General features: G+C 69.3%; 104 protein-coding genes, 2 tRNA genes and 8 pseudogenes (2 of these 114 cut by a window edge). 69 read left to right on the plus strand and 45 right to left on the minus strand.

Annotated elements, in window-relative coordinates; all coding sequences use genetic code 11:
* Positions 1-768, plus strand: partial view of a bifunctional FO biosynthesis protein CofGH gene (locus OG878_RS22990; RefSeq protein WP_328888524.1) — the 3' end only. Its footprint begins 1,815 nt before the window's first position; 768 of the gene's 2,583 nt are visible here — the last part of the coding sequence; its start codon lies beyond the left edge, outside the window; the stop codon is at positions 766-768.
* A 165-nt stretch (positions 769-933) separates the two neighbouring features.
* Positions 934-2,049, plus strand: coding sequence for an ADP-ribosylglycohydrolase family protein (locus tag OG878_RS22995; protein WP_328888525.1), 1,116 nt, complete (start codon positions 934-936; stop codon positions 2,047-2,049).
* 125 nt (positions 2,050-2,174) lie between these two features.
* Here OG878_RS22995 and OG878_RS23000 read toward each other — a convergent pair whose 3' ends face one another.
* Together OG878_RS23000 and OG878_RS23005 are read right to left on the minus strand one after the other, a co-directional pair.
* Positions 2,175-3,746, minus strand: a complete 1,572-nt coding sequence (locus tag OG878_RS23000) for a sodium:solute symporter family protein (RefSeq protein WP_328888526.1) — start codon at positions 3,744-3,746, stop codon at positions 2,175-2,177.
* 384 nt (positions 3,747-4,130) lie between these two features.
* Positions 4,131-4,913 carry an SDR family oxidoreductase gene (locus tag OG878_RS23005; RefSeq protein ID WP_328888527.1) on the minus strand — a complete coding sequence of 261 codons (783 nt, stop codon included), beginning with the start codon at positions 4,911-4,913 and terminating at the stop codon, positions 4,131-4,133.
* An 80-nt stretch (positions 4,914-4,993) separates the two neighbouring features.
* Here OG878_RS23005 and OG878_RS23010 point away from each other — a divergent pair, with 80 nt between their 5' ends.
* Positions 4,994-5,833, plus strand: coding sequence for a hypothetical protein (locus tag OG878_RS23010; protein ID WP_328888528.1), 840 nt, complete (start codon positions 4,994-4,996; stop codon positions 5,831-5,833).
* A gap of 105 nt (positions 5,834-5,938) precedes the next feature.
* Here OG878_RS23010 and OG878_RS23015 read toward each other — a convergent pair whose 3' ends face one another.
* The 3 genes from OG878_RS23015 to OG878_RS23025 form a co-directional block, all read right to left on the minus strand.
* Positions 5,939-6,145: a DUF397 domain-containing protein gene (locus OG878_RS23015; RefSeq protein WP_328888529.1), complete on the minus strand. Its 207-nt coding sequence runs from the start codon at positions 6,143-6,145 to the stop codon at positions 5,939-5,941.
* Between the two features lie 269 nt (positions 6,146-6,414).
* Complete coding sequence (locus OG878_RS23020; RefSeq protein ID WP_328888530.1) at positions 6,415-7,284, minus strand: helix-turn-helix domain-containing protein; 870 nt, start codon at positions 7,282-7,284, stop codon at positions 6,415-6,417.
* Positions 7,285-7,537: 253 nt separating this feature from the next.
* Entirely contained in the window at positions 7,538-8,260 is a 723-nt protein-coding gene (locus OG878_RS23025) for a GOLPH3/VPS74 family protein (RefSeq protein ID WP_277326716.1), read from the minus strand.
* A 178-nt stretch (positions 8,261-8,438) separates the two neighbouring features.
* On the opposite strand from OG878_RS23025, the gene OG878_RS23030 reads away from it, so the two are divergent.
* The 5 genes from OG878_RS23030 (at position 8,439) to OG878_RS23050 (ending at position 15,272) form a co-directional block, all read left to right on the plus strand.
* Positions 8,439-10,913, plus strand: coding sequence for a D-alanyl-D-alanine carboxypeptidase family protein (locus OG878_RS23030; protein ID WP_328888531.1), 2,475 nt, complete (start codon positions 8,439-8,441; stop codon positions 10,911-10,913).
* A gap of 150 nt (positions 10,914-11,063) precedes the next feature.
* Positions 11,064-12,947 (plus strand): MFS transporter, encoded by a 1,884-nt coding sequence (locus OG878_RS23035; RefSeq protein WP_328888532.1) that lies wholly within the window; start codon positions 11,064-11,066, stop codon positions 12,945-12,947.
* A 147-nt stretch (positions 12,948-13,094) separates the two neighbouring features.
* Entirely contained in the window at positions 13,095-14,039 is a 945-nt protein-coding gene (locus OG878_RS23040; protein ID WP_328888533.1) for an adhesin, read from the plus strand.
* Positions 14,040-14,104: 65 nt separating this feature from the next.
* Complete coding sequence (locus tag OG878_RS23045; protein WP_328888534.1) at positions 14,105-14,386, plus strand: hypothetical protein; 282 nt, start codon at positions 14,105-14,107, stop codon at positions 14,384-14,386.
* 73 nt (positions 14,387-14,459) lie between these two features.
* Positions 14,460-15,272, plus strand: a complete 813-nt coding sequence (locus OG878_RS23050; RefSeq protein WP_328888535.1) for an isocitrate lyase/PEP mutase family protein — start codon at positions 14,460-14,462, stop codon at positions 15,270-15,272.
* A gap of 111 nt (positions 15,273-15,383) precedes the next feature.
* Here OG878_RS23050 and OG878_RS23055 read toward each other — a convergent pair whose 3' ends face one another.
* Positions 15,384-16,784, minus strand: a complete 1,401-nt coding sequence (locus tag OG878_RS23055) for an MFS transporter (protein WP_328888536.1) — start codon at positions 16,782-16,784, stop codon at positions 15,384-15,386.
* A 178-nt stretch (positions 16,785-16,962) separates the two neighbouring features.
* Here OG878_RS23055 and OG878_RS23060 point away from each other — a divergent pair, with 178 nt between their 5' ends.
* Positions 16,963-17,856, plus strand: a complete 894-nt coding sequence (locus OG878_RS23060) for a GlxA family transcriptional regulator (RefSeq protein ID WP_328888537.1) — start codon at positions 16,963-16,965, stop codon at positions 17,854-17,856.
* A gap of 84 nt (positions 17,857-17,940) precedes the next feature.
* Here the strand turns inward: OG878_RS23060 and OG878_RS23065 are convergent, their stop codons facing one another.
* On the minus strand, positions 17,941-20,892 hold the full coding sequence (locus OG878_RS23065) for an AfsR/SARP family transcriptional regulator (RefSeq protein ID WP_328888538.1): 2,952 nt from the start codon (positions 20,890-20,892) through the stop codon (positions 17,941-17,943).
* Between the two features lie 127 nt (positions 20,893-21,019).
* On the opposite strand from OG878_RS23065, the gene OG878_RS23070 reads away from it, so the two are divergent.
* From OG878_RS23070 to OG878_RS23075, 3 genes are all read left to right on the plus strand, one after another.
* Positions 21,020-21,595: a hypothetical protein gene (locus OG878_RS23070; protein WP_328888539.1), complete on the plus strand. Its 576-nt coding sequence runs from the start codon at positions 21,020-21,022 to the stop codon at positions 21,593-21,595.
* 246 nt (positions 21,596-21,841) lie between these two features.
* Complete coding sequence (locus OG878_RS42330) at positions 21,842-22,399, plus strand: DUF6959 family protein (protein WP_443049150.1); 558 nt, start codon at positions 21,842-21,844, stop codon at positions 22,397-22,399.
* Between the two features lie 145 nt (positions 22,400-22,544).
* Complete coding sequence (locus OG878_RS23075; RefSeq protein WP_328888540.1) at positions 22,545-23,330, plus strand: AfsR/SARP family transcriptional regulator; 786 nt, start codon at positions 22,545-22,547, stop codon at positions 23,328-23,330.
* Between the two features lie 200 nt (positions 23,331-23,530).
* Here the strand turns inward: OG878_RS23075 and OG878_RS23080 are convergent, their stop codons facing one another.
* From OG878_RS23080 to OG878_RS23120, 8 genes are all read right to left on the minus strand, one after another.
* Positions 23,531-24,604 (minus strand): hypothetical protein, encoded by a 1,074-nt coding sequence (locus tag OG878_RS23080; RefSeq protein WP_328888541.1) that lies wholly within the window; start codon positions 24,602-24,604, stop codon positions 23,531-23,533.
* Positions 24,605-25,035: 431 nt separating this feature from the next.
* A complete protein-coding gene (locus OG878_RS23085) occupies positions 25,036-25,473 on the minus strand; it encodes a hypothetical protein (RefSeq protein WP_328888542.1) in 438 nt (145 codons plus the stop codon).
* Positions 25,474-26,199: 726 nt separating this feature from the next.
* The gene (locus OG878_RS23095; RefSeq protein ID WP_328888543.1) at positions 26,200-26,571 is read right to left on the minus strand and encodes a nitrile hydratase accessory protein; all 372 of its coding nucleotides are present in this window, start codon (positions 26,569-26,571) and stop codon (positions 26,200-26,202) included.
* A complete protein-coding gene (nthA, locus tag OG878_RS23100) occupies positions 26,568-27,164 on the minus strand; it encodes a nitrile hydratase subunit alpha (RefSeq protein ID WP_328888544.1) in 597 nt (198 codons plus the stop codon). The genes OG878_RS23095 and nthA overlap by 4 nt, the downstream gene beginning before the upstream one ends.
* Positions 27,065-27,832: a nitrile hydratase subunit beta gene (gene nthB, locus OG878_RS23105; protein WP_328888545.1), complete on the minus strand. Its 768-nt coding sequence runs from the start codon at positions 27,830-27,832 to the stop codon at positions 27,065-27,067. The genes nthA and nthB overlap by 100 nt, the downstream gene beginning before the upstream one ends.
* 377 nt (positions 27,833-28,209) lie before the next feature.
* Complete coding sequence (locus OG878_RS23110; protein ID WP_328888546.1) at positions 28,210-28,704, minus strand: hypothetical protein; 495 nt, start codon at positions 28,702-28,704, stop codon at positions 28,210-28,212.
* Between the two features lie 587 nt (positions 28,705-29,291).
* Positions 29,292-29,957, minus strand: a complete 666-nt coding sequence (lepB, locus tag OG878_RS23115) for a signal peptidase I (RefSeq protein WP_328888547.1) — start codon at positions 29,955-29,957, stop codon at positions 29,292-29,294.
* 254 nt (positions 29,958-30,211) lie between these two features.
* Positions 30,212-30,388: a hypothetical protein gene (locus tag OG878_RS23120; protein ID WP_328891540.1), complete on the minus strand. Its 177-nt coding sequence runs from the start codon at positions 30,386-30,388 to the stop codon at positions 30,212-30,214.
* Between the two features lie 19 nt (positions 30,389-30,407).
* On the opposite strand from OG878_RS23120, the pseudogene OG878_RS23125 reads away from it, so the two are divergent.
* The 5 genes and pseudogenes from OG878_RS23125 to OG878_RS23145 form a co-directional block, all read left to right on the plus strand.
* Positions 30,408-30,578: pseudogene (locus tag OG878_RS23125) on the plus strand (site-specific integrase); the annotation flags it as partial.
* Positions 30,579-30,703: 125 nt separating this feature from the next.
* On the plus strand, positions 30,704-31,174 hold the full coding sequence (locus OG878_RS23130; RefSeq protein ID WP_328888548.1) for a VOC family protein: 471 nt from the start codon (positions 30,704-30,706) through the stop codon (positions 31,172-31,174).
* Between the two features lie 304 nt (positions 31,175-31,478).
* The gene (locus tag OG878_RS23135; protein ID WP_328888549.1) at positions 31,479-32,057 is read left to right on the plus strand and encodes a suppressor of fused domain protein; all 579 of its coding nucleotides are present in this window, start codon (positions 31,479-31,481) and stop codon (positions 32,055-32,057) included.
* 231 nt (positions 32,058-32,288) lie between these two features.
* A complete protein-coding gene (locus OG878_RS23140) occupies positions 32,289-32,486 on the plus strand; it encodes a hypothetical protein (RefSeq protein ID WP_328888550.1) in 198 nt (65 codons plus the stop codon).
* A 70-nt stretch (positions 32,487-32,556) separates the two neighbouring features.
* Entirely contained in the window at positions 32,557-33,672 is a 1,116-nt protein-coding gene (locus tag OG878_RS23145; RefSeq protein WP_328888551.1) for a baeRF3 domain-containing protein, read from the plus strand.
* Positions 33,673-33,971: 299 nt separating this feature from the next.
* Here OG878_RS23145 and OG878_RS23150 read toward each other — a convergent pair whose 3' ends face one another.
* Complete coding sequence (locus tag OG878_RS23150) at positions 33,972-35,123, minus strand: PP2C family protein-serine/threonine phosphatase (RefSeq protein WP_328888552.1); 1,152 nt, start codon at positions 35,121-35,123, stop codon at positions 33,972-33,974.
* Positions 35,124-35,499: 376 nt separating this feature from the next.
* On the opposite strand from OG878_RS23150, the gene OG878_RS23155 reads away from it, so the two are divergent.
* From OG878_RS23155 to OG878_RS23180, 6 genes and pseudogenes are all read left to right on the plus strand, one after another.
* Positions 35,500-35,727 (plus strand): ferredoxin, encoded by a 228-nt coding sequence (locus OG878_RS23155; RefSeq protein WP_328888553.1) that lies wholly within the window; start codon positions 35,500-35,502, stop codon positions 35,725-35,727.
* Positions 35,717-37,113, plus strand: a pseudogene (locus tag OG878_RS23160) (NAD(P)/FAD-dependent oxidoreductase). Before OG878_RS23155 ends, OG878_RS23160 begins: the two are co-directional and overlap by 11 nt.
* Before the next feature lie 39 nt (positions 37,114-37,152).
* A pseudogene (locus tag OG878_RS23165) lies at positions 37,153-38,358 on the plus strand (cytochrome P450).
* A 322-nt stretch (positions 38,359-38,680) separates the two neighbouring features.
* A pseudogene (locus OG878_RS23170) lies at positions 38,681-40,147 on the plus strand (ATP-binding SpoIIE family protein phosphatase).
* 564 nt (positions 40,148-40,711) lie between these two features.
* Positions 40,712-40,939: pseudogene (locus OG878_RS23175) on the plus strand (peptidase inhibitor family I36 protein); the annotation flags it as partial.
* 45 nt (positions 40,940-40,984) lie between these two features.
* Positions 40,985-41,152 (plus strand): annotated as a pseudogene (locus OG878_RS23180) (IS701 family transposase); the annotation flags it as partial.
* A gap of 368 nt (positions 41,153-41,520) precedes the next feature.
* On the opposite strand, the gene OG878_RS23185 reads toward OG878_RS23180, so the two are convergent.
* Positions 41,521-42,786, minus strand: coding sequence for a serine/threonine-protein kinase (locus tag OG878_RS23185; protein ID WP_328888554.1), 1,266 nt, complete (start codon positions 42,784-42,786; stop codon positions 41,521-41,523).
* Between the two features lie 585 nt (positions 42,787-43,371).
* Here OG878_RS23185 and OG878_RS23190 point away from each other — a divergent pair.
* Together OG878_RS23190 and OG878_RS23195 are read left to right on the plus strand one after the other, a co-directional pair.
* Positions 43,372-43,605 (plus strand): annotated as a pseudogene (locus OG878_RS23190) (tyrosine-type recombinase/integrase); the annotation flags it as partial.
* Between the two features lie 218 nt (positions 43,606-43,823).
* Positions 43,824-44,225, plus strand: a complete 402-nt coding sequence (locus OG878_RS23195) for a protein-tyrosine phosphatase family protein (RefSeq protein ID WP_328888555.1) — start codon at positions 43,824-43,826, stop codon at positions 44,223-44,225.
* Between the two features lie 590 nt (positions 44,226-44,815).
* Here the strand turns inward: OG878_RS23195 and OG878_RS23200 are convergent.
* Together OG878_RS23200 and OG878_RS23210 are read right to left on the minus strand one after the other, a co-directional pair.
* A complete protein-coding gene (locus tag OG878_RS23200; protein WP_328888556.1) occupies positions 44,816-45,127 on the minus strand; it encodes a hypothetical protein in 312 nt (103 codons plus the stop codon).
* A 424-nt stretch (positions 45,128-45,551) separates the two neighbouring features.
* On the minus strand, positions 45,552-46,148 hold the full coding sequence (locus tag OG878_RS23210) for a TetR family transcriptional regulator (RefSeq protein ID WP_328888557.1): 597 nt from the start codon (positions 46,146-46,148) through the stop codon (positions 45,552-45,554).
* Between the two features lie 189 nt (positions 46,149-46,337).
* Between OG878_RS23210 and OG878_RS23215 the strand changes: the two genes are divergently transcribed.
* Genes OG878_RS23215 through OG878_RS23225 form a run of 3 tightly spaced genes read left to right on the plus strand, consistent with a single transcriptional unit; the run spans position 46,338 to position 49,135 of the window.
* Complete coding sequence (locus tag OG878_RS23215) at positions 46,338-47,972, plus strand: MFS transporter (RefSeq protein ID WP_443049151.1); 1,635 nt, start codon at positions 46,338-46,340, stop codon at positions 47,970-47,972.
* 11 nt (positions 47,973-47,983) lie between these two features.
* Entirely contained in the window at positions 47,984-48,181 is a 198-nt protein-coding gene (locus OG878_RS23220) for a hypothetical protein (protein ID WP_328888558.1), read from the plus strand.
* Positions 48,182-48,232: 51 nt separating this feature from the next.
* Positions 48,233-49,135, plus strand: a complete 903-nt coding sequence (locus tag OG878_RS23225) for an NmrA family NAD(P)-binding protein (RefSeq protein ID WP_328888559.1) — start codon at positions 48,233-48,235, stop codon at positions 49,133-49,135.
* Positions 49,136-49,881: 746 nt separating this feature from the next.
* On the opposite strand, the gene OG878_RS23230 is transcribed toward OG878_RS23225, so the two are convergent.
* Entirely contained in the window at positions 49,882-50,115 is a 234-nt protein-coding gene (locus OG878_RS23230) for a hypothetical protein (protein WP_328888560.1), read from the minus strand.
* 762 nt (positions 50,116-50,877) lie between these two features.
* On the opposite strand from OG878_RS23230, the gene OG878_RS23235 reads away from it, so the two are divergent.
* Together OG878_RS23235 and OG878_RS23240 are read left to right on the plus strand one after the other, a co-directional pair.
* Positions 50,878-51,438: a hypothetical protein gene (locus OG878_RS23235; protein ID WP_328888561.1), complete on the plus strand. Its 561-nt coding sequence runs from the start codon at positions 50,878-50,880 to the stop codon at positions 51,436-51,438.
* A 404-nt stretch (positions 51,439-51,842) separates the two neighbouring features.
* Entirely contained in the window at positions 51,843-52,193 is a 351-nt protein-coding gene (locus OG878_RS23240) for a hypothetical protein (protein ID WP_328888562.1), read from the plus strand.
* 976 nt (positions 52,194-53,169) lie between these two features.
* Here OG878_RS23240 and OG878_RS23245 read toward each other — a convergent pair.
* From OG878_RS23245 to OG878_RS23255, 3 genes are all read right to left on the minus strand, one after another.
* Positions 53,170-53,556, minus strand: coding sequence for a hypothetical protein (locus OG878_RS23245; protein ID WP_328888563.1), 387 nt, complete (start codon positions 53,554-53,556; stop codon positions 53,170-53,172).
* A gap of 271 nt (positions 53,557-53,827) precedes the next feature.
* Entirely contained in the window at positions 53,828-54,133 is a 306-nt protein-coding gene (locus OG878_RS23250) for a hypothetical protein (RefSeq protein ID WP_328888564.1), read from the minus strand.
* 163 nt (positions 54,134-54,296) lie between these two features.
* Complete coding sequence (locus OG878_RS23255) at positions 54,297-54,482, minus strand: hypothetical protein (RefSeq protein WP_328888565.1); 186 nt, start codon at positions 54,480-54,482, stop codon at positions 54,297-54,299.
* A gap of 420 nt (positions 54,483-54,902) precedes the next feature.
* Here OG878_RS23255 and OG878_RS23260 point away from each other — a divergent pair, with 420 nt between their 5' ends.
* Positions 54,903-55,400: a lactococcin 972 family bacteriocin gene (locus tag OG878_RS23260; RefSeq protein ID WP_328888566.1), complete on the plus strand. Its 498-nt coding sequence runs from the start codon at positions 54,903-54,905 to the stop codon at positions 55,398-55,400.
* Positions 55,401-56,774: 1,374 nt separating this feature from the next.
* Complete coding sequence (locus tag OG878_RS23265) at positions 56,775-57,335, plus strand: HD domain-containing protein (RefSeq protein WP_328888567.1); 561 nt, start codon at positions 56,775-56,777, stop codon at positions 57,333-57,335.
* Here OG878_RS23265 and OG878_RS23270 read toward each other — a convergent pair.
* Positions 57,323-57,793, minus strand: coding sequence for an NUDIX hydrolase (locus tag OG878_RS23270; RefSeq protein WP_328888568.1), 471 nt, complete (start codon positions 57,791-57,793; stop codon positions 57,323-57,325). The two genes, OG878_RS23265 and OG878_RS23270, sit on opposite strands and share 13 nt — an antisense overlap.
* Before the next feature lie 34 nt (positions 57,794-57,827).
* Positions 57,828-58,559 carry an XRE family transcriptional regulator gene (locus OG878_RS23275; protein WP_328888569.1) on the minus strand — a complete coding sequence of 244 codons (732 nt, stop codon included), beginning with the start codon at positions 58,557-58,559 and terminating at the stop codon, positions 57,828-57,830.
* Between the two features lie 154 nt (positions 58,560-58,713).
* Between OG878_RS23275 and OG878_RS23280 the strand changes: the two genes are divergently transcribed.
* The 10 genes from OG878_RS23280 to OG878_RS23325 all read left to right on the plus strand — a co-directional run bounded on the left by OG878_RS23280 (position 58,714) and on the right by OG878_RS23325 (position 64,952).
* A complete protein-coding gene (locus tag OG878_RS23280) occupies positions 58,714-59,070 on the plus strand; it encodes an SCO3933 family regulatory protein (protein ID WP_328888570.1) in 357 nt (118 codons plus the stop codon).
* An 84-nt stretch (positions 59,071-59,154) separates the two neighbouring features.
* The gene (locus OG878_RS23285; protein WP_328891341.1) at positions 59,155-60,429 is read left to right on the plus strand and encodes an FtsK/SpoIIIE domain-containing protein; all 1,275 of its coding nucleotides are present in this window, start codon (positions 59,155-59,157) and stop codon (positions 60,427-60,429) included.
* 159 nt (positions 60,430-60,588) lie between these two features.
* On the plus strand, positions 60,589-61,224 hold the full coding sequence (locus OG878_RS23290) for a DUF2637 domain-containing protein (RefSeq protein ID WP_328888571.1): 636 nt from the start codon (positions 60,589-60,591) through the stop codon (positions 61,222-61,224).
* 18 nt (positions 61,225-61,242) lie between these two features.
* The gene (locus tag OG878_RS23295) at positions 61,243-61,434 is read left to right on the plus strand and encodes a mobile element transfer protein (RefSeq protein ID WP_326629551.1); all 192 of its coding nucleotides are present in this window, start codon (positions 61,243-61,245) and stop codon (positions 61,432-61,434) included.
* A 12-nt stretch (positions 61,435-61,446) separates the two neighbouring features.
* Positions 61,447-61,602 carry a hypothetical protein gene (locus OG878_RS23300; RefSeq protein WP_262006109.1) on the plus strand — a complete coding sequence of 52 codons (156 nt, stop codon included), beginning with the start codon at positions 61,447-61,449 and terminating at the stop codon, positions 61,600-61,602.
* A 24-nt stretch (positions 61,603-61,626) separates the two neighbouring features.
* Positions 61,627-61,959 carry a SpdD-like protein gene (locus OG878_RS23305; RefSeq protein WP_328888572.1) on the plus strand — a complete coding sequence of 111 codons (333 nt, stop codon included), beginning with the start codon at positions 61,627-61,629 and terminating at the stop codon, positions 61,957-61,959.
* Positions 61,960-62,051: 92 nt separating this feature from the next.
* On the plus strand, positions 62,052-62,240 hold the full coding sequence (locus tag OG878_RS23310; RefSeq protein WP_328888573.1) for a hypothetical protein: 189 nt from the start codon (positions 62,052-62,054) through the stop codon (positions 62,238-62,240).
* Complete coding sequence (gene repSA, locus OG878_RS23315) at positions 62,237-63,616, plus strand: replication initiator protein RepSA (RefSeq protein ID WP_328888574.1); 1,380 nt, start codon at positions 62,237-62,239, stop codon at positions 63,614-63,616. The genes OG878_RS23310 and repSA overlap by 4 nt, the downstream gene beginning before the upstream one ends.
* The gene (locus tag OG878_RS23320; protein ID WP_328888575.1) at positions 63,613-63,801 is read left to right on the plus strand and encodes a helix-turn-helix domain-containing protein; all 189 of its coding nucleotides are present in this window, start codon (positions 63,613-63,615) and stop codon (positions 63,799-63,801) included. Before repSA ends, OG878_RS23320 begins: the two co-directional genes overlap by 4 nt.
* A complete protein-coding gene (locus OG878_RS23325) occupies positions 63,801-64,952 on the plus strand; it encodes a tyrosine-type recombinase/integrase (RefSeq protein ID WP_328888576.1) in 1,152 nt (383 codons plus the stop codon). The genes OG878_RS23320 and OG878_RS23325 overlap by 1 nt, the downstream gene beginning before the upstream one ends.
* 68 nt (positions 64,953-65,020) lie before the next feature.
* On the opposite strand, the gene OG878_RS23330 is transcribed toward OG878_RS23325, so the two are convergent.
* A tRNA-Arg gene (locus OG878_RS23330) sits at positions 65,021-65,096 on the minus strand.
* A gap of 247 nt (positions 65,097-65,343) precedes the next feature.
* On the opposite strand from OG878_RS23330, the gene OG878_RS23335 reads away from it, so the two are divergent.
* Together OG878_RS23335 and OG878_RS23340 are read left to right on the plus strand one after the other, a co-directional pair.
* Positions 65,344-65,970 carry an RNA polymerase sigma factor gene (locus OG878_RS23335; RefSeq protein ID WP_328891342.1) on the plus strand — a complete coding sequence of 209 codons (627 nt, stop codon included), beginning with the start codon at positions 65,344-65,346 and terminating at the stop codon, positions 65,968-65,970.
* A gap of 378 nt (positions 65,971-66,348) precedes the next feature.
* A complete protein-coding gene (locus OG878_RS23340) occupies positions 66,349-68,160 on the plus strand; it encodes a class I adenylate-forming enzyme family protein (protein ID WP_443049152.1) in 1,812 nt (603 codons plus the stop codon).
* Positions 68,161-68,201: 41 nt separating this feature from the next.
* Here the strand turns inward: OG878_RS23340 and OG878_RS23345 are convergent, their stop codons facing one another.
* Positions 68,202-69,479, minus strand: a complete 1,278-nt coding sequence (locus OG878_RS23345; RefSeq protein ID WP_328888577.1) for a M6 family metalloprotease domain-containing protein — start codon at positions 69,477-69,479, stop codon at positions 68,202-68,204.
* 312 nt (positions 69,480-69,791) lie between these two features.
* Here OG878_RS23345 and OG878_RS23350 point away from each other — a divergent pair, with 312 nt between their 5' ends.
* Complete coding sequence (locus OG878_RS23350) at positions 69,792-70,460, plus strand: TetR/AcrR family transcriptional regulator (RefSeq protein ID WP_328891344.1); 669 nt, start codon at positions 69,792-69,794, stop codon at positions 70,458-70,460.
* Between the two features lie 197 nt (positions 70,461-70,657).
* Positions 70,658-72,190 (plus strand): MFS transporter, encoded by a 1,533-nt coding sequence (locus OG878_RS23355; protein ID WP_328888578.1) that lies wholly within the window; start codon positions 70,658-70,660, stop codon positions 72,188-72,190.
* A 128-nt stretch (positions 72,191-72,318) separates the two neighbouring features.
* On the opposite strand, the gene OG878_RS23360 is transcribed toward OG878_RS23355, so the two are convergent.
* A complete protein-coding gene (locus tag OG878_RS23360; RefSeq protein WP_328888579.1) occupies positions 72,319-72,831 on the minus strand; it encodes a MarR family winged helix-turn-helix transcriptional regulator in 513 nt (170 codons plus the stop codon).
* A gap of 139 nt (positions 72,832-72,970) precedes the next feature.
* Between OG878_RS23360 and OG878_RS23365 the strand changes: the two genes are divergently transcribed.
* A complete protein-coding gene (locus OG878_RS23365) occupies positions 72,971-73,753 on the plus strand; it encodes a dioxygenase family protein (protein WP_328888580.1) in 783 nt (260 codons plus the stop codon).
* Positions 73,754-73,794: 41 nt separating this feature from the next.
* On the opposite strand, the gene OG878_RS23370 is transcribed toward OG878_RS23365, so the two are convergent.
* Positions 73,795-74,910, minus strand: coding sequence for a questin oxidase family protein (locus OG878_RS23370; protein WP_328888581.1), 1,116 nt, complete (start codon positions 74,908-74,910; stop codon positions 73,795-73,797).
* Between the two features lie 71 nt (positions 74,911-74,981).
* Positions 74,982-75,521: a GNAT family N-acetyltransferase gene (locus tag OG878_RS23375; RefSeq protein WP_328888582.1), complete on the minus strand. Its 540-nt coding sequence runs from the start codon at positions 75,519-75,521 to the stop codon at positions 74,982-74,984.
* 147 nt (positions 75,522-75,668) lie between these two features.
* Between OG878_RS23375 and OG878_RS23380 the strand changes: the two genes are divergently transcribed.
* Complete coding sequence (locus tag OG878_RS23380) at positions 75,669-76,667, plus strand: sigma-70 family RNA polymerase sigma factor (RefSeq protein ID WP_328888583.1); 999 nt, start codon at positions 75,669-75,671, stop codon at positions 76,665-76,667.
* A gap of 88 nt (positions 76,668-76,755) precedes the next feature.
* Here the strand turns inward: OG878_RS23380 and OG878_RS23385 are convergent, their stop codons facing one another.
* Positions 76,756-77,742: a helix-turn-helix transcriptional regulator gene (locus tag OG878_RS23385; RefSeq protein WP_328888584.1), complete on the minus strand. Its 987-nt coding sequence runs from the start codon at positions 77,740-77,742 to the stop codon at positions 76,756-76,758.
* A gap of 61 nt (positions 77,743-77,803) precedes the next feature.
* Between OG878_RS23385 and OG878_RS23390 the strand changes: the two genes are divergently transcribed.
* The gene (locus OG878_RS23390) at positions 77,804-79,360 is read left to right on the plus strand and encodes an MFS transporter (RefSeq protein WP_328888585.1); all 1,557 of its coding nucleotides are present in this window, start codon (positions 77,804-77,806) and stop codon (positions 79,358-79,360) included.
* 77 nt (positions 79,361-79,437) lie between these two features.
* On the opposite strand, the gene OG878_RS23395 is transcribed toward OG878_RS23390, so the two are convergent.
* From OG878_RS23395 to OG878_RS23405, 3 genes are all read right to left on the minus strand, one after another.
* A complete protein-coding gene (locus tag OG878_RS23395) occupies positions 79,438-80,199 on the minus strand; it encodes a DUF6227 family protein (protein ID WP_328888586.1) in 762 nt (253 codons plus the stop codon).
* Positions 80,200-80,416: 217 nt separating this feature from the next.
* The gene (locus OG878_RS23400; RefSeq protein ID WP_328888587.1) at positions 80,417-81,523 is read right to left on the minus strand and encodes a P1 family peptidase; all 1,107 of its coding nucleotides are present in this window, start codon (positions 81,521-81,523) and stop codon (positions 80,417-80,419) included.
* Between the two features lie 10 nt (positions 81,524-81,533).
* Entirely contained in the window at positions 81,534-82,715 is a 1,182-nt protein-coding gene (locus tag OG878_RS23405) for a low temperature requirement protein A (protein ID WP_328888588.1), read from the minus strand.
* A 188-nt stretch (positions 82,716-82,903) separates the two neighbouring features.
* Here OG878_RS23405 and OG878_RS23410 point away from each other — a divergent pair, with 188 nt between their 5' ends.
* Genes OG878_RS23410 through OG878_RS23435 form a run of 6 tightly spaced genes read left to right on the plus strand, consistent with a single transcriptional unit; the run spans position 82,904 to position 88,289 of the window.
* Entirely contained in the window at positions 82,904-84,016 is a 1,113-nt protein-coding gene (locus tag OG878_RS23410; RefSeq protein ID WP_443049153.1) for an MFS transporter, read from the plus strand.
* Positions 84,013-86,337 carry a molybdopterin oxidoreductase family protein gene (locus OG878_RS23415; protein WP_328888589.1) on the plus strand — a complete coding sequence of 775 codons (2,325 nt, stop codon included), beginning with the start codon at positions 84,013-84,015 and terminating at the stop codon, positions 86,335-86,337. The genes OG878_RS23410 and OG878_RS23415 overlap by 4 nt, the downstream gene beginning before the upstream one ends.
* Before the next feature lie 7 nt (positions 86,338-86,344).
* Positions 86,345-86,947, plus strand: coding sequence for a 4Fe-4S dicluster domain-containing protein (locus tag OG878_RS23420; protein ID WP_328888590.1), 603 nt, complete (start codon positions 86,345-86,347; stop codon positions 86,945-86,947).
* Positions 86,944-87,666 carry a Rieske (2Fe-2S) protein gene (locus OG878_RS23425; RefSeq protein ID WP_328888591.1) on the plus strand — a complete coding sequence of 241 codons (723 nt, stop codon included), beginning with the start codon at positions 86,944-86,946 and terminating at the stop codon, positions 87,664-87,666. The genes OG878_RS23420 and OG878_RS23425 overlap by 4 nt, the downstream gene beginning before the upstream one ends.
* Complete coding sequence (locus OG878_RS23430; RefSeq protein WP_328888592.1) at positions 87,663-88,049, plus strand: hypothetical protein; 387 nt, start codon at positions 87,663-87,665, stop codon at positions 88,047-88,049. The genes OG878_RS23425 and OG878_RS23430 overlap by 4 nt, the downstream gene beginning before the upstream one ends.
* Positions 88,050-88,070: 21 nt before the next feature.
* Positions 88,071-88,289: a hypothetical protein gene (locus tag OG878_RS23435; RefSeq protein WP_328888593.1), complete on the plus strand. Its 219-nt coding sequence runs from the start codon at positions 88,071-88,073 to the stop codon at positions 88,287-88,289.
* A 1-nt stretch (position 88,290) separates the two neighbouring features.
* Here OG878_RS23435 and OG878_RS23440 read toward each other — a convergent pair.
* The 6 genes and pseudogenes from OG878_RS23440 to OG878_RS23465 all read right to left on the minus strand — a co-directional run bounded on the left by OG878_RS23440 (position 88,291) and on the right by OG878_RS23465 (position 94,312).
* Positions 88,291-88,776, minus strand: a pseudogene (locus tag OG878_RS23440) (large conductance mechanosensitive channel protein MscL).
* A 168-nt stretch (positions 88,777-88,944) separates the two neighbouring features.
* Positions 88,945-89,346: a hypothetical protein gene (locus OG878_RS23445; protein WP_328888594.1), complete on the minus strand. Its 402-nt coding sequence runs from the start codon at positions 89,344-89,346 to the stop codon at positions 88,945-88,947.
* 492 nt (positions 89,347-89,838) lie between these two features.
* The gene (locus tag OG878_RS23450; protein WP_328888595.1) at positions 89,839-90,672 is read right to left on the minus strand and encodes an S-methyl-5'-thioadenosine phosphorylase; all 834 of its coding nucleotides are present in this window, start codon (positions 90,670-90,672) and stop codon (positions 89,839-89,841) included.
* 92 nt (positions 90,673-90,764) lie between these two features.
* Positions 90,765-91,109: an FmdB family zinc ribbon protein gene (locus OG878_RS23455; protein ID WP_328888596.1), complete on the minus strand. Its 345-nt coding sequence runs from the start codon at positions 91,107-91,109 to the stop codon at positions 90,765-90,767.
* Positions 91,110-91,175: 66 nt separating this feature from the next.
* Positions 91,176-92,471, minus strand: coding sequence for an MFS transporter (locus OG878_RS23460; RefSeq protein ID WP_328888597.1), 1,296 nt, complete (start codon positions 92,469-92,471; stop codon positions 91,176-91,178).
* Between the two features lie 290 nt (positions 92,472-92,761).
* Positions 92,762-94,312, minus strand: coding sequence for a potassium/proton antiporter (locus OG878_RS23465; protein ID WP_328891346.1), 1,551 nt, complete (start codon positions 94,310-94,312; stop codon positions 92,762-92,764).
* Positions 94,313-94,528: 216 nt separating this feature from the next.
* On the opposite strand from OG878_RS23465, the gene OG878_RS23470 reads away from it, so the two are divergent.
* Positions 94,529-97,282: a penicillin acylase family protein gene (locus tag OG878_RS23470; protein WP_328888598.1), complete on the plus strand. Its 2,754-nt coding sequence runs from the start codon at positions 94,529-94,531 to the stop codon at positions 97,280-97,282.
* Positions 97,283-97,351: 69 nt separating this feature from the next.
* Here the strand turns inward: OG878_RS23470 and OG878_RS23475 are convergent, their stop codons facing one another.
* A complete protein-coding gene (locus OG878_RS23475) occupies positions 97,352-97,933 on the minus strand; it encodes a 5-formyltetrahydrofolate cyclo-ligase (protein ID WP_328888599.1) in 582 nt (193 codons plus the stop codon).
* Between the two features lie 106 nt (positions 97,934-98,039).
* On the opposite strand from OG878_RS23475, the gene galU reads away from it, so the two are divergent.
* The 8 genes from galU to OG878_RS23515 all read left to right on the plus strand — a co-directional run bounded on the left by galU (position 98,040) and on the right by OG878_RS23515 (position 104,645).
* Positions 98,040-98,942, plus strand: coding sequence for a UTP--glucose-1-phosphate uridylyltransferase GalU (gene galU / locus OG878_RS23480; RefSeq protein WP_328888600.1), 903 nt, complete (start codon positions 98,040-98,042; stop codon positions 98,940-98,942).
* A 4-nt stretch (positions 98,943-98,946) separates the two neighbouring features.
* Positions 98,947-100,257 carry a molybdotransferase-like divisome protein Glp gene (gene glp / locus OG878_RS23485; RefSeq protein ID WP_328888601.1) on the plus strand — a complete coding sequence of 437 codons (1,311 nt, stop codon included), beginning with the start codon at positions 98,947-98,949 and terminating at the stop codon, positions 100,255-100,257.
* A 124-nt stretch (positions 100,258-100,381) separates the two neighbouring features.
* Positions 100,382-100,882 carry a cyclic pyranopterin monophosphate synthase MoaC gene (gene moaC / locus OG878_RS23490; RefSeq protein ID WP_328888602.1) on the plus strand — a complete coding sequence of 167 codons (501 nt, stop codon included), beginning with the start codon at positions 100,382-100,384 and terminating at the stop codon, positions 100,880-100,882.
* Complete coding sequence (locus tag OG878_RS23495) at positions 100,879-101,469, plus strand: MogA/MoaB family molybdenum cofactor biosynthesis protein (protein ID WP_328888603.1); 591 nt, start codon at positions 100,879-100,881, stop codon at positions 101,467-101,469. Before moaC ends, OG878_RS23495 begins: the two co-directional genes overlap by 4 nt.
* Positions 101,470-101,486: 17 nt before the next feature.
* Positions 101,487-102,092: a GNAT family N-acetyltransferase gene (locus OG878_RS23500; RefSeq protein ID WP_328888604.1), complete on the plus strand. Its 606-nt coding sequence runs from the start codon at positions 101,487-101,489 to the stop codon at positions 102,090-102,092.
* A gap of 163 nt (positions 102,093-102,255) precedes the next feature.
* Complete coding sequence (gene sepX / locus OG878_RS23505) at positions 102,256-103,416, plus strand: divisome protein SepX/GlpR (RefSeq protein ID WP_328888605.1); 1,161 nt, start codon at positions 102,256-102,258, stop codon at positions 103,414-103,416.
* A gap of 88 nt (positions 103,417-103,504) precedes the next feature.
* A tRNA-Ala gene (locus tag OG878_RS23510) sits at positions 103,505-103,578 on the plus strand.
* A gap of 281 nt (positions 103,579-103,859) precedes the next feature.
* Positions 103,860-104,645, plus strand: coding sequence for an SAM-dependent methyltransferase (locus OG878_RS23515; RefSeq protein WP_328891347.1), 786 nt, complete (start codon positions 103,860-103,862; stop codon positions 104,643-104,645).
* 226 nt (positions 104,646-104,871) lie between these two features.
* Here OG878_RS23515 and OG878_RS23520 read toward each other — a convergent pair whose 3' ends face one another.
* Positions 104,872-105,357 (minus strand): GNAT family N-acetyltransferase, encoded by a 486-nt coding sequence (locus tag OG878_RS23520; protein ID WP_328888606.1) that lies wholly within the window; start codon positions 105,355-105,357, stop codon positions 104,872-104,874.
* Between the two features lie 49 nt (positions 105,358-105,406).
* Between OG878_RS23520 and OG878_RS23525 the strand changes: the two genes are divergently transcribed.
* A complete protein-coding gene (locus OG878_RS23525) occupies positions 105,407-106,222 on the plus strand; it encodes an exodeoxyribonuclease III (RefSeq protein WP_328888607.1) in 816 nt (271 codons plus the stop codon).
* 207 nt (positions 106,223-106,429) lie between these two features.
* Here the strand turns inward: OG878_RS23525 and OG878_RS23530 are convergent, their stop codons facing one another.
* Entirely contained in the window at positions 106,430-106,705 is a 276-nt protein-coding gene (locus OG878_RS23530; protein WP_328888608.1) for a DUF2087 domain-containing protein, read from the minus strand.
* A gap of 77 nt (positions 106,706-106,782) precedes the next feature.
* Positions 106,783-107,430: a MerR family transcriptional regulator gene (locus tag OG878_RS23535; RefSeq protein WP_328891348.1), complete on the minus strand. Its 648-nt coding sequence runs from the start codon at positions 107,428-107,430 to the stop codon at positions 106,783-106,785.
* Positions 107,431-107,598: 168 nt separating this feature from the next.
* Here OG878_RS23535 and OG878_RS23540 point away from each other — a divergent pair, with 168 nt between their 5' ends.
* The 4 genes from OG878_RS23540 to OG878_RS23555 all read left to right on the plus strand — a co-directional run bounded on the left by OG878_RS23540 (position 107,599) and on the right by OG878_RS23555 (position 111,332).
* A complete protein-coding gene (locus OG878_RS23540) occupies positions 107,599-109,164 on the plus strand; it encodes a flavin-containing monooxygenase (protein ID WP_328888609.1) in 1,566 nt (521 codons plus the stop codon).
* Positions 109,161-110,105 carry an alpha/beta fold hydrolase gene (locus tag OG878_RS23545; RefSeq protein ID WP_328888610.1) on the plus strand — a complete coding sequence of 315 codons (945 nt, stop codon included), beginning with the start codon at positions 109,161-109,163 and terminating at the stop codon, positions 110,103-110,105. Before OG878_RS23540 ends, OG878_RS23545 begins: the two co-directional genes overlap by 4 nt.
* Positions 110,102-110,995, plus strand: coding sequence for an SDR family oxidoreductase (locus OG878_RS23550; RefSeq protein ID WP_328888611.1), 894 nt, complete (start codon positions 110,102-110,104; stop codon positions 110,993-110,995). Before OG878_RS23545 ends, OG878_RS23550 begins: the two co-directional genes overlap by 4 nt.
* A 97-nt stretch (positions 110,996-111,092) precedes the next feature.
* Positions 111,093-111,332, plus strand: a complete 240-nt coding sequence (locus OG878_RS23555) for a hypothetical protein (RefSeq protein WP_328888612.1) — start codon at positions 111,093-111,095, stop codon at positions 111,330-111,332.
* 614 nt (positions 111,333-111,946) lie between these two features.
* Here the strand turns inward: OG878_RS23555 and OG878_RS23560 are convergent.
* A protein-coding gene (locus tag OG878_RS23560; RefSeq protein ID WP_328888613.1) for a S41 family peptidase crosses the window boundary here: on the minus strand, positions 111,947-112,688 show its 3' portion. 2,537 nt of this gene lie beyond the right edge of the window; only the last 742 of its 3,279 coding nucleotides appear in the window; its start codon lies beyond the right edge, outside the window; it ends in the stop codon at positions 111,947-111,949.

The raw sequence follows: 112,688 nt of genomic DNA on the forward strand, positions 1-112,688 counted from the left end.
CGCGTTCCCGGCATGCATGTGCACGCCTTCTCCCCGATGGAGGTCGTCAACGGTGCGACCCGCACCGGGATGTCCGTCCGTGACTGGCTGACCGCCGCCAAGGAGGCCGGGCTCGACTCGATTCCGGGCACCGCCGCCGAGATCCTCGACGACGAGGTCCGCTGGGTGCTCACCAAGGGGAAACTGCCGACGGCGACCTGGCTCGACGTCATCAGGACCGCCCACGAGGTGGGGCTGCGCTCGTCCTCGACCATGATGTACGGGCATGTCGACCAGCCCCGCCACTGGCTCGGTCATCTGCGCACCCTGGCCCGGCTCCAGCAGGAGACCGGCGGCTTCACGGAGTTCGTCACGCTGCCGTTCATCCACACCAACGCGCCGGTCTACCTCGCGGGCATCGCCCGGCCGGGCCCGACCGACCGTGACAACCGGGCCGTCACCGCCATGGCCCGGCTCCTGCTGCACCCGCACATCACCAACATCCAGACCAGCTGGGTCAAGCTCGGCACGGACGGCGCCGCCGAGATGCTGCGTTCCGGCGCGAACGACCTCGGCGGCACGCTGATGGAGGAGACCATCTCCCGGATGGCGGGCTCCGGTTACGGCTCGTACCGATCGATCCGGGATCTGGAGGCCATCGCCGAGCTGGCGGGCCGTCCGGCGAGGCCACGCACCACGCTGTACGGGGAGGTCCCGCAGGAACGGCAGCGGGCGGCGGCCGCCTCCGACGGGCACCTCCCGGAACTGCTGCCGGTGCTGCCGAGCTGAACCGGGCGGCCGCGGCCCGGGCGCCGATGCGACCGGCCGCGGCCCGATCGACCGCGAGAGCTGCTCCGTACATACCGATCCGGTCCCCGATCGGCCCCTCCCCGTTCGATTACAGTGCTGCGAAGTCGGGGCTCGCAGGCCGTACACGGTCGGGGAAGGAGCGTGGTGAGCGCAGGAGCCACAGGTGTCTGGGGCCGTGCCGAGCAGCAGGACTTCCGCAGCCGGGTCCGTGGCTGTCTGCTGGGCGGTGCCATCGGTGACGCGCTCGGCGCGGCGGTCGGCGGACTGTCGCTCGAGGAGATCCGCGCGGCCCACGGTCCCGACGCCGTCACCGACTTCGTCCCCGCGTACGGCAGACGCGGTGCGGTGACCGCTGTCACCCAGCTCAGCCTGTTCACCGTGGACGGGCTGATCCGCGCCCAGGTCCGCCGCGACACCGGCGCCTGGCATCCGCCGACCGACGTGTACCGCGCCCATCTGCGCTGGGCCGCCACCCAGCACGACTGGGGGCCCGACGAGCGCCGCAAGGAGAACGGCTGGCTCGCCCAGGAGGAGTGGCTGTACGCCCGCCGCGCCCCCACCCGCGAATGCCTCACCGGTTTCGGCGACACCACGATGGGCACCCTCGACCTGCCCAGGAACCCTGCCGCCCGCGATTCGGCGGCCCTCACCCGGTCCGCCCCGTTCGGACTGCTGGTGGGGTGGGAGCCGCAGCTCGTGCTCCAGCTGGCCGTCGAATGCGCCGCCCAGACCCATGGCCACCCCACCGCCCTGCTGGCCGCGGGCGCCCTCGCCGTCATGGTGCACGGCCTGGCCCGTGGCGAGACGCTGGACGGTTCCGTGCAGCACGCCCTCGCACTGCTTGCCGAACGGCCCGGCCATGTACAGGTCACCGACGCCCTCCAGCAGGCCCTCGGCTCCGTACGGCAGGGCATCCCCGGTCCCGCGCTCATCGAGGCGCTCGGCGACACGGACTCGGCCGAGGAGGTCCTGGCCGTCGCCGTGTACTGCGCCCTGGTGGGCGAGGACGTGCGGCACGGGCTGCGGCTCGCGGTGAATCACAGCGGCCCGTCGGCGGCCACCGGGGCGCTGTGCGGGGCCCTGCTCGGCGCGCTGCACGGCGAGACCGCGCTGCCGCCGGCCTGGCTCGCCGAACTGGAGGGCCGGCCCACCCTCCTCGAACTCGCCGACGACTTCGCCATGGAGATGACCCAGGGCCCGGCCCTGCACGGCCCGTCGGCCTCCGCGCCGAGCTGGCTGACCCGCTATCCGCGCGGCTGAGCGGTCCGTCGGCTCCTGCACCGCTGATCCGCGGAGCACATGACGGATCAGCGGGCGCACGTACGAGGGGCGGGGGACGGACACCGCCGTGTCCGTCCCCCGCCCCTCGGCTCTGTGCGGGTGGATCAGTCCTTCACGCCCTTCGCGACAGCCGCGTCGCTCGTACCGGCCTGCGCCGGAATCGTCGCGCCCGTCGACGAACCGTCGCCGTCCGAGTTGATTATCTCGATCAGCGCGTCGCGCTCAGGGGTGTCCTCCGGCTTGATGAAGCCGATCGCGATGTAGAGCACCAGCGAGATCGCCAGCGGCAGCGCCACCTGGTACTGGAGCGCGACACTCGTCTTCACCGAACCGTCGAAGTTGTAGTTGGTGAAGTAGAACGCCAGCAGACCCGCGGCCCAGCTGACGAGTGCCGCCGTCGGGCCCGACTTACGGAACCTGCGCAGCAGGCCCAGCATGAACGGGATGGCGATCGGGCCCATCAGACCGGCCACCCACTTGATGACGACGGAGATGATGTCCTTGAACGTCGGCGAGTTGATCTGGGTGGCGAGCGCCATCGACAGACCGAGGAAGCCGAGCGTGGACACGCGGGCCGCCAGCAGACCGGTGCGGTTGCTCCATGTGCGGGCCGCCTTCGAGAGGACCGGGGCGATGTCCCGGGTGAAGACCGCCGCGATGGCGTTGGCGTCCGAGGAGCACATGGCCATCGTGTGCGAGAAGAAGCCGACGACGACCAGACCCAGCAGACCGTGCGGCAGCAGCTGCTCGGTCATCAGGGCGTAGCTGTCGGAGGCGTCCGGCTTCTGCGCGTGGACCAGCAGCGGGGCGCACCACATCGGGAAGAACAGGACCGTCGGCCAGACCAGCCACAGAATGGCGGAGAGCCGTGCCGAACGCTTCGCCGACGCGGGGGAGTCCGTGGCCATGTAGCGCTGGGCCTGGTTCCACATGCCGCCGTTGTACTCGAAGGTCTTGATGAAGAGGTACGCCAGCAGGAAGGTCACCGTGTACGGGTCCGCCGTGGGGTCGGTGTGGCCCTCGGGCAGCTTGTCCCAGACCGTCCACAGGGTGCTGATGCCGTCGAGCTTGGCCATGGCGGTGACGAGCATCGCGATCCCGGCGAACAGCTGGATGACGAACTGCCCGAGCTCGGTCAGCGCATCCGCCCACAGGCCGCCGACCGTGCAGTAGACGGCGGTGATGCAGCCGGTGATGAAGATGCCCTGGGTGATCGAGATGCCGGTGAAGACGGAGAGCAGGGTGGCGATGGCCGCCCACTTGGCGCCGACGTCCACGATCTTCAGTAGCAGACCCGACCAGGCGAGCGCCTGCTGCGTCTGGATGTTGTAGCGGTTCTTGAGGTACTCGAGCGGCGAGGCGACGTGCAGTCGCGAGCGCAGCCGGTTGAGCCGCGGCGCGAAGAGCTGGGAGCCGATACCGATGCCGATGGCGATCGGCAGCGACCAGGTCACGAACGACGTGACACCGAACTGGTACGCGATGCCGGCGTACCCGGTGAACATCACCGCGCTGTAGCCGGACATGTGATGCGAGATGCCGGACAGCCACCACGGCATCTTGCCGCCGGCCGTGAAGAAGTCGCTGACGTTGTCCACACGCTTGTGGGACCAGAGTCCGATCGCGATCATCACGCCGAAGTAGCCGATGAGCACGACCCAGTCGAGACTGTTCATGTGCCCCCTCCTGGGGTCCGCCTTATGAACGGGGTACGCACTTCGTCAGTACGGCCGCCCAGCGGGGCCCCCGTGCGGGAGCGGGGACATCGGGGATTGAACCGCCTGTTCGGTACCCCGGTCAAGGTTTTTCGCGATCATAAATGTGAACGCGGATCAGCAAGTCGAACGATTTTACTTGTTCTTGACCAGCGGGGGCGTTGTAGTGAACGTGACGGCGGCCACACCATGAGCGGGCACTTCGTCAGGCTGTGCAGAACGTCAAGAGCACCGCAGAGCACAGAAAGACCGCACGGGATGCGGGTCCCGTGCGGCCGAGAAGGAGGAGAGCCGCCCCCGGCGGCAGTGGATCAGTGCGCCAGTCCGTCGGTCGCGCCGCACCGGTCAGCGCATCAGCTCGCCGGCGTTGACCAGTAGCGACTGACCGGTGATCGCCCGGGCCCGGTCGGAGGCCAGGAACGCCGCAGCCTCCGCCACGTCGCCGTCCGTGGCCAGCTCGGGCAGCGCCATCCGCTCGGTGAGCCTGCCGAGCACCTCGGCCTCCGGTATGCCTTCGGAGTGCGCGGTGAACCGCACGTACGCCTGGACCGGCGGCCCCCACATCCAGCCCGGCAGTACCGTGTTCACCCGGATCCGGTGCGGGCCGAACTCCCTTGCCATGGAGTACATCGCCGAGGTGAGCGCGCCCTTCGACGCCGCGTACGCCGCCTGCCGCACCTGGGACGGTGCGGCCACCGACGACTGCGTGCCGATGGCAACCACGGAGCCTCCCCGCTCCTTGAGGCCGGGCAGGCAGGCGCGTGTCATCCGCAGCGTGCCGAGCAGATTGACGTCCAGCACCGACTGCCAGGTGGCGAGGTCGGCGTCCTCGACGCCGCCGAAGTAGCTGTCCCAGGCCGCGACGTGGACCACCGCGTCGATGCGCCCGAACCGCTCCAGTGCCAGTGCGGCAAGCGCCTCGCACTGCGCCTCGTCGGTGATGTCGGTGGCCAGGTGGGCGGTGCGCCGGCCCTCGGGGTCGATGTCCGCGGCCGACTTGGCGAGGCGGTCCGCGGTGCGCGCCCCGAGGACCGCGCTGCCTCCGTCCCGTACCACCGTCTCGGCGATCCGGTGCCCCAGCCCGGCCCCTACCCCGGACACCACGACGGTCTTCCCCGCGAGCAACATCGGTGCCTCCCGGCCCCTGGCAGATTTTCTGACGGTGCGTCAGAGTAGGGCGCTGCGGCGGAGTACGGAAGGGGAACGGCATGAGCGACGAGACGCGCAGCGACACGTACGCCGAACTGGCCGCGCTGGGGCCCTACGGAGTCCACCCCGGCCACGCGCTGATCACCATGGTGGAACCGCACCCGGGCCATGAGTACGCGTACAACCGCTGGTACGAGGACGATCACTACTACGCGGGCGCGATGGCGATGCCCTGGATGTTCGCGGGGCGGCGCTGGGTGGCCACCCGGGAGCTCCAGGGGCTGCGCTATCCGGAGAAGTCCGCGGTCGCGCAGCCGGTGGGAGCCGGGTGCTACCTGTCCACGTACTGGGTGACGGACGGGCGCTACGACGACCACATGAAGTGGACCGTCGGGATCAACAAGCGGCTGAACCGGGACGGCCGCGTCTATCAGGACCGTACCCATGTGTTCACCGCGTTCCAGGACCACGAGGCGACGGTCTACCGGGACGGTGCCGCCGGTCCCCGGGACCACCACGCTCTCGACCACCCGTACCGCGGACTGGTGCTCCAGGTGATCGACGCCGAAGGCGCGGGGCAGCGGGCCGGGCTGCTGGAGTGGCTGCGCTCCCGGCATCTGCCGAAACGGCTCGGCGGCTCACCGGCGGCGATGGTGACCGTCTTCCGTCCCACGCCGCTGCCGGGCGACCGGATGACCTATGTGAAGCAGGTCGAGGGCGTCGACACCCGGCTGACCCTGCTCTGGTTCCTCCAGGAGGATCCGCGGGACTGCTGGGCCGAGCACTTCACCGGGCTCGACGCGGCGGTCGCGGAGTCCGGTCTGGGGCGGGTGGAGCTAGTGGCGCCGTTCATTCCGACCGTACCCGGCACGGACCGGTTTGTGGATCAACTGCGTTGATGGGCCCGAACGGTGGAGCCCCCTCGGCCAGGACGGCGAACCAGTCGAGAGGGCTTCCGGCGGCACCGCCGGCGGTGCCGCACCGCGTTCTGTGGAAGAGCATCGTCAGGCGGCGACGGAGCCCTTTGCGATGTCGGAGACAAAGGCGTTCCACGCGCTGGGCACGAACGTGATCGAGGGGCCTTCGGGGGCCTTCGAGTCACGCACCGCGATCGCCTGCACGAGAGGGGACCTGACCTCGACGCAAGCGCCGTTCCCCCCGGAATACGACGACTTCGTCCAATTGTCCGTAGCACCCTGACGAATAGCCATGTTCACTCCGGTTCAGAGAGTTGTGTGAGAGATACCAACCGCATGACCGCTGGCGTGATCGACGCTACTCGCCAACATCGTTGCGTGAAGGGGCCGTTCACTCGACCGGATGGCATATTCCATGCGGGTCTTCCGCTTTGAGGCGGCGACGGTGTACCGTTCCGCCGCCTCACCAGTAGCATCGCTCCTTTTCGCGCATAACGGACTTTGTGGAATGTGTCCGGTTCCAACGCGGTCCACCCGGTGTTCTGCCGGTGAATGGCCGGTGTTCAGCCGGTGTTCAGCTGGGCGTACTGCTTTGCGATGTCCGCGATGAAGTGCCGGGTCTGTTCCACATTCAGCGCCTGGGCCCGCAAGTGCTCGTACATGACGCTGTATCGCTGCACGTCATTCGCTTTCTCCAGATAGAGGTCGCTGGTGACGCCCTCGATATAGACCACGCTGGAGTCCGCGGTGTCCGGGAATTCCAAAATGGCGTACTGGCCGTTGATGCCCGGGTGGGCGCCCATCTCGAAAGGCAGTACCTGCACGGTCACATGCGGCAGGTGCGACAGCTCGACGAGCTGTTCCAGCTGCTCGATCATCACCTGTTTGCCACCGACCAGCCGGCGCAGCGCGGACTCGTCGATGACCGCCCAGAGCCGCAGCGGGTGTTCCTGGTCGGTGATGCGGTCCTGCCGGCGTGCGCGGACACTGACGCGCTTCTCGATGTCGGACGGCGGCGCCTCCGGCAGTGCGCCGTTGATCAGCGCCTCGGCATAACTCCGGGTCTGCAGCAGGCCGGGTACGACCTGGGGTTCGTACACCCGCAGCGATTCGGCGTCGGTCTCCAGGCCGATGTAGACGCTGTACGGGATGTCGCCGAAGGCGTGCCACCAGCCTTGCTGGCGGGAGTCCTTGGCCATCTGCATGAGCGAGTCGACGATGCGGTGGTCCTCGACCTCGTACACGCCGCAGAGGTCGCGGACGTCACGCTGGCTGATGGACCGTCGGCCGTTCTCCAGGCGGCTGATCTTCGACTGCGAGACCAGCAGCCGCTCCGCCACCTCCTCGGCCGTCATGCCCTTGAGTTCGCGCAGGCGGCGCAATTCCTGGCCCAACCGGCGTCGCCTGACGGTGGGATTGACGTTGGTCGGCACGGAAACGGCACCTCCGGCTGTGTAGCTGTGCGTATCTACTGCTCAGCAGATTGCCACCCGTTGCCCTGGTCGCGCTGGGAAATGGCCACACGCAGGCGCGCGGGGCAGCCGGTCAACCGGCTGCCCCGCGCGTGGTGCGGCTCCCGAACCGGGTCTTGGGGACGTCGGTGCGGCGGTATTCGGTTGTCCGATGCCGGCCTGTGGTGCGGTGCGGCCTGTGGCGCGGGTGGTGCCGGTGGTGCGGTCTGCCGCCCTAGTGGGCCGCGGTGTGCACCATGCTGTCGCGACGTGACTGCGACGGCACTTGCGTTTGCAACGGTCCTCCCGCCGCCTGGTTACGGCGCGGTTGTGCGACCGCCCCGTTCTGGACATCCATCACGGCGTGCGCCACGAGGCCGCCCATGGGGTCGTGTCTGATCAGGTCCCGGAGCCGGGAGCGCGACGAGCGCCCCTCGTTCCCGGGGTAGAGGTGCTTGCCGAGTCCGACCGCGTGGGCCAGTGCGGCGAGCGCCGCGGTCCGCGGGTCCGGCGGTACGCCGGTGCGGATCGCACTGTCCAGCCGGGACCTGATGTCCCGGCTGATCGCCGTGTCCGTCGCCTGGTAGCGAGTCGTCGGCAGCACCCCGCACATCTGTCCCGCCACGGCATGCACCATGCCGCATCGCTCCAGATGCGAGAGATAGGTCTGGCGCAGCCCCAGCCGGGGCCCGCCGATCCAGTGGACGGCCCGAACCGGGCTGCCGCGTCGGCGCAGCAGTTCCAGTGCGGAGTCCAGAGTCGGATCTCCTGTCGGCCGTGGCATCACCACGGCGATACGATCCCCGTCAGGGGCTATCCGTCCTGCCAGAGCCAGCTCCACTAGCTGAGCTCCGGCGAGGCCGAGGTCGAGCGACTGCGGCTGCGCTGTGGTACCCGTGGTCGGGTCCAGAGCGAGCAGCAGAAGCTCCTCCGGAATTGTTCTGCGGCTCCTGCCCATCCATGCCTCCCCGCGTGGATGAATGACAGGGTGACCCCTCTCACATTGGTCTGTCGAGAGCGCCTGGGTGCTTCGTACGGGAACCAGTAGGTATGTCGTTCTCGTCTTGCAGCGCGGCCGAGGGTTCACACAGGACACTGATAGATGGTTCGGACAGCGCGGGGCTTCCCCGCGGCGCATGGAGGAGGCATCGGTGGCGGGCGAGTCCCCCGACAAGTCGGAGCAGCAGAAGTCGTCGGGCGTGGCTCGGAGCGAGCGCGATCCGCGGTTGAGCGTCTTCCGTGAACCGGCTGCCGCGGCGGAAACCGGAGCCGGAAGCGGAACCAGCGGTGGGCTGGACACGGCGACGGCGGTGTTCCGTACGAAGCCTGCGGAGGCCGGCGAGGACGAGACGCCGGACTCCCGCCAGAGCCTCGGCGGCTCTGCGGGCGCCCGGGGGCCGGAGGGCGCGGACAAGGCTGCTGAGGGCCCCGAGGCGGCCGACGAGCCGGAGGAGGCCGCGGAGGCCGCGGAGGCCGCCCAGGACGCGGAGGCGGCCGAGGAGGCGGCAACCGGCTCCGCATCCGAGGAGACGGACGCGCGGCTGCGTGCGGCCGTCGCCGCGTGGGTGGGGAAGGGCGCTGCCGCCGAGAAGGCCGGGCAGGACGAGGAATCCGAGTCGGTCACCGGGAGTGACGACGTCACGGAGGGCGACACGCCCGGGCACGTCGACGAGGCGAGCGACAGGGGGGCGACGGCCACCGACGACGGGACGACGCCCGCCGACGTGGACGCCGACGTGGAGGAGCGGGACGAGCCGGATGCGTCGCGCGACGCCGGTGCCGGTTCCGACGCCGCGGACGATGACGACGCGGACGGTGACGGGGGCGCGGCGGCCGAGAAACCTGCGGCATCCGACGACGCCGGGGACGCGGACGCCGAGGAGCCCGGGGCTTCCGACGACGCCGGGGACGCGGACGCCGCCGCGGACGCGGGCGAGGCGGCCGACCGGGCCGACGACGCCGAGACCCCGGACGGGACTCCCCGGGCGGCCAAGGACACCGAGTCCTCCGGGCCCGCCGAGGACAAGCGCGGAATCGACCAGCCCACGGCCGTCTTCAAGACGGTCCGGCCCCACCCGATCGACCAGCCGACGACCGCACTGAAGAAGATCACTCCGCCCGCGTCGAAGCCTGCGCAGAAGCCCGGGCAGAAGCCGGGGTCCGCGTCCGGGAGCGCCGCCGAGCGCACCAGCCAGTTCGTGCCGCTGCGCCGCGAGGAAGCACGGCCCGCACCCGCGTTCCGCAAGCCCGAGACACCCGCGGCCGCACCCGCGCAGGCCGACGCCCCTTCGCTCAGCGGCGCCGAGCGGACCCGGCAGCAGCCGATGCCGCCGCGGCCGCCGCTCGACCTGCTGGCCGAGCTGACGAACACGCCTCCGCCGCCGGAGACGCCCGTCCGCACGGCCGTCCGCAGGGTCAAGATCTGGACCCCGTTGGTCGTGCTCCTGCTGATCGCCTTTGCGATCGTGCAGGCGGTGCGCCCGCTGCCGACGCCCGAGCTCCGGCTGACGGCGAAGCCGACGTACACCTTCGAGGGCAGCAAGCCGTCGCTGCCATGGCCGAACGAGGGCCAGGGCTACATGGCGGCGACCGGCCTCGGCACAGTGGATTCGTTCGGCGAGCAGAAGGCCGTGCCGATCGGCAGTGTGGCCAAGGCGATGACCGCGTACATCGTGCTCAAGGACCACCCGCTCAAGAAGGGCGAAGCCGGTCCGTCCATCACGGTCGACGCCAAGGGGGAGTCGGACGGCAAGCTGGACGCCGCGGGCGAGTCGACGCTCAACACCGTGAAGGCCGGGGACAAGCTCACCGAGCAGGAGGCCCTCTCGGCCATAATGATTCCGTCCGCGAACAACATCGCGCGGCTGCTGGCGCGTTGGGACGCCGGTTCCGAGGAGGCGTTCGTCAAGAAGATGAACGACACCGCCAAGTCCCTCGGCATGAAGAACACCACGTACACGGATCCGTCCGGACTCAACGCGACCACGGTGAGCTCGGCCGAGGACCAGGTGAAGCTCGGTCAGAAGCTGGTGGAGATCCCGGCGCTGATGGCGATCACCAAGCTGCCGTCGTGGACCGACCCGTCGGGCAAGAACTGGCGGAACTACAACACCCTCGTTCCGTACAACGGCGCCCTCGGCATCAAGACCGGCTCCACGAGCAAGGCGGGCGGCAACCTGCTCTTCGCCGCGCACAAGATGGTCGGCGACACCGACCAGCTGATCGTCGGCGCGGTGCTGGGCCAGCACAAGTCGCCCATCATCGACACCGTCAACGCGGTCAGCAAGGACGTGATGATCGCGACCGAGAACCTGCTGAAGAGCGGGAAGGTGGTCAGGAAGGGCGATGTCGTCGGCATGGTCGACAACGGGTTCGGCGGTACCACCCCGGTCGTCGCGACCGAGGACGTGGCAGCGGCCGGCTGGCCCGGTCTGACGGTCAAGCTCGAACTGTCCGACGACGGGAAGACGCTCCCGCACGAGGCGCCGGCCGGAACCCACGTCGGCACGCTCACCGTGGGTGAGGGCTCCAGCCAGGTGAAGGTGGCGGTGGCGCTGCAGAGCGATCTGACGGGGCCGACCTTCGGCGAGAAGCTGACCCGAATCAACTGATGCGGACGGGGGTGGGGGCGCCGATACCGGCACTCCCACCCCCTTTGCGTACGTGTTAGCGTCCCCGGACAACCGGGGAGCGCCGGACGGCGTCCCCACAGGTGATACGGAGACGGGGAACGGGGCCGGCGGAGACGGGGAGAAACCGTAGTGACCACCGCGGAGCCGATACCCGGCCGTGGGGCGGCCGGGGACAGCGATGTGCGAGGCGACGTGACGAGCGGCAGTGGCGGCAGCATGAATGTCCGGCTGCCCGCTCCGCGTACCCCGGAACCGCGGGCCGAGGCCACCGAGCCGCCCGGGCCGGGCCGCAGCCGGCAGGTCCGTGCCAGGCAGTTGCTGCAGCACCCCGTCACCGTCGCGACGGCGGCCGCCGCGGTCACCCACGTCCTCTGGTTCCTCTTCTTCGCGAACAGCGGCGGCGACCTCGCGGCGCAGGACGCCTGGGCCGAGTTCGTCGGCCGGCATCCCGGTACGGCCTACAACCTCGCCTGGTACGGCGGTATGCACCCGGTCTCGTACAGCGTGGTCTCGCCGTACCTGATGTCGGTGCTCGGCGTGCGTACGACGATGATGATCGCCGGGACGGTGTCGGCGGGGCTGACCGCGCTGATCCTGGTCCGGGTCCGGGCCGTCCGCAATCCGCTCGCCTGCTCGCTCGCCGGAGTGTTCGCGTATCTGTGCAACGCACTGTCCGGACGGGTCACGTTCGGCCTCGGCATGATGTTCGCGCTGGGCGCGGTGGCCGCGGTGTTCTGCTGGCCGTACCGGTGGCGCCACAAGCGCTGGGCGAAGGCGGCCGTCGCCGCCCCGCTCGCCGGGCTGGCCACGGCGGGCAGTCCCGTCGCGGGGCTGTTCCTCGGTGTGGTGGCCGCCGCGCTGTTCCTGAACAAGCGGCGCCCGGGCGCGTACGCCCTGGGCCTGGCGCCGGTCGCCGTGGTGGTGCTGTCGTCGTGGCTGTTCCCGTTCTCCGGTACGCAGCCGATGTCGCTCGCGACGCTGTCCCTGCCGTTCCTCTTCGCCGTTCTCGTCCTCGTCCTCGTGCCGTCCGACTGGCGCACGGTGCGAACCGCTGCCGCCGTGTACGGGGTCGGGACGCTGCTGACCTATGTGATCGACTCGCAGATCGGCTCGAACGTCACCAGGATGGCGATGCTGTTCGCCGGGGTGGTGCTGCTCGCCGCGCTGCCGTACGCCGTGCCGCGGTCGCGGCGCTGGTACGCGCTGATCCTGGCATTCGTCGGGATGAACTTCTGGGTCGGTTTCAAGGGCGTCGACGACATCGCCCGTACCGCCCCCGCCGCTTCCTGGACGCGGGAACTGGCCCCGCTGGTCAACGAGCTCCAGCAGGTCGGCGCCGAGCGCGGCAGGGTCGAGGTGGTGCCTGCCAGCAGCCACCGGGAGGCGTCCGCGCTCGCCCCGTACGTCAATCTGGCCCGCGGCTGGAACCGGCAGGCGGACATGGGGCGCAACCCGCTCTTCTACGACGACACCCTGAACTCCGCGAACTACCGCCAGTGGCTCGACCGCTGGGCCGTGCACTACGTGGTGCTGCCCAAGGGCGAGCCGGATTCCAGCGGGGCGGTGCAGGAGGCGGCGCTGGTCGAGAAGGGCCAGCCGTATCTGAGGGCCGTCTGGTCCGACGCGAACTGGCAGCTCTTTGCGGTCGACGGCCCGGTGCCGCTGGCCGACCCGCCGGCGACGGTGGACCGGGCCGGGGCCGGCGAGCTGACCATCCATGTCAGGCGGGCGGGCCGGGTGCTGATCCGGATCCCGTACTCGCGCTGGCTCGCCCTGGTCGACGACGAGGGCAAGAGCGTGGAACGGCCGCAGGAGACCGAGGAGTCCAAGAAGCGCGCGGACGAGGACAGTCCGCGGACGTTCGTCAACACGAACGGCTGCCTGATCAAGGTGGACGAGGACGAGTACGGCGACGAGTGGACGGAACTGCTCGCGCCGCGACCCGGGGTGTACCGGATGGCGGCCCCGTACCAGCTGTCGCCCGGCACACCTTGCCCGGAGGAGCTGCGCTGAGCCCTGCCGGACGGCCGCCGGGACGCCGGGGGCAGGGGCGAGTGCGCGTCGTGCGCAGGGTGGGCACAGTGCGGGCACAGGGTGGACACAGGCAAATCGTGCCTGTTCTCTCCCTCTGGGGGCTCTGCCCTGGCATGGTGTGCTGCCATGAGGTGCCAACGGTGCGGCGGTGAACAGCGGGGCGCGCTGCCGGGGATGGTCTGTCCGGACTGCGGGTCGGTGGCCCGCTCGGCCGGCGGGGACGGTTCCTGGATCGCCCGCGAGACGCTCGCGGGCCGGATATCCACGCTGCCCCGCGGCGGAAAGGTCCTGCTCGTGGCGGGAGTTGTGGTGGTGGCGGGCTCGCTGGTGACGGGCACCTCGCTGCTCGTGTCGGGCGGTGGTGGTGGCGACGGCAGGAATACGGGCGCGGTGGGCCGTGCGGGTGTCCCGAGGGCCGGCATCGGCGGCGGCGCTCCCACCCGGATCGGTCCGTCCGGAACGGAGAGACCGGATCCGGCCCCCACGTCTGCGACGTCGCCGACCCCCTCGTCCCCGCGAAGCCCGTCCCGTACCCCCGCGCCGTCGTCCGACACCGGTGGTCACACGTACGCGGCCTGGGCGGGACCCGGATGCTCGACGGGCGAGTACCGCGAGCACGGCCGGTTCGAGAACGGTGACAACGGCTGGTACACGGTCGCCTCGGGCGGCTACCGGGGCAGCACGTGCGACGGACGGTTCAGCGCCGTGCCGATGTCCGGCAGCCCGACAGAGGACCGGGGCAACACCGCCACATGGTCCTGGCACCTGGGCAGCGGCTACCACGAGTGCGCGCTGACCGTGTTCGTACCGGACAGCGGTCGTGACCGCGACGTCGCGGGTGATCCCACGGTGTACCGCGTGCTCTCGGACCCGGACGACGCGGACTCCGCCTATACGGGCTTCGCCGTGCGCCAGACCGTGCACCGTGGCAGCCCCGTGGAGGTGAGCAGCTACCCGGTCAAGGGCAACACCTTTGCGGTACAGCTGATCGACCGGGGCCGCGACTGGGGTGACGAGGCACGGGTGGGAGCGCATCACGCCGCGGCGCAGCTGAAGGTGGACTGCCGCTGACGCCGGCCGTCGGATATGGAGCAGAACGGCATGTATCCGCCCAACCGGGAGCCCATAGTGGATGTATGAGCCTGACCACCGACGGAGAGCCGCCCGGTCCTGTGCGGTTCCACCTCCAGTGCGACCGCTGGGGATGCCAGGCGCGGGCCGTGTTCGACATGGTCATCGCGGAACCGCCACCGGACATCGAGGCCGATCTGTTCGGTCACATCCTGCACAGTGCCACCGTCGCCTCCCCGCACATCGGGGAGCTCGGGTGGATCTACGTCCAGCAGGAGGGCTATTGGTGCCCGACCTGCGCCGCTCCGGGCCGCCGCCCGAGGCCGAGGGGCGTCACGTCGTCCTGAGTGGCGCGGCCGCGCGCCACGGACCCCGAACGCCATCTCACGCCCCCCAACACCTGACAGGGACCCGGACACCATGACCGACCTGGCCGCTTTCACGGCGTTCTCCGCCCTGCATCACGCATCGACACCGCTGCTGCTCCCCAACGCCTGGGACCACGCCTCGGCGACGGCCCTGGCCGAGCAGGACTTCCCCGCCATCGGCACCACAAGCCTTGCGGTTGCCGCGGCGGCCGGACTGCCCGACGGTGCGGGGGCGACGCGGGCGGAGACCGTGCTCCTGGCCCGGCGGCTGGGTTCCGGGCCGTACCTGCTCTCGGTGGACGCCGAGGGCGGATTCAGTGACGACCCGGCCGAGGTGGCCGAGCTGGCTCGTGAACTGGCGGACGCAGGGGCGGTCGGCATCAACCTGGAGGACGGCAGGTCCGACGGCACGCTCGCACCCGTGGAACTGCACGCGGCGAAGATCGCGGCGGTGAAGGCCGAGGTGCCGCACCTCTTCGTGAACGCGCGCACCGACACGTACTGGCTGGGCGGGCAGGAGGCGGCCGCGACGACACGGCGACTCGACGCGTATCAACAGGCCGGTGCGGACGGTGTGTTCGTGCCGGGCCTGGCCGACTCGACGGTGATTTCCGCGCTGGTGAAGCACATCGACGCACCGCTCAACATCCTCTACTCGCCGTCCGGACCCACGGTTGCCCGACTGGGCGCACTGGGGGTGCAGAGAGTGAGCCTCGGCTCCCTGCTGTACCGCGCGGCACTGGGCGCGGCGCTGGGCCTGGCGGCGGAGATCAGGGCGGGCCGGCCGGTGGGCGGGAGCGGGGGTGCGCAGGTGCCGACGTACGCCCAGGTGCAGAACCTGAGCGAGCGGCCGCGACGGCCATGAACGGTCTTCCCCGTAGCCGCGGAGACGCCGCGAGCCGGCGGTCGGGTCACGGCGGGCTTCTCGGCATGCAGTGCCGATTCCCCGTCCCGCGTCGATGGCCCGTCCAGTGCGTTACGCGCGCCCCGCGCCCGGCCGCACCCGCATCCACACCGTGGCCGTCCCCGTCACTGCCAGCAGCCCGGCACTGACCAGCAGACTCACCCGCATACCCGCCATGAATCCGTCAGTGATCAGCGTGCCGAAGGCGGCGATGCCCAGGCCCCCGGCCACCTGGCGGGCGGAGTTGAGTACGCCTGCTGCGAGTCCGGCCCGGTCGTCGGGCACCGCGTCCATCATCGCCGCCGTGAGCGGCGGCACCGTCAGCGCGCAGCCCAGTGACAGCGGTACCAGGAGGAGGGCCAGAAGGGCTGCGGGTGTTTCGCCGTCGACCTGCAGGAGGAGCAGCAGTCCCGCCGCCGCGAGCGGTTGGCCCACGAGCATCGGCAGACGCGGACCGAAGCGGGCGGCCAGCTTGCCCGCGACGACATTCGTCACTGCGATCACGCCCGTCATCGGCAGGAACATCAGCCCGGCCGACAGCGCCGAACGCCCTTGCACCTGCTGGAAGAAGAGGCTGAAGACGAAGATCATGCTGTAGAAGGCCACGCTGACTGCCGCACCCGCCGCGACCGTGATGGCCACGGTGCGGTTGCGGAAGAGTCCCGGCGGGACGACCGGATGCGGCTGCCGGGCCTCGATCCGCACGAACACGGCGCCTGCAGCCACCGCGACGACCAGCGCGATGAGACCCGTCGTACCGCCCTCGACCACCGCGAAGGCCAGCGCCGCCAGGGCGATGACGGCGGTCAGCTGTCCCGGCAGGTCCAGGGGTGCGGGCCGTCGCACCGACCGCGGCGCGCGGACCAGCAGGGCGAGGGCCAGCGCCGCCAGCGGCAGGTTGACGAAGAAGACCCCCCGCCAGTCCCACGCGGTGATCAGCAACCCGCCCGCGACCGGACCGACCGCGACGGCCGCCGAGCCGCCCGCCGTCCACAACGCCACGGCGCGCGCACGCTTGGCGGCGTCGTCCGGGTACGCCTGGCGTACGAGGGCGAGCGAGGCGGGCAGCATCACGGCGGCGGCGACACCCTGCACCACCCGCGCCCCGATCAGGACCGGCAGATTCGGGGCGAAGCCGCAGGCCGCGGAGGCGAGGGCGAACACCGTGATGCCGAGCGCGTAGGTCCGGGTGGCGCCCGCCCGGTCCGCGAGGGCGCCGGTGGACAGCATCAGCGCGGCGAACGCGAGGGTGTAGGCGTCCACCACCCACTGCAGTCCTGTGGTCCCGCCGCCCAGCGAGGACTCCATCGAGGGCAGGGCCACATTCACCACGGAGGCGTCGAGGCAGGTCAGCGTGAAGCCCAGCAGGGCGGCGGCGAGGGTCAGGCCCGGGGAGGGCTGACGCACGTCCTTGAACAACTTGCCTTGCCTGGCGGCCAGTTGATCGATGTCGGTGATGTGGTCCGTAGCCATGCCTCAACTCTGACGATCTCCGGCGGCGTACAGTAGTGGCCTGAATGCCATACGTCCGGAGGTTCTGGCCATGCCGCAGCTCCAGCCGCACCGAGCACACCGCGTCGCCGTGATCGCCCCGTCCCCCGTGTCGATGTTCAACCTCGCGATCCCCGAAATGCTCTTCGAGAAGGCCTAGGTGGACGGGGGACCCGGTTACGAGGTGATCGTCTGCACACCGGTGCCCGGCAGGATCGCCACCACCGGTGGGCTCTCGCTGGTGGTGGACCGCGGTCTGGACGCCGTGCACGACGCGGACACGGTGCTGGTCGCGGGCACCGGGCACCGCTACGAACCCGATCCGCTGACCGTCGCCGCTGTCCGCGACGCCGCAGCCGCGGGCAGACGGATCGCTTCCATCTGCAGCGGTGCGTTCGTACTAGCCGAGGCAGGACTGCTGGAGGGGCGCAGTGCCACCACGTACTGGGAGCTCGCCGAGGAACTGCGTACCCGTTACCCCGCGCTCGACCTCAAGGGCGACGTGCTCTACGTGCACGACGGGTCCGTCATGACCTCGTCCGGATACGCCGCCGGCATCGACCTGTGCCTGCACATCATCCGCTCCGACTACGGCGCCGCCGTGGCCAACCGGGTGGCCCGCGCCGCGCTCGTCGCCCCTGTACGGCCCGGTGGTCAGACCCAGTTCACGCAAACCCCGCTCCCGCCCGAGCTCGGCAACAGCTATGCGGACACCCGGGGCTGGGCGATGCGGCACCTCGACGAGCCGCTCACCCTCACGGACCTTGCCCGGCACGCGCGGGTCAGCGTACGCACGCTGACCCGTCGCTTTCATGCGGAGAGCGGCGTGAGCCCCCTGCAGTGGCTCCTGCACCAGCGCATCGAGCGAGCGAAGGAACTGCTGGAGACGACGAGGCTGCCGATGGACCAGGTGGCCCGGGCCTGCGGGCTCGGCACGGCGGACTCTCTCCGCAGCCATGTGGTGCGTCGCACCGGGCTCACCCCGAGCGCCTACCGGGCCCAGTTCAGCCGCCTCGTACTTGCAGCCTCGGCCGGGACGGAGGTTGCGCCATAGGCGCAGGGCGATGCGGTCTTCGGCCGTGCCCCAGTGGGGGCGGCTTCGTACGCGGTGCCCTCGGCGGGATTCGAACCCGACCCTCTACCGGGCTTCGCGGTCGGTGTGGCCCTCGCTCGCCCGTGCACGGTCAGCGCGGCGCGCACGGGCGCTCTGCACGTCGAGCACGGCCTGGAACTGCTGGTGCGCCTCGCGGACGCGACCCGTCGCCACGTAGGCGCGGCCCAGACGGGAACGGATGTCCATCTCCAGCCATTCGTAACTGGGTTCGGTGAGCGGGGACAGCAACTGGCGCTGAAGAAGGAGGGCCTGGTGATGCAGGGCGATGGCCGCGCTCAGGTTCCCCTCGCCCTGCTCCGCCGTACCCAGCCGGGTCAGACTGCGCGCGCAGAGGAAGATGTCCCCACCCTGCTGAACCAGGTCGACCGCCTGGCGGAGCAGGTGCTTGGCCTCACGGTGGTGGCCGAGGCGGAGATGGACGTCGGCGGCGCAGCTCAGGGGCCTGCCGAGCATGCGCGGTCTGCCGTCTCTCTCGGCGTGGGTACGGGCGTCGGCGAAGCAGGCCAGCGCCTCCTCGTTCCGTCTCCCGAAGTAGTGGGCCAGGCCGAGGATGACGAGTGCCATCGAGACGACCCAGTCGCTGCGCAGTCGCCGGGCCAGGTCCACCGCCGCGGTGACATGGAGAATCGCCCGGTCACCGTCGCCCACACTCAGGTCGAGAGCCCCCAGCCCGGCGAGAGTCCTGGCCTCTTCGTGCGGGTCGGGGCGGCACCGGCTGAGGTCCAGTGCCTCGGTGAACAAGGTGCGCGCCTGCGCGTACCGGCGTTGGTACACGCCGGTGTACCCCAGGCAGTTCCGCAATGCGGCGGGCATCCGCTGGTCGGTGGCCCCGTCCACGTGCGCGAGTGCGATCTCCAGAGCCGTCTGGCACTCGTGGTAGCGGCCCTGCCGTACGAAGTAGTCGCACAGCGCCTCGGCGATCCAGCAGGCGTAGTCGGCTTCGCCGAGGGCCGCGGCGTGTCCGACGACATCGGCGAGCTCTCCGCCGGCCGCGTCCAGCCAGGTCTCCGCGTCCTCCCAGTGCGTGAACGGTGCGTCGACGGGCTGGGGTCCGGTGGGGAAATTGCGAAGGCCCCAGTCGCTGGCGATCCGGGCCGCGTCCAGGTACAGCCGGAGTGCGGCCGTGCGCGCGGTGGCCGCCTCGGCAGGCGTGGCTTCCGCGAGGCGCCGTGCGTGCACGCGAACCAGGTCGTGCAATCGGTAGCGGCCCGGACGCGGCTGCTGCAGAAGGCTCGTGTCGACCAGGCTCTCCAGGAGCTGCTCGGTGGCGTAGGGCGGCCGATCGAGCATGGTCGCCGACGTCAGCACGTCGAACTCGACCGTCGGCGCCAGGCCCAGGGCGCGGAATGCGCGCTGCTGCTCGGGTGCGAGCTGTTCGTACGACAGGCTGAAGGCTGCCTCCACGCTGCGATCCCCGACGCTCAGTTCGCCGAGCCGGTGCTCGTCGCCCGCCATGCGGCCCGCCAGGTACTCCACCGTCCAGGTGCTGCGGTTCTGCAACCGCGACCCGGCGATGCGCAGTGCCAGCGGCAGCCCGTCGCACAGTCCGACCAGCTGATGCGTCGCCTCCGGCTCCCTGCCTGCACGCTCCTCTCCGATGATGTGCGTGAGCAGGGACACCGCGTCCCTGCTGTCCAAGGGCTCCAGGGTGACCCGTCGGTCGGCGTCCAGTTCGGCCAGCCGCCGCCGGCCGGCCACCAGCACCCTGCTTCCCGCGCCTGCCGGCAGCAGCGGTCGTATCTGGTCGGCGTCCAGGGCGTCGTCCAGCACGAGGAGCAGCCGTAGCGAGCTCGTTGCCGCGCGCCAGACGGCAGTGAGTTCTTCGAGGTCGCTCGGCAACTCGCCTTTGGCCGCGCCGAGCGAGCGCAGCAGTCGCTGCAGCGCTCGCTCCGGCGATTGCCGCCGCTGCGTGCTGTGCGCGTGCAGGTCCACGAAGAGGCAGCCGTCCGGGTACTCGGCGCTGAGCTCACGGGCCGCGCGTACGACGAGCGCGGTCTTGCCGACTCCGGCCGTACCGTCCACCGTGACGATCGATACGGCTCCGGGCGCGGAAGGCGCGATCAGCTGCGCCAGTTCGGCGTCCCGCGCGATCAGGCGGCCGGCGTCACCCGGCAGGTCATTGACCGCGCGGCGGGGCTCGGGCTGAGCAGGAGCAGGAGCAGGAGGAGCGGTGGAACGCGTAGCCGCAGGGCCGAGGAGGCGTACGTCGTCCTGGCGCAGTACCGCCTGGTGCACGCGTTGGAGCTCCTCGCCGGGGTCGACGCCGAGCTCGTCGTTCAGGCGCCTGCGCATGTCCTGATAGACGTTCAGCGCCTCCGCCTGGCGTTCGCTGCCGTACAGGGCGCGCATGCGCAGTGCCGACAGCGACTCGTCGCACGGATGGGACGCGGCCAGAGCAGCGGTGTCGTCCAGGGCCTCGGCGAACCGGCCCAGCAGGACCAGGCATTCGAGCCGCTCCAGCTGAACCGTGTGCCGCCGCTCCAGCAGTCGCTGCCGCTCGGCGTCCGCGTACGGTCCCGGCAGCCCGGCGAGCGGCTCCCCGCCGAACAGGTCGAGCGCCCCCGACAACCGGTCCGCCGCCGTGGCCGGATCGCCGGACGCCATCGCGCGCTGGGCGCCGTCCACCTGCTCGGCCAGTTCCGTCACGTCGAGCCGGACTCCGTCGGCGACGAGGCGGTACCCGCCCCGTTCCCCGCGGATCACCGAATCGGCCGGCCCGCCGCCCTCCTCGTCGAGCTTCTTCCGCAGCCCGTAGACGTAGCTGGGCAGCACCTTGCGGCCGGACTTCGGCGGCCTCTCCCCCCAGACCCCGTCGAGCAACTGCTCACGACTCACCAGGAGACCCGGACGCAACGCCAGCGCGGCCAGCACCGCCTGTTGCCGGACGGGCCCGAGGGGCAGTTGCGTGCCGTCACGCCAGGCCCGCACCGGCCCGAGCACCGCGAGCCGTAGCCGTCGACGAGATCCCGAGCCCACCCGAAGGCCTCCGCTCCGCGCATCATCAGAATTTCATTCGCATTGCAGCGCCTTCCTGAATGGTTTGCAAGAGCGGCGGCCGTCGACGGGGAGCGGCCGCCGCCCCTCCCGAGGAAGGAACACGAACATGGCCGTCATCGAGAGCTCTCTCACGACGATGCTGAAACAGCGGAGGCTCTTCCTCACCCGGGAGCGGAGCGATGCCGCCGAGATCGTGTACGTATGTGTGGACGACGGCCTCCCCGGCGGCTATCCGGTCGGCTACGTCATCCCGTCCCGTGCGGGAACCTGGTTCGCGTACGCCCGGGCCCGCCCCGGCCGCGTCTTCGCCTGCGACCAGGTGGACGCCGGCCTGCTGAGCATCGATGCGGCCGTACGCGCCGTCCTCGGCCATGCCCGGTACGGGGACGTCCTGTACGCCCTGGAACAGGGAGTCGGCTCCGACACCACGTACACCACCGAGGTACGCCAGGACCACGCCGTCTGGCTCGCCGCGCTTGCCGAGCCCGAAGGGATCACGCACCTCGGCAACGGCAGGGTCCGCTTCACCGGCCCCGCCGTCGCGTATCTGCGGGGTCTTCCGGAACGCCTCGGCTGTCACGTGGACGACGAGGATCGGATCCGGCTCGCGGGCGAGTCGTACCGGCTGATCCGCGAGATCCGGCACACCGGCCCTGCAGGCTCTGAAGGAGGCAGGGAGTAGCGAACCCGCCGAGGACGGTCTGTCGTCCGGGCGCCGGCCACCCTCCGGCGAGGCGGAGGCGCCGGCACCTGACGAAGACCTGAGGGAGAAATTCTGGGAAGGCGACGTGACGCGTTGTGCGCCGGGCAGGATTCAACGTCCCGCACAGGCCCCGGGAGTTCGCGCGGACGGGTTTCGGGGAGCACCTGACCGCCTGGAGCACGAAAGCTCGGGAACGCTCAACACCGGGCTTGTCCATTGTGGTTGGTGCCGCCTGATGCCGGGTCGGATGTCGGTAGGGAGTGTGTCGGGGCTGGGCCGTTCACGGACCGTGGCGACAGCGCAGTGGTGCGCCTGCCCGGCCGCCGCTTCCCTGGCGTACTGATTCAGGGTGACTCGCTCCCCATACCTCCGCAGCGACGTCGCCGAAGTGGTGGAGCGTTCAACCGGGGCGACGAGGCCCGCGAGATCGTCGGCCTTCTCCCGGCGGACCCTGGTGTGCTGCTCGCGCGCCACTCCTCGGATGCGGTGCTTCGGGGCGCTTGCATGTCAGTGCGCTGGAACGGACTGCCAGCCGATGGCGTAAGGGCCGGGATGCAAGGAACCGGAGGCGGGATATTCGCCCTGAGCCTGCCTTTCGCCGGGCAGCGCATGCTCGTGGTCTTCGTTGCCGCGTCGGTTCCGTCCGTTCCCCGGCCCATGCCACTCCGAGCGGGCGCGGAGGCTTTTGAACGGACCCCGGGCGACCGGGAGCCACGCCGTTCCGGCATGCGCGCGGTACTCGCAAGGGGTGGGCTGCCCCCGACCAGAGGTCGGGCTTATTAGCACAATTTGGACGATTAGACAACCCTCAACGGACAGAGCAGCATGGATTCTGGTTGGGAGGTGAAGATCGCGAATCCTTGGGCAGTGGTGCTGCTGCCAGTCGGCGGGCGCCCGGGTGGACCGATCCCTAAATGATCACACAGACATGAGTTCAGATGAGCTCGCTTTCTCTTCTCTGGCCGTGAAGAGCCGACCGTCCGTACACATAGCTCTTCTCGGCGGTTTCGACCTGGTGGTCGGCGACGTCCCGGTGGCAGTCCCGCTCGGCTCGAAGCGACTCCTGGCGTCCATCGCGCTCAACTACCGCGCCTCTGTTCCTCGGACCTTGATCGCCGGAAGTCTCTGGCCCGAAGCGTCCGAACAGAGGGCGAACACGAACCTTCGGGCGGCGCTGTCACGCCTGCACGACCTCGGCCGGAAAGCACTGGACGTCTCTCCCAACGAGGTGCGCCTCGCGCGGGAGGTCACCGTCGACCTCTATCACGCCCGGTCGTTGGCCGAACGCATACTCGACCCCGGCGTCCCGGCCGAGGACCTCGGCCTCAACGCGGCGACCGTCGACCAGCTCTCCGCCGATCTGCTGCCCGGCTGGTACGACGAGTGGGCCTTGCTCGAGGCGGAGCATTGGCGTCAGCTTCGACTCCATGCCCTCGAGAAGCTGGCGGGAGAACTCATCGACGCTGAGCAGTTCGCCGGGGCGGTGACGGCCGCCCATACGGCCGTCCAGGCAGATCCACTGCGGGAGAGCAGTCAGGTCTCGCTGATCCGCGCCTACCTGGCGGAGGGCAACCTGGTCGAGGCGCTGGACCACTTCGAACGCTACGCGCAGCGTCTCCGCAACGAGTTGGGACTCTGCCCCACGCAGCAGCTGCGCCAGCTCGTGGCCGAACTGCGGCAGTCGCACCCCGGTGGCGGATACGTGCAGGAGTGACCACGGCCGGATGCCATGTAGGGGCATCCCGTGGCGGTTGATACCCGTCCGTGGATTGCCCGTGCCGGGGGGCCTCACGATCCTGGGGGTGCGGCCCCATGACGTGCGCCACGTCCTCGGTGGTGAACATCTGCGAACCCGCCACTGTTGCCAGTGGCGGGTTCGCTTTGTCGAAGTGGGTCGGCACATGGGTGGTGTGTTTAGAAGCCACCGACGGCCTGGTTGCCCTGGTTGGCTCCGCCACCGCCACCGACGGCCTGGTTGCCCTGGTTGGCTCCGCCGAATCCGCCGATGGCCTGGTTGCCCTGGTTCACGGGGCCGAAGCCGCCGATGGCCTGGTTGCCCTGGTTCACGGGGCCGCCGCCGCCGATGGCCTGGTTGCCCTGGTTCACGGGGCCGCCGCCGCCGATGGCCTGGTTGCCCTGGTTCACGGGGCCGCCGCCGCCGATGGCCTGGTTGCCCTGGTTCACGGGGCCGCCGCCGCCGATGGCCTGGTTGCCCTGGTTCACGGGGCCGCCGCCGCCGATGGCCTGGTTGCCCTGGTTGACCGGGCCGCCGCCGCCGATGGCCTGGTTGCCCTGGTTGACCGGGCCGCCGCCGCCGATGGCCTGGTTGCCCTGGTTGACCGGGCCGCCGCCGCCGATGGCCTGGTTGCCCTGGTTCACGGGGCCGCCGCCGCCGATGGCCTGGTTGCCCTGGTTGACCGGGCCGCCGCCGCCGATGGCCTGGTTGCCCTGGTTGACCGGGCCGCCGCCGCCGATGGCCTGGTTGCCCTGGTTGGCTCCGCCGCCGCCGATGGCCTGGTTGCCCTGGTTGGCTCCGCCGCCTCCAATGGCTTGGTTGCCCTGGTTGGCTCCGCCGGTGTTGCCGATGGCCTGGTTGCCCTGGTTGACCCTGCCGGTGTTGCCGATGGCTTGGTTGCCCTGGTTGACCCTGCCGGTGTTGCCGATCGCCTGGTTGCCCTGGTTGACCCTGCGGGTGTTGCCGATGGCCTGGTTGCCCTGGTTGACCCTGCCGGTGTTGCCGATCGCCTGGTTGCCCTGGTTGACCCTGCGGGTGTTGCCGATCGCCTGGTTCCCCTGGTTAACGGTGCCCCGCGGGCAGATGTTCGGGTTGGGCTGCTGGCCGCAGAAATTCGGTGCCGCAGTCGGGGTCTCTGACTTTGATACCCCCTGAGGTGCTGCGGCGGCGGCCCCCGCGCCTGCTCCGAGAGCAAGCGTCGCGGCCAAGCTGGACGCGCCTATCAGACGAGGTATGCGATGCCGGATCACCATGGCGGTCTCCTTGCATGTGAAAGCGGGTTTGCGCTTGCCTGCACCAGTCATCGTGGGGTGGTGGGCATCACCGTCGCGTGACGCAGGCGTGACCAGGGTCGGTGGGCTCCCGCCGGCGAGTAACTCGTGCAGCTGGCTCTGCATGACCTCGGGCCCACGAGTCGCCCCAGGTCAGCGCCATGCCCCGGCCCCGCCCACGCACCTCTGGGCGGGGCCGGGGCTCGTTCGTCCGGTCCCACTCCGAAACCGACGAAACCCGCCACGAGGCCGTGGCGGGTTCGCGTGGTCGAGGCTGATCGGCAGGTTCGGCGTGTTCATCCCGGGATCGGGGTCACTGCGTTCGATCCGCAACGTTCGTTCTGGCTGGCCTCACCGGCCGTACCCTGCGCCAGGTTCCCCTGCTGGAAGCTGCTCGGCGCACTCTGCGCCTGTTAGGGGGCCGGCGTGAGCAAGAAGCCGAGTGCGATGGTGTTTCGGATTGCCTGGTTGACCTGGATTGTCTTGCCGGTGTTTCCGACGGCTTGGTTGGCCTGGTTCGTCTTGCCGGTGTTTCGGATTGCCTGGTTGACCTGGATTGTCTTGCCGGTGTTTCCGACGGCTTGGTTGGCCTGGTTCGTCTTGCCGGTGTTTCCGATTGCCTGGTTGACCTGGATTGTCCTGCCGGCGTTACCGACCGCCTGGTTGGCCTGGTTCACAGCCGGTTGCGGCGCTTGCGGCGCCATGTCATCCAACAGGCCGATGGCGGGGCGTGGCTGAGTTCTTCCGCAGGGGGGGTCGCTGTAGTCGGCGGCGTAGGAGCTTCCCGCGCCGAGGGCGACCAGGCCCCCGACAGCTGCAACGGTGATCGCGACCTTCTGGAGCTTGCGCATGAATCTTGCCCTCCGGGCCTGTGCATTGCGGAACTGTATTACCCGCTGCAATCGAATGGGCACTAAAAGTACATTTGGAGCGGATTCATCTCCCATCAGGGACCCGTGTCGGGCATTCCGATCACTCATTCACCCTCTCCAAGAGCGCCCACGCCCCCACTCGCCCATGGAGGAGGTCGCGCACAGTAGTGATGAGGCGGTGGCCGGTGTTGCCGGGGATGGTCAGGTTCGCGTAGCTGAGGTCGATGGGGCCGATGAGCAACCGGTTGAACAGAGGGTCGGCCTCGCGAGGCTTCCGCAGCTTCTTGTACGGCGTGCCGGCCGGGAGCGAAGGGCAGGCATGGGGGGAACGCCTTCTGAGCCGGCCCCTTCTTCTGTGCCCACGCAGGACTCGAACCTGCGAAACCCGCTTGAGGAGTCCGAGTAAGTGGACGCCATTACGTGTCGCGGTAGAGGGTGCATCGCGCAGCGAAATGCCGGGGACCGTGGCCGTGCGCCGTCGCTGATGACAGGTTTGGGTGTCAGGCCGACCGAGGCGCGATGTTCACCCCGCGGTAGTCGCAGCCATCCTGTCTGCAGCCCGAGGCTTCCCGGATGAGGTCCACTTGCTGCCCGGCCGACAGTGTGCGGAACCCGGTCATCCGGATGTCGGAGCAGCGGCCGGGACCCGGTGGAGGGCCGTCGGGTCCGCGGTGGTGCTCCCGAGACGCCGGCGGCGCCTCGGGGTCAGTGCGCGTGGTGATCGTGGCCGTGGTCGTCGCCCTCCCGGTGGCCATGGTCTGCGGGACGTTCCGCCAAGGCGTGGGCGCGTGCGGTGACTTCGTCCGCGGACACGGTGCACAGGCCGACGAGCACGTCCTCCAGGGCGGCCAGCCAGAGCTGGTAGTAGTTGTAAGGCTCGTCCTGGGCCGGAGTGGTCTCCCAGGCCGCGATCCGGGCGATCAGTGCGGCCTGGAATCGCGGCCAGGTGAACGCGCCTGCCTCGTACAGGCTGACGGCCATGCCGAAGGCGCGGCTCTCCCATGGCTCGGCGAACACCAACTCGCCGTTGGAGCGCGGTGGTGCGGCCGGGCCTTCGATGTCCAGCGGCGCGGTCACGGTGCCGCCACCTTGGCCACACCGACCATCGCGTCCCGGGTCACCAGCGGCACGAGCTGTTCCTCGGTCAGGTGCGCGGTGCCGGCCGGCCGCTCGGGCAGTACCAGCCATCGCACCTCACTCGTGCTGTCGTGGACGGTGATCTGCACGTCGTCGTCGAGTTCGAGTCCCATCTCGGACAGCACCGTGCGGGGCTCCTTCACCACGCGTGCGCGGTAGGCGGGGTCCTTGTACCAGCTCGGCGGCAGGCCCAGCACCGGCCACGGGTAGCAGGAGCACAGCGTGCACACCACCACGTGGTGGGTGGTCGCGGTGTTCTCCACAACGACGATGTGCTCGCCCTGCGGCCCCGAAAAGCCGAGCTCCTTGATGGCCGCGGTGCCGTCGTCGAGCAGCCGTCGCCGGTACTCCGGGTCGGTCCACGCCTTGGCGACGACCTTGGCGCCGTTGAGCGGGCCCACGTTGGTCTCGTAGGTGGTGATGATCCCGTTCATCAGCTCCGTGTCGAGCAGGTTCCGTTCGGTGAGCAGTTGCTCGAGCGCCTCGGTGCGCAGAGCAGGGGAAAGGCGTTCGCCTGATCCGGTGGTGGCCATGAGGGGGTCTCCAGGTAGCTCTCGTACATCTCGACGGTGAGCGCGAAGGGTTCGGCGTCGGCGCCCCACAGCTCCTGTGAATCGAATCGCACCGAGTAGACGTGCTGCGGGTTCTCGCCCTGGAAGTGGGCGTTGGTGTCCGGTAGCACGAAAGCGGGCTGGATGACCTCGACCATGCCGGTATGTCCCCGCACATAACCCGGCAGTCGGGTGTGCCCGGGCACCGACATGGCCTTGGCCCGTACGCGCTCGCCGACAGCGAAGGCCGGCGCGGTGTCCACGGATCGCAGCGAGCCCTCGGCGGTCGGCGCGTAGTCGGGCCGGGCGGGCTCGGGGATCGGCGGCTCCTCCACGCGTTCGCCGCGCAGGTTGCGGGCGCGGGCGTCGATCGCGCCCGGCGCAAGGATGGCGCTCTCGGTGAGCATCAGTTCCCCGGCATTGAGCCAGCGGCCGTAGTAGCCGTCGTCCAGGTAGGCGGATCGGTCCAGTCGCTCCAGCGCGTACCGGAAGGCGTCCGTGTTGACGCCACCGCACGCAATGCGGCCGGAGAGAACCGCCAGCGCAAATGCCTGGCGCTGCCAGGGCTCCTCGAAGACGGGTTCATCACGCCTCGGCGGATGAACGGGCCCCCACCCCGGGGTGCCGCCCATGTCGGCAATTCCCTCCATGGTGAGACTCCTCAAATCCCCGCATAACGGACTGGATGTCTGAATCGTATGCGTCAGGTGTCATCCGCGCCGCGATGGCTGCGCCGCACATACGCCGAGGCCGGGTCGCTGAGCCCGCCGTGTGCGGTCGAGGCGGCGGCTGGGGGGCGAAGTGGGATGCCATGGGCCCTGGACCGTGATCGGTCCGGGGCCTATGCGCTGGTGCTTCCGGCAGGATTCGAACCTGCGACACCCGCTTCGAGGTGCGAGTGGGGCGATTTGGGACCTGACCTGCGGCAGGACGACTTCGGCGGATGCTGACTGTTGTCGCTACCAGCCACCGCGGTTCGCCGTGGATCCCCGCCCGGTCCGGCGCGGTTGTGGCACCTCGCAGCTCCTCAACGGCGGCCCAGCCGGGGTCGCGAGCCTACGCGCGCCGGCATGGCCAGTTCGGCCCGCAGCGCGTCTTCCAGCGCTGAAAGGCCATCCTCCACACCCTGAAGTGGCCACTCGTCCGCCGGTGAGGAGCTGTCCAAGATCACTGTCTGGACGCGAAGCAGGGCACGGTGCACGTCACTCACAGCGGAACGAACCTCGTCGCCAGATATCAGGGATGCCTCGACGATCCACTTGTAAGCGGTCGACCGGTTGTCGAAGAGCTTCCCGTCATCCTCATCCTTCAGGATGGAGGCCAGCGAGTCGTGCCAGCCGTAGAGCCTGATCAAGAGATCCCTGTACAGGCCCTTCTTGTCATCCAGCCAGCGCACCTGTTCTGCATGCGCTCGCTGTTCCTGCTGGATACGTACCTGTCCGCGCTGAGCGAGCCATGCGCCCGCAAAGCCGGTCACAGCTCCCACCGTTGTGCCCGCAAGTCCGACCAGCGCTGCTTCCATGGCAGCTTCCTAGCAGAAAACTGACTCTGCGGGCAGAGAAAGATCAAGGCCGGCGGAGTCTCAGAGGCTGAGTCGAGCGCCGGCGCAAAGGGCTGTGAGCACTGGTCCGGAAGACCCCGCACGCGCCCGGTGGCCGACCCGGCAAGGCGCCGACCTGCGCGATCGCAGACGGTTCGCCGCTCATTCCTGCGGCTCCCCATGGCGTCCCTTCCGATCGGGCATGCCACGGGCACGGCCTACGGCCCCGGGAGGGCGCTCCGCGGTGCGATGACATCCGCTTCAGGGTTCGATCTCCGTCGCGTCTGACGGACTTCACCCATGGGCATCCAGACCGTCGGCGGCCGCTGAACACTGCGGCTGTCCCTGCTCGTCGATGTCAGCGGCGGATGTCAGCGCAGGGCCGCACCCTGTACGGCCGGTCCGGCGGTCAGGTTGCGCCGGTGGACCGATGTGCCACCTCGGCCGTACCAAGAGTCAGCGATGCGGGATGGCCCGGTGGTCCCGGTAGTGGATGCTGTCGCCGATCGTGTCCTGACACACCGAGCCGCCGCGCTCGCGCCGGCCACGACACGCATACTCAAGATCGCTCAGGCCGTGGGCCACGGCGGCACAGCCGCGAGCGGCCGCCGGGCACGCCGCCCGGCCACGTACCCTCCGATCCCCAGGCCGATCCCGACCAGGGTCAGCACGATCCCGAGGACCCCGAGCGCCACCGACACCGCTGGCACAGTAAGACTTTTCTGCACCCGCCCGAGCACCCCGGAGGCAGCGACGCTGCCCGACTGCTCGTAGAGGAAGAACCGCGAGTCGTTCGAATTCCCCCGGTGGTCGCCCAGCAGGAACAACCGCCCGTCCGGCACCTGCACGTCGTACGGTCCGTTTGCCGGGTTCACTTCGCCGCGCATCACATACGGTTCGTCGACCGGCTTCCCGTTCACCGTGATCCGATGGCCGTCGCACACCACGTGATCGCCGCCCATCCCGATGACCCGCTGCAGGACCGGTCTGTCCTGATAGCGATCGGGCACATGGACGAGTACGACATCACCCCTGCGTATCTCGCCCGCGTCGATGCGCTCGATGATCAGCCGCTCGCCTGGGCGGTACGTGGGCTCCATCGCCTCGCTCATGACGGTGACCCCCTGGTAATGCGTGAAGAAGTATCCGATGCCCCCCAGCATCAGGACCAGCCCGAGTGGCACCAGTACCCAGGACGCGACTCGCAGCCCGATGCCCGTTCCCCGCTGCGGCATGAACACCCCTCCCTCGAACCGCCCGAGGCCAGGCGGACCAGCAGAGGCTAAGCCGTCTCCGGGCGGGAACGCACCTCACCTCCCCAAGACCGCACTGGTCGGTGGAGTCTTTGGCCCGGTCACGTGCGGGCACAAGGGTCCTCGAGCACCAGTTCGGAAGATCCCGTATGCGGGTACAGTCTGACCCGGCAGGCCACTGACCTGCGCGTTCCCCGAGGTTTCGCCGCCGTTCCCCCTGGCTCCCCGCTGGTCGCCTACCGATCGGGCACGTGAGGGGCACGGCCCTTCTGGCCCTGCTCGGCTTCCCCTGGGGCTGCAATGGCTCGGCGGCGCCAGCGCGTGACCACCACGCCGGTGACCACACAGAGCAGCAGCGCGCCGACGAGAGCACCCCAGCCGACAGCGACGATCGAGCATCCGAGCGATTCCACAGCGCCCCCTCTCCCGGGGAACGGCCACGTCTTCACCACCCGCACCGGTCGCCCGGTCGAGCCGCGCAATGTGTACCGCTCCTTCACCCGCGTCTCCGGCTCCACCGGCCTCCGCGTCGTCCGGCTGCCCGATGCCCGGCATGGCTGCGCGACGCTCCTCACCGCGGCCGGGGTCGCGCCCCGCGTCGTGAGGCGAAGATATCCATGCGACGGCGTCCGGTGTCCGGGCAGCCGGCGAAGATACACCGATGAGTTCCGCCGGCCGGGCCGGTCTGCCAGTACGTACGCCATCGAGTCACCGACTGGAGACCCACCATGACGAATCCCGCACACCCGGGCCGCACGCTGTTCGTGAACATCCCCGTGGCGGACCTCGAGCTCAGCAAGGCGTTCTTCGCCAAGCTCGGGTTCGGCTTCAACCCGATGTTCACCGACGAGACCGCCGCCTGCATGCTGGTCGGCGAGCACGCCTTCGTCATGCTGCTCAGCCGCGAGAAGTTCGCGGAGTTCGCGAAACTGCCGATGGCCGATCCCACGACGCACACGCTGGCGTTGTACTGCTTCAGCGTGTCGTCCCGCGATGAGGTCGATACGGTCAGCGCCGCTGCACTCGCGGCGGGCGGCTCCGAGGCGGATGGCGCCGAGGACTACGGCTTCATGTACTCACGCAGCTTCTACGACCTCGACGGTCACGGCTGGCAAGTGATGTGGATGGACCCGGCAGCGGCGGAGCAGGGCCCCGAGGCGTTCGCGGCCTCCGCACAGGACACCGACACCCCGGCCTGACCCACCACGCGGAAGGCACGTGGCAAAGCGGTCGTCAACGGCAGCTCCACCGCCTGAAGGCCCCGGACCACCTGCGCGGGTGTCGGCGAGCTGCGGCAGGCGTACCGGGCGCAGCAGCGTGCGGGCGGCGCCCGATGATCTGCGCCCGCCGGGGCAGCTGAACTCCCGCCCGTGTCGAGGCCGGCGGAACAGAAGACCGAGCGCATGTTCGTAAGAACGTCCACCGCCACCTGTGGCATATGCGCGAGAGCATGGATTTTTCGCTCGGGCATGGTGCACGGTGACACTGTGTACAGTCCCGCGCATGCCCGCACCCGTCATCGTCCGTGATGTTTTCCACCGGCTACAGGAGGAGCTGGGGGAGGAGGACGCCGGCATCACCTTCGAAAACGGCCCTGGCCCGCTCGACCGGATCGACGTCATGGTCCACAGGGCGGCGGATTCGTCGGGCGTCACCGTCTTCACCACGGTCGGGATGTCGGTCGAATCCATGCCCTCCCGTGACGGCCGAACAGGCGGCCGGGCGGAACTCCGTCTGTTCCGTCGTGGGCACGTGGAGCCGCAGGACGAAGGCCTCATCGCAATGTGCCTGGCAAACCTGGCGGCGTATCCGTGGACGCTTGGGCGGGCTCTTGGCTGGGGCGAGGTAGCCACCTTTCCTGACGACGTGCCGACCTTCCCGGGGTGCCGCCGCGCCTTCCTGGCGGGCCCTTGGACCGACGAGCAAACCGGCTCCATACAGACCAGCACCGAAGCCGTTCGGGTGGTGAACGTTGTCCCGATCAGCGAATCGGAACGGGTTCAGGCCCTGGCGCTACGGCCGAAGGCGTTCTTCAGCGATCTGCTCGATGCGCGGGACGTCTTTACGCCGCCCAACCCATGAGTTCGTCGTCTGTGACTCTGCCGAGCTGTCCCGACGCAGCGACCAGGGGAACAGGAACGTAGCCCCTACATACCTTCGGCCAGTTGACCTCGCGCCTCCCTTGGGCCGGGTCTGTGGGGACACGGCAGGCGACACCGATTCGCTGAGGCCGGCACGGCCCCCTGCTGCAGTGGGTACGGACAGCTGGCTGCGCGGTGTGCACGAGCAGCCGAGCGGGAGCACTCTTGATGCATGAGCGCCCCGATAGTCGTGCACCGGTGCTCCCCCGCGGGTCGGGTGGTCTCGATCAACGATGAGATGGTCGGCGTCGTCCGCGACCTGGTCGAACTTCTCCGGCGGGCTGGAATCCATGACGCCGAGCTTTGTCTCGACGACCCGCACTGGATCGAATGGCGCGGCGGCCGGGCCCATCTGTACGAAGCGGTCTAAGAGCGTCCCCTACATGGCGAGGTTGCAGAAGCGCTTGTAAGAGCAACGGGCTCACCAGGAAGGCACCCTCATGGAAACTGATGCCCTGACTTCCGACATGCTGCGAGACCTGCGGTCCGACAGGCCCTACCCGGCGGTCTCCCTGACTATGCCGACGCACCGGCGCGAGCCGGAAAACGCCCAGGACGCGGTGCAGCTGCGCAACCTCCTCGCGGAAGCCGAGCGCCGGATCGACACCGACCCGCAGGCATCGCGCCAGGACCGCATTGACCTGCACGCCCAGCTGGAGCGGGCCGTGGCCGACATCGATCTGCGCCATGCCATGGACGGCCTGGTGCTGTACGCCACCACTGAGGAGCACCAGATCTGGACCGTGCCGCGTCACGTCCCGGAGCGGGTAGTCCTCAGCGACACCTTCCTGACCCGCAACCTGGTCGCTGCCAAGGCCCAGGCCCACCCCTACTGGGTGCTGGCCGTCGCCGCCGACACGGCGACCCTGTGGAGCGGCGCAGGTGGCATCCTCCACCAGCACGAGGGGAATGGATTCCCCGCCCTGGCACCGGAAGGCGAGTGGGACGTCCAGCACAAGGAACGCGTGGGCGACCAGCCGAGCACTTTCAGCGATGAGGACACCCGCCGTTTCATGCGCACCGTCGACATCGCGCTCGCCGCGATGCTGTCAGCCGAGCCCCGCCCACTGTTTCTCGTCGGACTCGCCGAGGCCGTGACCCTGCTGCAGGAGGTCGGCACCGCAGCCCGCGCCCCGGCCGCCACAGTGATCAAGGGTGGCCTTACCGACGGCCCCGAAAGCGTCCTTCTCCAGGAACTCGAACCCGCCCGCGCCGCACTGGCGGCCCAGGAGACCAGCCGGGTCGACACGGCGCTGGACGATGCCCGCAGTCGGCGAACCTTCGCCGCCGGGCTGGACGAGGTCTGGGAAGCTGCCAGCGCCGGGCGCGCCGCGATGATCGCCGTCGAGGAGCACTTCCAGCCCACCGTTCGGCTGACCGACGGCCACCTCACCCCACTGAGCGGCGAACCGGAGGGCGGCTGGGAGGCCGGCGTTCGCGAGGACATCGTCGACGAACTCGTCGAGACCGCTCTGGACCACGGCACCGAAGTGGTCTTCCTCCCCGACGACCGCCTCACCGAGCATGACCGAATCGCCGCAGTGCTGCGCTACTGAACCCCGGCCGTGGCCCTCGCTACTCGTCGGTGCGGTCGACACCGGTAGGTGTGCAGGACGTCCGCGCTCCCGACCCTGGCCGGTTATCGGGCGCCCCCTCCCGTGTGGCGTCCGTCCGCAGGTCAGCGGCCTGTGGGCGGGGAGCCAGGGTGAGCAGGTCCGGGACCCCTGAGCAGGATTTTCATAGAGCACGATCACCGCCACTTCCCGTTCGCCCGCACAGTCCCGGCGGCTCCTCTGCGAGCTACGCCGGCGCGTGGATGCGGAACTTGACCGGCTGGGAAGCGCTTGGTGATGACTTACTCCAGGTGCGGCCCGTGGAGCTGGTGGGCGGCAGTGCGTTCGATGGCCAGGAGAGCGGCATCGTCGGTGGGTACCTCGCCGACGTGGGCGAGCAGGTCGTCGTGGATGTGGCGCAGCAGGGCATCGGGGCTGGAGGTGGAGAAGGACGCAACGCGCTCGGCGAGCGGGTAGAAGGTTCCGGTCGGTGAGCGGGCTTCGATGACGCCGTCGGTGTAGAGCAGGAGGATGTCGCCGCTTTCGAAGGGGAACGGGTCGGCGCGGTTGCTTGGAGCGGGCGATGCGGCGGGCAATGTGCACATACCCAGCGGGGGTGCGGGGCGGCGCGCATGCAGGGTCGTCACCTGGTGATCGTGCACCAGCAGGGGCGGGGGATGGCCGCAGTTGATCATCTGGGCCTGTGAGCCGTGGTCGGGAATGTCGAGCATGAGGGCGGTGATGAAGTGCTCTCCGGGGTCGTGCTCGGTATCGGCCACCTCCTCCACGTTCAGGCAGAAGCTCTCCTCAAGTGCCGCCGTGAGCTCGGCCAGCGTGGCGTACCGGTGAGCACCCTCACGGAACGCGCCCAGCACCACCGATGCCTCACCGATGGCGGCCATGCCCTTGCCGCGGACGTCACCGATGATCACCCGAGTGCCGGGATGGGCGGCGCGAGCGATCGCAAACAGGTCGCCGCCGATCTGGGTCTCGTCCTCGGCGGCCAGATACAGCCAGGCCACGCGCAACGGCCCGATCCGGCGGGGCGGAGGCCGCAGCAGAACTCGCTGTGCCGTCTCGGCCACCGATCGTGCCCGGTTCAACTGACGACCACGCCGCTCCCGCACGGAGCAGACGAAAACCACCAGAGCGGAGAGCACGGTCAGGGCGATGATCTGCGAAATGTGGTTGGTCGTGGCCAGCCCGCCGTGGAGAACAGCGATGAATACCTGAGCGGCCACAGCAAGAACGCCGATTGCCGCAGTCAGCCATGGGCCGGCGAAGGAGGCGGTGAGTGCGGGTGCGATGACCAGCAACGGCCCAAGATGGACATCGGCCGGCGAGTGGATGTCCACCACAGTGATCACGATGATCAGCGCGAGCGGGATGGCCACCATTCCGCGGCCCGACGGCTGCTCAAGGAGGCGGTCCACCGAGGCGCGCTGAACACCCATACACCTCATTGTGTCCCTTACCCGAGGCGACGCATGTTCCCAGGCTGTCAGCCACGGACGACGGAGACGTTCCCGCCCGACCCGGTAGAGCCAGCACCGAGCTGAGCAGCCCGCCTGTGGTGGGACCGGAGGGAACGGCGGACTCTTCGGAGGCACCGGCCGATCGACAACTTCACCGCACCCCCGGTAGTCCTCCGGCGGCCCGAGGAGCTTCCCTTCGCCTCGCGCAGGGCCTTGTATCCCGGCGCCGCCCACGCCTTGCGAGACCTGGGCGGAGGGCTGAACCTGAAGAGGAGGCATGCCCACCGGCCATAGGGACCGAGCGCAGACGGCTGCGGGGCTCGGCCACCGCGGCCCGTGCAGGGAGCGGATTCCAATGAGGCTTGTCGTCGATCTCAACCGGTGTCAGGGGTACGCACAGTGCGTCTTCCTCGCCCCGGACGTCTTCGCGCTGCACGGGGAAGAGGCGCTGCTGTTCTCACCTCGCTTCGACGAGGCAGAACGTGGCCGGGTGGAGAAGGCTGCTGCCGCGTGCCCGGTCCAGGCCATCCTTGTCGACTACTCCGACGAGCCGACGAAGGGGGTGGAGCCCCATGTCGGCTGAGACGGACGTCGAGGTCCTGCGGCGCCAGGGCCGCATCGTCGTCGTCGGTGCCTCGCTGGCCGGTCTGCGTGCGGCGGAGACCTTGCGCGCGAAGGGCTTCACCGGATCACTGACCATGATCGGCGACGAGCCGTACGAACCCTACGACCGGCCGCCGCTGTCCAAGCAGGCGCTGCTCGGACGGGCACGGCCCGAGGACACCGCGCTTCCGCGGCGGCGGGACATCGGCGCCGAATGGCGTCTCGGCGTGGCCGCCGAGGGCCTGGACCGCGACGCCAAGGAAGTGCGCCTGACGAACGGCGACACCGTCCCCTACGACCGCCTGCTGATCACCACCGGGACCAGGGCGCGGCCCTGGTTCCACCCGGAAGAGGCCGCACTGGACGGGGTGTTCGTGCTGCGTACCCGCGACGACTCGGCCCGCCTGCAGCGGAAGCTGACCGGGGGCGTGTCCCGGGTGCTGGTGACCTCCGCGCCGGTTTCACCGGCGCGGAGGTCGCCTCCGCCTGCCGGGAGCTGGGCCTCGCGGTCACGGTCGCCGAGCGCGGCCCGGCACCGCTGGTGGGCGCGCTCGGCGGAGTGATCGGTGCGGTCGCGGACCGGCTGCAGCGCAAGCACGGGGTCGACCTGCGGTGCGGCGTCAGCGTCACCGCCCTGGAGGGCGACGATGTGGGACGGCTCAGGCGCGCCCATCTGTCCGACGGTTCGTCGATCGACGTGGAGGTGGCGGTCGTCTCGCTCGGTGCGATGCGGAACACGGAATGGCTCGCCGGCTCGGGGGTGGCCGCGGGGCCCCGGGGCATCGCGTGCGACGCCGGGTGCCGGGTGTTCGACGTCAACGGCATCGTCACCGACGACATCTACGCCGCCGGTGACGTCGCCCGCAGCCCCCACCCGCTGTTCGACTACCAGTTCCTGGCGCTGGAGCACTGGGGCAACGCGGTCGAGCAGGCCGAGATCGCCGCTCACAACATGATCTGTGCCGGGCCCGAGCGCCGCCCGCACCTGTGGCTGCCGATGTTCTGGTCCACCCAGTTCGGCGTCAACATCAAGTCGGTGGGCGTACCCTCGCTGGGCGACCAGCTGGTCGTCGCCCAGGGGACACTCGCCGAGGAGCGGTTCGTCGCGGTGTACGGCTACCGCGGCCGTGTCATCGCCGCAGCGTCCTTCGACGGAGCCAAGTGGCTGGGGTTCTACGAGCAGCAGATCGCGTCCGGCGCCCCCTTCCCGCCGGAGTACCGCACGGTCGACCGCCGGACCGAGACGTTGCAGCCGGTCGACCCGGCCTTCCCCGACCCCCATCTGCCCACCCACGGGCCCACCGTCACACTGACGGGGTACTCACCGAGCGAACGGCGTGTCACGTTCGTTCCGTCGCATGCCTGATCACCGGCCCTGCACCGCCCGGAGCCCTCAGGAGTCACCATGACGTCCGGCACCATCTCCGCGCAGATCACCGACTACGCCAATCGGGCCGATCCCTATCCCCTCTACGCGGAACTGCGCAAGCAACCGGTCAGGCGGGAGGACGACGGCACCTATCTGGTCAGCACCTACTACGAGGTGCGGAGCCTGGCCAACGACCCACGGTTGAGCAACGACACGAGCAACCGTCCACCCGGCTACGCCCGCGTCGGGCGACAGGCGGAGTCCAACCTGCCGCCCAGCTTCATCTTCACCGACCCGCCCGTCCACGACCGGCTGCGCGACACCATCAACCGCGTTCGGTCCGCCGCACAGCCCCAGGTTCCTCGACGGCCTGCGCGGAGAGCTGGCCAAGGTTGTCACCGAGCTGCTCGACGCCTTCGAGGGCAAGGACCAGGTCGACATCGTCGAGGACTTCGCCTACCCCCTTCCCGTCACCGCCATCTGCAAGGTCCTGGGCGTGCCGCGCGAGGACGAACCACGCTTCCACGGCTGGGCCGACGCACTGGCGTCCGGACTCGATCCTCGCTCCGACGGCGCCGACGGTCAGGAAAAGGCACAGCGGGCGCGCCAGGACCTGGGCGCCTACCTGTCCGATCTGATCGAGACCAAACGCCGCCACCCCGGCCCCGGGATACTCAGCGCGCTCGCCCCCGACATGACACCGGCAGACCTGGAGGCCACCGCGGTGCTGCTCCTGGTCGCCGGCCACGAGACCACCGTCAACGCGATCACCAATACGACCCTCACCCTGCTGCGCCACCCCGACGTCCTCGATCGGTTCCAGAAGGACCCGGACCTGGCCGTCCCGCTCGTCGAGGAAGTGCTGCGGTACGAGCCTCCGGTCCAGTTCGTCCCGTGGACCACACCGCCCTGGCCGACATCGACGTCGCCGGCACCACGATCCCCGAAGGCTCGCCGATCTGGCTCATGCTGGCCGCGGCCAACCGCGATCCCCGGCGCTTCGAGGACCCCGACCGGTTCGATCCGGACCGCAAGGACAACGAGCACCTGGGCTTCTACACCGGCATCCACTACTGCTTCGGCGCGCCTCTCGCCCGCATAGAGCTCCACGTGGCTGTGCCCGAACTCTTCCGCCGGGTCAAGTTCTCCGGCCTGCTCGAGGACCCGCCGCCGTACCGTGCCAACGCGGTGCTGCGCGGCCCGCGCCATCTTCCCGTCGCCATCGAGGGCCTGACGGCCTGAGCACCACTGACGCAGGGCCGGCTGAGGAGAATGCCAGGAGCGGCATCGGTGTCCTGCGGGATCGCGACGCCTGCTCGTGGGGCACCTTGCGAAATGGTCTGTCAAGGTGACTCCGCTACTGCATCGGGTACCTTCCTCCACGCTGCTCGAATGTCCGCCCGGTGTACGGCCTGATGATGCTCCCCGAATCAACGGGGTCTCCGCGCGTTGACCGGCAAGCGAGGGCGGCTGCGCATGTCCTGGTCGGATTCCTCCAGATGGGTGGACAGGTGCGCAACAAGGAATGGGAGACGTCGGGGTTCACCGGGGAAGGGAGGTATGCATGCCTCGTAATCCGGTCAGGGGGCTGACCGCGCTCCTTGCGGCAGTGGCAGTCCCGCTTGCCGTATGCGTGGTCCTGCTGCCGGTCCGAGACATCCTGTCCCACACGAACGTGGCCCTGATCTTGATGTTGGTCGTGGCCGCGGTGGCTGCCCTCGGCAACCGCTTGGCCGCGGCCCTCACGGCCTTGTCCGCCGCCGTGTGGTTCGTCTTCTTCTTCACCACCCCGTACGAAAGCTTCATCCGCTTCAACAACGCGGACGACATCGTCACCGCCGGGCTGCTGCTGGTCGTCGGCCTGGCGGTCTCTCAGCTGGCCCGCCGCTATTCCCGTGAGCACGCCATCGCCACCACGCTGCAACGCAGCCTGCTGCCCCGTGTACTGCCGGACACCAGCGCCGCCCGGGTGGCGTGCCGGTACGTGCCCGCCGAGGCCGAGGTCGGCGGGGACTGGTTCGACGTGATCGCTCTGCCGGGCTTCCGCACCGCCCTGGTGGTCGGGGACGTGGTCGGCCATGGCCTGCGCTCCGCTGTCACCATGGGTCGACTGCGCACCGCGGTCCTCAATTTCTCCACCCTTGACCTGCCGCCCGACGAGCTGCTGGCCCGCCTTGACGACGTGGTCAATCAGATGGATGCGGGGGCGGGCGCCAGTCAGGATGTGAACGTCGTGGCTACCTGCCTGTATGCGATCTAAGACCCGACCTCCCGTAGCTGCACGATGGCAAGAGCCGGTCACTTTCCGCCCGCCATCGTCCATCCGGACGGTCGTGTGGAGATTGTCGACCTGCCCGCAGGACCCCCGCTCGGTCTGGGCGGCCTGCGCTTTCAGGCCGTCGAGCGGAACCTGCCGGAGGACACGCAACTCGTGCTCTACACCGACGGGCTCATCCACAACCGGGACCGCGACATCGGGAGCGGCCTGAAGCTGCTGTGCGACACGCTCTCCGGCGTGGGGCTCGACCCGGAAAAGACGTGCGAGATGATCCTGGAGAAGGTGCTGCCCGCCCGTTCGGTCGATGACGCCGCTCTCCTGGTCGCCCGCACCTGCGCGTTTCCCCGTGACCGTATCGCCGAATGGGACATCCCGGCTGTTCCCGCCTCGGTGCCCGCCCTGCGCACCGAGGTGCTCGCGAAGCTGGCCGAGTGGAACCTGGAGGAGACGTCATTCGCTACCGAACTGATCCTCAGCGAGCTGGTCACCAACGCCATCCGCTACGGGGCACCCCCTGTCCACGTGCGCCTTCTGCGCGATACCACCCTGGTGGTGGAGGTCAGCGACGGCAGTAGCACCTCCCCGCATCTGCGCTACGCAACGGACATGGACGAAGGCGGTCGCGGAATCTTCCTCGTCGCTCAGTTCGCCGAGCGGTGGGGCACCCGCTTCACCCCCACCGGGAAGATCGTCTGGGCCGAGCAGTCAGCTCCATCGGTTCCCGTCGTCCCCGCCCTGGCATCGGTTGGGTGACCGGGCCGGACTGCTCGAAGTCCTCCACAGGGCCTGCTGCCCGGGCCGGCCTCCGATTCGGCGTAGCAAGTTCGGAAGGTCGCGTACGCGGGTGACGGATGAGCTGGGATCTCGCTGAGCTGGGGTTGGGCACCGCTCGCTCCGTAGGACCCCGCTGTTCCCCGTTACTGACTTCGGCCCGTCTGGGAGGCATTGCGCCCGCTGGGGGTGGGCCTGCACGAGGCCGAGCGGGTGGTCCACGCGCGATACGAGGCCCTCGAGCATCTCCAGCCAGTCGGCGCGCTCGCCGGTGACGGCCGGGACCTCGGTCACTTCACGGGTGGTCTTCTCGCTGACAGCCATGATCTCCGCCTTCTGTTGGTTCCTGTTCCGCCGTTCGAGAGACACGTCGGAAGCCATATAGGTCGGTTCCCGACCTGAACGGCGCCCGCCTCAACGGCCGTTCGCGGCGACGTGTACGTGCGGACCAGGTGACCCGCGCGGCGGGGCGAGGAAGGGCAGCGGTACGGTCCCCCTCGCGGCGCGGCCCCTATGCCGGGAGCGCCGCGGCAGGGAGGGGAAGGAATGCGCACGTCACTGCCTCGGCGTGTGGCTTCCGTGGCCGCGACACTGGGGCTCTTCTCGCTCGGCCCGGCCGGTGCGGGCGCTGCGCCCGCGCAAGCCGCGGTCAGCGACTGCCCGCCGGGATACCTCTGTGCCTGGAAGTACGACAACGGCACAGGCTCGATGTTCAAGACGAAAACGAACAAGGCGACGCTGGGCACCTGGGACAACAAGATCCGCCTGGTCATCAACCGCTCGTCCCTGATTCCCGTCGTCCAGGAACGCGACGGCGACGCGCCCACCCGGCGACGGTGGATGCTCGCCCGCCGCAGCATCTCCAACCCCGACGAGATCGCCTACTACCGGGCCAGCGCCCCGCTCGACGCCACTCTCGCGGACCTCGCCCGGATCGCCGGATGCCGCTGGAAGATCGAGGAGTGCTTCCAGAGCGCCAAGAACGAATGGCCGAGATCCGCCGTCTCCTGGCAGCCGGCCCTCCACCCCGGGACCGCCGCGACCACGCCGTGAACTGGTCACGATGGAGACGACGCCACCAAGCGCGCGCCCGCCACTGCCACCACGCGCGGCGCGGTTACTGTTCTCCGGCACCAGATGGCCAAAGCCCTCGCACGCCTGTGACGGCCCAGCTGAACTCCCCGCCGTCAGGCCGCTGACCAGCCCGAATGTCGAACTACGGCTGGAGTACCAGCTGTCTGTATGGACGACCGAGCGGCGGGGGCGACCCGGGCCGGCAGGAGACGGTGAGAGGAGGGTCACCTCTCGGGGAGGACTGCACCACGCCGGAGCAGCGCGGAACGCCCCGGCTCTCGTCAGTGTTTGCCCTTGCCGCCGTGCTTGTCGGGCCTCGGCTTGGTGTTGTCGGCCGCCTTCTGTGTCTCCTGGGCGGCGGGCTGTGACGGAGAGGAGGAGGGTGCCGGTGTGGAGGGAGAGGAGGACAGCGGCGTGGACGGATCAGCCTGCGGCCCCTGCGCCGAGCCGGTGTCGGGAGAGAACCAGGCCATGCCGACGAGCAGCGCCACGACGAACAGGGCGGCGGTGCCCAGCGCGGCCACGAGTCTGGAACGGCGGAGGAGCGACAGGCGAGGTCGGCGCGGCACCGCTCGGTGCACACTCGTCCTCCATTCGGTGTCCGCCGCCGGGACGAAGACGCCCCCGGTAGCTGCGGTGTGCGCGGGCGTCGCGAGCCCAGTGGGTCTCGAGCCCGTTACGGGCAGCCCGCCCCGGCGGGTGTGGTCCTGGTGTTCCTGTGGCAGGGGTTCCGGTGTTCCGCGCCAGGCCCCGTGTGCGAACCAGTCCGCCGCTTCCTCGGCCGTGGGCCGTTCCTGGGGCTCCTTGGCCAACAGGCCGAGCAGGTAGCTCTCGAAGGCGGGCGGGAGACTGGCGCCGAGTTGCCGGGGCGGCACGGGGACGGCGTCGAGGTGCTGATGCAGCACTGCGAGCGCGGAGTCCGCCTGGAACGGCGGCCTCCCGGTGAGAAGTTGGTACAGCACACAGCCCAGGGAGTACACGTCGGAGGCCGGACCGGCGGCGCGGCCCAGGGCGCGTTCGGGCGCGAGGTAGAGGCTGGTGCCGACGATGTGGCCGGTGGCGGTGAGGGCGTTACCGGGGTCGTCGAGGAAGCGGGCGATGCCGAAGTCGCCGATCTTCAGGGTGCCGTCCGCGTCCAGCAGGAGGTTGGCGGGCTTGATGTCCCTGTGGACGATGCCCTGACGGTGGGCGGCGGCGAGTCCGCCCGCGGCCTCGGCGGCGATACGGGCGACCCGTTCGGCGGGGAGTGCTCCCTGGGCGGCGAGCGCCCCGGCGAGGCTGTCGCCCTCGATCAGGTCCATCACCAGGAACAGGCGGTTGTCGTACTCGCCGAAGTCACGGACACCGACCACGTGCGGGTGGTTGAGGCGGCCGGCGGTCTGCGCCTCCAGGCGGAAGCGGGAGGCCGCGGTGGGGTCGGCATCCCGGGTGAGCATCAGTTTCACGGCTACCGGTCTGTCCAGTGTCTCGTCGAAGGCGCGCCAAACCTCGCCCATCGCTCCGCGCCCGATGGCGTCCCGCAGCCGGTATCGGTCCGCTATCAGCACTGTGTCTCTTCCTCATGCCCGAAGACGTCTTGATCGCCACAGGCCGTGGCTCACCGAGAGAGCACGGATGGAGGGGGCGCCGCAGCGGCCTTAGCGTACCTGCCCCGCGAGGGCCGCATATGGAGCCGACGCCCCCTCCAGGAGGCACCCGTGCGAAATCCGACGGTACGACACCCACGGTGCAGAGTAGTCGAGTTGCGCGTTGCGTCGATCCTGCGGGAAGCGTTGCGCTCGCCGGGATACGTGCATGGCGGGCAACTGAATCGTGACGGTCTCAAGTCGATGTCCACACAAGAGTGTTGACTCCGTGGCCATCCCCCATGGCCGGTGATGTTTCCGACGCGCGGCGCGCTGGACAAGGTGACCCGATCACACGGGTCGGGGCGCCCGCTCTCATGGGGAGGTATACGGGCGCCGACCGCAGGAGCGGGCTGGTCCCCCGGGCCGGCTCGCTCCTGCGCCTGTATGGCGGCTCGGGCATTCCACGTGGCAGTGGCGCCCGAGCCGTCGTCGCAACGACTCGGGGCACTCGTCCACGTACCCGGGGCGGAGCCGATGACGGTGACCTCGCGTATGGCGGAGTCGGTCAGGAGGTCACGCCGCCTGCTGGGCGTCGATCTCGGCGATCAGGGGCCCCGACATGGCTCCGCCACGCTGCTGACGGCGGCCGGCGTCGCGCCGAGGGTCATCATGGAGATCCTCGGGCACAGCCGGATCAGCATCACGATGGACGTGTACACGCACGTCGTGCACGACACGCAGCGGGAGGCGATCAGCCACACGGGCCGCCTTCTCAAGCGCCATCTGCCGGCCACCTGAGCTTGGTCCATAGCCTCTGCGCGTGGTCAGCTCCTTGGCTGACCACAGGCTCAAGGAGGGAACGCGAGCGCCTGACCGTGTCGTTGGTTCTCTGGGAGAGGAGTGCCGGTGAAGACACGTCAGAAGAACCGCGATGCCCCGAACCACAAGCACCGTGGAACGAAGTCGGGCCGCGGCCATGGATTGGCCGACACTTCTGGGCCGGCCCCGACGGTGCTGTGCAGACTGCCGTTGTCGACGCTCAATTCGACCTGGTCATCAGCCTATGCACTCGAACAGGCCACGGATCGACCCCTGGAGTCGAGCATCTGATCAGCGAGATCCCCGACAACCCGCTCACAGCCGAGCAGCTCCACCCGGTCCAACGGCTGGCCGTCACCGCCGCAGAGGCCGTACGGAACGACCGCACCGTTCTCGTGCGCTGTCACTCCGGCTACAACCGCTCCGCCCTCGTCGTTGCACAGACCCTGATCGAGTTTGGCCAGGACGCCACCACCGCCATCGACCTCATCCGACAGCGACGATCGCCCTGGGTCCTGAACAACCAGACCTTCGAGCCCTACCTCACCGCCGGACTCGACGTCGCCTACCTCCTGGCCGGACTCGAAACCCCCACCTGACCAGCGGCACTGCCTGTCGCCACTCGCGGTCGGCATGGGTCTTCTCGCGCTGGGGCACGTCATGAAGCCCACGCGATAACTCGACCTGTCGGCGCTGAGACGCGACTGCCGTCAACTGGTGCCGTCAAAGGCCCCGGACCATGATCGGTCCGGGGCCATTTGGCTGGTGCGCCGGCAGGATTCGAACATGTGACACCCGCTTGAGGGGCGAGGTGGGGCGACCTTGGGCGTGACCTGCGGTTCCCCTGCCTTGAGTGGGGTCGGTGACACGCGCCTCTGCGTACTCCGACTCCCCGTGAGTCCCCGCCCGTTCTGGCACGGCTGCGGCACGACCGCTCTTCGTCCCGAAGGAACTTGGCTGGGCGCTCGACTTTGGCCGACTGTTCCTCTCACCTGCGGCGCTGGTGCGCAGACGTCCGCGCTTGTCCGCCGCTGTACGTCGGCGTTGTCACGCAGTTAGACACGCACCCGGGATGTGATCCGGCGCTTAGAAGATGCGGGCACGCCCCAGAGGCCTGGCCCAGCACATCCGTGCCACTTCCGCGACAAGCTGCCGGCGCCGCCCGCGCTCGTTGCCGTCAGCGTTGCCGTCATTCGAGGGTGCGAAGACCGCGCGTCCGAAAGAAGCGACGCGCCGCCCGGAGGGCCAAGACCAGCACGGTGACCGCCAGCACAACGTTGAGAGTGTCCATGATCATGACGACGGAGTGGGGCGCGGACAACAGGCTCGGCACCTTGCCGCCGATCATCCCCAGGCCCATGAGGAGAGGGAGCCATGCCCGAAAGAAGCGCATGTCCTGATCGGGACTCGCTCCCTTCCGAACCCTGGTCCGCTCCCACCACTGGCTGCCGACACCCGCGAGGACCAGCGCGCACCCCATCGCGACTACGGACCAGTCCATGAACCGCAGCATTACATCTCCTTGATCGGTGGACGGATCCTCCTCCCGCGGGTGACCGCGGTCAAGCGGTCGGCGTCCCACCGCAGCCCTGGCCCTTTTGAGTCCCGGAGCTGTGCGCGGCGCCCCGGGCACGCTCAGACCCTGTGACACTCGCTTTAGGAGTTCGACCAACTGAACGGGCCGCCTGGGCGCCAAGCCCGTGGCAGGGCACGGCGAGTGTTCTGGGAGGCGCTCAGGACCGGGTCAGTGTGCTGACGTTGCCGTCAGAAACTGCCGTCGCTCTTCATTTCGTCGGTGGCTGCGTTGACTTGCTCGGTGGATTCGACCTCCGCGCCGAGGTGGTCAAGGCGGGTCCCCTGCCCGGGTTCGGCCTGAAGCCGACTTGCGGGCCCGGGCGGCGGCCTGCACGGCCGGCCGGCCTCGGTCAGTCCGCGCGGTGCATTGGTTCGCACTGCCCGGCGCCGCTCTTGGTGAGAGCCGTACGCGCTGCCTGCAGTAGTTCTTCGGAGATCGGGTTGCCCCGGGTGGCGCGGGCGAGGGCGAGGGCACCGACCATGGTGCAGAGCTGGGCCATGCCGTCGTCGTCGCCGGTGGCCAGCTGGGCGGCTCGGTTCCGTACCCCGTTGATGTAGACGTGCTGGGAGCGGGCGGCCTGGTCGGGTTCGCGCCCCAGGTCGGCGGCGAATCCGGAGACGGGGCAGCCCTCCCCGGCGTGATCGCGGTGCCAGACCGAGAGGTATTGCTCGATCAGCGTGCGGCGGGCGGCTTCGTGGTCTCCGGCGGGCTCCTCTCGCCCAGCCGGCGAGTGTGCCGCCGGATCCTCGAAGGCGTGGGCGATGGCCTCGTCGACCAGGTCCACCTTCGAGACGAACTGCTTGTGGAACCCGCCACGGGTGAGCCCGGCGGCCTTCATCAGGTCGGCGACGCTGACCGCTGTGCCTTTCTCACGGAACATCCGAGAAGCGGTTGCTACGACGCGCTGCCGGTTTTCCTGTGCTTGCGCCTGGGACACGCGGCCCATGGAATCACTCTCCTCAGATGGATGTCGCTTGACATCTATCCTAGCCCCAATTTAGATTTCTAGTGACATCTATTTGATGCCGATGAGGTCACCGGTAGGCCAAGCAGGGCCTTGCGCTGCCTCCCACCGTCTGAGGTCGACGGCCTCCGCCCGGCAATCGCAGAACCACCGACAACACTGGAGACCCCTGTGGCATCGCCACCCACCCCCACCGAGTCCTCGACGCCCGCGGCGTCCACACCACCCGTGCCGCCTGCCCAGCGACGAGGCGTTTCCGAGGTGGTCCACCACCGGCGCTGGGCCATCCTGGCCGTGCTCGCGTTCAGCCTCCTGGTGGTGATGCTGGACAATTCGATCCTCAACGTGGCGATGAAGACCATCGCCCAGCCTGCTCCCACCGGACTCGGCTCCACCCAGAGCCAGCTGGAGTGGGCGGTCAATTCCTACACGCTGGTCTTCGCCGGACTGCTGTTCACCGCGGGTCTGCTGGGTGACCGGCTCGGCCGCAAGAAGATGCTGCTCCTCGGCATGGCCGTGTTCGGTGTGGGATCCGTGCTGTCCGCGCTGTCGGACTCCTCCGGGCAGCTCATAGCCTTCCGCGCCGTGATGGGCTTCGGCGGCGCCTTCATCCTGCCCGCCACCCTCGCGATCATCATGAACGTCTTCGAGCCCGAGGAGCAGCCCAAAGCCATTGGCATCTGGACCGGTGTGGTCGGTTTCGCCATAGCCGCCGGCCCCATCGCCAGCGGTGTTCTGCTGGAGCACTTCTGGTGGGGCTCGGTCTTCCTGGTCAATGTGCCGATCGTGGTCGCCGCGATGGTCGCGATGGTGGCGATCGTCCCCGATTCCAAGGACCCCAGGCCCGGTAGGCTCGACCCGGTCGGCGTGCTGCTGTCGATCGTCGGTCTGGCGGTGCTGGTCTACGGCATCATCAAGGGCGGCCAGCTGGGCGACTTCACCCGGCCCGAGGTGTGGGCGACGATCCTGGGCGGCCTGGCGGTCCTTGCCGGTTTCGTGGTGTACGAGGCCCGCAGCGACCATCCGGCCCTCGACGTCACCTACTTCCGCAACCGGCGGTTCTCCGCCTCCGTCGCCGCCATCGGCCTGGTCTTCTTCGCGCTCATGGGCGTCACGTTCTTCAGCGTCTTCTACAACCAGAGCGTGCGCGGCTACAGCGTCCTGCAGTCCGGACTGCTCGTGCTGCCGCTCGCCGCCTCCCAGATGTTCTTCGCCCCGCGGGCCCGGCTGGTCGTCAACCGCTTCGGCGCCCGAGCCGTGTGCACCGCCGGCCTCGTCCTGACCGCCGTGGCCTTCGCCGGCTTCCTGCTGCTCGGCCAGGACACCCCCATCTGGGTGCTGGAGGTGCTGTTCTTCCTGATGGGCACGGGGATGGCCCATGTGATGCCGCCCGCCACCGTCATGATCATGTCGTCGCTGCCGCGGGAGAAGGCCGGCTCCGGATCCGCGGTCAACAACACCTTCCGGCAGGTCGGAGGGGCCATGGGCGTCGCCGTGCTGGGGTCGCTGCTGTCCACCACGTACCGCAGCGGCATCGACGGCCACCTGAACGTACTGCCCACCTCCGACCGGCACGCCGCAGGTGAATCCGTCCAGGCGACCCTTACCGTCGCCGAGAAGCTGGGACCGGCCGGCAGGGCCCTGGTGCAGTCCGCGCACGACGCCTTCATCCACGCCATGCACATCACCGCGGTAGGGTCCGCAGCCGTCGCCCTGGTCGGCGCGGTCGTCGTGCTGGTCTTCGTGCCGGGCAAGACTGCGGCCGCGGCCGCCAGCGGTGCTAAGTCCCAGCGCCGGACCGTCTGATGAGCCCGACGGTGATTACGAATCATCCCCGCGAGACACCGGAGGCGACCGCCTGCCGGGGACGCCCCCGCGGTGTCGTCGCCGAAACTGCCGTCATCGAGACGGTACTGCGGCTGCTCGAAGAGCCGCCACGACGTGTGAAATCGCCGCACGGACCCACGGTGGCATGGGGGGCCAACGCCTTGCTGACGGCTCCGCTGACGCTCTGATCACACCTCAACACTCAGATATTTCCCATTACTTTCGAAGGAGATCGCCCGATGGTTGCCAACAACCTTGTCCTTATCCCCGGTGTCGGCGGCGTGGGCCGCACGGTCTTCGAGCATCTGCGTGCTCAGAATGTGCCGGTGCGTTTCATGGTCCGCCGCGATGACGCGCGGGCCGCTGAGCTGCGGGCATTGGGCGCAGACGTCGTCATCGGTGACCTGACCCGGCCCGAGACGGTAGCGGCCGCGCTGCAGGGCGTGGCACGGATGTACTTCGGGATGCGCGTGTCGCCGGACCATCTACTGGCGGCGACCGTGGTGGCTTCCGTTGCGAAGGAGTACGGGAAGCTGGAGGCCCTGGTCGACCTGTCGCAGATGACGGTGTCGCAGATGACCGCCACCAGCACGGAGGAGTCGCACCAGCAGCGGCTGCACTGGCTGGCGGAGCAGGTGTTCGACTGGTCGGGTCTGCCGGTGGTGCATATCCGGCCGACGGCGTTCCTGGACACTCCGCTGTTCACCATGATGGCGGCGCGGTCGATTCAGGAGAACGGCACGATCGCGCTGCCGTTCGGCACCGGACGCACCTCGCCGGTCGCCGTGGACGATGTCGCCCGGGTCGTCGCCACCGTGCTCCGCGATCCGGCTCCCCACATCGGGCAGGTCTACGAGCTGACCGGGCCGCGCTCGGTCGACATGACGGAGCTGGCCGCGGAATTCTCCCGGGCGCTGGGCAGGCCGGTGTCCTATGTGGACATGCCCCCGGAGCGCTGGGAGGCCCACCTCCCGAAGCTGGGGATGCCCCCGCACCTCGAACAGCACGTTGCCACCATGGCCCAGCTGCACCGGGACAACCGTTACAACCGCACTGCCGATGGCGTCGAGCGCGTGACAGGCATCCCCGCCCAGTCCATCGAGGCGTTCGTAACCGCCCGAAAGGACTTCTACCTGGGTTGAACCGACCTGCCCGTCAGTGCCCGATGTGGGGCCATGATCTTCGAGGCTCCCGCCGAAGTGGCTGGCTGAAGTAGTGGAGCCGAGCGGGGCGGAGACATGAGCGCGAGCGCCTCCGGCCGCCCGCGCCCGCCCGGAGGAGCGAAGCGACGACGGGTACTTGATGAACACAGGGAAAGTCTGTGATCCATGACCCAGCTGTCCGGGTCCCGCGTCGAATGCCAAGCCTCGAGGCTGTAGTGCGTGACGGATGGCCCGCCCCGTGGTTTCGCTGCGTGCCGGCACTTTTCGACCTCGACAACACCCTGATCGACCGGCGTGCGGGCCTTGAGGATTGGGTCCCCGCCTTGAGCGCGTTCGGTGCCTGCCCCGGGAGGCGGTGTCCATCATGTGCGATCGGCTCCGGGAGCGGGCATACCCGAGCGCGGACCGTCAAGGACGCCGTGGCCGTAGTCCATCGGCCGAAGCGTGTTGTGATGCCGAAGGATTCGGGTGTCAGTCAACCCGTATCGCGTAGCGGTCGCCTGCCTGCCAGCTGTGGGTCGTTGCCGTCAAAACGCCCCGGACCATCCCGGCCCGGGGCGTCTCCCCTGGTCACGCTTGTGCCCCCGGCAGGATTCGAACCTGCGACACCCGCTTTAGGAGTTCGATCCGTGCACGGTCCGGCTACGGTCGTCGACTGGTGCAACAGCCGGACAGGGTCACTGGTGTGCGCCCCCGTCCGGCGTCGTTGATGTCAGCCGTGGATGTCAGAGTGCGGCATCGTTGGGAGCATCCCTCTCGTGCACGGGCAGGCGAGGCCGCGTTGAGCGAGCCGCCGGGACGGCGGCTCCCAGCACCGCAGCCCCCGTACTGATGGGGACGGCAAGCTTCGGGCTGATCCAGACGCTGACGGTCACGCCCAGCGTCAGCAGTCCGACGAGGACCGTCGTCGGACGACGGCTGACCACCTGACGGATCCTGTAGTAGAGGCGTACCTTCATGTACGGCACCTTCTTCGTGAGACGTGTATCGAATGGGTGTGAGCGCGGCCTCCTGTTGCCCCAGGGGGCCGCTCGCCGTTACCGACGTGCCGTCACTTTCCTTCATCCGGCCTGGATTTGCGCGCTTCCTCACAAGACCTCTTGGCCCGCATGTAGTCTCTACGACCGTACGGCGAAAACCGCTGGTCAGAGGCCGGGTGCGTTGCGGGCTAAAGGGTCGGACTGCCTGAGGAGTCGAATTGGTGACCCTTTGGCCCGCATGTAGTCCCTACGGCCGTACGGCGAAAACCGCTGGTCAGAGCCTGTATGTGATGCGGGCCAAAGGGTCAGATAGGGGCTGACGTGCCAAGGAATGCTGATCGCCGCGCACGCCGGATGGCGGCCCTGAGAGGCAGGATTCCGCGGCTGCGGGAGGCGACCAGGAGTCTCCGCACCCTGCATGGACGGGGAGGGCCCTGGCCATCACACATACGAATCAGATCCGAATTTTTCAGTGGGTACGCATACAGTAAACCGCCCATAGAGCGCATATCTGCGCCTCGTGGAATTAACCTTCAGGTCTATCTGCTGGGATTGTATGAAGCCCAGACTCGAAAAAGGGATGGCATGGCCGGGCCGTGCCCCCTGCCAATTCTAGGTTCTCGCCGCGAAATCTCTTGGTCCTCAATCGTGGTGTCTGCGGCCACGGAAAACATGCAAGCCAAAGCGCCAGTTACTGCGGCGCAGAACCGGGCCCGTCAGATTAAGTCCGCCTTCAAGCGCTTGGCAGATGAGAATCTTGCAGTGCGGAATATTGGCGATCCCACGAACCCCTATCCGCTGATGCTCCTACATGAGTCCGGAAGTGCCCAGTTTGAGAAGTATGGGTACACCGTGCCTGAGTGGTACGAGAATTCCCCCTCAACGGTCTCGCTCCCTGTTGACTTCTTCAGGGAGGGTTGGGTGTACCTACTGACTCCTGCGGAGATCCGCATATACCTCGTGCTCAGGCACCTAGCGGGGCGCTTCCCCGGCGTGCATGCCGAGCACGGTGTGTACTGCGGGGAGCGAGAAAGGGAGTGGATTTATAACCTGTCGCGGGACGTTTACGAAGCACATCTGACCCTGTCTCGATTCGGCCTTATAGAGAGGATCGAAGACCGATCTCGTCATGCGGATGGAAAAGCCGTGAACTATAGAGAAAGGGTGGCGCGGGGAGAGGTTACTTCTCCGCATCGCTTCAAGGTTGCGCCTGACAATTCATTCAGAGAGCCGGCCTGGGAGAGGATCAAAAAATCACTCATGAATTACCCTCCTACATTTGAGCAAATGAAGCGAGAGTGAGCCCGAGCTCGTCCATTGGCCGTGCACGAGGTCGGTGGAGTCTCAATGGGCGTGGCAAGCGCCGGCAACTGTGGTCAGTAGCCGGTCTACTGATCAGCCCTTCCGCTGATCAGCGGTCCCGAAGAAGCCCACGGCTCTGACCAGCTCAGATACCGTGGGCTTCTGTCGTTGTCGGCCCGCGTCGGCTGACCTCGGACGGCCCGGAGACGGCCCGGGTCTAGGTGGTCGCGCAGGAAACCACAGTGCGGCAGCACTCAGCCCTGATCTACGATCACCCTGCCTGCGTCGGCCGGCAGCTGTAGACCCGCAGCACCGGCCCGTTGTGGAGGGGGCCAGCCCGTTCGAGCCGGGCCAGGTGGGCTGACATCCGCTTTGCGTGGCCAAGTGGTGGGGGAGCCAACCTGGTGTGGGACGGGGCGTTCTACCGCGTTCAACTTGACGGCTACGAAATCTGCTTCGTGCCCGATGCCGGGGTACCACTCGACGAGATCGACGACGTCGACATGTGGGTGATCTTTGACAGCGGGGAACGCTGGTCGGGGACGATCTACACCCTGGACAATGTCCGCCGCACCATGGACCGTTGGCGACAGACCGGTGAATGCCTTAGCGGCAGGTACTTCTACGTCTGGGATGGGCTGATCGTCCGCGATCGAGGCATCCCCGGGATGGTTGATGTCGTCGACGACCTTGTTCGGAGCGGTTACTACAGAAGTGTCTTCCGCGACGTTGGTCCAGAAGATACGGATGACTGACCCCTTCGTCCCGAAGCAACTTGGCCGGGCGATCGACCTTGGGTCGCTGGGCTACTCAACTGTTGTGATAGTCCGTCAGCGTGCGTGGACGTCCGCTGCTATGCGTTGCCGTTGTCACGCAGTTGAACACTCAGCCGGCCTCTCGATGCGAACCATGGCAGCGTCGGTCGATGGGGTCCGATAATCAAGTCAGTTCGGCGTCTGCGGCTGGTGGGGGGTCGGTTGTGGGCTCGGTGGTTGCTGTATCTCGCTGCTGTACAACACCGGCGAGGAAGGCCGGGGCCGCTCTGTACTGGTATGTCATTGCTCCGGATGGCTTCGGCCGGTAGGACCGTCGGTAGAGGCCGAAGGCACTGAAGAGGAAGCAGAAGCCCACGATTGTGGCGAAAGTCGCCATTGGCGTCGATTCCAAGTGGCGGTGCACAGGACCCACGATGATTGTGCCCCCGACGCCTGCGCAGACGTCCGCCCAGCCTCCAAGTCGCGGCGACGAAACCGTCTTTCTGAACCATGGGGGGACCCATCCGACGCAGATGGCGGCAATGCCAGGAACGAATGTCAGGAGCCAGTACAGGGCCAACACGGTCCATCCGATGACATCCACAGCGAGTCCCCCATGCGACAGGTGTGCGACTCGATGGCCGCCGGGCGTGATCTTTGCATGGCAGGCTTGCCGCCGGTAAGGGGCCCGGGCTCACGCTCGGTGTGTAGGCACACCTGATGCCCTCCAGCCAGGAATGTACGCGTACGGAAGTGGTGGCCGCTGTCTTCGATACGTCCCGATCAAGCACCGGACGGCTCAGTGACGCCCCACCTGAGGCACAAGCACCGCTTTAGGAGCGAGGTGAGGTGGTCACAGGCCTGACCTGTGGATTCCCCGCCTCGGATGGAGTGGGTGATGCGTCCCCCTGCGCACCGTGATTCCCCCTGAGTCCCCGCCTGTTCTGGCACGAGAGTGGCACGGCCGCACAGCCCCTCAACGGATCACGCAAATGGCCGGCATGGGCGCTCTCCACTCGCCCAGTTCTGCGATGAGGACCCGGCGGGCCAGTTCGCGGACTTTGATCCACCCGGCATCGCTGGATAGCGCGTCCGTGGCCCACCTGGCGGCGTTCGGCTCACCGCTCATCTCGTTGAACACCATGTCTATGCCGTGTAGGTCGGGCAGCACATCGTGGCTGAGTTGTCCCTCTTCCACCAGTTGCTCTGACATACGGAAGGCGTGGTCGAAGTCCAAGGCGATCTCATCCGTGGGGATGTCGTACTTCTCCAGCCACACCGCCTGGACCGAGGGATCAGCGGCCAGCACAGTGAGCGACTCGACCAGCAGGCGTCGGCGAAACGAAGGGTCGGTAGTGGTCACGGCACGATCGTCGCATGCGACTACCCTTGCGATCTGTGGTTTTTCCTCCCGGCTCCTGAATGTGGCAGCGCGGGCGGTGTCTGGTTTGACCAGTCAAGGCGCTCAGTAGCCGAAGAAGTGACACGCCGGGTCTCCGACCTGCGGCCACAGCATCGATCGACGCTGTGACCTGCTGCTGAGCTGTCGGCAGTTGTCAGCGTTGGTCATCGTTGAGCGCCCTTCCACGGCCCCGAGACGGCCCCAGGAGGGCGCTCCTTGAATCACGCTCAGCTCAGATGGCCAGAGGCGGGATGGCGTCGTCGATCATCCCTAGGACGGAGCGAATCTCCTCGCGCGTATATCCGCTGCGCGTCCGCAGCTCGTCGTCCGACAGGTTGAAGCCGTTGCACAGCTCTGTGGAGGCGATGCCGAGCAGTGCGTTCAGGCCCTTGACCTTGCTGTATCCGTAGCCGGCGCCCTGCTTGGCGTAGCCGTAGGCGCGGCGGATGGTGTCGTCGATGTCCACGTGGGCGACGTGGTCCGCGCCGGGCAGCAGCGGGGCATGACGGGCCAGTTCGGGAAGGAACCGGCGGGTCACGCGTGCAGTTGCTTCACATGCCCGTGCGTGAAGGAGCGCAGAAACGACCCCAGTGTGGACGGGGCCCACACTCCGGAGAACAGGCGGCCCATCGCGCCATGCCGTAGTCGGTCCATGTCATCGATGCTGTCGGCGCCCGTGACCATGCCGCCCACCAGTGACATCACTTTCGCCGCGGGGAAGGCACCAGCGCCGTCCTTCGAGGCCGGCGACGGATGTACTCCCGGACCAGCGCGGGCAGACCGCACCGCTCGGCCAGCCGCACCACCGGCGCCAGCCCGTCGTACGCGACCAGGTTCGGGTCATCGAACGCGGAAGAGACCGCCGCTGTGGCATGGGAAGATTGCATCTTGGAAGTGCCTTGCTGATCGTGCCTGATGTGGTCCTAGAGAAACCCCATCATCGCAGGTCACAAGGCGCTTCTTCATTCCCCGAGAAACTGTCCACAGACATCAAGCCGGTGAATCCGGGCTCATTCGCAGCGCGGTGAGGATCGGCCGCGCCGCCTCCTTCTTCCCGCACGAGGATGTCGGAGTGCTTATGAGCCACCGGCCACAACTATGGGTGACGGCGCCAGGATCAGCGACCCACAGTGAGATATTGCCGCAATGCAAACAAATCAGACGTTCCAGGATGCAGAAATATCCAGACAGGGCCCACAGATCAGACAGACGGGCTTTCAGCCAACCGGTTCTACTTGGCTTTACAGCCAGGCATATGCCATTCGATGATCCCAGTCCCCACACGGGGAATCACTGGGAGGGGTTTCATGAAGATCACCGGTAGATCCGTCGCTTTCACCATCGCTGGCGCAGCTCTGGCTGTTGGCGGCCTCGTGGCGCCGGCCACCGCGGACAGTTCTCAGCTCAGCGCGTCTGCAATCGCCAGCACCCCCGGAGCCACCGTCACCGTCCACCATCGTGGGGACGGCACCCAGCCGCCCGCAGAGCTGGGTAACCCCTCTGAGTGGGGTGTGGTGACGATCAAGATGGACGCTGCGACGGGCTCCGTTAGCCCGCTGTCGGAGGCCTGCGTCAATGCCAGTGGCGGCGACTGGTGTTACGGCTGGTACACCACGGAAGTCAGCACCGGTGTATTCAATAAGTACTGCTACTCGAACTACTACCATTACACGAAGGGCCACGCGTCCACGGTGAAGATCGCTGGCGGCACGAAGAAGGATTGGGCTCCAGCCAACGACACCTCTAACGCCCACCTCACTGCGGGTCTCGCCTACACCTGCTCTACGTACTACAGCATCGATTAGGCTCTGATTCCCGCACCAATCAGTAACTCCTTGCAGGGTGCGGTAGGTTGGTGTGCCGCTCGGGGGCTGGTCGGTTGCCCGCGCAGCCCCCGAGTAGTGCCACCTCCAGCTCTGGCTTAATCACGGAACGGGGAAGAGGAATCATGCGCTTTCCGCGCACTCGTGTTGCACCCAGCGCTGTGTCTATCGGGACGGGTTTGCTACTCGGCCTAGCGGGTCCCATTTCCGGAAAGTTGGACAACACCGTTTGTGTCACCCTAAGTGTGGTCTTTTCCGGAGGGTGGTCGTGGGCCTGTTATGCATTCTTGGTGGGCTATTTCCGCCGATCCAAAATTGAGTCAGCACTGCTGTCATCTTTGGGGTTGGCTATAGGCGTGGTTGCATACTACCTCTTTAAGGACATGTACCCCGCAGTCCCGGCCGGGCTGGAATCGGGCGCCTCTGGCGAAGGGCTTTCCTCTCGCATTCTCGTGTGGGGAATAGTCGCGTTAATTTTCGGTGCCCCCGTGGGACTCGTGGGAAATCTGGCACGGACGCCCGGCATTGGCGGCCTACTTTTCCGCCTCCTTATTCCGCTGACCGCCTACATTGAGACCTCTCAGCGCTTGCACACAGAAGCGGACTCGCAGGATGCGATTGTCGGAATTACCTGGACCGTGATCCGCGTCACCGCATGCGTTGTCGGCGCGTCTCTTGTGGGGCACACGGTATGGAGCTGGTGGCGTGATCGGCGCAACCGACCCGAAGACCGGGAAGGAGTCGGCGCGCCAGCCAATCACCTCTGACTGACTATTGTCGCTGTTGGCCGCTGTATCGGCCTCAGACGTCCCCGTGATTGGCATTAGCCGACGGCAAGGGGTCCGCCCCACGGAACGGTTCGTGCGCAATCTTGTGAACTGGCACAGGCCGGAGTCGCACAGCCGTGCGCGGCCCGACGACCAACCGTGAGCAAGCTGACTGCGCTAGGTCGGTGGAGCGGCTTTGGGGTGGCGCTGCTTTGGCGCGAGTGATCATGGCCCCGTAAGCTTCCGGCGCGTCGGGCAGTCTGTTGACCTGCCCGGTAAAGCACGACGTTGGGGCCATGATCTTCGAGGCTCGCGCCAAAGTGGCTCCGTAAAGCCGCGGAGCCGACCGCCCCAGCCACGACGTACCACTTCTCTGGCCTCAAGCGACTGATTGCTCTGAGCGCGGCCCGGGCGCCGGCCGGGCTGGAGCGGGGCGGAGACAGGAGCGCAGGTCCGGCCGGGGGCCGGGCCGCGTGCGGTGAGCGGAGCGAGCCGCCTTGATGAAGTAGGGAAACTCTTACCGCGCTCATCGCCTGTGGGCTCCATGAGAGCTGTCGGCAGGCCGACCATCTGAGCTACGGTGCGATTCATGCCTTCCGCATTGGACACGCCCCAGGGAGCGGCCGAGCTGGCCGAGTCGCTGTTGCCGCCGCTTGGGAATCGCTGGCTTCACACACAAGCTGTCGCACAACGTGCTCGCCAGGCTTCGGCGGCTGTGCCAGCGGATGAGCGGGATCTGCTCGTTGCCGCTGCGTGGCTCCATGACATCGGATACGCCCCAGAGCTGCGGGATACCGGGTTTCACCCCATCGATGGCGCTCGTTACCTGGAAACCCTCGGGGCGCCATCACGGCTCGTGCGACTGGTCGCCCATCACTCCGGCGCCGTCTACGAGGCAGAGCAACGCGGGCTCTCCGCTGAGCTGGACGTGTACGAGCGGGAGGACTCCCCGCTTCTGGACGCGCTCATCTACGCCGACATGACGACGGGGCCCGCTGGCCAGTCCTTCGACTTCGGCCGGCGGATTGATGAAATCTTGGTCCGCTACGAGCCGGGCAGCGAGGTGCACACCGCGATCAGCAAGGCACGGCCGTATCTCGGTGCCGCGGTCGAGCGGACAACTGTGCGTCTCGGTAATCAGCCGATGTAGGGCTGTGGCCTGACGGCCAAGCCGTGCTCGATTCGCATCCGCATTGACGGATGGATGTTCAGCTCGTCCAACTTGATCGGGTCCATGAAGGCAACTTCCTTGCTCTCGCTGCTTGTCCGTAGCTTGCCGCCGACGATGCGGGCCGTGAAGCAGATCGAGAACTGTTGCCGTACCTCGCCGTCGTCGTACGCCATGACGTGCGCGGGGTTGGTGTAGAGGCCGACCAGTCCGGTCACCTCGACGTCGAACCCCGTCTCTTCCTTCGTCTCCCGAACTGCGGCATCGGCGACCGACTCGCCTACGTCGACGCCGCCGCCCGGCAGCGCCCATAGATCGTTGTCGGTCTTGTGGATGAGCAAGACTTCCCCGGCCTCGTTAAGAGCCACGGCGGTGACTGAAGGGACGATGCTGTTCGCCTTCGGTGCATTTGGATCATTGATGTAGTCGACGCGGGCCATGTCTCCAGCGTCGCACGTTCGTCACCCGGTCCGGCTAGGCGGGACGGCCGTGCTCCCACGTGTAGTCGAAGCTCCGCATGTAGTGCCGGAAGGTCCGGGCACCGGGGATGTAGCGGAAGTGCAGGACCGGGTTCTGTCCTGCGGGTGCTCCGAGGACGTGCGGGTTCACCAACACGTCGTCGTCGAAGCGATAGATCGAGTTGTACAGGATCGTGTCGTGCAGCCTGATCTCAACGCCTGGCGTGGTGGTTGCCGGTTCGAGATAGCGGCGAGTGATCCGAGCCCGGGCGGCAAGGTCGTCGCCGATACCTTCTTCCTCGCCTCGCTGGTGCACCATCTCTGAATCTGGGTCGCCGAGCAGGATCCGTACCTGGGCCCCGCCCTTGGCCTTCTCTATCAGCTGGTTGGGAAGGTCGGGGTGTCCGTCGAACAGGAACAGCCCCGCGTACACGAGGATCTCGACGTGGCTCGTCGCCCGGTCGATCAGCGACGACCACAGCGACGCCGGCACGGCTCCGCGGTGCGGGTAGTACGTGATCAGCTCGGACGTGCTCGCTGTCTCCGCCTGCTTCTCAACAGTGGGCCAGAGGTAGACCTCATCGATGCCGAGAAAGCTTGAGGCTTTCCAACGGTGGCCACGGTGTGGGGTGCGGTCTGTCGTGATCCAACGTTCCACGGTCTTGGGGTCCACTCCGACGTGCTGAGCGAGAGACTGAATGGTCTCGCTCTTCGCCGAAATGGCCGCGCGCAGACGCTCGTTCGCCATAACGTGCCCTCCTGGGACGTAGGGACGTTTTGACGATAGCTCAGACGTCCCTAAACGTCCATACGGACCGTGATACGTCCATCACCTCTCGCGGTCTTCTTGTCTCGCCGACGAAACGTCGGAACAACTCAGTTCAAACACAGGAGACAAGACGATGCGTCAGATCCCCGTAGACACCTCGACCGCCGCCGTGATGGTGGCCCAGTCCCCGCAGCCGAAGGTCAAGGACCGCCGGACCGGTGAGATCGCCACGGACGCCGAAACGGGCGCAACGCTGATGACCGTGGACGTGATGTTCGCAGCGAACGGTGAGGCCGAGGTCCTGTCCGTTGCCGTTCCTGAGACTGGCATCTCCGGCGAGCTGGTCATGGGCACCCCGGTGGCGCTGACCGGCCTGGTTGCGCGGCCGTGGGAGAACGAGTTCAACGGCACGAAGCGGCACGGAATCAGCTTCCGGGCGGTCGCTGTCACCTCGCTGGCCGCGGACGCCTCGAAGCCCAAGGCGGCCTGAGCCGTGTCGCGGCTGATCGCGTTACTGGCGCTGGTCGTCGTCACCGCCGCTCTTCTGCGGTGGCGGCGTCCCGCCTGGTACTGGATGACCTTCGGGGTCACCCTGGCCGTGCTGCGCGTGACCGTTCGGTACGCCTCGGTCATGGACGCATGCGGCCTCACCGTTCCGCCCTCCCGCTGGCGCCTGACCCTGGCCCGGGTCACCAACCGGCCGGCGCCGGACTCGCGTCCGCCGCGCATTTTGCGACTGCGCCCGACCCGTACCGGTCTGGTTCTCCGCCTCAAACTCCGGCCCGGTCAGGACGCGTTCGACATCTCCGCGGCCTCGGACCGGCTGCGCCACTCCTTCGGGATGTACGGCGTGACCTCCCGCGAACTGCGCTCCGGCGTGGTCGAAGTCCGGATGACCGGCTACGACGTCCTCAAGCGGGTGCAGATGCCCGCCAAGGTCGACCGCACGCCGATGCGGGTCCCGGTCGCCCTGTGCGAGGACGGCTCCGTGCACTACCGCGACTACCGGGAGATGCCCCACGGCCTCACGGTGGGCGCTACCAAGTCGGGCAAGTCCGTGTACCAGCGCAACCTGGTCGCCGAACTCGCCTCACAGGACGTGGCCCTGGTCGGCATCGACTGCAAACAGGGCGTGGAACTGTTCCCGCTGGCTCGCCGCTTCTCCGCGCTCGCCGACAACCCCGAGACCGCCGCCGCCCTCCTCGACGCGCTCGTGTCCCGCATGGAAGGCGTCTACCAGCTGATCCGCGCCGAGCAGCGGATCACCGCCGATGTCCCGGACGCGGAGATCGCCGCCGACATCTGGGACCTGCCCGACGGCTTGCGCCCGACCCCGATCGTTCTACTCGTCGACGAGGTCGCCGAACTCGCCCTGTTCGCCACCAAGGACGAGGAGAAGCGCCGGGACCGGATCATCACCGCCCTGGCTCGCCTCGCCCAGCTCGGCCGTGCCGCCGGGATCTACATGGAGATCTGCGGGCAGCGTTTCGGCTCTGAACTCGGCAGGGGCATCACGATGCTCCGAGCCCAGCTGACCGGCCGAACAGCCCACCGGGTCAACGACGAGTCGTCCGCCAACATGGCCTTCGGCGACATCGCCCCGGACGCCGTACTCGCCGCGATCCAGATCCCCACCAGCATGCCGGGGCTCGCCGTGACCGGGGACTCGGCCGCCGGATGGGCTCGCATCCGGACTCCACACATCACGCTGCGGCAGGCCGTGAACACCTGCAACCGGCACGCCGACCGGACCCCGGATCTGCCCGAGCTGGCGGCCTTCCGCCCCGCGCTGCCGCACCTGGCTCCCGTACCGGCACCGGCTGTCGAGACAGCTCCGGCCGCGGCCTGATCCCCACCGCCCCACCGGTCGGCGCGACCGCCTCGCGCCACGTCCCTACCTGCCCCATGCCTGGATCCGGACCCACCCACTGAGACCCGCCGGGGCCGGGCGGCCGGTCCTCGACACCCCGCCCCGTCCCGGCCCCACCTCTGGAAGGAGAAGCCCACGATGTCCCGTCCCATGATCCGCATGGACGCCGTCCTCGTACAGGCCGTGATCGCCGGTGCCCTGTCCTTCGCGCACCTTCACGACCTCGCCGCCGCGGCCGGACAGACCGGCTGGAAGGCATGGGCCTACCCGATCAGCGTGGACCTGCTCCTCGTCGCGGCCTGGCGCCGACTGCGCAACGGCGGCGCCTCGCGGCTGGCCTGGTCCTGGTTCCTGATCGCCCTCGTCGCCTCGCTCGGCGCGAACGTGGCCACCGCCGGGTTCCTCGACCTCGCCAACCCTCCGGCCTGGCTGCGCTTCGGCGTCGCCGGATGGCCCGCCCTCGCCTTCCTCGGCGGCACCCTCCTCGCCCACACCCCCAATGAGGCAAAGGAGCGGGAGCCGAATCCGCCGGCACCCGCGGCCGCGCGCATTCCGGCTGAGCCGGATCCCGCCCCTGCGCTGGCCACCGAGGAACCCCCGGCCCTGCCCGCCCCTGCCTCGCCGCCGGTTCCGGCCGCGCTGGTCAACCACGCCCGAAAGCTCGCCACCGACCACCACGCCCGCACCGGCACCCCGATCGACACCGACACCCTGCGCGCCCGCCTCGGCGTGCCCGCCCCGATGGCCGAAGCCATCGCCGCCCAACTCACCTGACAGGAAGGACACTCCGCCATGCCTGCCCGCGACTTCTTCCACTCCGTGATGCGGATCGGCCCCGTGCAGATCGGCACCCACCGCGACCGCCACGGCCAGACCAAGCACGCCGCCGTGTGCACGAACGACCGGTGTGGCTGGTCCGCCGACTACACCAGCCAGCCCGCTGCCCAGCTCGCCGCCCGTACCCACCGCTGCAAGGTCCGTTAGGAGATCGCTGCCATGGACGTACCGCTCTGGCTCGCCCTGATCGTCGTCGGCGCACTCGGCATCAAGCTCATCCGCCCGCCCTGGTGGCTCGTCGCCGTGCTCCTCCTCGGCGGCTACCTCCTCGCGGACAGCCTGCTCGCTCCCGTCATCGACACCGCCGTCAAGTAACCCGACCCAGAAGGGAGAACCACCATGCTCCGCCCGAAGATCCCCACCAATCCGCTGCCGACCGGCATCGTCAGCCCGCTCGTCATCGAGCCGACCGTCATCGAGCAGCGTCCCCAGCAAATCCCGGCCACGCCCCCGGTACCGGTCCCGACCGCCCTGGCGCCCGCACAGTCCCGCCCCACCGTCCAGCTCACCCCGGGCGCCCTGCTCACCGTCATAGGCGGCGGCACAGCCGTGGTCCTGGTCGTCGGCACCGTGCTGGTCTCCATGCTCCTCGCGGTCGCCGTCACCGCTGCCTCGGTCGCCATATGCGCGCTCGTCATCCGCTCGCTCATGGCCTCGAACAACCACCGCTGACCGGCCCCCGGGACGGCCCAAGCCGCCAAGCATCGCGCCGCCCCGGAAGCCCTGCCCCTGTCCGAACCACTGATCCGGAAGGAACCACCATCATGACCGACCGCGACCGGCCCACGCTCCGTAAATGCCCGGCCTGCGACGGCTTCGCCTCTGCGGCCATCACCCTCGGCGGACGCGACAACCGCGGCCACCTGCGCACCATCACCGCCCACTGCATGACCTGCCAGGGCACCGGCACCCTTCCCGCCCGCGCCGCCTCGCTCACCGGGGGCCGCGCATGACCGACACCGCCACCCTGGCGGGCCTGAACCCGGCCACCCTGGGAGACGTCCTCCGGGTGGCCGGGTCCCCGGGCTTCGACCGCTGGAAAGACCAAGTGCACCGCACCGGCGGCTGCTCCGACCCGATCCACCTCATCGGATGGACCCTCGCGAAGGACAAGACCACCGGGGAGACCCTGCGCCGCTACTCCACCGACACCGAGCCTGACGGACGGCTCCGCGTCGCCTGCGGCAACCGCCGCGCCTCTCGCTGCCCCTCCTGCGCCTACACCTACGCCGGAGACACCTACCACCTCATCCGTGCTGGGCTCGCCGGAGACGAATCCAAGGACATCCCCACAGCCGTCCGCGATCACCCCCGCGTCTTCGCCACCCTCACCGCCCCCTCCTTCGGGCCCGTCCACAACCGCCCAGATCGCCGCGTCTGCCGCTGCGGCACCCAGCACGCAGACGACGATCCCGCCCTCGGCACCGCCCTCGACTCGACGACCTACGACTACGCGGGCACGGTCCTGTTCAACAACCACGCCGGGCAACTCTGGCAGCGCTTCACCACCCGGCTCCGCCGCGAACTCGCTGCCCGCGCCGGACTCTCACAGCGCGAGCTGAAAGACGTGCTGCGGGTCTCGTACGGCAAGGTCGCCGAGTTCCAGAAGCGTGGCGCGATCCACTTCCACGCCGTGATCCGCCTCGACGGACCCGACGGTCCCGATTCGCCGCCTCCGTCCTGGGCTTCGGCCGATCTGCTTACCGACGCGATCCGGGCTGCGGTCGCCCACTCGTACACCTCGATCACCGTGCCCGCCGCAGGAGACCAGCCCTGCCGGCCTTTCCAGTGGGGCCGACAGCTCGACATCCGGCCCATCCATGCCTTCGGCGACGGCTCCGACATCACCGAGCAGGCGGTGGCGTCCTACGTGGCGAAGTACGCCACGAAAGCCGCCGAGTCGACCGGCAGCCTCGACCGCCGCATCGGGAATCGGGAAGTGCTCGATCTCCTGGACGTGCCCGAGCATCCGCGTCGCCTCATCGAGGCCTGCCTCGACCTCGCCCCGCTCTACCCGGACGGGAAGCTGGCGGCCTGGGCGCACATGCTCGGCTTCCGCGGCCACTTCTCCACCAAATCCCGTCGCTACTCCACCACCCTCGGCGCACTCCGCCAGATCCGCGCCGACTTCCGCGCCGCCCAGGAGCAAGACGCCCTCGGTGACCCGGACACCGTGCTCGTCCTCGCCTCCTGGGAGTACGCCGGGCACGGCCACACCCCCGGGGAATCCGCTCTCGCCGCCTCCATCGCTCGCGATATCCAGCTCAACCGCGAAACCGCCCGCGAAGCCCTGCAAGACCAGCTCGCCCTGGAAGGAGCCGCAGCATGACCACCGCCACGGCTGAACTGCTGACCGTGCCCGAGGTCATGGCGCGGCTCAAGCTCGGACGCTCCACGGTCTACGACCTGATCCGTTCGCGCCGACTGACCTCGATCACCATCGGCCGGTCCCGGCGCGTACCCGCAGACGCCGTACGGGACTTCATCACCCGCGAGATCGGGGAGGCTGCCTGATGGCCTCCCTGCGCAAGCGCAACCCCAACGGCGCGGGCACGATCACCAAGCGCAAGGACGGCCGCTATCAGGCTGCCGTCTACGTCCTGCAGCCGGACGGCACCCGTGCCCGCAAGTTCGCCTATGGCAAGACCTGGGCCGAGTGCGACGCCAAGCGCCGTGAATTGCTCGACAAGGTCGACCAGGGCGTGCCCGTGCCGACTCGCTCGGCCCGGCTCTCGGAGTGGCTGCCGTACTGGCTGGACAACATCGTCAAGACCCGGCGCAAACTGAGCACGTACGACAAGTACGAAGCTCACGTGCGGCTCTACCTCGTGCCCATGCTGGGCTCGAAGCGGCTGGAATCCCTCGGCGTCGCCGATGTTCGGCGCTTCATCGTTCAGCTGGAGAACAGGTCGACCGCGGCCACTGCCAAGGAGTCTCACCGCGTGCTGCGTACGGCTCTCAGCGCCGCCTGCCGCGAGGAACTGGTGACCCGGAACGTGGCCGCCCTCGTCGAACCGCCGCGTGCCAAGTCCCGGGAGCTGAGCCCCTGGACACTCGACGAGACCCTGGACTTCCTCGCCGCCGCCCGTAAGGACCCGCTGTACGCGGCCTTCGTGCTCGCCATTGCCATGGGCCTTCGCCGGGGCGAGATCGTCGGTCTCCGCTGGACGGATATCGACCTGGACCACCGCGTGATCTACGTCCGGCAGCAGACCCAGCGACGGCGCGGAGTCCTCTACGACGACGAGACCAAGAACCGCCGCCATCGTGCCCTGCCGCTCCCGGCGATGTGCATCCCGCCGCTGCGCTGGCATCGGATGCGCCAGGCGGCCGCGAAGCAGCGTGCGGGGGAGTCCTGGGACGAGAACGGCCACGTCTTCACTACTCGCACCGGGCGCCCGGTCGAGCCGCGCAACGTGTACCGCTCCTTCACCCGCGTTGCCGACTCCGCCGGCCTCCGCGTCGTCCGGCTGCACGATGCCCGGCACGGCTGCGCGACGCTCCTCACCGCGGCCGGGGTCGCGCCCCGCGTCGTGATGGCGATCCTCGGGCACAGCCAGATCAGCATCACCATGGACGTCTACACGCACGTCGTCCACGACACGCAGCGCGAGGCCATCAGCCACATGGACCGGCTGCTCAAGAGGCGCCCCGGCCGTGAGTGACCGCCCTCGTTGATGTCAAAAACTGATGTCAAAGGCCCCGGACCATGATCGGTCCGGGGCCTTTTGCCTGGTGCCCCCGGCAGGATTCGAACCTGCGACACCCGCTTTAGGAGAGCGGTGCTCTATCCCCTGAGCTACGAAGGCGAAGGCGCTGCTGCTGGCAGCAGTCCAGGACAGGGTAGCGGATGAGGTGCGGGGGTGAGGGAGGCAGGCGGGGGCGTAGCGGCAGGTCGGTTCTCGAGGACCCGCGTTCGGGCTGGGTGGGGCTCGGGGCGTTCTGGGTTGGAGTGGGACGCCGGAGCGGGAAGGGGTCAGGCGAGGGAGCATTGATGTGACGCAGGTCACTGCAACGATGGCGGTCGGGGGGACAAGACAGGACGTGAACTACTCGATGCATGCCCGCATCCGCGCGGGGGAGCCGGAAGCCTTCCGGGAGCTGTTCCGCGATTACGCCCAGCTCGTCTACCGGTACGCGGTGCGCAGCACCGGGAATTGGGGTGCGGCCGAGGACGTCGTGTCGCTGACCTTTCTGGAGGCGTGGCGGCTGAGGGAGAAGCTACGGGACGAAGGCGACAGCCCACGGCCCTGGCTGATGGGGATCGCCGTCAATGTGCTGCGCAATACGAGGAGGGCGGCCCGGCGTCATGACCGGGCGCTGGCTCGGATGCCGGTGCGCGATGTAGTGCCCGACTTCGCCGACGAGCTGGTCGGGCGGATGGCGGACTCCGATGAACTGGCGGCGGCCAAGACCGCGTTGGGACAGTTGCGGCGCTCCGAGCGTGAGGTGTTCGCGCTGTGTGTGTGGTCCGGGCTCGGGTATGCGGAGGCCGCAGAGGCGCTGGGGATGCCTGTCGGGACGGTGCGGTCGCGGCTTTCGCGCGCCAGGACCCGGCTGCGTGGGCTCACCGAGGGGGAGCTGCGTCGCATGCGAAGAAAACCGGAACCGTGTGCGAGGAGCGGACAAGTGCAGAGTGACCGTGTTGCTGCGGTCCGGTCGATCGAGAAGAGGACCCGATGAAGTGCACCCCTTGGCCGCGTCGTGATGAGCCGCTCGATCACGCGGAGTTGGCGCGGCTCCTGCCCGCCCCCGGCGATCCGGAGCTGTCCCCCGGCAGTCTGACCAGGCTTGAGGAGCACCTGATGAGCGAGATCCGGCAGCACGTCGAGCGCCGTGCGGGGCGGCCCGAAGGCGAGTCCGAAGGTGAGCGGGGAGGTGGGCGAGGTGGGGTGGAGCGGGATGGCGGTCGCACGCGTCGCTGAGTTCGGTGTGCGTGCCGACCGGGGGTGTGGTGCCGGCGGGGCGAGGCCGGAGCGGCCCCGTGGCGGTGCCTTGACGGTGCGAGGAGGCGGGCCTAGCGTCACGAATGTACTGAGCGAACGCTTAGAAAGGTCGATCGTGTCGCACTCCGACCCGACCCACTCCGACCCGACACGCACCGGCCCGGTTCCCGGGTCTGTTGTGTCGGCCACCGACGCCGCGTCAGCCGCCGCCCGTGTCGATGCCGCGCTGACCGGCCCCGGAGCCCCGTTCGCGGTCGTGCGGGTGCATGACGGCCCGCAGGCGGGGTCGCTCGTGTATGCGGACGGGCCCAGGACTCTGCGTGAATTCGTGGAGACCACCTGGGCCTTCGAGGACCAGCCGTTCCTGATCGCCGCCGAGCGGAGCTACTCGTATGCGGAGTTCTTCGCCGCCGCGTCCGCGCTGGCCTGCCGGCTGAGTGAGGTGTACGGGCTGCGCCCCGGCGACCGGGCCGTCGTCGCGATGCGCAACCACCCCGAGTGGCAGATCGCCTTCTGGGCGGCACAGCTGGCAGGCCTGGTCGCCGTTCCGCTCAACGCCTGGTGGACGACGGACGAGTTCGCGTACGCGCTCGACGACTGCGAACCGCGGGTGCTGCTGGTGGACGGGGAGCGACTGCCGCGCGTCTCCGCCTGGGCGGAGAAGACCGAGGCACACGTGGTCGTCTTCCATCACCGGGACGGCGAGGTTCCGTCGGGTGCCGAGCGATACGAGGACCTGCCCGTGCCCGACCCGCTCGCCGCGCCTCCCGAGGCTGAGATCCGCCCCGAGGACGATGCGACGATCATCTACACCTCGGGCACCACCGGCCGGCCCAAGGGCGCCGTTGCCACTCACCTCGCCCAGGTGGGCGCTGCACTCAACCCGCGCTTCTTCGCGTCCGCCTCCGCGCTCCGCCGCGGGATCATTCCGGGACAGGGGCCCGCCCCCGTCGCCTTGATGAGCTTTCCGTTCTTCCATGTCGCCGCGTTCACCAGTTTCTACGCGGCGATGGCAGCGGGCGGTGCGCTCGTGCTCATGCGGAAGTGGGACGAGAAGGAGGCGCTGCGGCTGATCCGCGAGCATGGCGTCACGCATTTCGTCGGCGTCCCGGCCACCGCCCTACGGCTGCTCGCCGCCGCCGAGCGGGCCGGCGACGAGCTGGAGAGCCTCCAGATGCTGAACACCGGCGGGGCCGCCGCCCCGCCCGACCTGGTGGCGCAGCTGACCGCCCGCTACGGCGAGCGGATCGAGCCGCGCAACGGTTACGGCCTGACCGAGACCAGCGGCGGCGTCCTGGCGAACTTCGGCGACGACTACCGGCTCCATCCGGACAGCGTCGGCCGGCCGACGCCCGCCACCGAGGTGCGGATCGCCGGTCCGGCGGGCGAGGAGTTGCCCGAGGGCGCGGTCGGCGAGCTGTGGTTGCGCGGCCAGTCCCTGGTCCGCGGCTACTGGAACGACGACGCGGCGACGTCCGAGGCGTTCAGGGACGGATGGTTCCGCACCGGTGATCTTGCGCTGGTACGGGACGGACGGGTCAGCGTCGTGGACCGGCTCAAGGACATGGTGATCCGCGGCGGTGAGAACGTGTACTGCGTGGAGGTGGAGGCCGTGCTCCACGATCACCCGGATGTCGAGGACGCAGCGGTGCTGGGTGTGGCGCACCCGGTCCTCGGCGAGGAGGTCGCCGCGGTCGTCCGGCTGCGAAGCGGAGCCACCGTCACGGCTGACGAGTTGCGGGCGCACGTCGGGCGGACACTGGCCGCGTTCAAGGTCCCGGCCCATGTCCTCGTGCGCGACGAACCGCTGCCGCGGAATCCGACCGGGAAGATCCTCAAACGCGAGCTGCGCGGGCCGGTCGACGACGAGGTGCGGAGAAGGGAGGACGAGGTGCGGAGGAGGAAAGGGGAGGGGAGCCCTGGGTGAGGGGGCCCGGGGAGGGGAGCGGGAGGTCGCTGGGGCGTCGATCAGGAGCGGGTTATGCGGACCCGGTAGTTGCCCTTGGAGTCCTTGCTCACGACGGATATGCGTATCCCCTTCGCCCGGTCCGTGAACGTCTCGCCTGGCTTGTACGGAGCGTCGGAGAGCTCGGCGTGCACATTCGGGGCCCGCGTGCAGCCGCCGCTGTTCTTGGTGCTGTCCTCGACGGTGATCGGCCCCTCGCCGGTGTCCACGTCGGAGCTCACCTTGTAGATCAGTACACCGGGCTTGCAGACGGCCTGGTCGTTGCCCGCCTGCGTCCGTACCTCCGCCGCGTAACCCGACTCCTCGGACAGGGGCACGAAGGCCAGCTTCAGGCCGCCCCGGGTGGCCAGCGGGTGAAGTATGTGATCGGTGGTGCCCGGCTTGGAGGCGCAGCTGACCCGCTTGTTGTCGATCCAGCCGAGCTTCCACTTGTGCCAGCCCAGCAGATCGTTGCCGGCCCCCCAGTCCTCGGACATGATGTCCCAGTGCCCGACGGCACCGCCGCCGTCCGGGGTGTAGAGGTCGGGCAGGCCGAAGACGTGGCCGTTCTCGTGCGGCAGGACGCGGTAGCCGGTCTTCGCGAACGACCCCGAGCCGTCGTCCTGGCGGCTGTAGACGAAGGACGTGTTGGCGAGCGGGACGCCGTCCGCGAGCGGGGCGTCGTCGTTGCCGGAGAAGGTCACGGACAGGACGGTGTCCAGCGCGGAGGGGCCGGCGTTCGGTGTGACCAGTACATTGACCAGGTCGTATGCGCTGAAGTCCACCCTGTCGTCGGCGACGGCCACGATGTCCTGGACCAGATGGCGGTAGCCCGGCTCGTACGATGCGCCGCGCTCTATCCCGTACGCCGAGAACGGCAGCGGCATGCGCAGCCAGCTCTTCACGGGGGTTGAGGGCTGGTAGGTGAGCCGTCCGTACGAACTGGTGCGGAACCAGGCCGTGGTCTGCGGGAAGAACTCGTGGAGCCGGTCCATGGCCGGCTCACTTCCCGGTGCGTCCGGGAAGTCGATCATCAGGTTGAGTGCCTTCACCTTGCCAGTGGACCGGGAGTAGCCGCTCGGCGTCGGCATCCCCTCCGACATCTGCACGCCCATCGTCGTGGCCATCCGGCACGGGCCGCGCCCCGCCACCTCCGTGCTGGCCACCGGGCCCGCGGAGGCGTGGTTGGGAAGGGAGAGCGTGCCGCTGGCGGAAGCCGTGGCGGCTATGACCAGGGTGGTCGCCCCGGCCAGTGCGAGGCTGCGGCGGCGGTCGCGTATCCGGTGGCGGGGCTGCTGCATAGAGGCGCCTTCGCGGTCCGCGGCAGTCGGCCGACCCTGACTGCGCTCTGTGGATCACCCTGTGGCGGGCGGTGCCCTGCCGCGCGTTGGGTGCGCCGATCGGTGGATTCCTCATTCGCCGCGTGTGATGCAGGTCACATAGAGGGCGGGAAATAACTGGGGACCCCTTCCCCGTTTGAACCCGTGTCCCCGCGAAACGGGGAGGCGTTCCCCGGTTGTACGCACCGAGGCCGTCGAAAGCGCAGCAGGAACAGCAAAAGCCGGAAGGGAAGGACTGCCGTCGTGGAGATCGTCGCTCGCATCGCCTCTGACATCGACCGTGCCACCGGTACCGATGACGGCACCGGAACGGCGCCGCGCCGCACGCCCCGCCCGCGGGCCGATGCGCTGCGCAACCGGGAGCGGATCGTGACGGCGGCGCGAGAGATGTTCGTCGAGTTCGGGCCGGACGTGCCGCTCGACGACGTGGCCCGCCGTGCAGGCGTCGGCAACGCCACGCTCTACCGCAACTTCCCCGACCGGGCTGCGCTGACCCATGAGATCGTCCTCTCGGTCACCTCCCGCATCACCGAACGCGCGGAGGAGGCGGCGGCCGGGGAGGCCGACCCCTTCGCCGCGCTCAGCCGCTTCGTCCATGCGGCGGCCGACGAACGCATCGGGGCGCTCTGTCCGATGCTGTCCGGCGGCTTCGACACGTGTCATCCCGAACTGCACGCCGAGCGTCGCCGCCTCGAAGAGGCCGTCGAAGGGCTCGTGGCGCGTGCCATGTCCGCGGGGCGCCTGCGCACCGACATCGCCGTCGGTGACGTACTGGTCGGCCTCTCCCAGCTCACCCGGCCGCTGCCCGGCACCGCTTGCCTGGACGTCGACCGGTTCACCCACCGTCATCTTCAGCTCTTCCTGGATGGCCTCGAGGCTCCGGCCCGGTCCGAACTGCCGGGCGCGGCGGCAACTTTGGAGGATCTGCGGCGCCGGCCATGACGCCCGTACCGGGCTGCTGAAACAGGAGCCCGGCTGCGTGTCCGACGCGCCCTCACCACTCCCATCTCACGACTGACCTCACGTCCGTTCCCATCCCGGCACTCCCTCTCCTCATCTTCACCGTTCACCGGCCGCGCCCTGTCGCGGTCACGGTTCACGACTCTTCGCGTCCACGCGCGTCCTTAGGTGGCTTTTCCATGTCAAAAACAGCTGATATCCGACTCCCTGACCCCAGTCGCTGGAAAGCACTGGCCTTCATCGCGCTCGCGCAGCTGATGGTCGTGCTCGATGCCACGATCGTGAACATCGCGCTGCCGCACGCCCAGACGGCCCTGGGCATCACCGATGCCAACAAGCAGTGGGTCATCACGGCCTACGCCCTCGCCTTCGGAGGGCTGCTGCTCTTCGGCGGCCGGATCGCCGACCTCTGGGGCCGTAAGCGCACCTTCGTCGTCGGCCTGATCGGCTTCGCGCTGGCCTCCGCGCTCGGTGGCGCGGCCCAGAACCAGGGCATGCTCTTCGGCTCGCGCGCGCTCCAGGGTGTCTTCGGTGCCCTGCTCGCCCCTGCAGCGCTCTCGCTGCTCGCCGTGATGTTCACCGATGCCAAGGAGCGCGCCAAGGCGTTCGGTATCTACGGTGCGATCGCGGGTGGCGGTGGCGCCGTCGGCCTGATCCTCGGCGGTTTCCTCACCCAGGCGCTGAACTGGCGCTGGACGTTCTTCGTCAACATCCCGTTCGCCGTCGTCGCGGCCGCGGGTGCGTACTTCGTGATCCGCGAGCCGTCCGGCAGCCGTAACCGCTCGTCGCTCGACGTACCGGGTGTGGTGCTCTCCGCGCTGGGTCTGGTCTCGCTGGTCTACGGATTCACCCGCGCCGAGTCCAGCGGCTGGTCGGACCCGCTGACCATCGGCATGTTCGTCGCGGCCGGTGTGCTGCTCCTGTCGTTCGTCCTGACCGAGGCCAGGGTCAAGTCGCCGCTGCTGCCGCTGCGCGTGGTGATGGACCGCAACCGCGGTGGCGTCTACCTCTCGCTGGGGCTGGCCATCATCGCGATGTTCGGGCTGTTCCTCTTCCTGACGTACTACCTGCAGGTCGTGAGGGGGTACTCGCCCATCCGGACGGGCTTCGCCTTCCTCCCGATGATCGCGGGCATGATCACCGGTTCGACGCAGATCGGTGCCCGGCTGATGACGCGGGTCCCGGCCCGCAAGCTGATGGGCCCGGGCTTCCTGGCCGCGGCCGTGGGCATGCTGCTGCTGACGCAGCTGGAGATCGGTTCCTCCTACCCGGCACTGATCCTGCCGGCGCAGCTCCTGCTGGGTCTGGGCATGGGTACGGCGTTCATGCCGGCCATGTCGCTGGCCACGCACGGGGTGGAGCCGCGCGACTCGGGTGTGGCGTCCGCGATGGTCAACACCTCGCAGCAGGTGGGCGGCGCGATCGGTACGGCGCTGCTGAACACGATTGCCGCCTCGGCCGCCACGGCCTACGCCACCTCGCACGCCGCGCTGGCCGCCACGGACCCGGAGCTGCTGAAGCTCCAGTCGATGGTGCACGGCTTCACCGGAGCCATCTGGTGGGCGGTCGGCATCCTGGTGGTGGCCGCTGCGATCGCGGTGACGTTCATCAACGCCGGACGTCCGTCGGCGACCGAGGTGAAGTCGGGCTCCGGTTCGGGGGATGCTGACGGGGTCGAGGACGAGTTCAAGGTTCCGGTCGTCGCGCACTGACGCGAGGCGCGCGGCGTGATGCCGCACGTGGAGTCACGTGAGTGACGTGAAGACGGGTCTGCCCCGGTTCCGCTCGGCGGAGCCGGGGCAGACCCGTGCCGGGACCCGGTGCGTCGGACGGAGACCCTCTAACGCAACCAGGGGAGGTCCGCGTCGGTGCCGTCCGGCTCCAGACCCGATGCGATGACCTGCATGATCTCGCCGAACGAGCGCACCTGCTCCGGTGTCAGCCGGTCGAACATCGCCTGGCGCACGGCACGGACATGGCCCGGCGCGGAGCGGCGGAGCATCTCGTACCCCCCGTCGGTGAGGACCGCGTTCTGCCCGCGCTTGTCGGACGGGCAGTTCTCGCGTCGCACCCAGCCGCTCCGCTCCAGCCGGGCGACGGCGTGCGAGAGCCGGGAGCGGGTGATCTTGGCGTCCTTCGCCAGCTCGGTCATCCGCATCTGGCGCCGGGGTGCCTGGGCGAGCTGGACGAGCAGTCCGTAGTAGATGTGCGGCATGCCGGCGTCGCGCTGCAACTGGCGGTCGAGATGGTCCTCCAGGAGCGTGGTGGCGTGGAGGTACGCACGCCAGACACTCTGTTCGTCGTCGGAGAGCCAGCGGGTCCCGCCGGCGGATGCCGTGGTCATGTACTCCACTGTACGACCTTTTCTTGAAAGTTGAACTAGATGGAGCTAAGGTCTCTGCAGCTGGGAACTTGAAGCTTCAAGAAACTTCACATGCGTCAGAAGGCCCCGGCAGAAGACGTGCCTTGAGCAGTAGTGGATGGGGAGTGTCATGACTGTCACCGCGGAGCGCATGCCCGCCCTCTATCTCTCCCACGGCGCACCGCCGCTGGCCGACGACCCGGTCTGGCCGGGCCAGCTGGCCGCGTGGTCCGCCGAGTTGCCCCGGCCCACGGCCATCCTCATGGTCTCCGCCCACTGGGAGGAGGCCCCGCTCGCGCTCGGCGCGACCGAGACCGTTCCGCTCGTCTACGACTTCTGGGGCTTTCCCGAGCACTACTACCAGGTGCGGTACGCAGCCCCGGGCGCTCCGCGCCTGGCGGAGAACGTACGCAAGCTGCTGCGCGGCGCCGGTACGCCGGTCCAGGACATCCCGGACCGCGGGCTCGACCACGGGGCGTACGTCCCGCTGGCGGAGATGTTCCCGGGCGCCGACATCCCGGTACTCCAGATCTCCATGCCGACGCTGGACCCGCAGAAGCTGATGGACATCGGGCGCAAGCTCGCACCACTGCGGGACGAGGGCGTGCTGATCGTCGGCAGCGGCTTCTTCACCCACAACCTCGCCGCGCTGCGGCACACGGGCGGCGGCAACCCCGGCTGGTCGGTGGAGTTCGACGACTGGGGGCACCGGGCGCTGCAGGCACAGGACATCGACGCGCTGCTCGACTTCGAGCGCAAGTCCCCGGCCGGCCGGCTGGCCCATCCGCGCACCGAGCACTTCGCGCCGCTCTTCGTGACGCTGGGCGCCGCGGAGGGCGAACTCGGCCAGGGGCGCAGCGTCATCGACGGGTTCTGGATGGGCCTCGCGAAGCGGTCGGTGCAGTTCGGCTGAGCGCCGCCGGCGGCCGGGCCGGGAGAGGCCGGCCGCGCTGGTCACAGGGCCGGGGGGTTCAGTTCGATCGAGCGGAGCGCGGCGGCGAGAGCCGTCGCGTCACCGATATCCAGCGCGGTGTCGGTGAACTTGATCGTGTGATCGTCACCGTGCGCCGCGGCCCGCGCGAAGATCTCGTCCGCGGACGGCGCCGCGGTCCGGGGGGCGGCCTCGGCCGGGCTGTACGCGGCGGTGACCGCGGCGCTCGCTGCCCAGGCGGCGGCCAGGCTCGGTGCCCACAGGGCGCGGGGGAGAGCGGGCAGCGTACGCAGCACGGCATTGGGGGCCGTCGCGGCGTGCACCAGCATGATCGGCGCGCCGTGGCCGTGGGTGGCGTAGCGGTGGGTCGCGGCCCGGACCAGTTCCGTCAGCCGGGCATGCGCCACGTCCGGGTCGTCCGCGAACCGCTCCGGCCACACCGGGAACGCGGTGAGCTGCGCCAGCCGGTCGCGGATGCCGCCGCGCTGATCGGCGACCGGCGGTACGGCGTCCAGGGCGGCTGCGGCGCTCGGTGCGGGCGCGAGCGAGGTCAGCGCGGGCAACGGCTGGTGGCGGGCCGCCCAGTAGCCGAGGCCGTGCGCGAGCTCGGCGATCCGGGGTGCGCTCGCGCCGCCGCCGAGCAGGGTGCGTACCGCGTGGCCGACCCGGATCACAGGGTGGGTGGCGCCCGCTGCGATGCCCGGCAGCAGGAGCGGCCACCATGCGGTGAGGACGTCCTGCCAGGGGCGCTCGGCCGTCTCCCGCTCGAAGTACGCCGTCCAGTCGGCGATCCTGCGCGGGTCGCCGAGGGCCGTGCGCCAGTTCTCCGTGGTCACCCGGGTCGCGGGGGCCGGCATGTCCTCCAGCTTGTGGCTGTAGTGGTCGAGCCAGCGGTGGACGGCCGGTGCCTGGCCGTGCCGTACGAGTGCTTCGACGGCCATCGGGCCGTGGTTGCTGAGCCAGCCGTTCCGTTCGGGGCCTGCGGTGTGGAGCCGCTCCAGCGCCTCGTCGAGTGTGCCGGTGGGGTCGACGGGCGAGGCGCCCGGTGCGCCTGCCCGATGTTCCGCGCCCGGCGTGTCCGAGGCGCTCGTCGTGCCTGTGATGCCTGTCGTGTCGGTGTTCCTTGTCGCGTCGGTCATGCTGGAACACGCTAGGCGCGGGCCCCGGCGCCCGTAACGGGCTGTGGACCCAGCCCTGGACCGCGCCGGACCTAGGCCTCCGGTCCCAGTCGCTTCTCGTACCAGGCCACGTCCCAGTACGTGCCGAACTTCCGGCCCACCTCGGAGTACGTACCGACGTGGCGGAAACCGAAGCGCTCGTGCAGCCGGACCGAGGCGTCATTGGGCTGGGTGATGCCCGCGTACGCGCGGTGCAGATCCTCGTCGGTGAGGGCCTCGAAGAGCGACTTGTACAGGAGCGTGCCGATGCCGCGTCCGGTGGCCGACGGGGCGCAGTACACGCTCACCTCCACCGACGTCCCGTACGCCGCCTTCGGGCGGAAGGCGCTGCTGGTGGCGTAGCCCAGGACCGATGCGGGGCCGACAATGCGGACATCCTGAGCAACCAGAAGGCGGTGCGGACCGTCTTCAGGATGGGAGACCAGCCACGGCAGCCGCTGTTCGGGTGTAAAGGGTGCGGTGTCGAATGTGAGCGCGGTCTCACGGACGTAGTGGTTGTAGATGTCCGTGAGGGCTGCCAGATCACCCTCCTCGCCGGGCCTGACCTGCACCTCTGTATGAGACTCCGACATCTGTGCTCCCTTCGCGGCCGGACAGGATACTGCATGATCGCGAAATGAATGCGAGGCATGGGAATTCTGTCCGGATTCCAGTCGTTGTTTCCATCGGATGCAGGGCACCCGAGAGGGTGTCGCGACCTACTCAGCAAGGGAGCACGCATGGCAACCCGTGCCGTCGCCCGTCGTTCGTCCGACTCCGGTGGGACCAGCCGGGCAAGCAGCGTTCGCGCCATGGGCGGAGACATCGCCGATCGCGACCTGGTTGGCATGTACCTGGACGAGATTGCGCGTACACCTCTGCTCGACGCCGCCAAGGAGGTCGAGCTGTCGCAGACCGTCGAGGCCGGCGTCTTCGCCCGGCAGGTCCTTGACGGTGTGGTGGAGAGCGAAGCCGGCGGGGCGACGCGTGAGGAGCTGGAGGCGCTGGTCGCCGAAGGCGAGCGCGCCAAAGACGTATTCATCCGTTCCAATCTTCGACTCGTCGTTGCTGTCGCCCGCCGCTATCCGCGGGCAGGGCTGCCCCTGCTCGACCTGATCCAGGAGGGGAACGCAGGCCTGGTGCGCGCGGTCGAGAAGTTCGACTACGCCAAGGGTTTCAAGTTCTCCACGTATGCGACGTGGTGGATCCGTCAGGCCATCACCCGTTCGATAGCCGACCAGTCGCGCACGATCCGGCTCCCCGTCCATCTGGTGGAGGAGCTCGGCCGGATCCGCCGTGTCCAGCGGGAGTTCAACCGCGAGCACGGGCGAGAGCCGGAGCACGCGGAGATAGCGGCCGAGCTGGACTCGACGGCCACGCGTGTCGGTGACGTCCTGGACTGGGCCCGTGACCCGGTCAGCCTCAACATGTCGGTGGACGACGAGGGCGAGACGCAGTTCGGGGATCTGCTGGAGGACACCTCCGCGGTGTCGCCCGAACAGTCCGTGATGACGCTGCTGCGCAGCGAGGAGCTGGAGGACCTGATCGGCAAGCTCGACAACCGCACCGCGTCGATCATCCGCATGCGCTACGGCATCGAGGACGGCCGCGAGCGGACTCTGACCGAGGTCGGCAAGCAGCACGGTCTGACGCGCGAGCGGATCAGGCAGATCGAGAAGCACGCGCTGCTCGAACTCAAGCGAATGGCCCACGACACGGGTTTTGACGCTGCGGCGTGACCCCGAGTCCAGTAGCCTCCGATATAGGCCGCTTCGAGCGGACCCCATGAGCTGAGTCCCGGCGCCCACCCCCCCCTGGCGCCGGGGCTCATTCGTTTCCGGCGCCGGGTGCGGAGAGCGCGGCCGCACGCGTCAGCCGGGCGCCCAGGTCGCTCAGGAACTCGACCAGCTGCGGCGGTTCGTGCGCGGTGAACTCGCAGTCGAGCAGTGCCAGACGGAGCGCCACCCACTCCAGCGAGTCCGTCAGGACCGCACGCAGCCGGCAACTGTGCTCGCCGGTGGACTCCAGCGGGCCGAACGCCGCGGGCAGCCGCGCGGAGACGAAATCCGCCGGAGCCGCGAAACTCACCTCCACCGCCAGCTCCGGCGTCCGGCGCTGGATGGAACTGGTCAGGAACGCCGCGGCGTCCCCCGTCGGCAGCTCGCGCGGCGCGAAGCGGGCCCCCGTGGCGAACGGCTCGCTCACCCGGTCGACGCGGAACGTACGCCACGCCTCGCGCCCCAGGTCGTACGCGACGAGGTACCACCGCCACCCCGTGCTCACCAGCCGGTACGGTTCGACCTGCCGCTTCGTCTCGGCGCCGTCCCCCGCCCGGTACGCGAAACGCAGCCGTTCCCGCCCGGTGACCGCCGCCGCCATCACCGTCAGCGTGTGCGGATCGATGGTCGAACCGTCGCCCCGGGTCAGCGGCATGGTCGCGTTCTGCAGGGTCGAGACCCGGTGCCGCAGCCGGGACGGCAGGACCTGCTCCAGTTTCGCCAGGGCCCTTACGGACGCCTCGTCGACTCCCTCGATGGCATGTCCGGCCCCCGCGCGCAGCCCCACCGCGATGGCCACCGCCTCCTCGTCGTCGAGCAGCAGCGGCGGCATGGCGGCGCCCGCGACCAGGCGGTAGCCGCCCACCGAGCCGCGCGACGCCTCGACCGGATACCCGAGGTCGCGCAGCCGGTCGATGTCGCGGCGGATGGTGCGCGGGCTGACGTCGAGCCGCTCGGCGAGCTCACTGCCCGGCCACTCGCGAGGCGTCTGCAGGAGCGACAGCAGATTCAGCAGCCGTGCCGGGGTATCGGTCATGGATCCAGGATGCGCGCCCATTGGGTCATGACCTGACCTAATGGGCCTTTAACTTCTTCCTATGACTTCTTCCGCATCCGTGCCGTCCACGGCGGCCGATCCCACGGTGTCCCCGGGCCCGTCGGACCGGCGCCGTTGGTTCGCGCTCGCCATCGTGATGACCGCGGCCTTCATGGACCTGGTCGACGTCACGATCGTCAACATCGCCATACCGAGCATCAAGCGCGACACAGGTGCCTCGTTCAGCTCGATCCAGTGGATCACCGCCGGATACGCCCTGGCCTTCGCGGCCGGCCTGATCACGGGCGGCCGGCTCGGCGACATCTACGGCCGCAAGCGGCTCTTCCTCATCGGTATCGGCGGCTTCACCCTGGCCTCGGCGCTCTGCGGCTTCGCCGCGAACCCGGAGATGCTGGTCGCCTCCCGCATCCTGCAGGGCGGCACCGCCGCGCTGATGGTCCCGCAGGTGTTGTCGATCGTGCACGCCACGTTCCCGGCACACGAGCGCGGCAAGGTCTTCGGTCTGTTCGGTGCGATCGTAGGCCTCGGCGCGGTCTCGGGACCGCTGCTGGGCGCGCTGCTCACCGAGTGGAACATCGCGGGCCTGGAGTGGCGGCCGATCTTCCTGATCAACCTGCCGGTCGGCATCGCCGGACTGGTCCTGGGCCGGAAGTTCATCACGGAGTCCAAGGCCCCGAAGGCGCTCCGCCTCGACCTGGTCGGTGTCGCGCTGGTGACGCTGGGACTGCTGATGCTGCTCTACCCGCTGACCCGCGGCCGCGAGCTGGGCTGGCCGCTGTGGGGGTACATGTCGATGATCGGCAGTGTCCTGGTGTTCGCGGCCATGGTGCTGTTCGAGCGGGCGAAGGCACGCAAGGACGGTTCGCCGCTCGTCGAGCTCTCGCTGTTCCGGGTCAAGAGCTTCGCGGCAGGCATCGCCGTCCAGCTGACCTTCGGGATCGGCCTCGGCATCTTCTTCCTGGTCTGGACGCTGTACATGCAGATGGGTCTCGGCTGGAGCGCGCTGCGGGCGGGCACGACCGGTATCCCGTTCTCGATCGCCGTCTCGTTCGCGGCCGGGATCTCCGTACAGAAGCTGGTGCCCCGGTTCGGCCGCAAGGTCCTGCAGGCGGGCGCGCTGCTGATGGTCACCGGGCTGCTGATCTACATCTGGGAGTCCGACCGGTACGGCATGTCGATCACGTCCTGGCAGATGGCGCTGCCGTTGGTCGTCATGGGGCTCGGGATGGGGCTGATCGTGGCCCCGCTGACCGACGCGGTTCTGTCCGAGGTGCCGAAGGAGCACTCCGGATCGGCGTCCGGGCTGATCAACACGGTGCAGCAGATGGGCAACGCGCTGGGGCTCGGCCTGGTCTCGGTCGTCTTCTTCGGGTCGATCAGCGACCGGCTGGCGCCTGAGGCGATGGGTCCGGCGTTCGCCGAGGCGTTCCAGCACTCGCTGTGGTGGGTGGCCGGGGTGCTCGCGCTGATCTTCCTGGTGATGTTCGCGCTGCCGGCGCGACCGCGGCAGCACGTGGAGGGCGGCGAGGACGAGGACGTCCAGGACACCGTCACCGCGCCGGACGAGGCGGTCAAGGAGACCGCGCTGACACGCTGACCCTGCTCGGCCGACCGAAAGTGCCCGCACCCCTCAGGGGTGCGGGCACTTTCGCGTGCGGCGGGCTCGGCCGCCGGTCAGCATATGCGCGTACGGTTCTCCATCGCCTCGCGCGCCGCCTGCTCGTCCCCGTACACCTCGCACATGTGGCGGCCGTCCGGCGTCGCGGTGTGCTCGACCTCCCACAGGCTCGTCTCGCTGCCGTCGAGAAGCAGGAACGCGTGCTCGTAGAGCGTGAATCCGGCGTCCCGCCCGTCGACCCGGCACTGCCGGCCGAAGATCTGGGTGATGTGGTGGGCGAAGGCGGTCCGCAGCAGGCGCGCGGTCTCCTCGCCCGGCACGTCACCGTTCTCTGCGCGGCGCAGTACGCGGCGGGCGTGGTCCGCGGAGTTGTCCGGCGCGTACATGCGGGGCAGCGGGGCCGGCGGCGCGGCCATCAGGACCGTGAGGGTCTCCAGATCCGCCTGCGTGCCTTCCTCACCGAACACCGGCATGTCGTGGAAGCTGCCGGCCAGCCGGGCGGCGGCGACATGGGCGTCGGCCTCGTCGTCGTACAGCTCGTGGTGCTGGAGGGTGGGCCGCGTCCGGAACCTGGGATCCGCCGCGCCGCCGTGGACCAGCTCCCACAGGGTCAGGGTCGAGCCGTCGGCCAGCAGAAACGTATGCCGGTAGGTCTCGCGGTGCAGTACGGAGCTGTGGTGCGAGGAGTGCAGGGAGCTGCTGTGTGCCAGTGCCGTGCCGAGCCGGTCGACCGTGCTGTCGGGCAGCTCGAAGGAGTTGAGTGCCCGTCGCAGGAGTCGCTCGAGGTGCTGCTCGGTTGTCTCGTACGGATCGCTCAAGATTCTGTCTCCAGGCCGTCGCCGCGTGTGACGTGATGCGTGCTAAACGTAGTCCCTGGGTCCGACATCGTGACCGGGGTTCTGGAAAACGTACGACGCGCGCCGATGGTTCCTGGCGTTTCGTCCGAACTTCCTTGTGGGGACGGTGAGTCGGCGTGTGCGGGTTCCGAGTCCGGTCCGGGCGGTCAGGCCGGACCGGCGTACCGGGGCGGGTGGGTCAGCGGGTTCCGTAGAGATCGCCGTACGAGGGGTACGTGCCCGCACCGGGCCGGCGGATGTCGACGCCCTGCGCCGCCCGTACGGCCTTCACGACGGCGCGGGTCAGGACGTCCGCGCCGGCCGCCAGGAGCTCGTTCAGCGCGGCCGGGCCCTCCGGTGCCAGTGGCCGCTCGCCTGTGGCCAGCGCGAAGACCGTGTCTCCGTCGGTCAGCAGATGCACGGGACGCACCGCGCGCGCCAGCCCGTCGTGCGCCGTCCCCGCGAGCTTCTGGGCCTGCGCCCGGGTGAGCTCCGCGTCCGTCCCGACGACGGCGAGGGTGGTGTTGAACGAGGGGCCTGCGCTCGCGTCCCGTGCTTCGGCCAGTCTGCGCACGGCGGTTCCGTGAGCCTGCGCCGTGGGGTACACGGGCGGTTCGTCGGCGCCGTACTCCCCGAACAGCACCCCGGTCACCGGGTCGATCACCGAACCCGCCGCGTTCACCACGACCAGCACGCCGACCGTGATCCCGGACGGCAGCCGCATGCTTGCCGTGCCCACGCCGCCCTTGATTCCGCCGGCGACCGCTCCCGTACCTGCGCCCACTCCGCCCTCGTCGACCGGGGCCCCCGGCTCCGTGTCCGCCGCCGCCTCGACGGCGGCGCGGCCGGTCGAGGCGTCCGGCCGGGCCCGCCAGTCGCCGCCCCGGCCCAGGTCGAAGATGCATGCGGCCGGAACCACCGGCACCACCTGTGACGGCTCGGGGCCGACGCGCACGCCCCGGCCCTGTTCCTCGAGCCAGGCCATCACGCCCGACGCCGCGTCCAGTCCGTACGCGCTGCCGCCCGTCAGGACGACGGCGTCGACGCGCTGCACCAGATTGCGGGGGTCGAGCGCGTCCGTCTCCCGGGTGCCCGGGCCGCCACCCCGTACGTCTACGGCGGCGACCGCACCGCCCTCGGGGGCGAGGACGACGGTCGTGCCGCTCAGCGCGCCGTCGCCCGGCACCCGCGCATGACCGACCCGCAGCCCGGCGACATCCGTCAGCGCGTCCCGCCCGGCCGCGGGGAGGGCGGTCGGCGGCTGCGCACCCTGTGCCTGGCCCTGCCCGGTGTGCTGTCCGGCCATCGTGTGCTCCTCACGCGTGGGTCGGCGGAACGGAGGTGGAAGTCGGTCCGTCCGGCGCCGGGCGCCGCGACAGCACCTCTCCGGCCGCCACGGCCGCGGCCGCCACCAGGCCTGCCGCGAAGACCGCATACTCCCCGGCGAAGGTACAGGCCAGGATGGTCACCGCGGCCAGGGGCAGGGGCAGTTGCTCCGCGAGGTCGCGCTTGAAGTGGCGGGCGTGCAGCAGCCAGACCGTCAGCAGAAAGATTGCCGAGGGGACGGTCACGGCGGCCGAGGCGGCCGCCGTCGACACATGGGCCTTTCCGGTGACCTCCTCCACCGCGACCTCGATGCCCGCGCCGATCGCGGCGGCCGAAGCGAAGATCGCGTAGTGGCCGTATCCCCAGATGAACGACTGCCTGCTGCCCCGGAGATAGTTGTGGATCGGCACGGCGAAGTAGATCCACCAGCCGGAGAAGACGATCAGCAGTCCGCCCGCGGTGACGGGCAGCAGTTCGCCCAGCGCCTCGTGCTCATCGACCGACTCCTGGACGGCGACCGTTGCCGCGGCGATCGTCTCGCCGAGCACGATGATGGTGAACAGGCCGTACCGTTCGCCGATGTGGTGCGGATGCCAGCTCGTCCCGCGTTCGCGCTCGGCGACGGCCGGAACCGACAACTCACACAGGGCGAGCACCACGTAGACCGCGGTACGGGTGTCGGTGGGCACGAACAGTATGCCGATCCAGCCCAGTTGGGCCAGAGCGATCCCGGTGGCGTACCGCTGCGCGACCCTGCGCTCCGCGCCCTCGGAACAGTGGGCCACCCGCAGCCACTGGCTCGTGAGGGCGAGCCGCATCACCACATAGCCGATGACGCCGAGCGTCCAGTCCCCGTTGTCGAAGGCGCGCGGCACCCCGGCGGCGAAGATGAGCACACCGGTGATCTGGACGAACGTGACCAGGCGGTAGAGCGTGTCGTCGGTGTCGTACGCGGAGGCGAACCAGGAGAAGTTCACCCAGGCCCACCAGATCCCGAAGAACACGGCCAGATAGCCGGCGATTCCGGTGCCGGGGTGTCCCTCGGCGAGGGCATGCACGAGGCGACCGCCTGCCTGGGCGACGGCCACGACGAAGCACAGGTCGAAGAAGAGTTCCAGCGGGGTCGAGGTGCGGTGTTTCTCGGTGCGGCTGCGGGCAGTCATCCGGGGCATGGACCCCAGCACAGCAGACCACTCGAATGCTCAGTGGCGGGACGCGCAGGCATACAGGGACAGCGTCCTGGTCGAGGTTCTGCACCGAGGACCGTCACGCTCCCGGACACCGTGCTGTCGAGTGACGGACTCACCCCGCCGCGCATCAAAACAGGGCGAATCACCCCATACGCTCCTACGGTGGCCGGGTGACCGAGCCCCCAGAAGCCCCAGACGCACCGGGCCGGGCCGCGGCAGCACCCGTCCCACCCGCGGGCGGTCCCCGCACCGGCGCCGTCCGATCCGTCACCGTGCGCGCGACCGCGGTCGGCGTCATCGTCTCCGTCCTGCTGATCCTCGCGATCGTCTTCGGCAGCCGCTTTCTGGAGAACTTCGACTCGGCCCTCCTCCCGTATGCGGTCGCCACGGTCTTCCTCGCCTTCGGCGTCGCCTACCGCTACACGGTCTGGGTCTCCGCCCCCGGCGCCCGGCGTCTGTTCGACCAGGGCCGGCGGAGCTTCTTCTCCATGACCAACTTCCGCAACGCCCCCACCGCCCTGCCGAAGATGATCGCCACCTATCTGGGCTTCCAGAAGTTCCTCGGCGCCCGCTCCCACGCCCGCTGGGCCGCTCACCAGCTGATCTTCTGGGGCTGCATCCTCGCCGCCCTGATCACCTTCCCGCTCACCTGGGGCTGGTTCACCTTCACCTCAGGCACCGGCTCGGGTCCCGGCTACGAGATGCGCATCTGGGGCTTCAAAGTCATCGGATTCGGTGCGCTGAACGTCGTCGGCCGGCTGATGTTCCACGGTCTGGACATCGCCGCCGTGCTCGTCATCCCCGGCGCCTGCTACTTCCTGTGGCGCCGGATGAAGGACCGCGGCGCCATCACCGGCCAGCGCTTCGCCTACGACCTGGTACCGCTGATCGCCCTGATCGTCATCTCCGTGACCGGGCTGCTGCTCACCTTCTCGTCGATCTTCCTGCACGGCGGCGGCTACGAGTTCCTGGCGATCTTCCACATGGTGTCGGTGGTCTTCACCCTCATCTACATCCCGTTCGGGAAGTTCTTCCACATCGTCCAGCGCCCGGCCGCGGTCGGCATGCAGCTGTTCAAGTACACCGCCCGGCAGGACCAGCAGATCTTCAGCTGCCGCCGCTGCGAGGAACCCATCGACACGGGGCCGTACGTCGAGAACCTGCGCGGGACCATGCGCGACCTCAGCCTCGACTTCGACGAGTGGGCCGAGTACTGCCCGCGCTGCAAGCGGGTCCTGCGTGGCAGTGCCTACCTCTCCCGTGTGAAGAAGGGCTTCAAGTGACCGCGGATCCACGAGCCGGCGCCTCAGGTGCGGCTGTCCCGCTCGACCCTTCGCTCGCCCCGCCCGGCACCCGGGCCTTCCGGGACGCGGGCGGCATCCCAGCCGACCGGTGGCACGCCGACCAGAACGGCGAGACCCTCGTCCCCACCCACTGCTGCTTCTGCGGCGTCCAGTGCGGGATGTATCTGCGCGTCGACCGCGGCGGAAAGGTCTTCGGCGTCGAACCCCGCAACCACGACATCAACCGGATGCGGCTGTGCCCCAAGGGCATCAACGCGTATCAGCAGGTCAACCACCCCGACCGGCTCACCGCCCCGCTGATGCGCCGCTCCCGTGACGAGGAGTTCCACGAGGTCTCCTGGGACGAGGCGCTCGACTTCACGGTCTCCGAGATCAAGCGCATCCAGCAGGCCTACGGCAACGACGCCTTCGGGCTCCTCGGTGGCGCCAGCCTGTTCTCCGAGAAGACGTATCTGGTCGGCAAATTCGCCCGGGTCGCCCTCAAGTCCCGGCATGTCGACTACAACGGCCGCCTCTGCATGGTCAGCGCCGCGGGCGCCAACAAGCTCGCCTTCGGCATCGACCGGGCCGGCAACCCGTTCTCCGACATCCTGCTCACCGACTGCCTGCTGATCGCGGGCTCCAACGTCGGCGAATGCTTCCCCGTGATGACCCAGTACGTGTGGGGAGCCCGGGACCGCGGCGCCGTCCTGATCGTCGTCGACCCGCGCGAGACCGCGATCGCCCGAACCGCCGACATCCACGTCGCCCTCAAGCCGGGCACCGATTCGGCGTTCTTCACCTCCGTGCTGAACGTGGTCATCGAGGAGGGCCTCACCGACGAGACCTATCTCGCCGCCCACACCACCGGCTGGGACGAGGTCAAGGCCAAGGCCGCCGAGTACCCGCCGTCCCGCGCCGCCGAGATCTGCGACATCCCCACCGAGCAGATCGTCCAGGTCGCCCGCGCCTTCGCCCGCGCCCCCAAGGCCATGGCCTGGCACGCCCGTGGCATCGAGCACCACTCGCAGGGCGTCGAGAACTGCCTCTCCGTGATCAACCTCTGCGCCGCCACCGGCCACATCGGCAAGCCCGGTGCCGGCTACGGCACCATCACCGGCCAGGGCAACGGGCAGGGCGGCCGTGAGCACGGTCAGAAGTCCGACCTCCTCCCCGGCGGCCGCTCGATCATGAACGAGGAGCACCGGAGGCAGATCTGCGAGATCTGGGGCATCGAGGAGTCCGAACTCCCGCCTGCCGGCACCTCGATGATGGAAATGGTCTGGCAGATGCAGCGCCGCGAGATCCGCGGTCTGATCGGCATCTGCAACAACCCCTTCGTCTCGCTGCCCAACTACACAGTGGTCAAGGAGGGGTACGACGCCACAGAATTCCATGCCCAATTCGACTTCTTCCTTTCCGAGACCGCTGCCAACGCACATGTCGTCTTCCCCGTCACCACCTGGGCCGAGGACGAAGGGGTGATGGCCAACGCCGAGGCCCGCGTCGTCAAGCACAACAAGGCCCAGGACCCGCCTGCCGGGGTACGGACCGACACCTGGGTGATGTGCGAACTCGCCCGGAGGCTCGGCTCCGGCGACAAATTCGCGTTCGCCGACTCGCGCGCCGTCTTCGACGAGCTGCGGATCGCCTCCGCCGGGACCGTCAACGACTACTACGGCATCACCTACGAACGGCTGGAGGAGACCGGCGGCATCGCCTGGCCCTGCCCTTCCACCGACCACCCCGGCACCCCCCGGCTCTTCGAGGACGGCCGGACCTACCACCCCGACGGCAAGATCCATATGCAGGTCGTCGACTGGCACCTGCCGATGGACCCGTACGACGACGAGCACCCCATGTCGCTCACCACCGGCCGCACCGTCGCCCACTTCCTCTCCGGCAACCAGACCCGTCGCCTGGGCGGCCTCGTCGAACAGACCCCGCGTCCCTGGGCCGAGATCCACCCCTCCCACGGCTTCCGCAACGGCGAACCGGTCCGTGTCGTCACCCGGCGCGGCAGCGAGGTCTTCCCCGCCCTCGTCACCGAGGCGATCCGCCCCGACACCGTCTTCATCCCGTACCACTGGCCGATCCCCACCGCTGCCAACGCACTCACCATCGACGCCCTCGACCCACGCTCCAAGATCCCCGAATACAAGGTGTGCGCCTGCCGCATCGAGCACGCCGAAGCGATCGACGAGGTCCCCGCGCCTCCCGTCGCACCCGGCCACGTCGCCTATCCGGCGGCCCAGGTCTCCCGCACCGACCCCCTGCCGCCCACGTCCCCGCAGGGCCGTGGCACATCGGAGAGGGGCTGAGACCCGGATGATGGGAAGAACGATCTTCATCGACCCCGGGCGCTGCATCGGCTGCCAGGCGTGTGTCTCCGCCTGCCGGGAGTGCGACTCGCACCGCGGCAAATCGATGATCCACCTCGACTACACCGACGAAGGCCACTCCGTCGCCTCCCTTCCCACGGTCTGCATGCACTGCGAGGACCCGGTAGCACCGTGCGCCGAGGTCTGCCCGGCCGACGCGATCCTGGTCACGGCCGACGGCGTGGTGCAGCAGGCCGACACCACCCGCTGCATCGGCTGCGCCAACTGCGTCAACGCCTGCCCCTTCGGCGTCCCGAAGATCGACCTCCAGGCGAAGCTGCAGATGAAGTGCAACCTCTGCTACGACCGCACCGCCTACGGTCTCGCCCCCATGTGCGCCACCGTCTGCCCGACCGGGGCGCTGTTCTACGGAACGGCGGAGGAACTCCAGGCCGAGCGGCCCGGTGTCCAGGTCGCCGACACCTTCACCTTCGGCGAGACCGAGGTCCGTACCGGCGTGGCGATGGTCGTCCCCGCCGACAAGGTCCAGTGGCCTGTGCCCGGCGGTCTTCCCATCGTCGAGGTCAACGGGGAGGACGCCCGCCGATGAGCGTCACCGAGCAGCCACCGGCCGGGGACCGGCGTCCCGGCGGGGATCCGCGTGAAGCCCTCCACGACCGGATCGCCGCCGACTCCCTCACCACCCGGCGGGACTACCTCCGGATCGTCGCCACCGTCTCCGGCGGACTCGCCGTCGGCAGCCTCGGTGTGGCCGGCGGAATGCTCCCGCGCCACGGGGAACCCGATGACAGCAAGGCCCCCGCGCCGAGAAGGATCGCCGGCCGGCTCCTGCCCGGCGAGTCCATCGCCTTCAGCTACCCCGACGAGGAGGACAGTGCGGTCGCCGTCCGGCTGGACGACGGCACCCTCGTGGGCTACTCCGCGATCTGCACCCATCTCGCCTGCGCGGTGCTCTGGCGCAAGGACCGCGGTGCGGAAGGAGAGCTCTACTGCCCCTGCCACGAAGGTGTCTTCGATGCCCGCACCGGAGAAGTCACCGCCGGACCCCCGCCCCGTCCACTGCCCAAGGTGGTGCTCACGGAGGAGACCGACGGCAGTGTCTGGGCCGTCGGCACCACCCGCTCCGGCGAGAGCATCGAGCAGGGCCTGTGCCGCCAGATCAGCTCCGAGCGCCCGGACCTCGCCTCCCGGATCGGCTGTCCCTCGGTCCGGGACGGCGGTGGGCAGGCGCCCCCCGCGCAGACTCCCGGTGCGCAGGCGCACCCTACCGGGGCAACCGAAGCCGAGACCTCCGGAGGGCGGACATGAGCGGCGCCCAGCAGCCCACAGGTCCGGAGCAGGGGGCCTACCCGGAGTACCACCCGGGCAGCGCCCGGCCGGAGCTGAACCGTCCCGTCCGTGAGCGCTATCCGCAGCTCCGCTCCACCAGTGGCTACGGCGACCCCCGGGTCCGCCACACCGGTCCGGGCCCGGGAGCGGGTACCGACCAGGAACCCGAGCGTTCCTCGAAACTGACGGCCCGGCTGGCCCTGGCCATGACCGTCGTCATCGGCCAGCTCTGGGGTCTGACCGTCGTCGTCGACGAGTGGATGGAGGGCAACACCGGAACGGCCTGGTGGGGTACGGGCTTCCTCTGTCTGTCGTTCCTGGTCGTCCTGGGGCTCTGGATGCTCGACCCGAAGGATCGCTGACCGCCGCCGTACCCTGGTGGTATGAGCACCGCCCCCGCCCCTGGACCGCGCGATTCGAAGCCCACGCAGCCGACACGGCCGGAACAGAGGAAACCCAAGCCGGCTCTGATCTTCGACGATCCGCTGGACCAGCAGTCCGCGGACGATACGGACCGGGCGTGGGGTGAGCGGGCTCCGGCCGGCGGCAGCGCTGCCGACCTCGCGCGCTTCCTCGACGAGAAGCCCCCCCACCACATCTGAGCTACTCGTCGTGGCCGCGGCCCGGGTCCTGGCCGCGGCCCTCGTCCGCCGAACTGCTGCGCTGCGAGACCAGCGCATCGCGGATCTCCTTCAGCACCTCCAGCTCGCTCACTTCCAGCGTCTCCTGCACGCCCGCCTCGGCAGCCTGCATCGCCGCTCGCCTGGCGAGGTACTTGGCCATCGGCAGCACCATCAGGAAGTAGACGACGGCCGCAGTGATCACGAAGCTGAGCGTGGCGCTGAGCACCGAACCTCAGAGGATCCGGATGCCCTCGGTCGCCTCGCCCGTCCTGGGGTCCGTGACGCAGGGGCCCTTGAGGCAGGAGCTGCAGCTCGCCAGATCCTTGGTGCCGAACGCACCGACGAGTGGATTGATGACGCCCTTGACGATCGCGTTCACGATGTTGGTGAACGCGGCGCCGATGACGACCGCGATCGCCAGGTCGATGACATTGCCGCGCAACAGGAAGGCCTTGAAGCCCTCCATCAGACTGACCTTCTTCTTCTCGGTCACGAGTGAGTCTTCCTCCGCATGTGCCGTGGGGGGAGCGAACTGCTCCGCAACCTACGGCAGTACGCGGTGGAACCACCCGATCTGCACCTTCGGGCCGGTGACGTGACAGCTCATCAGTGCGAACAGGGCGGTGCGTCCGGTTCAGCACAGCGTCACCGCCAGGCGGGCCGAGATTCCCGCGCCGGCCAGGGACACGGCCGTGTTCCGGGGCACGGACAGCACGACCAGCGCGCCGCCCTCCGTAGAACCATCGGCGGCCGTCCGCGGCACCGCCGCCACCGCGGCTCCTTTGGCCACCACCCTGGCGTCGGCCCCGGGCCCCTCGCCTGCGATCACATCGACGCGATCGCCCGGCCGCAACAGCCGCACCGTCGCCGCATCCGCGATCCGGACCGGCGCGGACACCAGCTGAACCGGCCGCCGCTCATCGTCCGGCGCCGCCCCGGCAGCCCCGGACGAGCCTCGTGCGCCTGCCGCGCCGCTACCGCCACTGAGTCCGGTCGCGGCCAGCGCCGCAGCGGTCAGCGCCAGGCCGGCCGCCATCGCGCGGCGCTGCCGCCACACCGCCCGCCGCAATCGACGCCCGCCACACCCGCGCACGCGCAGTGGTGCGAACGCGGGCACCCCGCACGGTGGGGGCGCAGACATCGGCGGACCGGGGACCGCCGGGCGTACATCGGGCGAAAAGGCCGAAGCGGCGGACATCGAGAAGGCCGAGGCGGCGGATGGGGAAGGGGACGAGCGAGCGGACGGGGAAGCGTGCGGAGAAACGGGGAACATGGCCGGCACCACCTGCCGTGACGGAGCGTGGAGTGAGGAGTGAGAAGCCAAGGCCCTCAGTCCGACGGAGTTCGGATGAACTCCCACGTCCCTCACGATCCACCGTCCGCGGGATTCCTGCCGGGCCCTGTGGACAGCCCGCCTGCTGTGGACAACTCCGTCACCCGCATGTGCCTCCGCCCCGCGCCGCAAGGGCCGGAGCCGTCACCCGCACGTGCCCCGGCCCCGCGCCGCAAGGGCCGGAGCCGACATCCGCTACGGCAGTTCGATCCCCGTCTCGATCCCGTCCAGCACGTGTGCACAAGGACAGGTGCGGTCCCCCACCGCGGGCAGCGCCGTCACCGCTTCGAACAGCACCGACCGCAGCCGGTCCACATTGGCGGCGAACACCTTCAGCACCTCTCCGTGGGAGACGCCCTCGCCCGCCTCGGCGCCCGCGTCCAGGTCCGTCACGAGCGTCATCGTCGTGTAGCAGAGCCCCAGCTCACGGGCGAGCACGGCCTCGGGATGCCCGGTCATCCCGACGACCGACCAGCCCATCGCTGCATGCCAGCGGGACTCGGCCCGGGTCGAGAAGCGCGGCCCCTCGACGACCACCAGCGTTCCGCCGTCGACCGCCTCCCACCCCTTGCCGCGGGCCGCGGCGAGCGCCACCTTGCGCCCCTCGGGGCAGTACGGATCGGCGAAGCCCAGGTGCAACACGTTCGGTGCCACCCCGTCCGCCCGGGTCTCCCCGTCGTAATACGTCTGTGTGCGGGCCTTGGTGCGGTCCACCATCTGGTCCGGCACGAGCAGCGTCCCCGGTCCGTACTCGGGGCGCAGTCCGCCGACCGCGCACGGGCCGAGCACCTGACGGACACCCACGGAGCGCAGGGCCCACAGGTTGGCGCGGTAGTTGATGCGGTGCGGCGGTACATGATGGCCCCGGCCGTGGCGGGGGAGGAAGGCGACCCGGCGGCCGCCGATCTCACCGAGGAAGAGGGAGTCGCTCGGCTGTCCGTACGGGGTGTCCACGCGGACCTCGGTGACATCCTCCAGGAAGGAGTAGAAGCCCGAGCCGCCGATGACACCGATCTCTGCGTTCACCATGTGATCACAGTAGCGGGGCCCGAAAACGCCGAGGGCCCCACCGATCGGATCGGCAGGGCCCTCGGACGAAGTGCGAAGCGGGGTACTCCGGCTCAGGCGGCCGACGTACCGCTCGACGCCGACGCGGAGGACGACGACGAGGAAGAGGAAGAAGCTGCGGGCGCAGGCGTGGACGACTTCGAGTCCGACCCCGTCGACGAAGACGAAGCGGAACCGGATGCCTTCGCGGACGACGACGCCGGCGAGCTGCTCGACGAGGAGCCGCGGCTGTCGTTCCGGTAGAAACCGGAACCCTTGAAGACAATGCCGACCGCCGAGAACACCTTCTTCAGGCGTCCCTCGCAGCTCGGGCACACGGTCAGGGCATCATCGGTGAACTTCTGCACCGCCTCGAGGCCCTCGCCGCACTCGGTGCACTGGTACTGATAGGTCGGCACTTGATCCTCCTGGCACTCTGACTCTATGAGTGCTAACGACGCTCCATACTGACCTATTCCGCTGGATCAGTCCACCGTGACCGGCTCTCGGTGACCGATACCACGTGCCACGGTCCGTCCGGAGGCCTTCCCCGATGCCCTCGGTGTCAGCCGCGAACGCAGGGTCACCAGGGTCACCAGCGCCAGTACGGTCCCCACCAGCGGCACCACGAATCCGGTGCTCGCCCCGTGGGCGTCCGCGAGCTGTCCGGCGACCGTCACCGCTGCCGCCTGGCCGAGCGCGACCGCGCCTGTCAGCCAGGTGAACGCCTCGGTCCGCGCCGACGCCGGAACGAGCGCTTCGACGAGCGTGTATCCGCTGATCAGCGCAGGTGCGATGGAGAGTCCGACGAGCAGGCCGAGCCCGGCCAGCAGGGGCACGGAGTGCACGGCCCACAGCCCGGAGGCGGTCAGCGTCAGCGCCGCGTACCCGGCGATCAGCCTGCGCCGCGGGCCGCTCTTCCAGGCGATGGCACCGCAGGCGATGCCGGCCAGCATGTTGCCGGCCGCGAAGATCCCGTACAGCAGGCCGTTCGCGCCGGGCCGGCCGATCTCCTCGGCGAACGCGGTCAGCGAGACCTGCATGCCGCCGAAGACGGCGCCGATCCCGAGGAAGGCCACCGCGAGCACCCGTACGCCCGCCACGGACAGGGCGGAGGTGTGCCGTTCGGAGGCGATGGACGTGGTGGCGCGGACCGTGGGCTGGGTGCGGTGCTGCGCCGCGAAGAGCAGGCCGCCGGCCAGCGTCAGCGCGGCCTCCGCGATCAGTCCGGCCGCCGGATGCACTCCGGTGCAGAGGGCGGTGGCGAGGACGGGTCCGATGACGAAGGTGAGCTCGTCCGTCACCGATTCGAAGGCGGCGGCGGTCGGCATCAGGGGCGAGGCCTTCCGGCCCGGTGCCGCGCCCAGCAGGGCCGCCCAGCGGGCCCGCACCATCGGGCCGATCTGCGGGACGGACGCACCCGTCGGCACGGCGGCCAGGAACAACAGCCACAGCGGTGCCTCCGCCAGGGCGAGTGCAGTCAGCGCCGAAACGGACGCCGCGTGCACGAGAACGCCCGGCAGCAGGACGGCGCGCTGGCCGATGCGGTCGGCGAGCTTGCCGCTCTGCGGTGCGAACAGCGCCATGGAGACACCGGTGACGGCCGCGACGGCGCCCGCGCTGCCGTACGAACCGGTGGTGTGCTGCACCAGCAGCACGATGCCGATGGTCAGCATCGCGAAGGGCTGCCGTGCGGTGAAGCCCGGAAGAAGGAAGGTCCACGCACCGGGGGTGCGCAGCAGCCGCCCGTAACCGGGGCGGTCGGAGACCGTGGACGCCACGGTCCATGCCTTTCTGCCGCCTGGTAGCCGTGCTCCCGTCGTCGGTCCGCACCTGTGGGCGCCGGCCGTGGACGGGAGCTGCCGAGAGCTGTCCTCTTCGCGCGGAACTGCGGTAGATGCCGGGCGCTCGCAGCAGAGGCGGAGGACGCCACGACCGCCATACGGTCGCGCCAGCTCTGCGTCAGGCAGAGTTGGTCGATCCGGCGTTGACCGGACCTATCGATCTTTGTCGATCACGTTTCCTTCATGCTACAGGGCAGGATCCGGTGCGTGCCTGTGATTGTGTGCCGTCAGATCTTCTCGGCCTCGGATCGGTGGTGCGTCCTTGTCCTGCCGATTCCATCGGTGCCGCCGTCGGTCCCCAGCCACCCGGCCAGCTTGCCGCCCTCGCCGACCGCCCGCAGCCGTGCCTCGGCCGCGTCGCGCACCGGATCGGTCGCGACGACCAGCAGTTCGTCGCCGCGGCGCAGCGTCGTCGACGGTCCGGGTACGAAGCTCTTCCCGTCCCGGACGACGAGGGTGACCGCGGCTCCGGCGGGCAGCCGCAGTTCGGCGATCTCCACGCCGTGCATCTTCGACTTCCCGGGGATCGCCACCGACAGCAGATGTCCGCGGAGCCGTTCCAGCGGCGCCGACTCGATGCCCAGGTCGGTCGCCTCGGACGGATCCTCGGCGATCTTCAGGGCCTTGGCCAGCCAGGGCAGGGTCGGCCCCTGAATCAGCGTGTAGACGACAACGAGCACGAAGACGATGTTGAAGACGTGGGCGGAGCCCTCGATCCCGGACACCATGGGAATGGTGGCCAGGATGATGGGTACGGCGCCGCGCAGCCCCGCCCATGACATGAAGGTCTTCTCCTGCCAGGACATCCGGAACGGGATGAGCGAGATGAAGACCTCCATCGGGCGCGCGACCACCGTCAGCACCAGACCCACGATCACCGCGGCCCAGAAGTCCTCGAGCAGGTTGTGCGGGGCGACCAGCAGTCCGAGCAGGACGAACATGCCGATCTGGGCCAGCCAGCCGAGCCCGTCGGCGAAGCCGCGGGTGGCGGGCCAGTGGGGCAGTTTGGCGTTGCCGAGGATCATCGCCGCCAGATAGACGGCAAGGAAGCCGCTGCCGTGGAGCATGGCGCCCGCCGCGTACGCGGACACGGCGATCGCCATCACCGCGATCGGGTAGAGACCGGACGCGGGCAGGGCCACATGCCGCAGCCCGTACGAGCCGAGCCAGCCGACGGCGACACCGACGGCCGCGCCGATCGCCAGTTCCAGGGCGATCTCGCCGACCAGTACGTACCAGCTGTCCACCGGCCCCCTGGTCGAGAAGGCCACCACCAGGATCACCACGGGGGCGTCGTTGAAGCCGGACTCGGCCTCCAGGACACCGGTGATCCGGGCCGGCAGCGGCACCTTGCGCAGCACGGAGAAGACCGCGGCGGCGTCGGTCGACGAGACGACCGCGCCGATGATCAGTGACTGCCGCCAGTCCAGGCCGACCAGATAGTGCGCCCCGGCCGCGGTGACGCCGACGCTCACCGCGACGCCGACGACCGAGAGCATGGCGGCGGCGGGCAGCGCCGGTCTGATCTCTTTCCACTTCGTGCCCAGGCCGCCCTCGGCCAGGATCACGACGAGAGCGGCGTAGCCGAACACCTGGGTGAGCTCGGCGTTGTCGAACTTGACGTGGAAGATCCCGTCCTGCCCCATGGCGATCCCGATGCCGAGATACAGGAGCAGGCTGGGGAGGCCGCTGCGGGACGAGACGCGTACCGCCGCCACGGCGACGAGCAGGACGATCGAGCAGACGAGCAGGAGTTCGTTGAGCGCGTGGACAGTCAGTGGCTGTTCCTTCCCTGCGTACGCCTGCCGGATCGTCCTCCGGCGGCCGGTACTTCGTTACCTTACCTAATCTTTAACGTTTCCTTGACGCGGTCGAGTGCTCGTGCGATCGCTCGTCAATTCGATGCATCCCTGTACCGCGTCGGACTCGCTTCGGTGCTGCGCCTATGGTTGCTCCTGCACTCCCAGGACCACCCTGCCCCTCGAAGGACAGCGATGCCCGCCAACACAACCGCCTCTTCCGGCTCTTCCGGCTCCGCCGGCGAGAAGACCGGCAAGAAGAAGGGGCGACGTGCCCGCCTGATCGTGATCGTCCTGGTGCTGGCGCTTGTCGCGGGTATCGGTTACGGCGCGTTCTGGTCCGTAGCTACCGTGCGGGCCTCGTACCCGCAGACGAACGGGTCGGTCAAGATCGACGGCCTCTCCGGGAACGTCGACGTCAAACGCGACAGCTATGGAATTCCGCAGATCTATGCGGACTCCGACGCCGACCTGTTCCGCGCCCAGGGCTTCGTCCAGGCCCAGGACCGCTTCTGGGAGATGGACGTCCGTCGCCACATGACGGCCGGCCGGCTCTCCGAGATGTTCGGCTCCGGCCAGGTCGACACGGACGCCTTCCTGCGCACGCTGGGCTGGCGCAAGATCGCGCAGGAGGAGTACGACACCGTCCTGTCCGCGGACACCAAGAAGAACCTCCAGGCGTACGCGGACGGGGTGAACGCCTACCTCAAGGGGCGCGACGGCAAGGACATCTCCGTCGAGTACGCCGCGCTCGGCCTGACCAACGACTACAAGCCGACCGAGTGGACCCCGGTCGACTCGGTCGCCTGGCTGAAGGCGATGGCCTGGGACCTGCGCGGCAACATGCAGGACGAGATCGACCGCTCGCTGATGACCAGCAGGCTCAGCAAGAAGCAGATCGCGGACCTGTACCCCGCGTACCCGTACGACAAGCACAGGCCGATCGTCGGCCAGGGGGCGATCTCGCCGGTCACCGGCGTGTTCGACCCGACGGCGACGCCGTCCACCGGCGTCGGTTCGAGCACGGTGCAGGGCGCCACCGAGGGCCTGAACACCCAGCTCTCCTCGCTCTCCGACACCCTCGACGAGATCCCCGCGCTGCTCGGCCCGAACGGCAACGGCATCGGGTCCAACTCCTGGGTCGTCTCCGGTACCCACACCACCACCGGCAAGCCGCTGCTCGCCAACGACCCGCACCTGGCGCCGCAGCTGCCGTCGCTCTGGTACCAGATGGGGCTGCATTGCCGGCAGCTCTCGGCGACCTGCCGGTACGACACCGCCGGCTACACCTTCTCCGGCATGCCCGGCGTGATAATCGGTCACAACCAGGACATCGCCTGGGGCTTCACCAACCTCGGCGCGGACGTCACCGACCTCTTCCTGGAGAAGGTCTCCGGCGACGGCTACCAGTACGACGGCAAGGTGAAGCCCTTCGTCACGCGTAAGGAGACCATCAAGGTCGCGGGCGGTGCCAGCCGCCACATCACGGTGCGCGAGACGAACAACGGGCCGCTGGTCTCCGACCGCAGCGGTGAACTGGAGAAGGTCGGCCAGAAGGCCCCCGTCACCAACTCCGCTCCGGACCGGGCCGACGGTTACGCGGTCGCCCTGAAGTGGACCGCGCTGCAGCCCGGCCACTCCATGGACGCCGTCTTCGAGCTGAACCAGGCCAAGGACTTCAAGACCTTCCGGGCCGCCGCCAGGCATTTCGAGGTCCCCTCGCAGAACCTCATCTATGCGGACACCAAGGGCAATATCGGCTACCAGGCGCCCGGCACGATCCCGGTCCGCAGGACGGGAGACGGCACGATGCCCAGCCCCGGCTGGACGTCGGAGTACGGCTGGCGGAAGGACCCGATCCCGTTCGACGAGCTGCCGTACGAGTACAACCCGAAGCGCGGCTACATCGTCACCGCCAACCAGGCCGTCATCGACGAGAAGAAGTACCCCCACCTGCTCACCAAGGACTGGGGCTACGGCACCCGCAGCCAGCGGATCAACGACCTCATCGAGTCGAAGATCAAGGGCGGCGGGAAGATCTCGACCGACGACATGCAGAAGATGCAGATGGACAACACCAGCGAGATCGCCGCGCTGCTGGTGCCCGAGCTGATGAAGATCAACGTCTCCGACAAGAGCGTCCGTGAGGCACAGAAGCTCCTGGAGGGCTGGGACTACACCCAGGAGCCCGACTCGGCGGCCGCCGCGTACTTCAACGCGGTCTGGCGCAACATCCTCAAGCTGGCCTTCGGCGACAAGCTGCCCAAGGAGCTGCGGGTCGAGGGCGAGTGCCTCACCGTGCTCCCGGCCGACAGCACGGGCCCGGTCGACGAGCAGGACAAGCCGGTGCGCGAATGCGGCCAGCGCGACACGGACTCGGCGCAGCCGGACGGCGGCGATCGCTGGTACCAGGTGGTCGCGAGCATCATGGACGACGAGAACAACGACTGGTGGAAGGCGCCGAAGAACCGCAAGGACACGGCGACCGGGAACCGTGACGAGCTCTTCGCCCGCGCCATGAAGGACGCCCGCTGGGAGCTGACCGCCAAGCTCGGCAAGGACATCACCACCTGGAGCTGGGGCCGGCTGCACCAGCTGACCCTGAAGAACCAGACCCTCGGTACCGAAGGTCCCGATCTGCTCCAGCGGGCGCTCAACCGCGGCCCGTGGAACCTGGGCGGCGGCGAGGCCGCGGTCAACGCCACGGGCTGGAACGCCGCGGGCGGCTACGAGGTCATCTGGGTCCCGTCGATGCGGATGGTCGTCAACGTGGGGGACTGGGACAAGTCCCGCTGGATCAACCTCACCGGCGCCTCCGGGCACGCGTTCAGCGCGCACTACACGGATCAGACCGATCTGTGGGCCAACGGCGATCTGCTCGACTGGTCCTTCGGGACGAATGCCGTGGCCGAGGCGACGAAGGACACGTTGACGCTCAAGCCGTCCTGACGGGGCGGGGCGGCACAACCGCGGCGGGCCGGCACCAGGGTGCCGGGCCCGACGCGGTCCGGGCCGGACTCAGACGGTGAAGCGCCGCGCTCCGGCCGGTGTCACCACGGCGTCCACGGGGTGGTCGTGCGGTTCCACGGGAACCTGCGCGACCACCTCGTTGTCGTAGAGCAGGACGATCAGGGCCGGATGCGCCCCGGCCGCCGCGAGCCGGGCCAGCACCCGGTCGTACGAACCGCCGCCGCGGCCGAGCCGCATCCCGCGCCCGTCCACCGCGAGCCCCGGCAGCAGGACCACGTCAGCGTCGAGGACGACGGCCGGCCCGAGCCGCGGACCGTCCGGTTCCAGCAGCCCGCGTCCTGCCCGCGCAAGGCGGCCGGCACCTTCGTAGGAGGCCCAGTCGAGATCGTTGTCCGGGAGGAGCACCGGCAGCAGCACCCGTACGCCCCGCGCGCGCAGTGCGTCCAGCAGCGCACGGGTCCCCGGCTCGCTCCCCACCGAGACGTACGCGGCGACGGTGCGGGCCCCGGTCAGCTCCGGGAGGTCCATCGCCCCACGGGCCAGCACCACCCCGGTGCTTTCCACGTCGTCCCCGCTCAGGAGCGATCGCCCGGCAAGCAGCTCACGCCGGAGAGCGGCCTTTGCGGACATGTCGGTATTCAACGGGCACCCATGAGTCTCTCGTATGTACATATAGAAGTACAAAGTTAACCGGAGTCTAATCTTCACCCCAAAGGCACGGGCTATCGTTACGCGCATGACTCAGTCGCACCCCAGGATCAGCAAGGCCGTCATCCCGGCCGCAGGCCTCGGTACCCGCTTCCTGCCGGCCACCAAAGCCACTCCCAAAGAGATGCTGCCTGTCGTCGACAAGCCTGCGATCCAGTACGTCGTCGAGGAGGCGGTGGCAGCCGGCCTCTCCGACGTACTCATGATCACCGGACGCAACAAGCGCCCGCTCGAGGACCACTTCGACCGCAACTACGAACTGGAGTCGGCACTCACCCGCAAGGGAGACGCCGACCGGCTCCGGAAGGTCCAGGAGTCGAGCGACCTCGCCACCATGCACTACGTCCGCCAGGGCGACCCGCGCGGCCTCGGCCACGCCGTGCTGTGCGCCGCCCCGCACGTCGGCGACCAGCCGTTCGCGGTGCTCCTCGGCGACGACCTGATCGACCCGCGCGACCCGCTGCTCGCCCGCATGGTCGAGGTCCAGGAGCGCGAGGGCGGCAGCGTCATCGCGCTGATGGAGGTCGAGCCGGAACAGATCCACCTGTACGGCTGTGCGGCGGTCGACACCACCGTCGACGGTGACGTCGTCAAGATCACCGGCCTGGTCGAGAAGCCCGATCCGGCGGACGCGCCCAGCAACCTCGCCATCATCGGCCGCTATGTCCTCGACCCCGCCGTCTTCGAGATACTGCGCAGGACCGAGCCGGGCCGCGGCGGCGAGATCCAGCTCACCGACGCCCTGCAACTGCTCGCCGAGGACGAGAAGGTCGGCGGCCCCGTGCACGGTGTCGTGTTCAAGGGCCGTCGCTATGACACCGGCGACCGCGGCGATTACCTCCGCGCCATTGTCAGACTCGCGTGCGAACGTGAAGACCTGGGCCCGGACTTCCGCGCCTGGCTCCGCAGTTACGTCACCGAGGAGATGTAGCACTTTGAGCAGCACGATCTGGTCGGTGGACGAGCACCTGGACGACATCCTCGCCGCGGTACGGCCGCTCGATCCCATCGAGCTGCAACTGCCCGAGGCCCAGGGCTGTGTCCTCGTCGAGGACGTCATGGTGGAGATCGCCCTACCGCCCTTCGACAACAGCTCGATGGACGGTTACGCGGTCCGCATCGCCGATGTCGAGGGCGCCAGCGAGGAGTTCCCCGCGGTGCTCACCGTCATCGGTGACGTCGCTGCCGGCAGCGACGGACTCTCCGACGACCAGACCGTCGGCCCCGGTGAGGCCGCCCGCATCATGACCGGCGCCCCGCTGCCGGCCGGTGCGGAGGCCGTCGTGCCGGTCGAATGGACCGACGGCGGTACGGGGGGCGGCCCGGCGGACACCATGCGCGCCCACAGCGACGCCCCGCAGGATGCGGGCGGCGAGGTCCGCGTCCACCGCCCCGTCGCGGCCCGTGCCCATGTGCGGGCCCGCGGCAGCGATGTGCAGCCCGGCGATCTGGCCCTGCGGGCCGGTTCGGTCATCGGGCCGCCGCAGATCGGGCTGCTCGCCGCGATCGGCCGCTCCACCGTGAAGGTGCGGCCCCGGCCGCGCGTCGTCGTCATCTCCACCGGCAGCGAATTGGTGCAGCCCGGCGAGGAGCTGACCGGCGGCCGGATCTACGACTCGAACAGTTTCGCGCTGACGGCCGCCGCGCGTGACGCCGGAGCCATCTCCTACCGGGTCGGTGCCGTCGCGGACGACGCCGATACGCTCCGCGCCACGATCGAGGACCAGTTGATCCGCGCCGACATCGTCGTCACCACGGGAGGTGTCAGCGTCGGCGCGTACGACGTGGTCAAGGAGGCCCTGTCCTCCGTCGGCGACGAGGACGAGCCGGGCAGCGGCATCGACTTCCGCAAGCTCGCCATGCAGCCGGGCAAGCCGCAGGGCTTCGGCTCGATCGGCCCCGAGCACACGCCGCTGCTGGCGCTGCCGGGCAACCCCGTCTCGTCGTACGTCTCGTTCGAGCTTTTCGTGCGGCCCGCGATCCGCAAGCTGATGGGCCTGGAAGAGCTGAACCGCCCGAGGGTCCGGGCCACCCTGAAGACCGACAAGGCCCTCACCTCGCCGGCCGGCAGGCGCCAGTTCCTGCGCGGCACGTACGACGCAGAGGAGGGCACCGTCACGCCCGTCGGCGGCTCCGGGTCCCATCTGATCGCCGCCCTTGCCCAGGCGGACGCGCTGATCGTGCTGCCCGAGGACGTCACCTCCGCGGAGTCGGGCGCGGTCACCGAGGTGATCCTGCTCCGCTGAACGCGAGCCGGTGGCGGTACGGTGTCTGCCGCTGTGCCTTACCGGGGGACACCCCCCGGACCCCCGGCCGCACCCCGGTGCGGGCCGAGCGGGCAACCGGCGCCCTACCGCTAGGCGGAGTTCAGTGAGTACGCAGAACAGGCTGACGCATATCGACGAGGCGGGCGCGGCCCGGATGGTCGACGTGTCCGAGAAGGACGTCACCGCGCGCGTGGCCCGCGCCAGCGGCCGGGTCCTCGTCTCGCCGCGCGTCGTCGAACTGCTCCGAGGCGAGGGCGTTCCCAAGGGAGATGCCCTGGCTACCGCCCGTATCGCCGGGATCATGGGCGCCAAGCGCACCCCCGAGCTGATCCCGCTGTGCCACCCGCTCGCCGTCTCCGGCGTGAAGGTCGACCTGAGCGTCGCCGACGACGCGGTGGAGATCCTCGCCACGGTGAGGACGACGGACCGCACCGGCGTCGAGATGGAGGCCCTGACGGCCGTCTCGGTCGCCGCGCTCACCGTGATCGACATGATCAAGGCCGTCGACAAGAGCGCGGTCATCACGGATGTCCGGGTCGAGGCGAAGTCCGGCGGTAAGTCCGGCGACTACCGGCGCCCCGCGCCGGAGGGAGCGGACGCATGACGGTGCCCGAGGCCGTGCCGGCCGGCGGTGAGCGCGAGGGCGCGCCTTCCGCCCACGAGCACCGGGCCGCGCCGCCCGGCAGCGCGCTGCCCGCCCCCCGTACCGCACTCGTCGTGACCGCGTCGAACCGTGCCTCGGCCGGGGTCTACGCCGACCGGGGCGGCCCCTTGATCGTCGAGGCGCTCACCGCGCTCGGCTTCGCCGTCGACGGGCCGCAGGTCGTCCCCGACGGCGACCCCGTCGAGCAGGCCCTGCGGGCCGGGGTGGCCGCCGCGTACGACGTCATCGTCACCACCGGCGGCACGGGCATCTCGCCGACCGACCGCACCCCCGATGCCACCCGCCGCGTCATCGACCACGAGATCCCCGGCATCCCCGAGGCGATTCGCGCCGAGGGCCGCGACAAGGTCCCCACGGCAGCGCTCTCCCGCGGCCTCGCAGGTGTGGCCGGCCGGACCCTCGTCGTGAACCTGCCGGGCTCCACCGGCGGGGTGCGCGACGGGCTCGCCGTCCTCGAACGCCTTCTGGTGCACGCCGTCGACCAGCTCCGCGGCGGCGACCACCCCCGACCCGGGAGCCCGAGCTGAACGTCCCGACCTGGCCGGTGACCCTGACGGACGGCGTGATCGCCCTCCGGCCGATAAAGCTGCGTGACCAGAGTGTGTGGCGCGAGGTCAACCGGCGCAACCGTGACTGGCTGCGCCCCTGGGAAGCGACCGTCCCGCCGCCCGGCCCGGGCGGCCCGGTGGCCCGGCGCCCCACGTACCGTCAGATGATCCGCCACCTGCGCTCGGAGGCGAACGCGGGCCGGATGCTGCCCTTCGCCATCGAGTACGAGGGCCGCCTGGTCGGGCAGTTGACGGTCGCCGGCATCACGTGGGGATCGATGTGCTCGGGCCATATCGGTTACTGGGTGGACCAGGAGGTGGCGGGCCGCGGTGTGATGCCGACGGCGGTCGCCCTCGCCGTCGACCACTGCTTCAGGTCGGTCGGACTTCACCGCATCGAGGTGTGCATTCGCCCCGAGAACGGGCCCAGCCGAAGAGTCGTGGAGAAACTCGGATTCCGCGAGGAGGGGCTGCGGCCACGCTATCTCCACATTGACGGCGCATGGCGGGACCATCTGATCTTCGCGCTCACCGCGGAGGAAGTGCCCGACGGGCTGCTTCGCCGATGGCATCGGGCGCGGCCGGAGCGCCACGCGAAATAAAATAAGTGTTCGAAATTGATCGCGCCGCGACTACTAACGAGCATGCAAACGCCGACTGTTGATCCGAGCAATCACAAAAAAAGTCCGTGATATCAGCCGGATCGTGCGACACACCGGGCCAATTGGCGGATGCCCCCATGCAAACCCCTCTACGGTGTGAGACGTGAGCAGCAGCGGCCTCATCTATGCAGTCATCGTCGGGGCGTGGGCCGCCTACTTGGTGCCGATGTGGCTCCGCAGGCAGGACGAGCTCAACGAAGCCCGTCCGACGGAACGCTTCAGCACCGCCATCCGGCTGCTGTCCGGACGGGCGGCCATGGAGCGCCGGTACGCCAAGGAGCTGCGGGAACGCACCGCCGAGGAGGCGGAGCCCGACGCCGACCCGGACGTGGTCACGGACCGAATGGATTCCGTGGACGTCCGGGCCTTTGCCGCGCCTCCGGCGCATACCGAAGCCCGCGTGAGCGACCCGGCGCATGCGCCGGAGCGTGCGGCTTCCGCGTCGCAGGCGCCCGAGCGGCAGACCCAGGACAGACCCGCACGCCCGACTGTGCCCGCGCCCGCACGGCGCGCGCGCCCCGGTGGAATCGACGCGGAGCGCGCCCGGCGCGCCCAGCGCTCGCAGGTGCTGGCGCGCCGCCGGCGCACCACGTCGATCCTCTTCCTCGCCTTCACCCTCGGCGCAATCGTCGCCGCGGTCGGCGGTCTCCACTTCCTCTGGGCGCCCGCGGTGCCGGCCGTGCTGCTGAGCACGTACATCGTGCATCTGCGCGCCCAGGAACGGCGCCGGTTCGCCTTCACCATGGACCGGCGCAGGGCGGAGGTGGCGGCGCAGCACCTGCGCGAGAACCGCCCCCGCAGGCACCAGCCCGCGGCGACGGCGCCCGCCGAGCCCGACGAGGAGCCCGAAGCGCGCCGCCCCGAGTCCGATCCCGTTCCCACGGTGTCCCCGCAGGAAGCGGGCCGCCGCGCGCTGGTCGAGCAGACGGACCACGCGGAATGGGTCGACCAGCAGCGTGAACGCGGCCGGTCCCAGGGCGACAGCTGGGAGCCGGTCCCGGTCCCGCTGCCGACGTACGTCACCGCCCCTGTGGCCCCACGTGCCACGGGCGGCGTCGAGGTCGGCAATCCGGAGACCTGGAGCGCGGCCCGCTCCAGCACCGCCGAACCGACGCAGACGGGCACGGCGGCCCCCGCGGCGCCACCCGTGGACCCGGCCCCGCGCCAGCGCACCAACACCTCCCGCCGCACCCGCGACCGCGGCCGGACCCCGCTCTTCGACCAGTACGAGGACGGCGACCGGCCCCGCGCCGCCAACGAGTGAGACCTGCTGCGAGACCGACCCGGCTGACCAGCGGGGGAGCGGATTTCCGAGCACCCCGGTGAGGGTGCTAGAGTTTCACTCGTTGCAAGGGCCTGTGGCGCAGTCTGGTAGCGCACCTCGTTCGCATCGAGGGGGTCTGGGGTTCAAATCCCCACAGGTCCACCGCAGCTCAGAGCCCCTACCGGGGAAACCCGGTAGGGGCTCTTTGGCGTCGTCCGGCAGCGGAGTGCAGCCGGAAAAGCTTCGCTCCCGGCCGGCCGTCCGGTTGCGGCGGAGAAGAGCGGTTCGTGCGGCGGCGAAGGTTCGTGGTTCGTACAACGGTCGAACTCCGGGGCGCCTACGCTGTTTTCGCTCGCCCCGCCCGCCGGGTGCCCCCCGTGGCGACCTCGCGGCAGGACGAGGCGCAGTTTTCCGCCCGCGATTCCCGTACGGAGGAGCGTCCTGTGACGGCCGGCCCGCTCAAGCCCCAGATCGACACCAGCAAACCCCATCCGGCGCGCGTCTACGACTGGCTCCTCGGCGGCAAGGACAACTATCCGGTCGATCAGGCGGTGGGGGAGAAGCTGCCCCCGGAGGCACGGGCCAATGCGGCGCGGAACCGGGCCTTCATGCAGCGGGCCTCCGCCTGGCTGGCGCGCCGGGGCGTCGATCAGTTCCTCGATGTCGGCACCGGCATTCCCACCTCGCCGAACCTGCACCAGATCGTCCAGGCGATCACGCCCTCGGCCCGGATCGTCTACACGGACAACGACCCCATCGTTCTGCGTCATGCGGAGGCGCTGCTCGTCAGCAGTCCCGAGGGGGCCACCCACTACATCCACGCGGATGTGCGGCAGCCGCAACTGATCCTCGACCGCGCCCGTGAACTGCTGGACTTCGGCAGGCCCATCGCGCTGTCCCTGATCGCGCTCATGCACTTCCTGCCCGACGACCAGGACCCGTACGGGATCACCCGCACGCTGGTGGACGCCCTGCCGTCGGGCAGCTATCTGGTGCTGTCGCACGGTACGGCCGACCAGCATCCGGAGCTCCGCGACGAGACCGAGTCCGCGTACAAGAGGGGCGCCATCGCGCTGCGGATGCGCACGCGCAGTGAGGTCGAGCCGTTCTTCGGCGGTCTGGATCTCGTCGAGCCCGGGCTGGTGACGGCAGCGGAGTGGTACCAGGAGGAGCCGGCTCCGGAGAATGAGCGCAGCGGCTTCCATGTGGGTGTCGCGCGCGTGCGGTGAGCGCCGGCAGGCGGTGCCTACGCCCGCCGGTGCCGCGTCGTGACCCTGTGTCAGGCGCGGACCGCAGGCGCGCCGGTCTCGGACGTCGACGCTGTGCACCGGCTGATCGCGCACGGCGCCCTCGTCGTCGGCTGCCGGGCAGTTGCCGAACCCGGAACAGCCCGAGCCGTTCGGCGCCGCGCAGTTCGTGTCCTTCAGGAGGCCGTGGACCGGAACAGGGCCCGGTTCACGACTCCTGGAGCGGTTTGGCGAAGCAGAGGCTGTTCTCGTACGTGCGGTAGTAGCCGAACTTCTCGCAGGGGGCATAGCCGCTGGAGACGTACAGCGCGACGGCCTCCGGCTGCTGGTTGCCGGTCTCCAGCACCATCCGGTTGCGGCCCGCCGCCCGTGCGTCCGCTTCGAGGGCGGTGAGGATGCGGCGTGCCAGACCCTGCCCGCGGCTCTGCTGGATCACGAACATCCGCTTGAGTTCGGCGTCGCCGTCCGAGTAGCCCTCCCCGTTCCGGTCCTGGGCGCGCCAGCCGCCGGTGGCGACCGGTGCACCCGACTCGTCGTAGGCGAGCAGATACAGACCGTTCGGCGGCCGGAACATCGACGGGTCGAGCGGTGTGACATCGCCCTCGTCCCCGTAGCGCTCGGCGTACTCGAGCTGCACCTCGTCGTTGAGTTTGACGGCGTCGGGGTGGTCGAACGACCGCGGCTGGATATGCATGCGAAGTATGGTACATGTATGCGACAGCGGTTGTCGGTATTGTTCCGGGATGCTCACCGTGACCACTGTAAATGTGAACGGGCTCCGCGCCGCCGCGAAGAAGGGCTTCACCGAGTGGCTGGCGCAGACCGACGCCGATGTGATCTGCCTGCAGGAAGTGCGCGCCGAACCGCAGCAGCTCGCTGCCGAGGTGCGCGAGCCCGACGGCTGGCACACCGTGCACGCGCCGGCCGGCGCCAAGGGACGGGCCGGGGTCTCGCTCTACACGCGCCGCGCACCGGAGCGGGTGCAGATCGGCTTCGGTGGCTTCGGGGACGCCGGGAGCGAGGAGTTCGACGGCAGTGGCCGGTACGTCGAGGTCGACCTGCCCGGTGTCACGGTGGCGAGCCTGTACCTGCCCTCCGGCGAGGTCGGCACGGAGCGGCAGGACGAGAAGGAGCGCTTCATGGACGCGTTCCTGCCGTACCTGAAGGGCCTCAGGGAGCGGGCCGCGGCCGACGGCCGCGAGGTGCTGGTGTGCGGCGACTGGAACATCGCCCACCAGGAGGCCGACCTGAAGAACTGGAAGGGCAACAAGAAGAACTCCGGCTTCCTGCCGGAGGAGCGGGAGTGGCTGACCCGGGTCTTCGGTGAGGCCGAGTACGTCGATGTGGTGCGTGCGCTCCACCCCGACGAGGAAGGGCCGTACTCCTGGTGGTCCTACCGGGGGCGGGCCTTCGACAACGACACGGGCTGGCGCATCGACTACCAGGTGGCGACCGCCGGTCTCGCCGGGCGTGCGGTGAAGGCATGGGTGGAGCGGGCCGCCACGCATGCCGAGCGGTGGAGCGACCATGCGCCGGTGACGGCTGTGTTCGATCTGTAGCGGAGCGGCAGGAGGACCCGCCCGCGCACCGATGGCACGACCGGCGGCCGAACGCCCGGGGCCACATACAACTTCATGACGAAGTCCCGGGACACCTCGTTCATGAACCGGCCGACCGCCGCCGCGTGCCACTTCGCCCTGACGGTGCAGGCTCCCCGTCCCGCAGGGCGAACGGTGCCGGAGCGGCGCTGGGTCTACGGTGCTGGGTCACCGGGTCCGGCGGTAGCTGCTGCCGTCCTTGGGCCGGGTCAGCAGGCCGGCCACCACCAGGTAGCGGCGCAGCGCCGGGTAGTCGTCGTGCACCGTCAGCAGCGCCTCGTTGACCTCGCGCTCGCTGTAGGTGCGGTCCGGCTCGAACAGCGTCTGCGTCAGGTGGACGAGCAACTGTTCGCGGCGGGCCGGCTTGCGGGGGATCGCGGTCAGCCGTCCGCGGGAGAACAGGGCCTCGATCCCGTGCGAACCGCTCGGATTGGTTTCGGGCATGGGCGGAAGCCTTGCGCACGGGCGGGGCGCGGGCAACGCAATTTCGGCCGCGGCTCGTGGGGGTACCGCTCCGAGTGCTACGGCTCCGACGGCTGCGACCGGGTGTCGTCGTCCCGGCGCAGCCTGCGGTCCAGGGCCATCGACAGTTCCGCGTCCACCACCGCGCGGGCGAGCGGGCGGAGTTGGGGCGGTTCCGGCTCCGTGGAGTGGGCCCGCATCACCCCGACGAAGAGATCGGCGAGCGCGTCCGCGTGTGCGCGGACCTCGCGGCCCGCCGAGAGCACCGCGGAGAGGGGCACCCCTTCCCGTACCAGCTCCGCCGACACCTCCAGGAGGCGGCGGCTGATGTGCACGATCTCGTCGCCGTCGGTGGCGAGATAGCCCAGGTCCAGGGCGGCGGCGAGGTTCTCCGCGGTGACCTCGCCCTCGAAGTAGTCCGCGAGCTGTTCGGGCGTGAGGTGGACCGGGGTCTCCTCGGTCGGTTCGCCCAGCCCCAGGACCTCGGCGACATCGCGGCCGCTCTCGAAGGTGCGGGCCAGATCGGCGATCCCGGTGAGGGTGTGACCCCGCTCCAGCAGGCCGGTGATGGTCCGCAGTCGCGCCAGGTGGTGGTCGTCGTACCAGGCGATGCGTCCCTCCCGGCGCGGTGGCGAGATCAGACCCCGCTCCCGGTAGAAGCGCACGGTCCGCACGGGGATGCCGGCCTCCTTGGCCAGCTCCTCCATGCGGTATTCGCGGTGCTCGCGTCCTTCAGCCACAACGGCACCCTATGTTGTACCGTCGGTAACTTTCCCTTGCCGGACCCCTACCCATCGGTACGGCCCTGCTCTACTCTCCCAACAATGCCAGTGATTGCTGGCAGAGTCGTGTGACGTACCGCGGGAGGCGGCAGCATGGCCCAGCACGAGCATGTACGAGTGGCGGTGATCGGATCCGGATTCGGGGGCCTGGGGGCCGCCGTCCGGCTGCGCCGCGACGGCATCACCGACTTCGTCGTCCTGGAACGGGCCGACTCCGTCGGCGGCACCTGGCGCGACAACAGCTATCCGGGCTGCGCCTGCGACGTGCCGTCCCACCTCTACTCGTTCTCGTTCGCCCCCAACCCGGACTGGCCGCGCACCTTCTCGGGACAGGAGCACATCCGCGCCTACCTGGAACACGTCGCCGACACCTTCGGACTGCGCCCGCACATCAGGCTGGGCCACGAAGTGACGATGATGCGGTGGAACAACGACGAGCTGAACTGGACGATCGAGTCCTCGAACGGGACCACGATCGTCGCCGATGTCGTCGTCTCCGCGACCGGCCCGCTCTCCGACCCGAAGATGCCGGACATACCCGGTCTCGCCGACTTCCCCGGCAAGGTCTTCCACTCGGCCCGCTGGGACCACGACTACGACCTGACCGGCAAGCGCGTGGCCGTGATCGGCACCGGCGCCTCCGCCATCCAGATCGTGCCGGCGATCCAGCCGAAGGTCGGCCGTCTCACCCTGTTCCAGCGCACCCCGCCGTGGGTCATGCCGCGCATGGACCGCAACATCAGCGGTGCCGAGCGATGGCTGCACCGCACGCTGCCGTTCACCGGCGCCGCGCGCCGCGGACTGCTGTGGGGCATACGGGAGTTGCAGGTCAGCGCCTTCACCAAGCACCCGAACGAGCTCGGCCTCGTCGAGAGGATCGCGAAGTCCAACATGGCCCGGGCCATCAAGGACCCGGCGCTGCGGGCCAAGCTGACCCCGTCGTACCGCATCGGCTGCAAGCGGATCCTGCTCTCCAGCAGCTACTACCCGGCTCTCGCCCAGCCCAATGTGGATGTGGTCGCCGCCGGGCTGACCGAGGTGCGCGGCTCCACGGTCGTCGCCGCAGGGGGCACCTCCCAGGCCGGAGGCTCTGGGGGCGGGACGGAGGCCGAGGTCGACGCGATCATCTTCGGCACCGGCTTCCATGTGACGGACATGCCGATCGCCGACCGGGTCGTCGGTGCGGAGGGCATCACGCTCGCCGAGTCCTGGAAGGACGGCATGCAGTCGCTGCGCGGCGCCACCGCCGCGGGCTTCCCCAACTGGATGACGATCATCGGCCCCAACACGGGGCTCGGGAACTCCTCCATGATCCTGATGATCGAGTCCCAGCTGAACTACATGGCGGACTATCTACGCCAGTTGAACGTCCTGGGCGGGCGGGTCGCGCTCGGTGCGCGGAAGTCGGCGGTCGGGGTGTGGAACCGGCGGGTCCAGGAGCGGATGAAGCGGACCGTGTGGAACACCGGCGGCTGCACCAGCTGGTATCTCGACGCCAACGGGCGCAACACCACGGTCTGGCCGGGTACGACCGGTGAGTTCCGCCGGGCGACGCAGACGGTGGACCTGGGGGAGTACGAGGTCATCCGGCCGCCGAAGCCCGACGCCGCCGGGACCGCCGTCGCGCGGAAGGCCGTCGCCGAGGAGGTCGCCCGATGAGCCGGCTGCTGCGGCGCGAGGACGCCCCACCGGTGCCCGCGCAGGAACTGACCGCCGTCTCCGCCGACGGCTCCCGCATCCACGTCGAGGTGCACGGGCCGGACGGCGCGCCCGCGGTGGTGCTGGCACACGGCTGGACCTGCAGCACCCACTTCTGGGCCGCGCAGATCCGGGACCTGGCGGTGGACCACCGGGTCATCGCCTACGACCAGCGCGGCCACGGCCGTACGCCCGCCGTCGGCCGCGGGGGGTACAGCACCGACGCGCTCGCCGACGACCTCGAAGCGGTGCTGGCCACGGCCCTGGCCCCCGGTGAGCGCACGGTGCTCGCCGGGCACTCCATGGGCGGCATGACGCTGATGGCCGCGTCGCGACGGGCCGGGCTGCGCGAGCACGCGGCAGCCGTACTGCTGTGCAGCACCGGCAGTTCACGGCTGATCGACGAGTCGCTCGTCGTGCCGATGCGGGCCGGCGCGGTCCGGACCCGGATAACCCGCGCGATCCTCGGGGCGCGGGCCCCGCTCGGTCCGGTCACTCCCGTCTCGAAACGGATCCTCAAGTACGCGACGATGGGCTCCGGCTCGGCCCCGGAGCGGGTCGAGTCCTGCGCCCGGATCGTGCACGCCTGCCCGCGGGCGCCGCGGGTCGCCTGGGGGCACGTGCTCGCGGAGCTCGATCTCGACGCGGGGGTGCGGGAACTGCGGGTGCCCACGGCCGTGATCGCGGGTACCGAGGACCGGCTGACGCCGCCCGTCCACGCGCGCGCCCTTGCGGCGGCGCTGCCCGTCTCCCTCGGGCTCACCGAACTGGCGGGCATGGGGCACATGACGCCGGTGGAGGCGCCGGAGGCGGTCACCGCGAAGATCCGGGAACTGGTGGCCGGGTATGTCACCCCCGCTGCCGGCACCGCCAGTGACAGTGTGGAGGAGGAGGTCGTATGAGCGGCAGGCGCAGTCTCGAAGGACAGGTCGTGGTCGTCACGGGCGCGGCACGCGGCGTGGGCGAACTGCTGGCCCGCAAGCTCTCGGCGCGTGGTGCGAAGCTGGCGCTGGTCGGCCTGGAGCCGGACGAACTGAAGAAGGTCTCCGAGCGGCTGCACGCGGAGAGCGACCACTGGTACGCGGACGTCACCGACCATGTGGCGATGGCACAGGTCGCGCAGGAGGTGAAGGAGCGGTTCGGAAAGGTCGACGTCGTCGTGGCCAATGCCGGGGTCGCGTCGGGCGGGCCGTTCGTCGACTCCGACCCGGATGCCTGGCGGCGGGTCATCGAGGTCAATCTGATCGGCGGTGCGGTGACGGGACGGGCGTTCCTGCCCGTACTGACGGAGAGCCGCGGCTACTTCCTGCAGATCGCGTCGCTCGCCGCGATCACTCCGGCGCCGATGATGACCGCGTACTGCGCGTCGAAGTCGGGCGTGGAGGCGTTCGCGCACAGCCTGCGGGCGGAGGTCGGGTACCAGGGAGTGAAGGTCGGCGTCGGCTATCTGTCCTGGACGGACACCGACATGGTGCGCGGCGCCGACGAGGACGACGTCATGCGGGAGTTGCGGCAGCGGCTGCCGTGGCCGTCGAACCGCACGTACCCCCTGGGCCCGGCGATCGACCGGATCGTGGCGGGCATCGAACGGCGGTCCGCGCATGTGTATGCGCAGTGGTGGCTGCGCGGCATGCAGCCGATGCGGGGCTACCTGCCGGCGCTCATCGGCGTGGTCGGGCAGCGCGAGATGAAACGGTTCGGGCCGCGGCTGGCGGGCGTGAGCAAGGGGCTCGTGGGCGCGGGGGGCGCGGCGGACGAGAGCGCGCGGGGTGCGCGTACGCAGCGTGACTGATCGAAATGCGTGGAATGTGCCGCCGTGTAACTCTGGTCGAGGCCCCTCCGAGGGTCACCCCCATCGCATCCCGAACACCCCACTAGGAGTGAACAGCATGGGTATTGCAGACCAGTTCAAGGACAAGGCGCAGGAGCTCGCCGACCAGGCGAAGAAGAACGTCGGCGAGAAGAAGGGCGGCGACGCGCGGCAGCGGTCGCCCCAGTCGGACCGGGCGCATGACAAGGCCCAGGGCACGACGCGCGGCGCTGCGCGAGGCGGGGCGCGGAGCGCCTCGCCGGGTGCTGCGCGGAGTGCTGCGCAGGGCTCGCGCAACCGGATCGACGACCAGTCTTGACTTGATCGTTGGTCGCCTGCGCGAGGATGTGGCTGAGGCTTCGCGCGGGTGAGGGGCGCGTCCGGGAAACCGGGCGCGCCCTTTCGCGTGCGGGGGGGGTCGTTGTTTCGGGCACCCCCGCCCTCTGTTCTCAATCGTACGAGGGGCTGGGTGCGTTCGGCGACAACGGGGCTCCGGGACGCGCCGGCCTCCCCGGACCTTGTTCTCCAACCACTGTAGAGACTGGGTGCGTTGGTCGATGGACGGGTCCTGAGCGTCGGCTTTCTGCGGGCGGTGTCCCGGTTCCCTGCCTCTCAATTGCCCGAGGGCCTGGGTGTGTTCATCGGGGGGAGCGGAGCCCTTCGCGCGTCGGCCTCCCGGTGGCGCTGCCCTCGGACTCCCGTTCTTCAATCGCCGGAAGAGCTCATGGATTTCCGCCTGGGCGGGAGGGTCGCGCGCAGCGGCAGAGCGAGAGCCGCGTCGGCGCCATCGAGCCCGTCCGGGCGGTTGAGGCCGGCCCGTCCGGGCGTTTGAGGACGCAAGCGTGGCGAGCACGTTCCGGAGGCCATGGCAAGGCCGTGCACGCGCGGCGCCCGGCCCGTCCGGCGTTCGAGGACGGAGAGCCGGGGCGCCGGTCACCGGGGTGGGAGAGGCGGCCGTACCCGGTTCGGCGCGGAGTCGTACGTCGGCGGTGTTGCAGCAGGGTGGGCCTCCAGCAGGTCCAGCGCCACCTGAACCGCGTCGTCCAGCACCGCGTACCGGCCCTCCGCCCAGTCCAGGGGGGAGCGCAGGGCCTCCAGATCCGGTTCCACGCCGTGGTTCTCCACCGACCAGCCGTAGGCGTCGAACCACGCCGCGTTCATCGGCACCGTGATGACCGTGCCGTCGATCAGCCGGTGCCGCCCGGTCATGCCGACCACGCCGCCCCACGTCCGCTGGCCCACCACCGGTCCGAGTTTCAGCTGCCGGAACGCGGCGGTGATCATGTCGCCGTCGGAGGACGTCGCCTCGTCGGCGAGGGCCACCACCGGGCCCCGGGGAGCGTTGGAGGCGTACGAGACCGGCTGGGCGTTGCGGGTCAGGTCCCAGCCGAGGATCGTGCGGGTCAGTTTCTCGACCACCAGCTCGCTGATGTGGCCGCCCGCGTTGCCGCGCACGTCGACGATCAGTGCCGGGCGGGAGACCTCCAGGCGCAGGTCCCGGTTGAACTGGGCCCAGCCCGATCCGCCCATGTCGGGGATGTGCAGATAGCCGCACCTGCCACCGCTCAGCTCGCGCACGACCTCCCGGCGTTTGGCCACCCAGTCCTGGTAGCGCAGGGGGCGTTCGTCGACCAGCGGGACGAGTGCGACACGGCGCGCCGGGCCTTCGCCCTCG

The sequence above is a fragment of the Streptomyces sp. NBC_00316 genome (assembly GCF_036158715.1).
Classification (GTDB): domain Bacteria; phylum Actinomycetota; class Actinomycetes; order Streptomycetales; family Streptomycetaceae; genus Streptomyces.

Excerpts from the sequence above, each read along its gene's own strand:
- OG878_RS23045 (WP_328888534.1), top strand. The coding sequence starts at position 14,105 with ATGAGCCTGACCACCGACGGAGAGCCGCCCGGTCCTGTGCGGTTCCAC.
- OG878_RS23385 (WP_328888584.1), bottom strand. The coding sequence starts at position 77,742 with ATGACCGATACCCCGGCACGGCTGCTGAATCTGCTGTCGCTCCTGCAG.
- OG878_RS23400 (WP_328888587.1), bottom strand. The coding sequence starts at position 81,523 with ATGGCCGGACAGCACACCGGGCAGGGCCAGGCACAGGGTGCGCAGCCG.
- OG878_RS23365 (WP_328888580.1), top strand. The coding sequence starts at position 72,971 with ATGACTGTCACCGCGGAGCGCATGCCCGCCCTCTATCTCTCCCACGGC.
- OG878_RS23140 (WP_328888550.1), top strand. The coding sequence starts at position 32,289 with ATGAGCGCCCCGATAGTCGTGCACCGGTGCTCCCCCGCGGGTCGGGTG.
- OG878_RS23050 (WP_328888535.1), top strand. The coding sequence starts at position 14,460 with ATGACCGACCTGGCCGCTTTCACGGCGTTCTCCGCCCTGCATCACGCA.
- OG878_RS23535 (WP_328891348.1), bottom strand. The coding sequence starts at position 107,430 with ATGGAGGAGCTGGCCAAGGAGGCCGGCATCCCCGTGCGGACCGTGCGC.
- lepB (WP_328888547.1), bottom strand. The coding sequence starts at position 29,957 with ATGCCGCAGCGGGGAACGGGCATCGGGCTGCGAGTCGCGTCCTGGGTA.
- OG878_RS23470 (WP_328888598.1), top strand. The coding sequence starts at position 94,529 with ATGCCCGCCAACACAACCGCCTCTTCCGGCTCTTCCGGCTCCGCCGGC.
- nthB (WP_328888545.1), bottom strand. The coding sequence starts at position 27,832 with ATGGAGGGAATTGCCGACATGGGCGGCACCCCGGGGTGGGGGCCCGTT.
- OG878_RS23380 (WP_328888583.1), top strand. The coding sequence starts at position 75,669 with ATGGCAACCCGTGCCGTCGCCCGTCGTTCGTCCGACTCCGGTGGGACC.
- OG878_RS23475 (WP_328888599.1), bottom strand. The coding sequence starts at position 97,933 with ATGTCCGCAAAGGCCGCTCTCCGGCGTGAGCTGCTTGCCGGGCGATCG.
- OG878_RS23545 (WP_328888610.1), top strand. The coding sequence starts at position 109,161 with ATGAGCCGGCTGCTGCGGCGCGAGGACGCCCCACCGGTGCCCGCGCAG.
- OG878_RS23285 (WP_328891341.1), top strand. The coding sequence starts at position 59,155 with ATGACCTTCGGGGTCACCCTGGCCGTGCTGCGCGTGACCGTTCGGTAC.
- OG878_RS23055 (WP_328888536.1), bottom strand. The coding sequence starts at position 16,784 with ATGGCTACGGACCACATCACCGACATCGATCAACTGGCCGCCAGGCAA.
- OG878_RS23550 (WP_328888611.1), top strand. The coding sequence starts at position 110,102 with ATGAGCGGCAGGCGCAGTCTCGAAGGACAGGTCGTGGTCGTCACGGGC.
- OG878_RS23355 (WP_328888578.1), top strand. The coding sequence starts at position 70,658 with ATGTCAAAAACAGCTGATATCCGACTCCCTGACCCCAGTCGCTGGAAA.
- OG878_RS23260 (WP_328888566.1), top strand. The coding sequence starts at position 54,903 with ATGAAGATCACCGGTAGATCCGTCGCTTTCACCATCGCTGGCGCAGCT.
- OG878_RS23520 (WP_328888606.1), bottom strand. The coding sequence starts at position 105,357 with ATGCATATCCAGCCGCGGTCGTTCGACCACCCCGACGCCGTCAAACTC.
- OG878_RS23405 (WP_328888588.1), bottom strand. The coding sequence starts at position 82,715 with ATGCCCCGGATGACTGCCCGCAGCCGCACCGAGAAACACCGCACCTCG.
- OG878_RS23375 (WP_328888582.1), bottom strand. The coding sequence starts at position 75,521 with ATGTCGGAGTCTCATACAGAGGTGCAGGTCAGGCCCGGCGAGGAGGGT.
- OG878_RS23225 (WP_328888559.1), top strand. The coding sequence starts at position 48,233 with ATGGTTGCCAACAACCTTGTCCTTATCCCCGGTGTCGGCGGCGTGGGC.
- OG878_RS23280 (WP_328888570.1), top strand. The coding sequence starts at position 58,714 with ATGCGTCAGATCCCCGTAGACACCTCGACCGCCGCCGTGATGGTGGCC.
- OG878_RS23075 (WP_328888540.1), top strand. The coding sequence starts at position 22,545 with ATGAGTTCAGATGAGCTCGCTTTCTCTTCTCTGGCCGTGAAGAGCCGA.
- OG878_RS23155 (WP_328888553.1), top strand. The coding sequence starts at position 35,500 with ATGAGGCTTGTCGTCGATCTCAACCGGTGTCAGGGGTACGCACAGTGC.
- OG878_RS23010 (WP_328888528.1), top strand. The coding sequence starts at position 4,994 with ATGAGCGACGAGACGCGCAGCGACACGTACGCCGAACTGGCCGCGCTG.
- OG878_RS23110 (WP_328888546.1), bottom strand. The coding sequence starts at position 28,704 with ATGGAAGCAGCGCTGGTCGGACTTGCGGGCACAACGGTGGGAGCTGTG.
- OG878_RS23030 (WP_328888531.1), top strand. The coding sequence starts at position 8,439 with ATGGAGGAGGCATCGGTGGCGGGCGAGTCCCCCGACAAGTCGGAGCAG.
- galU (WP_328888600.1), top strand. The coding sequence starts at position 98,040 with ATGACTCAGTCGCACCCCAGGATCAGCAAGGCCGTCATCCCGGCCGCA.
- OG878_RS23040 (WP_328888533.1), top strand. The coding sequence starts at position 13,095 with ATGAGGTGCCAACGGTGCGGCGGTGAACAGCGGGGCGCGCTGCCGGGG.
- OG878_RS23310 (WP_328888573.1), top strand. The coding sequence starts at position 62,052 with ATGACCGACCGCGACCGGCCCACGCTCCGTAAATGCCCGGCCTGCGAC.
- OG878_RS23320 (WP_328888575.1), top strand. The coding sequence starts at position 63,613 with ATGACCACCGCCACGGCTGAACTGCTGACCGTGCCCGAGGTCATGGCG.
- OG878_RS23445 (WP_328888594.1), bottom strand. The coding sequence starts at position 89,346 with ATGGCGGCCGGCCTGGCGCTGACCGCTGCGGCGCTGGCCGCGACCGGA.
- OG878_RS23390 (WP_328888585.1), top strand. The coding sequence starts at position 77,804 with ATGACTTCTTCCGCATCCGTGCCGTCCACGGCGGCCGATCCCACGGTG.
- OG878_RS23305 (WP_328888572.1), top strand. The coding sequence starts at position 61,627 with ATGCTCCGCCCGAAGATCCCCACCAATCCGCTGCCGACCGGCATCGTC.
- OG878_RS23345 (WP_328888577.1), bottom strand. The coding sequence starts at position 69,479 with ATGCAGCAGCCCCGCCACCGGATACGCGACCGCCGCCGCAGCCTCGCA.
- OG878_RS23015 (WP_328888529.1), bottom strand. The coding sequence starts at position 6,145 with ATGGCTATTCGTCAGGGTGCTACGGACAATTGGACGAAGTCGTCGTAT.
- OG878_RS23295 (WP_326629551.1), top strand. The coding sequence starts at position 61,243 with ATGCCTGCCCGCGACTTCTTCCACTCCGTGATGCGGATCGGCCCCGTG.
- OG878_RS23435 (WP_328888593.1), top strand. The coding sequence starts at position 88,071 with ATGAGCACCGCCCCCGCCCCTGGACCGCGCGATTCGAAGCCCACGCAG.
- OG878_RS23555 (WP_328888612.1), top strand. The coding sequence starts at position 111,093 with ATGGGTATTGCAGACCAGTTCAAGGACAAGGCGCAGGAGCTCGCCGAC.
- OG878_RS23270 (WP_328888568.1), bottom strand. The coding sequence starts at position 57,793 with ATGGCCCGCGTCGACTACATCAATGATCCAAATGCACCGAAGGCGAAC.
- OG878_RS23150 (WP_328888552.1), bottom strand. The coding sequence starts at position 35,123 with ATGGGTGTTCAGCGCGCCTCGGTGGACCGCCTCCTTGAGCAGCCGTCG.
- OG878_RS23080 (WP_328888541.1), bottom strand. The coding sequence starts at position 24,604 with ATGGTGATCCGGCATCGCATACCTCGTCTGATAGGCGCGTCCAGCTTG.
- OG878_RS23230 (WP_328888560.1), bottom strand. The coding sequence starts at position 50,115 with ATGAAGGTACGCCTCTACTACAGGATCCGTCAGGTGGTCAGCCGTCGT.
- OG878_RS23085 (WP_328888542.1), bottom strand. The coding sequence starts at position 25,473 with ATGCGCAAGCTCCAGAAGGTCGCGATCACCGTTGCAGCTGTCGGGGGC.
- OG878_RS23025 (WP_277326716.1), bottom strand. The coding sequence starts at position 8,260 with ATGGGCAGGAGCCGCAGAACAATTCCGGAGGAGCTTCTGCTGCTCGCT.
- OG878_RS23335 (WP_328891342.1), top strand. The coding sequence starts at position 65,344 with ATGCATGCCCGCATCCGCGCGGGGGAGCCGGAAGCCTTCCGGGAGCTG.
- OG878_RS23370 (WP_328888581.1), bottom strand. The coding sequence starts at position 74,910 with ATGACCGACGCGACAAGGAACACCGACACGACAGGCATCACAGGCACG.
- OG878_RS23070 (WP_328888539.1), top strand. The coding sequence starts at position 21,020 with ATGGCCGTCATCGAGAGCTCTCTCACGACGATGCTGAAACAGCGGAGG.
- OG878_RS23525 (WP_328888607.1), top strand. The coding sequence starts at position 105,407 with ATGCTCACCGTGACCACTGTAAATGTGAACGGGCTCCGCGCCGCCGCG.
- OG878_RS23450 (WP_328888595.1), bottom strand. The coding sequence starts at position 90,672 with ATGGTGAACGCAGAGATCGGTGTCATCGGCGGCTCGGGCTTCTACTCC.
- OG878_RS23540 (WP_328888609.1), top strand. The coding sequence starts at position 107,599 with ATGGCCCAGCACGAGCATGTACGAGTGGCGGTGATCGGATCCGGATTC.
- OG878_RS23530 (WP_328888608.1), bottom strand. The coding sequence starts at position 106,705 with ATGCCCGAAACCAATCCGAGCGGTTCGCACGGGATCGAGGCCCTGTTC.
- OG878_RS23420 (WP_328888590.1), top strand. The coding sequence starts at position 86,345 with ATGATGGGAAGAACGATCTTCATCGACCCCGGGCGCTGCATCGGCTGC.
- OG878_RS23325 (WP_328888576.1), top strand. The coding sequence starts at position 63,801 with ATGGCCTCCCTGCGCAAGCGCAACCCCAACGGCGCGGGCACGATCACC.
- nthA (WP_328888544.1), bottom strand. The coding sequence starts at position 27,164 with ATGGCCACCACCGGATCAGGCGAACGCCTTTCCCCTGCTCTGCGCACC.
- OG878_RS23425 (WP_328888591.1), top strand. The coding sequence starts at position 86,944 with ATGAGCGTCACCGAGCAGCCACCGGCCGGGGACCGGCGTCCCGGCGGG.
- OG878_RS23495 (WP_328888603.1), top strand. The coding sequence starts at position 100,879 with ATGACGGTGCCCGAGGCCGTGCCGGCCGGCGGTGAGCGCGAGGGCGCG.
- OG878_RS23130 (WP_328888548.1), top strand. The coding sequence starts at position 30,704 with ATGACGAATCCCGCACACCCGGGCCGCACGCTGTTCGTGAACATCCCC.
- OG878_RS23255 (WP_328888565.1), bottom strand. The coding sequence starts at position 54,482 with ATGCAATCTTCCCATGCCACAGCGGCGGTCTCTTCCGCGTTCGATGAC.
- OG878_RS23430 (WP_328888592.1), top strand. The coding sequence starts at position 87,663 with ATGAGCGGCGCCCAGCAGCCCACAGGTCCGGAGCAGGGGGCCTACCCG.
- OG878_RS23005 (WP_328888527.1), bottom strand. The coding sequence starts at position 4,913 with ATGTTGCTCGCGGGGAAGACCGTCGTGGTGTCCGGGGTAGGGGCCGGG.
- OG878_RS23290 (WP_328888571.1), top strand. The coding sequence starts at position 60,589 with ATGTCCCGTCCCATGATCCGCATGGACGCCGTCCTCGTACAGGCCGTG.
- OG878_RS23000 (WP_328888526.1), bottom strand. The coding sequence starts at position 3,746 with ATGAACAGTCTCGACTGGGTCGTGCTCATCGGCTACTTCGGCGTGATG.
- OG878_RS23210 (WP_328888557.1), bottom strand. The coding sequence starts at position 46,148 with ATGGGCCGCGTGTCCCAGGCGCAAGCACAGGAAAACCGGCAGCGCGTC.
- OG878_RS23265 (WP_328888567.1), top strand. The coding sequence starts at position 56,775 with ATGCCTTCCGCATTGGACACGCCCCAGGGAGCGGCCGAGCTGGCCGAG.
- OG878_RS23300 (WP_262006109.1), top strand. The coding sequence starts at position 61,447 with ATGGACGTACCGCTCTGGCTCGCCCTGATCGTCGTCGGCGCACTCGGC.
- repSA (WP_328888574.1), top strand. The coding sequence starts at position 62,237 with ATGACCGACACCGCCACCCTGGCGGGCCTGAACCCGGCCACCCTGGGA.
- OG878_RS23135 (WP_328888549.1), top strand. The coding sequence starts at position 31,479 with ATGCCCGCACCCGTCATCGTCCGTGATGTTTTCCACCGGCTACAGGAG.
- OG878_RS23145 (WP_328888551.1), top strand. The coding sequence starts at position 32,557 with ATGGAAACTGATGCCCTGACTTCCGACATGCTGCGAGACCTGCGGTCC.
- OG878_RS23275 (WP_328888569.1), bottom strand. The coding sequence starts at position 58,559 with ATGGCGAACGAGCGTCTGCGCGCGGCCATTTCGGCGAAGAGCGAGACC.
- OG878_RS23200 (WP_328888556.1), bottom strand. The coding sequence starts at position 45,127 with ATGGACTGGTCCGTAGTCGCGATGGGGTGCGCGCTGGTCCTCGCGGGT.